The sequence below is a fragment of the Bacillus sp. FSL K6-2861 genome (assembly GCF_038630725.1).
Taxonomy (GTDB): Bacteria; Bacillota; Bacilli; order Bacillales; family Bacillaceae; genus Bacillus; species Bacillus velezensis.
Genome location: NZ_CP152037.1, coordinates 2343342 through 2457131 on the forward strand (window position 1 = coordinate 2343342; position 113790 = coordinate 2457131).

The 113790-nt window shown below is 46.3% G+C and carries 127 protein-coding genes, 1 other RNA gene, 1 pseudogene and 3 riboswitches (2 of these 132 running past the window's edge); of the genes and pseudogenes, 13 read left to right on the top strand and 116 right to left on the bottom strand.

Translation table 11 applies throughout. The features are described 5' to 3' along the window. From xpt to NYE62_RS11535, 4 genes are all read right to left on the bottom strand, one after another. Positions 1 to 490 carry the 5' portion of a xanthine phosphoribosyltransferase gene (gene xpt, locus NYE62_RS11520; protein WP_012117825.1) on the bottom strand. It extends 95 nt beyond the left edge of the window, so the window shows 490 of its 585 coding nt (coding positions 1–490); the start codon lies at positions 488 to 490; the stop codon falls past the left edge of the window. 99 nt (positions 491 to 589) lie between these two features. Further along, a riboswitch (purine riboswitch) is annotated at positions 590 to 689 on the bottom strand. Positions 690 to 822: 133 nt separating this feature from the next. Beyond that, positions 823 to 2325, bottom strand: a complete 1503-nt coding sequence (locus tag NYE62_RS11525; RefSeq protein WP_342496957.1) for a carboxypeptidase M32 — start codon at positions 2323 to 2325, stop codon at positions 823 to 825. 111 nt (positions 2326 to 2436) lie between these two features. Next, a complete protein-coding gene (locus tag NYE62_RS11530) occupies positions 2437 to 4356 on the bottom strand; it encodes an ATP-dependent DNA helicase (protein WP_342496958.1) in 1920 nt (639 codons plus the stop codon). A gap of 103 nt (positions 4357 to 4459) precedes the next feature. Then, positions 4460 to 4651: a hypothetical protein gene (locus NYE62_RS11535; protein WP_003153550.1), complete on the bottom strand. Its 192-nt coding sequence runs from the start codon at positions 4649 to 4651 to the stop codon at positions 4460 to 4462. Between the two features lie 165 nt (positions 4652 to 4816). Here NYE62_RS11535 and NYE62_RS11540 point away from each other — a divergent pair, with 165 nt between their 5' ends. Then, positions 4817 to 4969 carry a YpzG family protein gene (locus tag NYE62_RS11540; protein ID WP_003153548.1) on the top strand — a complete coding sequence of 51 codons (153 nt, stop codon included), beginning with the start codon at positions 4817 to 4819 and terminating at the stop codon, positions 4967 to 4969. Between the two features lie 40 nt (positions 4970 to 5009). On the opposite strand, the gene NYE62_RS11545 is transcribed toward NYE62_RS11540, so the two are convergent. The 9 genes and pseudogenes from NYE62_RS11545 to NYE62_RS11585 form a co-directional block, all read right to left on the bottom strand. Then, positions 5010 to 6176, bottom strand: coding sequence for a class I SAM-dependent RNA methyltransferase (locus NYE62_RS11545; RefSeq protein ID WP_015417697.1), 1167 nt, complete (start codon positions 6174 to 6176; stop codon positions 5010 to 5012). Between the two features lie 96 nt (positions 6177 to 6272). Then, positions 6273 to 6654: RNase P RNA component class B (gene rnpB / locus NYE62_RS11550), an RNA gene on the bottom strand. Between the two features lie 55 nt (positions 6655 to 6709). Then, a complete protein-coding gene (gene gpsB, locus NYE62_RS11555) occupies positions 6710 to 7009 on the bottom strand; it encodes a cell division regulator GpsB (RefSeq protein WP_003153541.1) in 300 nt (99 codons plus the stop codon). Between the two features lie 79 nt (positions 7010 to 7088). Further along, a complete protein-coding gene (locus tag NYE62_RS11560; protein ID WP_007409499.1) occupies positions 7089 to 7637 on the bottom strand; it encodes a DUF1273 domain-containing protein in 549 nt (182 codons plus the stop codon). Between the two features lie 88 nt (positions 7638 to 7725). Continuing rightward, positions 7726 to 7962 (bottom strand): spore coat protein CotD, encoded by a 237-nt coding sequence (gene cotD / locus NYE62_RS11565; protein WP_003153539.1) that lies wholly within the window; start codon positions 7960 to 7962, stop codon positions 7726 to 7728. A gap of 83 nt (positions 7963 to 8045) precedes the next feature. Then, positions 8046 to 8153, bottom strand: a pseudogene (locus NYE62_RS11570) (hypothetical protein); the annotation flags it as partial. A 121-nt stretch (positions 8154 to 8274) separates the two neighbouring features. Beyond that, the gene (locus NYE62_RS11575) at positions 8275 to 9513 is read right to left on the bottom strand and encodes a ribonuclease H-like domain-containing protein (RefSeq protein ID WP_144664615.1); all 1239 of its coding nucleotides are present in this window, start codon (positions 9511 to 9513) and stop codon (positions 8275 to 8277) included. Between the two features lie 19 nt (positions 9514 to 9532). Beyond that, entirely contained in the window at positions 9533 to 11779 is a 2247-nt protein-coding gene (locus tag NYE62_RS11580; protein WP_156734875.1) for a DEAD/DEAH box helicase, read from the bottom strand. A 98-nt stretch (positions 11780 to 11877) separates the two neighbouring features. Continuing rightward, positions 11878 to 12384 (bottom strand): PTS glucose transporter subunit IIA, encoded by a 507-nt coding sequence (locus NYE62_RS11585; protein WP_012117833.1) that lies wholly within the window; start codon positions 12382 to 12384, stop codon positions 11878 to 11880. A 137-nt stretch (positions 12385 to 12521) separates the two neighbouring features. On the opposite strand from NYE62_RS11585, the gene NYE62_RS11590 reads away from it, so the two are divergent. Further along, positions 12522 to 12935, top strand: a complete 414-nt coding sequence (locus NYE62_RS11590; protein ID WP_039254739.1) for a hypothetical protein — start codon at positions 12522 to 12524, stop codon at positions 12933 to 12935. 29 nt (positions 12936 to 12964) lie between these two features. Here the strand turns inward: NYE62_RS11590 and NYE62_RS11595 are convergent, their stop codons facing one another. Beyond that, entirely contained in the window at positions 12965 to 13396 is a 432-nt protein-coding gene (locus tag NYE62_RS11595) for a YppG family protein (RefSeq protein ID WP_342496959.1), read from the bottom strand. A 186-nt stretch (positions 13397 to 13582) separates the two neighbouring features. Between NYE62_RS11595 and NYE62_RS11600 the strand changes: the two genes are divergently transcribed. Then, complete coding sequence (locus NYE62_RS11600) at positions 13583 to 13765, top strand: YppF family protein (protein WP_003153532.1); 183 nt, start codon at positions 13583 to 13585, stop codon at positions 13763 to 13765. 38 nt (positions 13766 to 13803) lie between these two features. On the opposite strand, the gene NYE62_RS11605 is transcribed toward NYE62_RS11600, so the two are convergent. Continuing rightward, on the bottom strand, positions 13804 to 14172 hold the full coding sequence (locus tag NYE62_RS11605; RefSeq protein WP_007409492.1) for a YppE family protein: 369 nt from the start codon (positions 14170 to 14172) through the stop codon (positions 13804 to 13806). A 45-nt stretch (positions 14173 to 14217) separates the two neighbouring features. After that, positions 14218 to 14463 (bottom strand): DUF5446 family protein, encoded by a 246-nt coding sequence (locus NYE62_RS11610; protein WP_007409491.1) that lies wholly within the window; start codon positions 14461 to 14463, stop codon positions 14218 to 14220. Between the two features lie 205 nt (positions 14464 to 14668). On the opposite strand from NYE62_RS11610, the gene sspM reads away from it, so the two are divergent. Continuing rightward, entirely contained in the window at positions 14669 to 14773 is a 105-nt protein-coding gene (gene sspM, locus NYE62_RS11615; RefSeq protein WP_003153525.1) for an acid-soluble spore protein SspM, read from the top strand. A 43-nt stretch (positions 14774 to 14816) separates the two neighbouring features. Here sspM and NYE62_RS11620 read toward each other — a convergent pair whose 3' ends face one another. Next, positions 14817 to 15779, bottom strand: a complete 963-nt coding sequence (locus tag NYE62_RS11620) for a DUF2515 domain-containing protein (RefSeq protein WP_342496960.1) — start codon at positions 15777 to 15779, stop codon at positions 14817 to 14819. A gap of 41 nt (positions 15780 to 15820) precedes the next feature. On the opposite strand from NYE62_RS11620, the gene recU reads away from it, so the two are divergent. Further along, the gene (gene recU, locus NYE62_RS11625) at positions 15821 to 16429 is read left to right on the top strand and encodes a Holliday junction resolvase RecU (RefSeq protein ID WP_094031925.1); all 609 of its coding nucleotides are present in this window, start codon (positions 15821 to 15823) and stop codon (positions 16427 to 16429) included. A gap of 38 nt (positions 16430 to 16467) precedes the next feature. Continuing rightward, positions 16468 to 19251 carry a PBP1A family penicillin-binding protein gene (locus NYE62_RS11630; protein ID WP_251257376.1) on the top strand — a complete coding sequence of 928 codons (2784 nt, stop codon included), beginning with the start codon at positions 16468 to 16470 and terminating at the stop codon, positions 19249 to 19251. Positions 19252 to 19327: 76 nt separating this feature from the next. Here NYE62_RS11630 and NYE62_RS11635 read toward each other — a convergent pair whose 3' ends face one another. The 18 genes from NYE62_RS11635 to NYE62_RS11720 form a co-directional block, all read right to left on the bottom strand. Then, positions 19328 to 19819, bottom strand: coding sequence for a YpoC family protein (locus tag NYE62_RS11635; RefSeq protein WP_144664610.1), 492 nt, complete (start codon positions 19817 to 19819; stop codon positions 19328 to 19330). Next, positions 19816 to 20475 carry an endonuclease III gene (gene nth, locus NYE62_RS11640; protein ID WP_007612187.1) on the bottom strand — a complete coding sequence of 220 codons (660 nt, stop codon included), beginning with the start codon at positions 20473 to 20475 and terminating at the stop codon, positions 19816 to 19818. The genes NYE62_RS11635 and nth overlap by 4 nt, the downstream gene beginning before the upstream one ends. Before the next feature lie 18 nt (positions 20476 to 20493). Next, positions 20494 to 21192 (bottom strand): DNA replication protein DnaD, encoded by a 699-nt coding sequence (gene dnaD / locus NYE62_RS11645; protein ID WP_060674319.1) that lies wholly within the window; start codon positions 21190 to 21192, stop codon positions 20494 to 20496. Between the two features lie 94 nt (positions 21193 to 21286). Continuing rightward, positions 21287 to 22579: an asparagine--tRNA ligase gene (gene asnS, locus NYE62_RS11650; RefSeq protein ID WP_003153515.1), complete on the bottom strand. Its 1293-nt coding sequence runs from the start codon at positions 22577 to 22579 to the stop codon at positions 21287 to 21289. 134 nt (positions 22580 to 22713) lie between these two features. Continuing rightward, positions 22714 to 23895 (bottom strand): pyridoxal phosphate-dependent aminotransferase, encoded by a 1182-nt coding sequence (locus NYE62_RS11655; RefSeq protein WP_020955983.1) that lies wholly within the window; start codon positions 23893 to 23895, stop codon positions 22714 to 22716. Positions 23896 to 23917: 22 nt separating this feature from the next. Beyond that, positions 23918 to 24403 carry a cell wall elongation/penicillin-binding protein regulator TseB gene (gene tseB / locus NYE62_RS11660; RefSeq protein WP_007409483.1) on the bottom strand — a complete coding sequence of 162 codons (486 nt, stop codon included), beginning with the start codon at positions 24401 to 24403 and terminating at the stop codon, positions 23918 to 23920. A 9-nt stretch (positions 24404 to 24412) separates the two neighbouring features. Next, complete coding sequence (locus NYE62_RS11665; protein WP_003153512.1) at positions 24413 to 24583, bottom strand: YpmA family protein; 171 nt, start codon at positions 24581 to 24583, stop codon at positions 24413 to 24415. Positions 24584 to 24730: 147 nt separating this feature from the next. Next, positions 24731 to 27517, bottom strand: coding sequence for an ATP-dependent DNA helicase DinG (gene dinG, locus NYE62_RS11670; RefSeq protein ID WP_342496961.1), 2787 nt, complete (start codon positions 27515 to 27517; stop codon positions 24731 to 24733). A gap of 121 nt (positions 27518 to 27638) precedes the next feature. Next, on the bottom strand, positions 27639 to 28022 hold the full coding sequence (panD, locus tag NYE62_RS11675; protein ID WP_003153510.1) for an aspartate 1-decarboxylase: 384 nt from the start codon (positions 28020 to 28022) through the stop codon (positions 27639 to 27641). A 1-nt stretch (position 28023) separates the two neighbouring features. Beyond that, the gene (panC, locus tag NYE62_RS11680; RefSeq protein ID WP_144664608.1) at positions 28024 to 28884 is read right to left on the bottom strand and encodes a pantoate--beta-alanine ligase; all 861 of its coding nucleotides are present in this window, start codon (positions 28882 to 28884) and stop codon (positions 28024 to 28026) included. A 3-nt stretch (positions 28885 to 28887) separates the two neighbouring features. Beyond that, a complete protein-coding gene (gene panB, locus NYE62_RS11685) occupies positions 28888 to 29721 on the bottom strand; it encodes a 3-methyl-2-oxobutanoate hydroxymethyltransferase (protein ID WP_144464474.1) in 834 nt (277 codons plus the stop codon). A 244-nt stretch (positions 29722 to 29965) separates the two neighbouring features. Continuing rightward, positions 29966 to 30943, bottom strand: a complete 978-nt coding sequence (locus tag NYE62_RS11690) for a biotin--[acetyl-CoA-carboxylase] ligase (protein WP_199022007.1) — start codon at positions 30941 to 30943, stop codon at positions 29966 to 29968. Then, positions 30928 to 32118 carry a CCA tRNA nucleotidyltransferase gene (locus NYE62_RS11695; RefSeq protein WP_241457510.1) on the bottom strand — a complete coding sequence of 397 codons (1191 nt, stop codon included), beginning with the start codon at positions 32116 to 32118 and terminating at the stop codon, positions 30928 to 30930. Before NYE62_RS11695 ends, NYE62_RS11690 begins: the two co-directional genes overlap by 16 nt. Positions 32119 to 32122: 4 nt before the next feature. Then, positions 32123 to 33256, bottom strand: a complete 1134-nt coding sequence (gene bshA, locus NYE62_RS11700; protein WP_335404094.1) for an N-acetyl-alpha-D-glucosaminyl L-malate synthase BshA — start codon at positions 33254 to 33256, stop codon at positions 32123 to 32125. Beyond that, positions 33253 to 33966 carry a bacillithiol biosynthesis deacetylase BshB1 gene (bshB1, locus tag NYE62_RS11705; protein ID WP_335404093.1) on the bottom strand — a complete coding sequence of 238 codons (714 nt, stop codon included), beginning with the start codon at positions 33964 to 33966 and terminating at the stop codon, positions 33253 to 33255. Before bshB1 ends, bshA begins: the two co-directional genes overlap by 4 nt. Next, entirely contained in the window at positions 33959 to 34372 is a 414-nt protein-coding gene (mgsA, locus tag NYE62_RS11710; protein WP_064115553.1) for a methylglyoxal synthase, read from the bottom strand. The genes bshB1 and mgsA overlap by 8 nt, the downstream gene beginning before the upstream one ends. Positions 34373 to 34395: 23 nt before the next feature. Continuing rightward, the gene (dapB, locus tag NYE62_RS11715; RefSeq protein ID WP_003153497.1) at positions 34396 to 35199 is read right to left on the bottom strand and encodes a 4-hydroxy-tetrahydrodipicolinate reductase; all 804 of its coding nucleotides are present in this window, start codon (positions 35197 to 35199) and stop codon (positions 34396 to 34398) included. Between the two features lie 8 nt (positions 35200 to 35207). Continuing rightward, positions 35208 to 35543: a nucleotide pyrophosphohydrolase gene (locus NYE62_RS11720; protein WP_003153495.1), complete on the bottom strand. Its 336-nt coding sequence runs from the start codon at positions 35541 to 35543 to the stop codon at positions 35208 to 35210. A gap of 142 nt (positions 35544 to 35685) precedes the next feature. Here NYE62_RS11720 and NYE62_RS11725 point away from each other — a divergent pair, with 142 nt between their 5' ends. Beyond that, complete coding sequence (locus NYE62_RS11725) at positions 35686 to 36558, top strand: YitT family protein (protein ID WP_003153493.1); 873 nt, start codon at positions 35686 to 35688, stop codon at positions 36556 to 36558. Positions 36559 to 36581: 23 nt separating this feature from the next. Here the strand turns inward: NYE62_RS11725 and NYE62_RS11730 are convergent, their stop codons facing one another. From NYE62_RS11730 to NYE62_RS11900, 35 genes are all read right to left on the bottom strand, one after another. Continuing rightward, entirely contained in the window at positions 36582 to 37757 is a 1176-nt protein-coding gene (locus tag NYE62_RS11730) for an oxalate decarboxylase family bicupin (RefSeq protein ID WP_241457516.1), read from the bottom strand. A gap of 29 nt (positions 37758 to 37786) precedes the next feature. Then, entirely contained in the window at positions 37787 to 38569 is a 783-nt protein-coding gene (gene ypjB / locus NYE62_RS11735; RefSeq protein WP_007612217.1) for a sporulation protein YpjB, read from the bottom strand. A 67-nt stretch (positions 38570 to 38636) separates the two neighbouring features. Next, entirely contained in the window at positions 38637 to 39230 is a 594-nt protein-coding gene (locus NYE62_RS11740) for a DUF1405 domain-containing protein (protein ID WP_186314444.1), read from the bottom strand. Between the two features lie 107 nt (positions 39231 to 39337). After that, complete coding sequence (locus NYE62_RS11745) at positions 39338 to 40105, bottom strand: menaquinol-cytochrome c reductase cytochrome b/c subunit (protein WP_007409471.1); 768 nt, start codon at positions 40103 to 40105, stop codon at positions 39338 to 39340. 31 nt (positions 40106 to 40136) lie between these two features. Continuing rightward, positions 40137 to 40811: a cytochrome b6 gene (locus NYE62_RS11750; protein WP_003153485.1), complete on the bottom strand. Its 675-nt coding sequence runs from the start codon at positions 40809 to 40811 to the stop codon at positions 40137 to 40139. A gap of 1 nt (position 40812) precedes the next feature. Further along, positions 40813 to 41316, bottom strand: a complete 504-nt coding sequence (locus NYE62_RS11755) for a ubiquinol-cytochrome c reductase iron-sulfur subunit (RefSeq protein WP_003153484.1) — start codon at positions 41314 to 41316, stop codon at positions 40813 to 40815. A gap of 137 nt (positions 41317 to 41453) precedes the next feature. Then, positions 41454 to 41900 (bottom strand): YpiF family protein, encoded by a 447-nt coding sequence (locus NYE62_RS11760; protein ID WP_158185899.1) that lies wholly within the window; start codon positions 41898 to 41900, stop codon positions 41454 to 41456. 54 nt (positions 41901 to 41954) lie between these two features. Next, complete coding sequence (locus tag NYE62_RS11765; RefSeq protein ID WP_003153482.1) at positions 41955 to 42494, bottom strand: ReoY family proteolytic degradation factor; 540 nt, start codon at positions 42492 to 42494, stop codon at positions 41955 to 41957. Between the two features lie 73 nt (positions 42495 to 42567). Beyond that, positions 42568 to 43839: a tetratricopeptide repeat protein gene (locus NYE62_RS11770; RefSeq protein WP_265451383.1), complete on the bottom strand. Its 1272-nt coding sequence runs from the start codon at positions 43837 to 43839 to the stop codon at positions 42568 to 42570. Between the two features lie 317 nt (positions 43840 to 44156). Further along, the gene (aroA, locus tag NYE62_RS11775) at positions 44157 to 45443 is read right to left on the bottom strand and encodes a 3-phosphoshikimate 1-carboxyvinyltransferase (RefSeq protein ID WP_342496962.1); all 1287 of its coding nucleotides are present in this window, start codon (positions 45441 to 45443) and stop codon (positions 44157 to 44159) included. 11 nt (positions 45444 to 45454) lie between these two features. After that, positions 45455 to 46570: a prephenate dehydrogenase gene (locus NYE62_RS11780; protein ID WP_144664599.1), complete on the bottom strand. Its 1116-nt coding sequence runs from the start codon at positions 46568 to 46570 to the stop codon at positions 45455 to 45457. Positions 46571 to 46621: 51 nt separating this feature from the next. Continuing rightward, positions 46622 to 47704 carry a histidinol-phosphate transaminase gene (gene hisC / locus NYE62_RS11785; RefSeq protein WP_265451380.1) on the bottom strand — a complete coding sequence of 361 codons (1083 nt, stop codon included), beginning with the start codon at positions 47702 to 47704 and terminating at the stop codon, positions 46622 to 46624. Positions 47705 to 47715: 11 nt separating this feature from the next. Then, on the bottom strand, positions 47716 to 48513 hold the full coding sequence (trpA, locus tag NYE62_RS11790; protein WP_265451378.1) for a tryptophan synthase subunit alpha: 798 nt from the start codon (positions 48511 to 48513) through the stop codon (positions 47716 to 47718). Next, positions 48506 to 49708, bottom strand: a complete 1203-nt coding sequence (gene trpB / locus NYE62_RS11795; RefSeq protein ID WP_144664596.1) for a tryptophan synthase subunit beta — start codon at positions 49706 to 49708, stop codon at positions 48506 to 48508. The genes trpA and trpB overlap by 8 nt, the downstream gene beginning before the upstream one ends. After that, positions 49689 to 50342: a phosphoribosylanthranilate isomerase gene (locus NYE62_RS11800; RefSeq protein WP_015417721.1), complete on the bottom strand. Its 654-nt coding sequence runs from the start codon at positions 50340 to 50342 to the stop codon at positions 49689 to 49691. Before NYE62_RS11800 ends, trpB begins: the two co-directional genes overlap by 20 nt. Before the next feature lie 4 nt (positions 50343 to 50346). Then, positions 50347 to 51099, bottom strand: a complete 753-nt coding sequence (trpC, locus tag NYE62_RS11805; protein WP_007612237.1) for an indole-3-glycerol phosphate synthase TrpC — start codon at positions 51097 to 51099, stop codon at positions 50347 to 50349. Beyond that, entirely contained in the window at positions 51092 to 52108 is a 1017-nt protein-coding gene (gene trpD / locus NYE62_RS11810; RefSeq protein ID WP_144664594.1) for an anthranilate phosphoribosyltransferase, read from the bottom strand. The genes trpC and trpD overlap by 8 nt, the downstream gene beginning before the upstream one ends. After that, positions 52080 to 53627, bottom strand: coding sequence for an anthranilate synthase component I (trpE, locus tag NYE62_RS11815; RefSeq protein ID WP_144664593.1), 1548 nt, complete (start codon positions 53625 to 53627; stop codon positions 52080 to 52082). The genes trpD and trpE overlap by 29 nt, the downstream gene beginning before the upstream one ends. Before the next feature lie 223 nt (positions 53628 to 53850). Further along, a complete protein-coding gene (aroH, locus tag NYE62_RS11820; protein ID WP_003153463.1) occupies positions 53851 to 54234 on the bottom strand; it encodes a chorismate mutase in 384 nt (127 codons plus the stop codon). Continuing rightward, on the bottom strand, positions 54231 to 55319 hold the full coding sequence (gene aroB / locus NYE62_RS11825; protein ID WP_015417725.1) for a 3-dehydroquinate synthase: 1089 nt from the start codon (positions 55317 to 55319) through the stop codon (positions 54231 to 54233). Before aroB ends, aroH begins: the two co-directional genes overlap by 4 nt. Beyond that, a complete protein-coding gene (aroC, locus tag NYE62_RS11830) occupies positions 55319 to 56491 on the bottom strand; it encodes a chorismate synthase (RefSeq protein WP_003153459.1) in 1173 nt (390 codons plus the stop codon). The genes aroB and aroC overlap by 1 nt, the downstream gene beginning before the upstream one ends. Positions 56492 to 56562: 71 nt before the next feature. Further along, positions 56563 to 57333 (bottom strand): protein-glutamate O-methyltransferase, encoded by a 771-nt coding sequence (locus tag NYE62_RS11835; RefSeq protein ID WP_015417726.1) that lies wholly within the window; start codon positions 57331 to 57333, stop codon positions 56563 to 56565. A 189-nt stretch (positions 57334 to 57522) separates the two neighbouring features. Beyond that, positions 57523 to 57969 (bottom strand): nucleoside-diphosphate kinase, encoded by a 447-nt coding sequence (gene ndk / locus NYE62_RS11840; RefSeq protein ID WP_015417727.1) that lies wholly within the window; start codon positions 57967 to 57969, stop codon positions 57523 to 57525. 120 nt (positions 57970 to 58089) lie between these two features. Next, positions 58090 to 59052, bottom strand: a complete 963-nt coding sequence (hepT, locus tag NYE62_RS11845; protein ID WP_186314443.1) for a heptaprenyl diphosphate synthase component II — start codon at positions 59050 to 59052, stop codon at positions 58090 to 58092. A gap of 28 nt (positions 59053 to 59080) precedes the next feature. Next, entirely contained in the window at positions 59081 to 59782 is a 702-nt protein-coding gene (gene menG / locus NYE62_RS11850; protein WP_003153453.1) for a demethylmenaquinone methyltransferase, read from the bottom strand. A 5-nt stretch (positions 59783 to 59787) separates the two neighbouring features. Beyond that, complete coding sequence (hepS, locus tag NYE62_RS11855) at positions 59788 to 60543, bottom strand: heptaprenyl diphosphate synthase component 1 (RefSeq protein ID WP_007409455.1); 756 nt, start codon at positions 60541 to 60543, stop codon at positions 59788 to 59790. Positions 60544 to 60699: 156 nt separating this feature from the next. Further along, a complete protein-coding gene (mtrB, locus tag NYE62_RS11860) occupies positions 60700 to 60927 on the bottom strand; it encodes a trp RNA-binding attenuation protein MtrB (protein ID WP_003153449.1) in 228 nt (75 codons plus the stop codon). Between the two features lie 20 nt (positions 60928 to 60947). Then, a complete protein-coding gene (folE, locus tag NYE62_RS11865) occupies positions 60948 to 61520 on the bottom strand; it encodes a GTP cyclohydrolase I FolE (RefSeq protein WP_003153448.1) in 573 nt (190 codons plus the stop codon). Positions 61521 to 61706: 186 nt separating this feature from the next. After that, positions 61707 to 61985, bottom strand: a complete 279-nt coding sequence (hbs, locus tag NYE62_RS11870; RefSeq protein WP_003153447.1) for a non-specific DNA-binding protein Hbs — start codon at positions 61983 to 61985, stop codon at positions 61707 to 61709. A 374-nt stretch (positions 61986 to 62359) separates the two neighbouring features. Continuing rightward, on the bottom strand, positions 62360 to 63838 hold the full coding sequence (gene spoIVA, locus NYE62_RS11875; protein WP_007409454.1) for a stage IV sporulation protein A: 1479 nt from the start codon (positions 63836 to 63838) through the stop codon (positions 62360 to 62362). Positions 63839 to 64023: 185 nt separating this feature from the next. Continuing rightward, positions 64024 to 64758 (bottom strand): hypothetical protein, encoded by a 735-nt coding sequence (locus NYE62_RS11880; RefSeq protein WP_003153436.1) that lies wholly within the window; start codon positions 64756 to 64758, stop codon positions 64024 to 64026. A gap of 19 nt (positions 64759 to 64777) precedes the next feature. Beyond that, a complete protein-coding gene (locus NYE62_RS11885; protein WP_003153435.1) occupies positions 64778 to 64981 on the bottom strand; it encodes a DUF2768 domain-containing protein in 204 nt (67 codons plus the stop codon). Positions 64982 to 65300: 319 nt separating this feature from the next. Then, the gene (locus NYE62_RS11890; protein WP_003153434.1) at positions 65301 to 66338 is read right to left on the bottom strand and encodes an NAD(P)H-dependent glycerol-3-phosphate dehydrogenase; all 1038 of its coding nucleotides are present in this window, start codon (positions 66336 to 66338) and stop codon (positions 65301 to 65303) included. A 17-nt stretch (positions 66339 to 66355) separates the two neighbouring features. Then, a complete protein-coding gene (engA, locus tag NYE62_RS11895; protein WP_003153433.1) occupies positions 66356 to 67666 on the bottom strand; it encodes a ribosome-associated GTPase EngA in 1311 nt (436 codons plus the stop codon). A gap of 192 nt (positions 67667 to 67858) precedes the next feature. Continuing rightward, the gene (locus NYE62_RS11900; protein WP_053573269.1) at positions 67859 to 68461 is read right to left on the bottom strand and encodes a hypothetical protein; all 603 of its coding nucleotides are present in this window, start codon (positions 68459 to 68461) and stop codon (positions 67859 to 67861) included. A gap of 76 nt (positions 68462 to 68537) precedes the next feature. Here NYE62_RS11900 and NYE62_RS11905 point away from each other — a divergent pair, with 76 nt between their 5' ends. After that, a complete protein-coding gene (locus tag NYE62_RS11905; protein WP_003153429.1) occupies positions 68538 to 68669 on the top strand; it encodes a YpzI family protein in 132 nt (43 codons plus the stop codon). A gap of 34 nt (positions 68670 to 68703) precedes the next feature. On the opposite strand, the gene fni is transcribed toward NYE62_RS11905, so the two are convergent. The 17 genes from fni to NYE62_RS11990 all read right to left on the bottom strand — a co-directional run bounded on the left by fni (position 68704) and on the right by NYE62_RS11990 (position 84543). Then, entirely contained in the window at positions 68704 to 69753 is a 1050-nt protein-coding gene (gene fni / locus NYE62_RS11910; protein ID WP_342496963.1) for a type 2 isopentenyl-diphosphate Delta-isomerase, read from the bottom strand. Between the two features lie 14 nt (positions 69754 to 69767). Beyond that, entirely contained in the window at positions 69768 to 70916 is a 1149-nt protein-coding gene (rpsA, locus tag NYE62_RS11915) for a 30S ribosomal protein S1 (protein WP_003153426.1), read from the bottom strand. 226 nt (positions 70917 to 71142) lie between these two features. Continuing rightward, positions 71143 to 71817 carry a (d)CMP kinase gene (cmk, locus tag NYE62_RS11920; RefSeq protein WP_014305316.1) on the bottom strand — a complete coding sequence of 225 codons (675 nt, stop codon included), beginning with the start codon at positions 71815 to 71817 and terminating at the stop codon, positions 71143 to 71145. A 78-nt stretch (positions 71818 to 71895) separates the two neighbouring features. Next, positions 71896 to 72072 carry a YpfB family protein gene (locus NYE62_RS11925; RefSeq protein WP_186314442.1) on the bottom strand — a complete coding sequence of 59 codons (177 nt, stop codon included), beginning with the start codon at positions 72070 to 72072 and terminating at the stop codon, positions 71896 to 71898. 46 nt (positions 72073 to 72118) lie between these two features. Next, on the bottom strand, positions 72119 to 72775 hold the full coding sequence (locus NYE62_RS11930; protein WP_342496964.1) for a flagellar brake domain-containing protein: 657 nt from the start codon (positions 72773 to 72775) through the stop codon (positions 72119 to 72121). A gap of 87 nt (positions 72776 to 72862) precedes the next feature. Next, a complete protein-coding gene (gene ypeB / locus NYE62_RS11935; RefSeq protein WP_342496965.1) occupies positions 72863 to 74212 on the bottom strand; it encodes a germination protein YpeB in 1350 nt (449 codons plus the stop codon). A 24-nt stretch (positions 74213 to 74236) separates the two neighbouring features. Next, a complete protein-coding gene (sleB, locus tag NYE62_RS11940) occupies positions 74237 to 75106 on the bottom strand; it encodes a spore cortex-lytic enzyme (RefSeq protein ID WP_064115478.1) in 870 nt (289 codons plus the stop codon). Positions 75107 to 75236: 130 nt separating this feature from the next. Next, a complete protein-coding gene (gene prsW / locus NYE62_RS11945; RefSeq protein ID WP_003153415.1) occupies positions 75237 to 75893 on the bottom strand; it encodes a glutamic-type intramembrane protease PrsW in 657 nt (218 codons plus the stop codon). Between the two features lie 96 nt (positions 75894 to 75989). Beyond that, positions 75990 to 76973, bottom strand: a complete 984-nt coding sequence (locus tag NYE62_RS11950; protein ID WP_012117874.1) for a YpdA family putative bacillithiol disulfide reductase — start codon at positions 76971 to 76973, stop codon at positions 75990 to 75992. A gap of 105 nt (positions 76974 to 77078) precedes the next feature. Next, positions 77079 to 78353, bottom strand: coding sequence for an NAD-specific glutamate dehydrogenase (gene gudB / locus NYE62_RS11955; protein WP_003153413.1), 1275 nt, complete (start codon positions 78351 to 78353; stop codon positions 77079 to 77081). A 160-nt stretch (positions 78354 to 78513) separates the two neighbouring features. Next, positions 78514 to 79098 carry a genetic competence negative regulator gene (locus tag NYE62_RS11960; RefSeq protein ID WP_003153412.1) on the bottom strand — a complete coding sequence of 195 codons (585 nt, stop codon included), beginning with the start codon at positions 79096 to 79098 and terminating at the stop codon, positions 78514 to 78516. Positions 79099 to 79249: 151 nt separating this feature from the next. Continuing rightward, positions 79250 to 80038 carry a metallophosphoesterase gene (locus tag NYE62_RS11965; RefSeq protein ID WP_144664588.1) on the bottom strand — a complete coding sequence of 263 codons (789 nt, stop codon included), beginning with the start codon at positions 80036 to 80038 and terminating at the stop codon, positions 79250 to 79252. 86 nt (positions 80039 to 80124) lie between these two features. After that, on the bottom strand, positions 80125 to 80583 hold the full coding sequence (locus NYE62_RS11970) for a YpbF family protein (protein WP_144664587.1): 459 nt from the start codon (positions 80581 to 80583) through the stop codon (positions 80125 to 80127). A 68-nt stretch (positions 80584 to 80651) separates the two neighbouring features. Beyond that, positions 80652 to 81422: a LysM peptidoglycan-binding domain-containing protein gene (locus tag NYE62_RS11975; RefSeq protein WP_082998688.1), complete on the bottom strand. Its 771-nt coding sequence runs from the start codon at positions 81420 to 81422 to the stop codon at positions 80652 to 80654. Continuing rightward, a complete protein-coding gene (locus tag NYE62_RS11980; RefSeq protein ID WP_095352983.1) occupies positions 81400 to 81987 on the bottom strand; it encodes a CPBP family intramembrane glutamic endopeptidase in 588 nt (195 codons plus the stop codon). The genes NYE62_RS11975 and NYE62_RS11980 overlap by 23 nt, the downstream gene beginning before the upstream one ends. A 14-nt stretch (positions 81988 to 82001) precedes the next feature. Next, positions 82002 to 83492 (bottom strand): ATP-dependent DNA helicase RecQ, encoded by a 1491-nt coding sequence (locus tag NYE62_RS11985; RefSeq protein ID WP_095352982.1) that lies wholly within the window; start codon positions 83490 to 83492, stop codon positions 82002 to 82004. Next, positions 83485 to 84543 (bottom strand): helix-turn-helix domain-containing protein, encoded by a 1059-nt coding sequence (locus NYE62_RS11990; RefSeq protein WP_242750400.1) that lies wholly within the window; start codon positions 84541 to 84543, stop codon positions 83485 to 83487. Before NYE62_RS11990 ends, NYE62_RS11985 begins: the two co-directional genes overlap by 8 nt. A gap of 268 nt (positions 84544 to 84811) precedes the next feature. Between NYE62_RS11990 and NYE62_RS11995 the strand changes: the two genes are divergently transcribed. Beyond that, a complete protein-coding gene (locus NYE62_RS11995) occupies positions 84812 to 85060 on the top strand; it encodes a ferredoxin (RefSeq protein WP_003153403.1) in 249 nt (82 codons plus the stop codon). A gap of 141 nt (positions 85061 to 85201) precedes the next feature. On the opposite strand, the gene NYE62_RS12000 is transcribed toward NYE62_RS11995, so the two are convergent. After that, complete coding sequence (locus NYE62_RS12000; RefSeq protein ID WP_015417737.1) at positions 85202 to 85774, bottom strand: ECF transporter S component; 573 nt, start codon at positions 85772 to 85774, stop codon at positions 85202 to 85204. Between the two features lie 147 nt (positions 85775 to 85921). Beyond that, positions 85922 to 86056: riboswitch (FMN riboswitch) on the bottom strand. Between the two features lie 206 nt (positions 86057 to 86262). On the opposite strand from NYE62_RS12000, the gene serA reads away from it, so the two are divergent. After that, on the top strand, positions 86263 to 87840 hold the full coding sequence (serA, locus tag NYE62_RS12005; RefSeq protein ID WP_007409437.1) for a phosphoglycerate dehydrogenase: 1578 nt from the start codon (positions 86263 to 86265) through the stop codon (positions 87838 to 87840). A gap of 45 nt (positions 87841 to 87885) precedes the next feature. On the opposite strand, the gene NYE62_RS12010 is transcribed toward serA, so the two are convergent. The 14 genes from NYE62_RS12010 to NYE62_RS12075 form a co-directional block, all read right to left on the bottom strand. Then, the gene (locus tag NYE62_RS12010) at positions 87886 to 88950 is read right to left on the bottom strand and encodes a sugar dehydratase (protein ID WP_144664664.1); all 1065 of its coding nucleotides are present in this window, start codon (positions 88948 to 88950) and stop codon (positions 87886 to 87888) included. Beyond that, entirely contained in the window at positions 88925 to 89509 is a 585-nt protein-coding gene (gene sigX, locus NYE62_RS12015; protein WP_003153399.1) for an RNA polymerase sigma factor SigX, read from the bottom strand. Before sigX ends, NYE62_RS12010 begins: the two co-directional genes overlap by 26 nt. 190 nt (positions 89510 to 89699) lie before the next feature. Then, positions 89700 to 91481, bottom strand: coding sequence for an ATP-binding protein (locus NYE62_RS12020; protein WP_007409435.1), 1782 nt, complete (start codon positions 91479 to 91481; stop codon positions 89700 to 89702). Continuing rightward, positions 91478 to 92200, bottom strand: a complete 723-nt coding sequence (gene resD, locus NYE62_RS12025; RefSeq protein WP_003153397.1) for a DNA-binding response regulator ResD — start codon at positions 92198 to 92200, stop codon at positions 91478 to 91480. Before resD ends, NYE62_RS12020 begins: the two co-directional genes overlap by 4 nt. 81 nt (positions 92201 to 92281) lie before the next feature. Then, on the bottom strand, positions 92282 to 93457 hold the full coding sequence (gene ccsB, locus NYE62_RS12030; protein ID WP_007409434.1) for a c-type cytochrome biogenesis protein CcsB: 1176 nt from the start codon (positions 93455 to 93457) through the stop codon (positions 92282 to 92284). A gap of 18 nt (positions 93458 to 93475) precedes the next feature. After that, complete coding sequence (locus NYE62_RS12035; RefSeq protein WP_032870107.1) at positions 93476 to 95104, bottom strand: cytochrome c biogenesis protein ResB; 1629 nt, start codon at positions 95102 to 95104, stop codon at positions 93476 to 93478. Then, positions 95101 to 95640, bottom strand: coding sequence for a thiol-disulfide oxidoreductase ResA (locus NYE62_RS12040; protein WP_003153391.1), 540 nt, complete (start codon positions 95638 to 95640; stop codon positions 95101 to 95103). Before NYE62_RS12040 ends, NYE62_RS12035 begins: the two co-directional genes overlap by 4 nt. 84 nt (positions 95641 to 95724) lie before the next feature. Beyond that, entirely contained in the window at positions 95725 to 96459 is a 735-nt protein-coding gene (gene rluB / locus NYE62_RS12045; protein ID WP_007612296.1) for a 23S rRNA pseudouridine(2605) synthase RluB, read from the bottom strand. A 93-nt stretch (positions 96460 to 96552) separates the two neighbouring features. Continuing rightward, positions 96553 to 97089 (bottom strand): spore maturation protein SpmB, encoded by a 537-nt coding sequence (gene spmB / locus NYE62_RS12050; protein WP_003153387.1) that lies wholly within the window; start codon positions 97087 to 97089, stop codon positions 96553 to 96555. A gap of 4 nt (positions 97090 to 97093) precedes the next feature. Next, entirely contained in the window at positions 97094 to 97684 is a 591-nt protein-coding gene (locus NYE62_RS12055) for a nucleoside recognition domain-containing protein (RefSeq protein ID WP_003153385.1), read from the bottom strand. Further along, positions 97672 to 98823: a D-alanyl-D-alanine carboxypeptidase family protein gene (locus NYE62_RS12060; protein WP_335390362.1), complete on the bottom strand. Its 1152-nt coding sequence runs from the start codon at positions 98821 to 98823 to the stop codon at positions 97672 to 97674. Before NYE62_RS12060 ends, NYE62_RS12055 begins: the two co-directional genes overlap by 13 nt. 112 nt (positions 98824 to 98935) lie before the next feature. Next, a complete protein-coding gene (locus tag NYE62_RS12065; protein ID WP_199022015.1) occupies positions 98936 to 99421 on the bottom strand; it encodes a DUF3907 family protein in 486 nt (161 codons plus the stop codon). An 89-nt stretch (positions 99422 to 99510) separates the two neighbouring features. Beyond that, complete coding sequence (gene scpB, locus NYE62_RS12070; protein ID WP_007409428.1) at positions 99511 to 100104, bottom strand: SMC-Scp complex subunit ScpB; 594 nt, start codon at positions 100102 to 100104, stop codon at positions 99511 to 99513. Continuing rightward, on the bottom strand, positions 100094 to 100849 hold the full coding sequence (locus NYE62_RS12075) for a segregation/condensation protein A (protein WP_007409427.1): 756 nt from the start codon (positions 100847 to 100849) through the stop codon (positions 100094 to 100096). Before NYE62_RS12075 ends, scpB begins: the two co-directional genes overlap by 11 nt. 207 nt (positions 100850 to 101056) lie before the next feature. On the opposite strand from NYE62_RS12075, the gene NYE62_RS12080 reads away from it, so the two are divergent. Further along, entirely contained in the window at positions 101057 to 101146 is a 90-nt protein-coding gene (locus NYE62_RS12080; RefSeq protein WP_003153376.1) for a YjcZ family sporulation protein, read from the top strand. Between the two features lie 87 nt (positions 101147 to 101233). Beyond that, positions 101234 to 101755 (top strand): DUF309 domain-containing protein, encoded by a 522-nt coding sequence (locus NYE62_RS12085; RefSeq protein ID WP_199022016.1) that lies wholly within the window; start codon positions 101234 to 101236, stop codon positions 101753 to 101755. A gap of 65 nt (positions 101756 to 101820) precedes the next feature. Here NYE62_RS12085 and ribT read toward each other — a convergent pair whose 3' ends face one another. The 9 genes from ribT to NYE62_RS12130 all read right to left on the bottom strand — a co-directional run bounded on the left by ribT (position 101821) and on the right by NYE62_RS12130 (position 108482). Next, entirely contained in the window at positions 101821 to 102195 is a 375-nt protein-coding gene (ribT, locus tag NYE62_RS12090; RefSeq protein WP_144664580.1) for a GNAT family N-acetyltransferase RibT, read from the bottom strand. Between the two features lie 116 nt (positions 102196 to 102311). Beyond that, complete coding sequence (ribE, locus tag NYE62_RS12095; protein ID WP_003153372.1) at positions 102312 to 102776, bottom strand: 6,7-dimethyl-8-ribityllumazine synthase; 465 nt, start codon at positions 102774 to 102776, stop codon at positions 102312 to 102314. Between the two features lie 32 nt (positions 102777 to 102808). Then, on the bottom strand, positions 102809 to 104005 hold the full coding sequence (locus NYE62_RS12100) for a bifunctional 3,4-dihydroxy-2-butanone-4-phosphate synthase/GTP cyclohydrolase II (protein ID WP_064115485.1): 1197 nt from the start codon (positions 104003 to 104005) through the stop codon (positions 102809 to 102811). A 14-nt stretch (positions 104006 to 104019) separates the two neighbouring features. Then, positions 104020 to 104667, bottom strand: coding sequence for a riboflavin synthase (gene ribE / locus NYE62_RS12105; protein ID WP_015417743.1), 648 nt, complete (start codon positions 104665 to 104667; stop codon positions 104020 to 104022). Continuing rightward, positions 104648 to 105763, bottom strand: a complete 1116-nt coding sequence (gene ribD / locus NYE62_RS12110) for a bifunctional diaminohydroxyphosphoribosylaminopyrimidine deaminase/5-amino-6-(5-phosphoribosylamino)uracil reductase RibD (protein WP_199022017.1) — start codon at positions 105761 to 105763, stop codon at positions 104648 to 104650. Before ribD ends, ribE (NYE62_RS12105) begins: the two co-directional genes overlap by 20 nt. 131 nt (positions 105764 to 105894) lie before the next feature. Further along, positions 105895 to 106041: riboswitch (FMN riboswitch) on the bottom strand. A 119-nt stretch (positions 106042 to 106160) separates the two neighbouring features. Continuing rightward, complete coding sequence (locus tag NYE62_RS12115; RefSeq protein ID WP_007409423.1) at positions 106161 to 106505, bottom strand: hypothetical protein; 345 nt, start codon at positions 106503 to 106505, stop codon at positions 106161 to 106163. A gap of 248 nt (positions 106506 to 106753) precedes the next feature. Continuing rightward, positions 106754 to 107329 carry a signal peptidase I gene (gene lepB, locus NYE62_RS12120; RefSeq protein ID WP_032861567.1) on the bottom strand — a complete coding sequence of 192 codons (576 nt, stop codon included), beginning with the start codon at positions 107327 to 107329 and terminating at the stop codon, positions 106754 to 106756. An 80-nt stretch (positions 107330 to 107409) separates the two neighbouring features. Continuing rightward, complete coding sequence (locus NYE62_RS12125; RefSeq protein WP_007409421.1) at positions 107410 to 107901, bottom strand: CcdC protein domain-containing protein; 492 nt, start codon at positions 107899 to 107901, stop codon at positions 107410 to 107412. 149 nt (positions 107902 to 108050) lie between these two features. Then, complete coding sequence (locus NYE62_RS12130; RefSeq protein WP_003153363.1) at positions 108051 to 108482, bottom strand: peptidylprolyl isomerase; 432 nt, start codon at positions 108480 to 108482, stop codon at positions 108051 to 108053. A gap of 284 nt (positions 108483 to 108766) precedes the next feature. On the opposite strand from NYE62_RS12130, the gene NYE62_RS12135 reads away from it, so the two are divergent. After that, complete coding sequence (locus tag NYE62_RS12135) at positions 108767 to 109666, top strand: DUF1002 domain-containing protein (RefSeq protein WP_014418285.1); 900 nt, start codon at positions 108767 to 108769, stop codon at positions 109664 to 109666. Between the two features lie 44 nt (positions 109667 to 109710). Here NYE62_RS12135 and lysA read toward each other — a convergent pair whose 3' ends face one another. The 5 genes from lysA to spoVAD all read right to left on the bottom strand — a co-directional run. Beyond that, complete coding sequence (gene lysA, locus NYE62_RS12140; protein WP_025649809.1) at positions 109711 to 111030, bottom strand: diaminopimelate decarboxylase; 1320 nt, start codon at positions 111028 to 111030, stop codon at positions 109711 to 109713. Positions 111031 to 111154: 124 nt separating this feature from the next. Beyond that, a complete protein-coding gene (locus NYE62_RS12145; protein ID WP_007612331.1) occupies positions 111155 to 112636 on the bottom strand; it encodes a spore germination protein in 1482 nt (493 codons plus the stop codon). Then, positions 112590 to 113198: a stage V sporulation protein AE gene (locus NYE62_RS12150; RefSeq protein WP_029326123.1), complete on the bottom strand. Its 609-nt coding sequence runs from the start codon at positions 113196 to 113198 to the stop codon at positions 112590 to 112592. The genes NYE62_RS12145 and NYE62_RS12150 overlap by 47 nt, the downstream gene beginning before the upstream one ends. Positions 113199 to 113201: 3 nt before the next feature. Beyond that, positions 113202 to 113552, bottom strand: coding sequence for a stage V sporulation protein AE (gene spoVAE / locus NYE62_RS12155; RefSeq protein WP_007409415.1), 351 nt, complete (start codon positions 113550 to 113552; stop codon positions 113202 to 113204). Further along, positions 113553 to 113790 carry the 3' end of a stage V sporulation protein AD gene (gene spoVAD, locus NYE62_RS12160; protein WP_015240132.1) on the bottom strand. Its footprint extends 779 nt past the window's final position, so 238 of the gene's 1017 nt are visible here — the last part of the coding sequence; the start codon falls outside the window, past its right edge — the gene reads right to left on this strand; the stop codon is at positions 113553 to 113555.

The window sequence follows — 113790 nt, forward strand, 5'->3', positions numbered from 1 at the left end:
CATCTCTTCCCGGCTGAAATGACTTTTCAATGACGATTCCGATCCCGCAAACCGCTGCGCCTGCTTGTTTTACAATGGATAAAAGTCCTTCTGCCGCCTGTCCGTTCGCTAAAAAGTCGTCAATGATTAACACGCGGTCATCTTTCGACAGATGATTTCCGGAGATTGCAATCTGACTTTCTGTTTTTTTCGTGAAAGAATAGACGGATGCCGTCAGCAGATCATCCGTTAATGTGAGAGACTTCCTTTTTCTCGCAAAGATGACGGGAACGCCGAGTTCAAGGCCGGCCATCACCGCAGGGGCAATGCCCGAAGATTCAATTGTGACGATTTTGGTTATCTCGTCTTTTTCAAAACGGCGCGCAAATTCCCGGCCGATCTGCTGCATGAGAACCGGATCAATTTGATGGTTTAAAAAAGAATCCACTTTCAGCACTTGATCAGAAAGAACAATTCCGTCTTCTGCTATTTTTCGTTTTAATGCTTCCACAATGATTACCCCCGCTTATAAAAAAATAAAAAAGCATTGCCCGCTCTCCAAAAAAAGAGCAAGCAATGCCGAATGATCTACACGCAACGGCCGAATAAAGCCGTTCCATTGCTCACTCATAGTCGGACATTTACGGTGACCGGTAGAAACTTGCGTGCCATATCCACGCGATTATATGAGTGTTCGTATGATATTAATCAAATTATAACAAGATACACTTCTTTTGCATAGTGAAATTTGAATATTTCCGAACTTTTACAAAGAATTGGTTTTCGATTATTCGTCTTTTTAGAATTTTTAGAAAAACACCCGGTGTATGCCGGGCGTTTCGTTTATAAATATAAATTTGAATATTTGCCGACGAGATACTCAATGAGATATTGAACGTTCAGCTCTTCTCCCGTTGCATCTTTTATGATGTCAAGCGGCATTTTGCGTCTTCCGTGCTGATGAACCTTTTCTGTCAGCCATTGTTTGATCGGCTCAAAATCGCCCCGTTCTATTAATTGGTCAAATTCGGGCAGATCGTCAAGCATGGTATGCTTCAGCTGTGCCGCATACATATATCCGAGCGCATAGGAAGGGAAATAGCCGAAATCGCCGCCCGCCCAATGTACGTCCTGCAAAATGCCTTTGGCGTCAGATGGCGGCGTAATGCCTAAATAATCATGATATTTTTGATTCCACAATGCAGGCAGTTCTTCCACTGTCACTTTATTGCTGAAAATCGCTTTTTCAATTTCATAACGGATAATAATATGAAGCGGATATGTCAGCTCATCGGCTTCAATTCGGATAAATGTCGGTTTCGCCTCATTTACGGCGCGTACAAAGTCCTCTCTTTTCACATCTTGAAATTGATCAGGCGAAGCCTCAACCATTTTTTCATAATAGGCGGTCCAGAAATGTTGATTTCTGGCGATAAAGTTTTCATAAAATAATGATTGGGATTCATGAATTCCCATGGATGCACCATCAGATAAGTTCGTTCCGCTCAGCGCTTCGTCAATATTCTGCTCGTAGATCGCATGCCCGCATTCATGAATCGTTCCGAAAATTGCCGTGCGGAAATCGTTTTCGTCATATCTGGTCGTCACCCGCACATCGCCCCGGTTGATTGTCGTCGCAAACGGATGCACCGTCTCGTCCAGGCGGCCGCCGTCAAAATCATACCCGAACTCTTTTAAGAAATACAAGGAGAGGGCTCTTTGTTGTTCTTTCGAAAACGTTTTCGTTATAAAGGAAGTGTCCGGTTTATTTCCGGATGCCGTCACTTTTTTGACAAGCGGAATGATCGCTTCCTTCAATTCAGAAAACAACTGATCCAGCACCTTTACCGTAACACCCGGTTCGAAAATATCGAGCAATGCGTTGTATGGATGGTCTTCATAGCCCCAATACGAAATAAACCGCTTATTAAAATCAATCAGCTTCTCAAGGTACGGAGCAAACATAGAGAAATCAGAGGCCGCCCTTGCATCCTCCCAAGCCGTTTCAGCTTTCGATGTCAAAATGACATATTCTTTATACTCATCTTCAGGAATTTTTTTATTGTGATCATAATCTTTTTTCGCAAGTTCCGCCGCTTTCACTGTATCTTCAGAGAGCTCCTCTGCATGCGCGAGAAGGATGTCGATCAGCTCTTTCATCCGGTCGGATGTCTGGATTTGAAAAACGTCAGCCGACAGCTGTCCGATGCTTTCCGCCCGGTCATCAGAGCCTTTTTTTGGGGCTCCCGTTCTTAAGTCCCAATGCATAAGTGCAATGGCTTCGACATAGTGGGATACTCTTTTTAACAGATCAAAAAACTCTTTTTCATAAGTATGTAAATCCATATCCGTTCCCCTCCCTTTTCACTATCAATTACAGGCTAATGGAATGCCGTGATAAAGTCAACTTCCCGGATTTAAAAAAGCCGCAGGATAAGAATCCTGCAGCTTTTGTTTTTATACGATTTTCGGTGTAACAGGCAAGACCTTTTTGACTTCGGCCAGGACCCGTTCACTTTCTCCGCCCGCATAAATGGATATGGTTCCGCTGTCCTGATTAGAACGGATGAGGCGGCCGATTCCCTGCCGGACTCTCAAAAGCATGTACGGCAGATCAACTTCCTCAAACGGATCTTTTTTCGCTCCGTTCCGCTTTGCGGTAAACACGGGATCATGAGGCGGATACGGCAATGCCCAAATGGTCACATTCCGGAGCGAGTCACCGGGAATGTCAAGACCTTCCCATAAGTGGACGGAACAAAGCACGGATTCTTCATCCCGCTGGAATTTTCCGACCAGACTGGAGATCTCTTCGTCACCTTCGTAGTATATCGGATACGGCAGCTCCCACGCGGCAGCCTGTTCTTTAAATTCCTTCATGTCTTCAAAGGAAGGGAAAAGAACGAGGGTGCGTCCTTCATTCTCCTTAATGGTTTCAATCGTTTCGGCAGTTTTCTGCTCAGACGTCATGTCACCGTGAAGCGCAACAGACATTTGCTCCTCGTAATCGTACGGAGATTCAACGGTAAATGATAAAGGATCACGGATTCCGAGACTGTCAGCGATATAATCAAATGAACCGCCCTCAGAAAGAGTGGCCGATGAGAAGATATAAGGAATCTTTTTAGAAAAGACCTTTTCTCCCAAAACTTCGGCTACTGTTCTCGGCATAACGACAAACGTTGAGTCTGTATCCCGCGTTTCAAGCCAGCTGATGGCATCCTTTTGATACAGCGACAGCGAATATGCCATTTGTTCGACGTATTCTTCTACAACTGACAGTTCGTACTTATCGATCGTATACATTTCCGATTCAAATACGAGCGCCTCGCCGATTTTATCGAGCAGACGGCACAGTTCGTCAGCCGCACGCTTAACACGCTGGTCGTTTTGGATGTCCAATCGGTGAGAGCCGGCGATTTCCTTCGATTCCTCTGACAGCACATAGAAAAACTCATCGTTTGCGGCAAGGGCATCTTCAATCAGTTCGGCGAATTCCTCTCTGATGTCATTTTGAAGCAGACGCTCTAAAAACAGCTCAAGCGTCGACTGCTTCACACGATACGTTAACGCTTTTTGCGCGGCGAATTCCAGCAGATGTCCTTCATCAAATACGACGGCGCTGTGATCCGGCAAAAGCGGCAGCTGTCCTTCCCTTTTGCGTGATTCTTCCGTCCATACATGCTCCATGTAGAAATCATGGGAGCAAACAATCAGATCCGTTGATTTTCTGTAATGATCTCTCGAAAGTGTTAAACCGCATCTATGTCTCATATCACAAGTTAAACAATCTTGGAAGGAATCATAGCTGACGCCTGCCCACTCTTCATTCGTCAAATCAGCGTACTGTTTGCGGTCGCCGTACGGATAAAAGCGCTGCATCGCTTGTGATTCGTGTACGAATGAAGGCAGCGACTCATAAAGATCCAGCCACTTTTCATCATCAGAACGCTGCATCGTTTTCTCAAGCTTTTTCAGACACAGATACTGCTCATGGGATTTGGACAGCCGTGTATCAATCTGCAGATCCAAATGTTCTGTCAGCTTGGAAATGTCGCCTTCTTTTTTGACAAGCTGTTCAATTAACGTTTCATCGGCGCATGCGATAATGGCCGGTTTACCCGTATATCTGGCATAGCTGATGGCAAACAGCAGATATACCAGCGTTTTCCCCGTACCGACTCCTGCCTCAGCGAACATGACTTTTTTCTCTTTAAATGCCCGTTCAAGCTGAAACGCCATAAATACCTGCTCATCCCGAAGGTCAAAGCCTTTCTCGGGAAGGATATCGTAAAACACGTCACCAATCCAATTGTTCAATTCTTCGTAAAAATTCTTTTCTTTTGTTAAAGCAAAAGGCAAACGTGATGTTGTCACCCAACTCCAACCCCTAACTATTCGGCATTCAGACCATCTATAATATCATTTAACCCTTTTCAATACAACAAAAAAACTTGGCCTCGCCAAGTTTTTGCCATTATCATTTCCGGTTAATGATATGTGTACATAGGAACGGATGGTCTGTTGAATGTGTATGTTTTACCGCATTTTCAAGTTCTTCCTGTGCGTGTGTCATGGCGGAAGGACCGAACTCCGCTCCGGCTTCTTCCAGCCGGAAAGCAGTTGCGTCTAACGCCTTTTGTATTTTACTGAAGTGCTCGCTGTTCAGCATAAAATAGATCACCTCTCAAATAGAAATAATCATCATTCTATGCCGATGCTTCACTTTCTATACATGCCATTCTGAATGATCCGCACCTGACCTGCACAAACTACAACAGATATTCGATCGAATATCCATCTTCACAAAATTATTCTATCCGGGAGTGATGGTTACATGAGTTATAAAGATCGATTAGATCAGCATTCTGAATTGTTTCATCACAATTGGACGCGGCCGAAACGCTCTAAATCGCAAGTGAACGGCCACACCGAAATGTCCCAGACCAACATTATTTTACGGAGCAACGCAAAAGCGCACCGCTGGTAATGGCAGAATAAAACGTAAAGATGTCGGAGAAGACGCTGTTTCAGGCGTCTTCTCTTTGTTGCGGCTTTTTCCGCTGCGGCCGCACTTTAGCCCAGTACTGATAATAATCCGTTTTGATAAAACCGTTAAAGAGCTTCCGTTTTTTGGTTGCTTTTCTTCCGTAGACCTCTTCAAATTGTTCATTTGACGTTAACATGTAGACAGACCATGTATCAAGAGATTCAAATGCCCGGCCCATTTCTTTATACATCTGCTCGACTTCCCTTTTTTCGCCGAGCCGTTCGCCGTACGGAGGGTTTCCGACGATTACGCCGTATTCGAGCTTCGTCGTAAAATCCTGCACCCGCATTTGCTTGCATTCGATCAGGTCACCAAGTCCCGCTTCTTCTGCGTTTTCTTTGGCGATGTTTACCATCCGGTGATCTACGTCACTGGCAAAGATCTGCAGCGGCTGATCATAGTTCGCCTTTTCTTCCACTTCAAGACGCGCCTTGTCCCACAGTTCTTTTCCGATCCATTCCCAGTCTTCTGAAACAAAATCACGGTTAAAACCGGGAGCAATGTTTTGTCCGATTAAAGCGGCTTCAATGGCGATCGTGCCGGAACCGCAGAACGGATCGACGAACGGACGGTCAGGCGTCCAGTTGGTTAACTGAATTAACGCGGCAGCGAGCGTCTCTTTAATCGGAGCTCCTCCCTGATCAACCCTGTATCCCCGTTTGTGAAGGCCTGTTCCTGATGAATCCAGTGTAAGCACGGCTTTATCTTTTAAAAGGGAAATCTCCACCTTATACTCGGGGCCCGTTTCTTCAATCCACTCATTTTGTTTTCCTGATTGAAGTTTCAGCTTTTCCGCTATCGCCTTTTTGACGATCCGCTGGCAGTCAGGCACACTGGCAAGCACTGATTTCACGGATTTTCCGATAACGGGGAACTTTGCGTTTTCCGGAATGTACGCGCGCCAGTCAATCGCTTTTGTTTTTTCAAACAGCTCATCAAACGTTTTCGCCTGAAACTCGGCGACCTGTACTTTGATGCGGTCAGCCGTCCGCAGCCATAAGTTAGCGCGGCAGATCGCAAGCGCATCTCCTTCAAAAATGACTTTTCCGTTGTCTACTTTGCATTCATAACCTAAATCACGCACTTCTTTGGCGACGATCGCTTCAATTCCCATCGGCGCCGTCGCTATTAGTGTGTACTTCTTCATCGTATCACCCTGTCTCTTTTAAGCTTTCGTCTCATTCAAGATAAAAGCTCCCCTTTAAAGGAGAGCTCTAATTTGTCATATCAATAATGTTTAACGTTCTGTAAGCCATGTTTTGTTCCGTCGTACTGCAATCGGCTCATCACCTCGTACTCAGGCGGCAATCATCTATCTACAGAAAGCATTCTGTCCTTCTATCTGTTCAATTCCTTCAAGAAGGTTCCCCTACCAAAATTTGGGTTTCTCGCTCGAGGGGTTTACCGCGTTCCACTCTCACCATTTCTGATGAGACTTCGTCACTGTGGCACTTTCAAGGATACTCAGCCATATCCGGAGACGTAGGCTTTTTTCCTGCCGTCAGCCTATCAAGGCTGCCCTAGCTTATTTCTTCGCTAGGCACGAACACTACGGGCATCTCAGCACCGTGCGAGCATGGACTTTCCTCTACAGATTCAAAGATCTGCAGCGATTACCCGAACGTTAAGAACACTTGTTCATTATAAAGCAACTTGTCTCATTTGACAAGTGCATCTGCCCTATTCGTCATAAAGTTTGCTGCCGAATACATGTTTCTCAAGGTTGGACAGCCTTTTCAGAATGTCAAAGTTGGTCGTATTGGACTGCACCGGCTGTTTTTTGCTTGCTTCTTCAAGCTGTTTTTTCAGCTGCAGATTTTCTTGCTGCAGTTCTTCAATTTCTTGATGAAAGGTTTCATAATCCTTAATAATCATATCTAAAAATTTGTCAACGTCTTCTTGTCTGTAACCTCTAACGCCTGTTTTAAATTCTTTTTCCAAAATGTCTTTCGCAGAAAGCTTTACTTTATCAGCAAGCATCTTTTTCACCTCATATCGTGAATCATCATGTTATATTTTATTCAGAAACACGTCCCGTTGTCAAATATTCTCTGACGTGTTATGTAAAGAAATCTTCTTCTTCAACGGCGGCACGGAGATCATCCATCGTAATCGAATAAATCGGATATCCGTCTGTTTCACGGCGTTTTTCTGCCTGCTGCAGCATATATTTCGGCGATCCTTCCATTTCAGGATCATATAAAAGCAAAAGCGCATCTGACTTTTCAATAAAGAACGCGTTTTTCTGCCGGAATTGGAGCGGACTTTCGTACGGCCGATGCGTCAGGCTCTCCTCATAATCTGCCTGAGCAAGCACCGCTTCATACATTTCTTTATTCGGTTCCTTCCACTTTTCTTCTTGGCCGTAGAAAGGCGTGATAACGGCAACCTTTAATTCCGGATACTCTTCTCTGAGATCGTACGCCGTTTCAGCCGCCCAAAGCTCAGTCCCCAGCTGTCCGGATATGAGAATCCATTCCAAGCCTTCGTCAATAAAGCTTCTGAGTCTGGTTTCTATCGCCTTTTTTATATAAACAAGCGCCCGGTCATCCTGTTTAAAAATTCCGAGTTCAAACGGCTTGTATCCTGTTACGGCTAATACTTTCAATTGATCACCTGCTTAAAAAATGGGGCTCCCCATCGGGCCCCATTTTGATTTGCTGATATCCTAACCGATCTTGCTTAAGCGTTCAATACTAATGATCGCAGCAAGGGCTTCCGCACTGAAAATGCTGGTGAGTTGTCGGGTCAACATTTGAAAAAGTGTGCGGATAGTAATGAACGTGCTCAAAGTTGTGGTGATTTACGTTAGTTGTATGTTGCGGATGAATATGCGGCACAACTGTGTTAGAAAAACAATGGTGTTCACAGCAATGAGTCGGATGGACAATCGGCGGCATCACGTTTGGTCTGCAACAATGATGATGAAACATGCTAAATCCCCTCTCCATTAACTTATATTACACTGTTAGGTTATGAAGAAAAGAGGGTGCATGTTCTAATTCAATCACCCAATTTAAAAGTGTGTCAGCAAGCTGTCTTTAAAATTCGAAAATACAAACGCAATCAAAAAAACCACGACAAAGAACAAGTAAAAAACACCTTTATACATACCAACTCTCCCCTATAAATAACTAACGCTATTTTACAAGATGCGGCACCATTCTACAACAAAATCGATGCGGATTCAGAAAAAAATATTTTTGGCGAAACAGCTCGGCTTTTGCGCTTTCCCGGGCAATATTTCAAGAAGAATATTTCCTCTTAAGCCGGGCAATTCTCACATGGAGCTTCTCGGCTTCTTTTTCCGATATTTCCCCGTCTTCTGCCGCCTGCTGTGCGGCCTGCAGAGCTTTTTTATAATCTTTTGCGTGATGCTCAAAATAGATCGCCAGCTCTACCGCTGATTGGTGTCTGCATATGTGAAGATCAGAGCCCGTCAGTTTCTCCCAAAGGGGCACGGCGTCTTGCCTGCGGTTTTGTTTTTTATAAAGCATTGCTAAGTCAAAAAGGGCCCGATCCGAATCTTCAAAGTCTTTGCCTTGCAGCGCTTCCAGCTGTGAAACAGCCCGATCGGTTTCTTTATGAGCGATAAACCATTTCGCCATGGCGTATGCTTCCTGACGTTCTGACGTCTGATCAGAAGATGCAAAAATCTTTTTTGACATATGGATGTAAAGAGCGATGAGGGAAAGCACATCTTGTTCATTATGCGAGAGCACTCCCTTTAAAAGAGCCGGATCCTCCGCCTTTAAAAATTGAAAATACAGCATCGGCGCCAAATAACCAGGTGTGTCTTCGTCCCTTTTAAAAGCAAGCTCTTCATTTTCAACCGCTGAAAGCGATACACGCTCTAATTTATGTTTCCAAAGCCGCCTCGCTCCGTGCAGAAGATCAAAGTGACCGAAGTCAGGAAGTTTCGGAAGTCTGTCCCGAAGCAATGTATGCCTTGTTTTTACTTGCGGCCAGTCAAAGGCTTTTCCGTTATACGTAACAAGAGACGTAATGTCAACCTCACTTAAAAAGCTTTTGTAAAGAGCCGTCTCGTTTCCCGGTTTAGGAAGCAGATGCTGTTTAACCGCGACACGGTCTTCATACACTTTTGCATGACCGAGCAAAAAGATCATATTGCCGGCCCCGCCGCCGAGGCCGGTCGTTTCAGTATCAAAGAAGAACAGCTGGCTTTTTTCGTATCCTTCTGCTGATAGAGTATGCGTCAAACCGCCTTTATTCCATAATGCCATGACGTCATCAAGTTCACTGAAGCTGTACCGTCCGTGGCGGTGCGAAAGCGGATAGACGGTTTCGCGGATAAGACAGTATTCATCCTCAAAAAAGAAAGGCTTCACTCCGAATGCCTCCCATTCTTCTCTAAATGGGACTTGAATATCCGGGACCGAAAGTTGTGAAGCTGCCGGCTTTTTTTCAGCTTCCGGCACATTCAGGTGGTTTTTCATCCGCTTTAATTTATTTTTCAAGGACATCTTTCGTCCCCCTTTTCTTTTACACGTAATTCAAGAGCCGGAGTATCGCTTTCTTTGCATCTATTCCTTCTATTTCGGAGCCGATGCAGGAAGGACATCCGTCTTGACATGGACATTGTCTGATCAGGCGCTCAGCCCCTTCATTGATTTCATCAAATCGCTTATATACTTCATCGGCAAGTCCGATTCCGCCCGGATAATGATCATACAGAAAGATTGTCGGAAGTCCGGTATGTGCGGCTTTGATTTGCGGCACGACATGCACGTCATTTCGGTCGCACATGACGTATACAGGCACGATATGCTGCAGGACGTGGGCAATGCCTAAAAGCAGCTGTTCAAGCGTTTTTTCGCCGATCTCCGAATCCGTCTCTTTCAATTCAAGCCAGGCAGCACTGGTATGCAGTTCTTCTTCTGGAAGATGAATCGGCCCTGATCCTATATTTTCAAATGTCGTCATTTTAATTTTTTTAAATATTGTCGGAAGTGCGTTCACGGTTACATCGCCGAAATGTAAGGCCGTTTTCTTTCTGCTGTCCGTTCTGTCAATGTCCAGCACTTTCAGCTGCACCGCTAAATTGGCATCTGTATAATATTCGACATCGACCTTTCGCACGTACGCTTTTTTATGATCCCAATCAAGCTTTTCAACCTGATACTGCACCCCTTCATGAAGATAAATCGCTTCATCATGAAGAAGCGTCATCGCGCTGAAGCGGTCCATTTCTCCGATGATTTTTACATCAGCCGTCTCTGACCGGTCAACGATGACCACGTTTTCCTGTGACGCCGAACGGAGACTGATGTTGGAGGCGGGAAAAGATTCGCTCGCCCAGTGATAGCGTTCGCGGTTTTCGTGAAGCACCCCTTCTTCTTCTAAATACTCGAGAATGTCTCTTGCATCATTTTCTCCGAATGTTTCATCGGCTCTGAAAGGCAGCTCATACGCGGCGCATTTCAGGTGATCGACCAATATAATGAGATTATCGGGATTGATCCTTGCAGATTCAGGCGAGCGTTTAAAGAAATAATCAGGATGGCGCACAATATATTGGTCAATCGGATCAGAGTTCGCCACCATCACGATAAGCGCCTCTCCCTGCCGCCGCCCGGCCCGGCCCGCCTGCTGCCATGCGCTCGCGACACTGCCCGGGTACCCCGTCATCACGCAGACCTGAAGCTGGCCGATATCAACGCCGAGCTCCAGCGCGTTTGTGCTGACAACGCCGAGAATGCTGCCGTCTCTTAACCCCCGCTCTATTTCTCTTCTTTCTTTCGGAAGATATCCGCCGCGATAACCTCTGACAGACTTCGCGCCGATTTCTTTTTTTACGATCTCCTGAATGTGGCTTAAAATAATTTCAACCCGGACACGGCTTCTGGCAAAAACAATCGTCTGGATCTTATTTTTTAAAAAAGTTTTGGCAAGTTCGTTCACTTCCACGGTGGCGCTTTTTCGAATATGCAGCGGTTTATTTACAATCGGAGGATTGTAAAAAGCAAAGTGCTTTCTTCCGGCCGGGGCGCCGTTATCGTCAATCAGGCGCACTGATTTTCCCGTCAGCTGCTCCGCCAATTCCCTCGGATTGGCGATTGTGGCGGATGTACAGATAAATGACGGCGTGCTTCCGTAAAAAGCGCAGATTCTCATTAAACGGCGGATGACGTTCGCCACATGGCTGCCGAATACGCCCCGGTACGTATGTAATTCATCAATGACGATATATTTCAGGTTTTCAAACAGACTCACCCATTTTGTATGGTGAGGAAGAATGGCTGAATGAAGCATATCAGGGTTTGTGATCACAATATGCCCGGCTTTTCTGACTTTCTGCCTGATGGCCGGTGATGTATCTCCGTCATAGGTAAAGCTTTTAATGTCCATGCCCGTCTCGTCTATGATTTCGTTCAGCTCGCTTTTTTGATCCTGCGCGAGCGCCTTTGTCGGAAATAAATAAAGCGCGCGGCTTGAGGCATCTTCCGCGATAGACTGAAGAACCGGAAGATTATAGCACAGTGTTTTTCCGGAGGCCGTCGGTGTGACAGCCACAATGCTTTCTCCGTTTTGAACCGTCTGAAAAGCGGAGTATTGATGTGTAAAGAGCCGCTCGATCCCCCTCTTTTCGAGGGCCGCCCGAATGTTCGGATCTACTTGTTCCGGCATCGGCATGGTTTTCGCCTCCCGCGGTTCCTCTTCATGCCAATGCACAATATTTTCATGATTTTTTAATTCCTGAATCAGTTCGCTCAGTGATTTTTTCTTCATCGTTCACACCTCTTTATGAGGTACAGTTTACCGAATATTTGTTTGCCTGGCTAGATGAAAATCCTGCACAAGAAAAAAAGCAGGGAATCAGCCCCTGCCTACTTCATTTTTATCGTAAAAAGCTCTGTTTGTCCTTTTTTCGCTTCATTTGCGCCTGCAAATTGCAAAGGTTCTGCGGCATCGCCATTCATAATCACCATAGGGATGACGGTGCTGCTTGCTTTTTCTTTTATTAAATCCAGCCGGCACGTTAAAAGCAGATCGCCTGTTTTCACTTTGTCTCCTTCTTTTACATGCGCTTCAAAGCCTTCGCCGTTCATATTGACGGTATCCAAACCGACATGTATCAAAAGTTCCGCTCCGGAAAGGGTGCGGATGCCGACAGCATGTTTTGTATGGAACAGCTGAATCACTTCTCCCTCAACCGGTGAAACAATGTCTCCGTTTGCAGGCTCGACGGCGATCCCGTCCCCCATCATTTTTTGTGAAAATACGGGATCCGGCACTGAAGCCAAATCCATCACCGCTCCGTCAGCCGGAGAAAAAATCACTTCCTCGGCCGGCTTTTTCCGGCTGTCTCCCAATCCGAATAATTTTTTCAGCAATGTGTGTGCTCCCCTTCCTAAATGTGAATCCGTTACCAGTTTATTCTCCACTATTTAACCATACTTTCTTTTTTCCTTCAATTCTTAACCATACGGCATAACATCGCATAGTCTGTTTGTAAAAAGGCGGTGGTCATATGGATCAATCACAAAACGATAAACTTGATCCGCAAAGTAATGAGGACATCATCAGCCATGCGATGGACCAATTTTTTCACTCAGGTCCCTTCGCAGAATTGATGCAGGGTTTTCAGCACCTTGTCAATTCGGCTTTTACTGAAGCGCAAGTGACGATTGACGTCAGAGAAGAGCCGAAGGGCCTCGCGGTTGATATCGGCGTTCCCGAGACGTTCCGTGACGGGGATATGCTGGTGGAAACGAAGGGGTGCTACCTTCACGTTACAATCCGCTACGATCATAAACAGGCTCATTCATCCCATGTGTCTTCAAGCATGACAAGAACCGTTGTCCTCCCGTATAAGGTGAGTGAAGAAGATATGGAAACATCCTGGAATGAACAGACGCTTACCCTCTTTTTCCCTAAAAAATAAGCATGAATGATGGATATCATTCATGCTTTTTATTTGAAGATACTGGTGAAGCCTTTCACCAGCGATCCGACCTGATTTACGGCGCTTACCATCTGCCCCGTTGTATCTATCATTTTATTAAAGTCAAACTGTCCGTTCGTTTTTTTAAACTGGGAGAGTATGCCTGAGAATTGGGAAGACTGCTGCTGATTCGGTCTGGGAACGGGGTAAGGATTCACAAACCCCGGCTGCCCCCCGGGCATGGCTGCCTGAGGAGGAGAGGGAGCAAACGGCTGCTGCATATGACCGTATTCCTGATTCGGATAAAATTGCTGCGGGTACTGCCCTTGCTGATGATATGGCGGCTGTAGCGGCTGTATCTGCTGCGGATACGGCTGCTGTAATGGCTGTATCTGCTGCGGGTAGAAATATCCCGCCGGCTGCTGGTACATATTTTGATATGGCTCTGCTCTCCATTGCATACGACATTCCCCCTTGTCTCTCACTAAGTTTCTGCTATATATGTATGAATTCCGCCGTGGTTATGTGCTTTCGGTGATTCTGATTTTTGTCAAATGCTGTCGAAAGTCTTAATTTTTTAAAAACAGAAAAAAGTCGAATCGTTATGTTACCATAATCTCAACATACATGAGAGGGGATGCACCATTATGAACGTATCATACTTAAGAAAGCGTTTTGCTGAAGTGAAAAAATATGAAACAGATTGTGCAGATAAACTGATGGACTTTGCAAAATTCCTCTATATTCAAGGCCATCTCACCGCAACCGAATTTCGAAACAGTATGAAGGTTCTCGAAGCAAGTGGAGCAGAAAACCCGGCGTATGAATAACATACCCGACCCCTTTATATAAAAGAAGGCAGCCGTTTTCAGCTGCCTTCTTTTTCAATTTCATCCCTTAATATACGAAGCGTATATAAAACAGATTCAGTTAAATCCCTGTATCTTTTTTTATGAATATGATGAACATATGATTGGAGCATCAGCTCTCCGAAATTTTCTGTAACGGCCTGAATTTGTGCGTGATGAACGTATTTCGGACGGTTTTCCTGAATAAACGCAAGCGCTGCTTCTGTCCAAAGCGCGCAAAGCCGGTCTCTTTTTTCAACATCGGGTTTAATAATCTCAAAAAAATCATATGAACGGCCTGACTCTTTTCCATCCTGATACCTTTTTTCGGCTTCCAGAACCGCCTCTATCATTTGTTCTGTCAGCTCCAATAACGACTGTGTCTGCAAACGGACTCACCTCAGTACATATGGTACCAAAGTTTTTGCATAAAATCAGCTGATCCGGCAGGCTCTCGGCAAATCCTTTTTACGCCGGTCAGCCAAAAACAGGTCATCAATACAAACATGAAGCTCCCGCGCCTCTTCCTCAAGGCGGGAAAGTTTCTCCTGTCTGATTTCTTCAGCTTCCGCCTGACAGGATCTGACTGCTTGGGTAAGCGTCTTTTCAGCAGCAGAAATCCGGAATTCGATATCAGAAAGCAGACGGAGAATATCAGCCTTGCTCGTGTAAACAGACATTCATGTTCCTCCCTTTTATCACTTGCGTTTCTTTAGAATATAATTCTCGTTTTCATACCGCTCTCCTTTGCACATGACAAAACTAGAAGCAGTTCGGCAAACAAACAGAGATTATCCTAAAAGGCGTGCCTTTCGACAAAAAAGTGCCGCAAACTTTGTATGAACCGGCACGTTAATGCAAACGATACAGTTGAGGAGGTGCCGTATGAAAACGAGACCGAAAAATGCAGGTAAACAGCAAAAAACCGAAGCAAAAACGACTGATACGCTTGATAAAAAATTAGGCGGCCCAAACCGCCCTTCCACGTAACACATCAGCAGCCCGAAACCCCAGCGAACGGTTTCGGGCTTTTTCATTTCTTCAGCCACTCTTTAACCGCGAAGAGCGCATGGAGCTCCCGTCTTTTCTGGAAGTACCAGTCCGTCAGTTCAAGCTGTTTCGGCATTTTCTCCTGTAAGAAAGCCCCTTTTCTTAACCTTTTTTGAAACCAATCCGCCCTTTCGCCGTCTAATGGGTGGGCAACAATGGGATAGGTTGTCCTCAGCATCGGTGATGTTCTTTTTTTGATGCCGATCATTTTCTCCATATCAAAGCGTGAACCGGTATGAGGAACGGTATCAAGAAAACGGTAAAAAGAAGCGTGAAGATCAGGGCTGAACAGTAGGCGGGCCAGCTGTTTTCCGAGCGTAATTCTCTCTTCGGTTTTTGAAAACCGTTTGACGGAAATTCCGTATAATTGTCCGTCAAATGAAGGGAATATCACCGTATTAAAGTGAAACCAATCACTTAAATAAAAAGGAATCGTGCCAAAAACATTCTTTTTAAACGAAGGATTTTGTATAATAGGTGCTTGGATAGTGTTTTGTTCATTTATAATAAGAGCATACATGAGCCGTTCCGTATCTCCGTCACGCCAAAAGCGGAACCATTCTTCCTGCATAAAAGCCGAGACGCGGAAATAAGGAAGATGACGGAAAAGAGGTTCGCCGATTTGTTTTGACCACTGGTAGACCAGAAGCTGAGGATAAGCATCAGAAAAAATCAGCCAATTCGCCCTTTCATACGAAAGGAAAAACCAGTTTTTCTGCCTGCTGTCAAGGCCCTCCTGATAAAGGACGCCTCTTAAATCAGTCATCGACCAGCCCGCATTGCGGGACACAAAGGATGCCAAAAGCGGCCACTTGATCTCAGGATGGCGGTCATAATATGCTTTATAGGCATTCGTCCGGGAAATATTATCGGCATTTTTTATTTTCGTCTCTTTTTCGATCAGGCGAAGAATGGCGGTTACGGTCTGTCGTTTATGCACGTTCATTCACTTCCGTCACTATTAGTTTGATAAGGAGGATGGAAAAAGTGATTCGGTACCCGAATGGAAAAACTTTTCAGCCGAACAAAACGGTTTCATCCCAAAACAGCCAGAAACGGTCTCATTCATACAGTAATCGCGGCATGACCCTCGAAGACGACCTGAATGAAACGAATAAGTATTATCTGGCTAACCAAATTGCTGTCATTCACAAAAAGCCGACACCCGTCCAGATTGTAAACGTCCACTATCCGAAAAGAAGCGCCGCAGTCATTAAGGAAGCTTATTTTAAACAGTCTTCCACAACCGACTACAACGGCATTTATAAAGGACGCTACATTGATTTTGAGGCAAAAGAAACAAAAAACAAAACGGCATTTCCCCTGCAGAATTTTCATGATCATCAGATTGAGCATATGAAGCAGGTGGTCAGGCAAGACGGCATTTGTTTTGTTATTATATCCGCTTTCGGAAAGGTTTATTTCCTCGAAGCCGACAAGCTGTTTGTCTTTTGGGAGAGAAAGGAGAACAATGGCAGAAAATCGATTCGCAGAGACGAATTAGAAGATGCTTCCTTTCCGATTTCCCTTGGATACTCACCGAGAATTGATTATATTAGTATTATTGAACAGCTTTATTTTTCGCAGGAACAGTAGACTGAGCGAAAGGTTGATAAACGAAAGGTTGAGATGTTATGTCAGATCAATTTACGAGCCGTGAAGAACGCCGTAAGGCAAGGCAGACGAAAAGCACTAAGCCTTCTTCACCGAAAAAAGGCAAGAAACAGCGTAAAGGCGGTTTATTCAAAAAGATTGTACTGTCCTTGGTTATTCTGTTTGTCCTTGGCATAGTCGGCGGAGCGGCGGCATTTGCCGTTTTGGTTTCCGGCGCGCCGTCTTTGGACGAAGCCAAGCTGAAAACGCCTTACTCTTCAACGATTTACGATAAAAACGGCAAAGAAATCGCGGAAGTGGGCGGGGAAAAACGAACCTACGTCCCGATTAAGGATATACCCGATGTTGTGAAAGAAGCATTTATCGCAACTGAAGACGCCCGTTTTTATAAGCACCACGGTATAGACCCGATCCGGATCGGAGGCGCCTTGGTCGCCAACTTTACGGATGGATTCGGTTCAGAGGGAGGAAGCACAATCACCCAGCAGGTTGTGAAAAACTCGCTTTTGACCCATCAGAAAACGATTAAACGGAAAGCACAGGAAGTGTGGCTTTCACTGCAGCTGGAGCGCCATTATTCTAAAGATGAAATCTTAGAGATGTATTTAAACAGAATTTATTTCTCACCGCGTGCCTACGGCGTCGGTAAAGCGGCTGAAGAATTCTTCGGCGTAAAAGACTTGAGCAAGCTTACGGTTGAACAGGCAGCGACGCTTGCCGGAATGCCGCAAAGCCCGACCGGATATAACCCGGTTAAAAACCCGAAGGCTTCTGAAAAGCGCCGAAACATCGTTCTCAGCTTAATGGAAAAACAAGGATTCATCTCAAATGCTGAATACCAAAAAGCAAAGAAAGTGTCCATGAAAGATGAAGGCGTCGTCAGCCAAAAGGAATACGATAAAAAGGACACAAATAAATACAGCGCTTTTGTCGAAGAAGTCATGAAAGAAATTGAGACAAAAGAAAAGAAAGACGTCAATATTTCAACTGACGGACTGAAAATTTATACAACCCTTGATACGAAAGCACAAGATTATCTTGATCAATTGATGAACGGAGACACGGCCGGCTTTTCGGAAGGCATGCAGGGCGGCGTCACCCTCCTTGATACGACAAACGGAGAAATCCGCGCCATCGGACCAGGACGGAATAGAACTACCGGGGGATTCAATTATGCAACACAAGGTAAAACCCAGCCCGGTTCAACGATAAAACCGATTCTTGATTACGGACCGGTCATTGAAAATAAAAAATGGTCGACTTACGAGCAGATTGATGACTCGGCTTATACGTATTCTAACGGCACACCGATTCATGATTATGATAATAGATACAGAGGCCTAATATCTATGCGAGAGGCTCTCGCAGACTCACGTAATATTCCGGCACTGAAAGCATACCAAGCCGCCGGTAAAGATAATGCCGTCGACTTCGCAAATGACTTAGGACTAGGATTAAACAAAGAGAGTGTAACCGAATCTTATTCGATCGGAGGATTTGGTGAGGATAACCGCGGTGTATCTACTATGACCATGGCGGGCGCGTACAGCGCTTTCGGAAATAACGGAACGTACAATGAACCGCACGCGGTTACATCTATCGAATTTAATGACGGCACAAAGCTTGATTTAACACCGAAACCGAAAAGTGTTATGAGCGACTACACGGCGTTTATGATTACAGATATGCTCAAAACAGTGGTGCAATCAGGAACAGGCAGACTGGCTCAAGTGCCGAATGTGGAAGTCGCCGGTAAAACAGGTTCAACTAACTTTACTAAAGGCGATATTCAAAAATACAACATTGCTCCAGGCGGAGTCCCAGACTCCTGGTTTGTCGGATACACCCCTCAATATACAGCGGCGGTTTGGACTGGTGTAGAATCTGGTAACAAAGCAGGAAAGAAATCACTGTCTTCTGCAGACCAGCAAGTCGCAAAACGGATTTTTCAAAAGCTGATCTCATACGTTGATGACGGTAAAGGAAGCTTCAAGCAGCCTGACAGCGTCGTAAAAGAAACAGTTGAGAAAGGCTCGAATCCTGCCGCTTTAGCCGGACCGAATACGCCGGATGATAAAAAAGTGACGGAGTACTTCGTGAAAGGAACGCAGCCAACTGCCGTTTCTAAAACGTACACGAAAGAAAAAGCCGATAAACCGACAGGATTGCAAGTGAAATACGACAAAGATAAAAAATCATTAACCTTAAGCTGGAATTATGACGGTGATGCAACATTCAATGTCAAACAATCCGTTGACGGCGGAAGCTACAGTGACATTCAAAACAGTTCGGCAAAAGAAGCCGTCATCTCAGATGTCACGCCAGGCTCCACATACAGCTTCCAGGTGACAGCGGAAAACGATGACGGAAAAAGCGATACGGCATCAGCATCTTTCAAAGTCCCGAAAGATGAAGAAGACGATGCGGATAAAGATAAAGCGACTGACGATGAACAGAAGTCTGATGAAGATAAAGATAAGGACAAGACACAAACCGATGATTCAAACACAGATGACAATCAAACAGATACGTCTGACGGATCGGATCAAACACCAACTGAGGACCCGGATAAAAACCAGGATCAATCCGATAAGGATCAAACAGATAACAACAATCAGAATCAGCCCGGTAACGGGACCGATAACAACGGACAGCAAGATAACGGCTCTGATAATGATTCCGATTCCGGTTCAGACGGCTCAAATAAACCTGACAGCGGTCAAACGGACAAAAACCAAGACTCATCTTCAAATATCAACGGGCAGTCCAATTCGTCAACCATCCAGTCAAATCCCGCTCATTAGCGGACGAAATCCTTCACCTCAACCAGGTGAAGGATTTTTTTCACACAAAAAACCTCCTTATGAGAAAAGAAGGTTTTTAACCTTTGTTCATGGCTTCATATTTATGATATTGTTTCTTCATCTCCGTCATCAATTCATCAAGCTGAATAAACGAGTGATATTGAGTCGGTTTTGTTAAAATAAACGCCATTCGCTCCGCCCAATTGATCGGTTCGGCGGGAAAATGCTTTGTTTCAAGCACAGTCCAGTCGAGTGATGTAACCCGCTCCCCTGCCGTCCAGTGAAAAGCGGCAATCAGACAGGCAATTCCCTTCAGCATGTCATTTTGATCACATCTCGATTTTCTTGTTTGAAAAACGGGAAGCAGCGTTTCTTTCGTCTCGTTCCAAATCTGAAACAGAAACGGGACATATTCGCCCCTTTCCCTCCATGGCTGCACGGTTGGCTGACCGCTGAAATCCATATACAGCGGATGGCGGCGCAACGCCGTTTTGACCTCGAGGCTTTCCAAGTCCGTAAGGCTGCGCAGGTATGTTTCATAGCCTGCCAGAATGTCAATCGCCGTCACCGTTTCACCAGCCCTTTTTTGTCACGCTTCTGCCCTTCTCTGCATAGCGGAAGCAAAGGACATTCCGCACAGCGGGGAGATTGCGCTTTACAATGATACCTGCCGAAAAATATTAATCTGTGATGCGTAACAGACCAATCCTCTTTCGGCACTTTTTTCATTAATGTTTTCTCTACTTCCAAAACAGAGTCCTTCCAGCGGCAGATACCGAGCCGTTTAGAGACCCGCTCCACATGAGTGTCTACTGCGATCGCAGGTACGCCGAAAGCAACAGACACGACCACATTTGCCGTTTTCCGTCCGACACCCGGCAGATTCACAAGCTCATCCCGGTCTTTCGGCACTTCTCCGCCGTACTCTTCGATGATCATTTTGCTCAGCTTTTGAATATTTTTGGCTTTATTGCGGTACAGGCCGATTGATTTAATATCCTGCTGGAGTTCTTCCAGCGATACGGCAAGATAATCTTCGGGCCGTTTATATTTTTGAAATAGCGTTTTTGTCACTCTGTTGACGAGAGCATCCGTACATTGCGCGGATAATGCGACTGCCACAACCAATTCGAAAGGATTTGAATGGACAAGTTCACATTCTGCGTGCGGAAACATATCGCCGATTTTTTCAAGACAATATTCAATCTGCTTTAAATTTAACACGTTTCTCCCCTTCTCATGTTATTGTTCCAGCCAATTGTAAAAAGGCACCTGCCTCGTATACTCTTTTTGCGGATCATTTTGTTTCGTTTGAACACGCCGGAATTTTTGGCTGTGCGCCTTCGCCTGCTCAACCGTTTTGAAGCCGTTCTTTTTCCATTCAAATAAAATCCGGTCAATATAGCGAAAACTGAGTTTCCCCGATAAAACGGCTTCTTTTAAGGCGTGTTTAATCAGAATCGCATCATGCTGATCCTGGTCCTGCCATATGGCCAGCGTCTCGCATTCAAGCGGCGACAGCGGTCTTCCGAACTCTTCTTCAAAGATGGTATACAGGCTTTTTTGTTCTTTTTCTGACGTTCTTTCCTGCGTTTCATTTTGAGAATGCTGCATGTAATCATACAGCTTCGCCCATAACGGCTGCAGAGAATATTTTTCAAACTTTATGCCGTTATGGTCTTCACATTCTTCAATAAACAGAAAACCTTTTTGAATAAACATTCTCAGGCAGCTTGTACATTCTTCAGCAGAGATGGACATGCCTGACTGAAGTTCAAACGGCGTCGGAAAATAAGAGCCCTTTTCCAAATGCATTTTAATCTTCAAAAGCAGGATCAATTCGGTTTCATTCAGCCCGAGCTGCCGGTAATGTGTCAACAGCAGGTTGGGAATGCTTGAAATGCCAAGTTCCTGCATATCTATAAATTGCTGTTTTTTCATCCTTACACCTCTTACTGTAAAAGGTTATCTCCGGGAGTTTTCCCCTTTACTTAGAAAAAGTCTCCCTTGCAGGAGACTTCGTTTTTCATAACTATTACGGATACAGACGGTTCAGAAGTCTCGGGAACGGAATCGTTTCACGCACGTGAGGCGCTCCGCTGATCCAAGCCACTGTCCGCTCAAGTCCGAGGCCGAAGCCGGAGTGCGGAACAGAACCGTATTGTCTGAGTTCAGCATACCATTTGTAAGCATCTGAATCCAGACCGTGTTCTTTTAATCTTTCTTCCAATAAATCCATATCATGAACGCGTTCTGAACCGCCGATGATTTCCCCGTAGCCTTCCGGAGCGATTAAGTCGGCACATAACACGACATCGTCACGATCTTTGGCAGGCTGCATATAAAACGGTTTTAATGACGTCGGGTAATGAGTGATAAACACCGGTTTGTCATAGCTTTCTGCGATCGCTGTTTCATGCGGCGCACCGAAGTCATCTCCCCACTCAATATCGTCAAAGCCTTTTTCTTTCAGGAATTCGATCGCTTTATCGTACGTAATGCGCGGGAATGGCGCTTTGATTTGTTCAAGCTTCGATGTGTCTCTACCTAATGTGTTCAGCTCGATCTTACAATGTTCCAGCACACTTTGTACGATGTATGCAACATAATTCTCCTGAACTTCAAGGTTTTCTTCAAATTCAACAAATGCCATTTCAGGCTCAATCATCCAGAATTCGATGAGATGGCGTTTCGTTTTCGATTTTTCCGCTCTGAACGTCGGTCCGAAAGAGAATACTTTTCCGAGCGCCATTGCAGCTGCTTCCATATACAGCTGGCCGCTTTGAGACAGGAAGGCGTCTTCATCAAAATATTTTGTCGCGAAGAGCTCAGTCGTGCCTTCCGGAGCGCTTCCCGTCAAAATCGGCGGATCAACTTTCACGAAGCCTTCTTTATTGAAAAATTCATAAGTCGCACGGATGATTTCGTTGCGGATTTTCATAATTGCGTGCTGGCGTTTCGAACGGAGCCATAAATGTCTGTGATCCATTAAGAATTCCGTACCGTGCTCTTTAGGCGTAATCGGATAATCAGTCGCTTCGTGAATGACTTCAATGGATGTAACAGCAAGCTCATAGCCAAGCGGTGAACGCTCGTCCTCTTTCACAATTCCTTTTACATAAAGTGACGTTTCCTGTGTCACTGATTTCGCGATTTGGAAGATGTCTTCTTCTACTTCAGCTTTAACGACAACTCCCTGAATGAAGCCTGTACCGTCTCTCAGCTGTAAAAATGCGATTTTACCGCTTGAGCGTTTATTAGCGACCCAAGCTCCAATCGTTACTTCCTCGCCTGTGTGTTTATACACTTGGTTGATTGTTGTTTTCAAACTCTTTCCCTCCAGAACAAGAAAGACATTCAGGAATCTGCCTGAATCTCTTTTTTCATCACTTTATTATACCCGTTCTACTCTAACGGGGTCAATGCAAGTGAAAAGCGGCTTTAAAAGCCGCTTTTTCAGAATCAGCTGTGTTTTTCCGTGAAGCGGCGGATTCTTTCGACCGCTTCTTCTAAAAGATCGAGTGACGTTGCGTAAGATAAACGGACGTTGTCCGGTGAGCCGAAGCCCGAGCCCGGCACGACGGCGACTTTTTCTTCTTCCAGAAGCGCCTTGACGTATTCATCGACATCTTTGAATCCGCAGTTTTCTGCGGCCGCTTTGGCGTTAGGGAACAAGTAAAACGCCCCTTCAGGTTTGACACAGGTGAATCCGGGAATCTCACTGAGCTGAGCGTAAATGGTGTTCAGTCTGTGCTCAAATGCCTGTCTCATCTCTTCCAGCGGCTCAGCCGGACCGTTATAGGCCGCAATAGCGCCGTATTGAGCGATAGACGTCGGATTTGATGTGCTGTGGCTCGCAAGGCTCGTCATCGCTTTAATAATCGTCTCCGAACCCGCCGCATAGCCGATCCTCCAGCCCGTCATGCTGTGAGATTTCGACACGCCGTTAATGATGATCGTCTGCTCTTTCAATTCATCTGAAAGCTGTGCTATTGAGACGTGTTTTTTTCCTCCGTATGTAAGCTTCTCATAAATCTCGTCGGAAACGATCAGAATGCCATGCTCCAGACACACTTTTCCGAGTTCCGCAAGCTCTTCTTTCGTATACATAACACCTGTCGGGTTGCTCGGTGAATTGATAATGAGCGCTTTTGTTTTCTCGGTGATAGCCTGCTTCAGCTGCTCCGGTGAAATTTTAAACTGATTGGATTCCAGCCCTTCTGCATAGACGGGACGCCCCCCTGCCAGTTTCACCTGCTCAGGGTAGCTGACCCAGTAAGGAGTCGGTATAATCACTTCGTCCCCTTCATCGAGAATAACCTGAAATAATGTATACAGAGCGTGTTTCGCTCCGGTGCAGACAATGATTTCTGACGGCTTATATTCAATCCCCTGGTCGTTTTTGAATTTTTTTGCGATACTGTCTTTCAGCGCCGGCAGACCGCCTGAAGGCGTATATTTCGTATGGCCTTCATTCATGGAACGCACCGCGGCATCTATAATGTGCTGAGGCGTATTAAAATCCGGTTCTCCTGCTCCGAGGCCGATGACATCATGGCCTTCTGCTTTCAGCTCTTTCGCTTTTGCAGTAATTGCAAGTGTTGCAGACGGTGTTAATGCGGATACTCTTTTTGCCAATTTCAACTTGAACTCCCCCTAATACGTCTCACGGTGTGATGTTTTTGAGAATCTTGCCGCTTGTAAAGTCCACATAACTAAAGCTATACTGCCCGCTTTTGTTGATATAGGTCACTTCCCATAACGGAACATTGTTTTCTCTCGCCGGGTGAACACCATTCAGCTTGGAAACAAGCCCTTCGTCCCGAACGATCTTGGCAGCCTTGCCGCTTGAAATGCCGTCACTGGCTTTTTTTGAGAGAATTTTTGCTTTTTTGTCGGCCGGAACCCATACATACATATCTTTTCCATGTTTATCCGTTCCGGTAACAACATAATATTTCTGTTTGCCGACAAAGGTCTCCACTTTCTCAGCATCTGTCAGATCCGTTTTTTCTTTAGCGGCTGCGGCAGCTGTTTCGTGGCCTTCTTCTTTTTGGGCCATTGCAGATTTAAAAATGCTGGCCGAAAATAAAAGAACTGCTAAAAAAATAATACCAAATACGGCTGTAAATATTAATGCTTTTTTTCTCATCTTTTTCACCTATGTGCGATAAATGGTGAAGACCGCTTCATTTTGATTTTCTTCGTCGAGCGCAAGCCCGAACATCAGATTGTCCCGTTTCAAAGTCCGATTTAATGTATCGACGATTTTATATAAATCATCTGAATGCTCCACATTAATCGTTGACAGAATTTCAATTTTGCTTTCCATTTTTATACCCTCCATCGGTCGAACAAATTTTGTTAGTCATAACGGGATGCGCCCGCGGCATAATAAAATCACAAGGCGGCATGAACCCGCTTTTACTATAAAAACAATTCCTCATCCCACACCACGAAAGCCGCGTTTATGCGGCTTTTATTCCGTTTGGCTGACATAATCCCCGAGTTCGGCATCCGTCAGCTCCAAAAGAGATGAAGTCGGGAGCGCTTCAAGAAACAGCCGTCCGTATCCCGCCGTCTTTACACGCTGATCTAAAAGAACGATTGTTCCCTTGTCTCCCGCCGTACGGAGCAGGCGCCCGATCCCCTGTCTGAACGTTAACACAGCCTCAGGCAGGGAAATCGTCTGAAACGGATTTTTCCCCTGCTTCTTGGCAAATTCGCATTTTGCGGCATGAAGCGGATTGTCAGGCGCCCTGAAAGGAAGTCTTGCGATCATGACGGTTGACAATTCATCCCCCGGAAAATCAACGCCTTCCCAGAAATGATTCGTCCCGAGCAAAATCGCCCGGCTTGCCGTTTTAAAGGTTTTCATTAATTTACCGGGACTCCCGCCCGAAATACCTTGGGCGAGAAGCTGAATGCCTGATATCTCCATACTGAGTTTCAGTTCCTGATACACTTTTTTCAGCATATCATGAGACGTAAACAGGACAAGGATCTTCGGCTGTTTTCCCTTTGACATGATTTCTGCATACTTGGCAATATGCTCAATGACTTCCCGCTCTCCGTCATATTTAACGGATTTCATCTCTTTCGGAATGATGACGTTCATCTGATCATCGTAAGAAAAAGGAGACGGGATGCTTTTGGTGCGCGGATAAAAATCCGCAAGTCCGAGCCTTTCAATCATAAATTGAAAAGAATGCTCCACCATTAAGGTCGCTGATGTGAGCACAACGCTTTTTTTGCGGGCGAAAAACTGGTCTGCCAGCATTTCACCGGGCTCCAAAGGCTGCGCATAGATGCTGACGGCATTTTTTGCGCCCTTCGCGTCAATTTCAACCCAAACGGCTTCTTTCTCATCATTTTCAAACAGCAGCCTGCTGAACGTATCGCGATATTCTTTCAGCCCCCTGATACACTTTACATATTCGGCCGCTAAAAAAGCCGCTCCGCTTTTCATCTGATCAAGCTTTTGATGTAACAGTTTCTCCTGTACTGAAAACATGTCAAGCAGCTGATCCAGCATCGCACAAAGCCGCTCCGCTCCGTCCGTTATCATGTGAAACCCTTTATCCTGGCTTTTATGATTGAGACTATAAACGAGACGGTTCAGATCGTCTTTAGGTTTTCTTCGTTTGACAAAAGAATGCACTGAACTGAAAAATGCGTCGCTTTCCGATTGAATATGCTTCATCCACTCATCGGCGTCAAAAAAACTTTCCGCCGGCAGTTCATACGTATAAAACAGTTTTCTCATCCGCTTTAACAGTCCGTGTTCCTTTAAGGTTCCGATTCGGCTGAGCTTTGTGTGCAGTCCGATGTATGAAGCTCTCTTCCCCAGGTGCTCGCTGGCAGCGCGTTCGAAATGATGCGCTTCATCAATGATGATCGTTCCGCTTGCAGGCAGTTTTTTCGTTTCACTGCTTTGATCTGAAAACAGCAAAGCATGGTTTGTGATAATCAGATCTGCGGCCTGCGCCTTTTCTTTAGCCCGTTCATAAAACCCGGCAGCCGAGTCCTTCCCTTTTTTCAAAAAAGAATTCTCATCGTAAGCCATGCGCTCCCACAGCAATCTGCCGCCTGATGGAAGATTCAGCTCAGCGGCGTCGCCCGTTTCAGTCTCCGTCAGCCAGACGAGAAGCTGCGCTTTCGTCAAAACCGCATCATAGTTGTCATCTTCCTCATGCAGAATATGTTCAAACTTAGGCAGGCACAGATAATGTGATTTCCCTTTTAAAATAGCGGCTTTAACCGGCCAAGGAAACATACGCTCCAAAAGCGGAAGATCTTTAGACATGATCTGCTGCTGCAAAAGAGTAGAGTACGTGCTGATAATCACGGGAGTTTGCTCCGCTTTGGCAAATAAAACAGCCGGAACGAGATAACCGATCGTTTTTCCGATGCCGGGTGCCGCTTCAATCAGCGCATGCTCCCGATTGCGGAAGGCGCCAAGCACTTCATCCATCATCGAAAGCTGCCCTGTCCGTTTTTCATAGCGGGGGATGATACCGGATAAGATCCGTTCTTTTTCTTCGTTCCACTTTTCAAGGTCAATGGCCGCATTCACCGGACGGGAAACCGGAATGTGATCGGGCTCTTTAATTGAAAAAGAGGCGTATGGAATGCAGCGCTTTTCTTCCGCCGGCCTGCTTTCATGTATAAAAGAATCCAAAAGCAGCGTCAAATCGCTGATAAAATGCTGTGAAAGCCTTCTAAGCTGCTTTAATGTCGGTAAAGGCAAATGTTTCAGTTTATGTAAAATGTCTAAAAAGACCAGTCCCGTAACCTCCGCATCGCTGTCTGCGCGGTGAGGGCGGTCATGAACAATATTCAGCTCCGCGCACAACTCACCGAGCTTATATCCTTCAAACCCCGGGAAAACAATACGCGAAAGCTCAACCGTATCAAGCACTTCACAATCCGGCAGCTCATAGCCCGCTTCGCTCAGTTCATACCGGACAAATCCGAGGTCGAAATGAATATTGTGGGCAACAAAATACGCGCCGTCAAGCAGATGAAAAATCTCCTCTGCGACCGCTTCAAACGGCAGTTCATTTTCAACCATTCCGGACGAAATTCCGGTCAGCTGTTCAATAAACGGCGGGATGGCCTGATTCGGATTGATATATTTTGAAAACCGCTCAGTTATTTGTCCATTTTCAATGACAACCGCTGCGATTTGAATGATTTTATCGCCCTTTTTCGGCGAATTTCCTGTTGTTTCGACATCTATGACAACGAACCGTTGTTTGTTCATTAAAATGGACACCTCAATTCTTGCATACGAGAAAAGTGTAACACGTTTTGTTGAGAAATGGAGCGGAAAAACAGCTTTTGCCCCTAAATCTTAAAAGAAAACCCCCATGAAGGGGGCTCTTTTACAAAATCGTGTGTGCCGGCTCCTGGCCCAGCATCTGCTCGATTTTATTCTGATCATCCAGAACGGCCACCTTCGGCTGATGGCTTTTTGCTTCCTGATCAGACATCATTTGATAAGAAATAATAATGACTTTATCTCCTTCTTGGACGAGACGGGCGGCAGCTCCGTTTAAACAGATGACGCCGCTCCCCCGCTTACCGGGAATAATATACGTTTCAAGTCTCGCTCCGTTATTATTATTCACAATCTGAACTTTTTCATTAGCGAGCATTCCGACGGCATCTAAAAGATCTTCATCAATCGTAATGCTGCCGACATAGTTTAAATTGGCTTCCGTCACGGTAGCACGGTGCAGTTTTCCGGCCATCATAGTGCGGTACATATTATGATCTCTCCCATTCATCAATATCAATAATGATATTATCAATCAGTCTGGCTTTAGAAAATTGGACGGCGCAGGCCAGAATGACCTTGCCGTTTAATGTTTTAAGCGGAGTCAGCTCCGGATAAGCGTACAGTTCGGCATAATCAATGACGCCGCTTGTGTTTTCGATGATATCGGTGACGGTTTTTATAACGGTTTCCGGATTTCTTTCACCGTCTCTGATCAGTTCGGCGCCTTGCTGTAATGATTTATAGATCATCGGCGCTTCTTTGCGTTCCTGCTCAGTCAGATAGACGTTGCGAGAGCTTTTGGCAAGTCCGTCTTCTTCTCTGACCGTGTCCACTGCAACCAATTCGATATCCATAAAGAAATCCTCAATCAATCCGTCCACAACCGCTGCCTGCTGGGCATCTTTCAGGCCGAAGTAAGCGCGGGTCGGTTTAACGAGATTGAAAAACTTCGTCAGCACAGTGGCCACTCCGTCAAAATGGCCGACGCGGGAGGCGCCGCACAACACGTCAGTTCTCCTTTTCACTTGCACGGCAACATTTTGCTCGCCTTTGTACATATCACTTGAAGACGGCGTAAACAAAACATCTGCCCCCGCCTGTTCTGCAAGCCGGGCATCGCGCTTTAAATCTCGCGGATATGCTTCGTAATCCTCGCCCGGTCCGAATTGAGTCGGATTGACAAAGATGCTCATCACAACAATATCGTTTTCTTTGCTTGCTTTTTCAACCAGCGTCAGATGTCCTTCATGAAGAAAACCCATTGTCGGGACGAATCCGATCGTCCGGCCTTCTGAGCGGTATTGTGCAATCAATTCTTTCAGCTGTTGAGTTTCTGTCAGTTGTTTCATCGCTTACTTTCCTCCGTACAAGCCTTGCAGCACAGTTTGGTTTATCTGAAAGGAATGCTTTTCTTCCGGGAAAACCCGGTCTTTCACATCACGGACGTAATCGCTGAGGGCCGACTCAATCGTGCCGTCGATTTTGGCGTATTGCTTCACGAACTTCGGTGTTCTGTCCACGCCGTGGCCGACAACGTCATGATAGACAAGGACTTGGCCGTCCGCTTTTGAACCGGCTCCGATTCCGATGACGGGAATGGATACTTCTTCTTTTATTTTAGCAGTCAGTTCAGCAGGCACGCATTCAAGCACGAGCATCATCGCTCCCGCCTGCTCGCATTTGATGCTGTCTTCAATGAGCTTTTTCGCGCTTTGCTCATCTTTTCCCTGCACTTTATATCCGCCTAATACGCCGACAGACTGCGGTGTGAGGCCTAAATGGCTGACGACAGGAATTCCGCCGAGAGTCAGCGCGCGGATGGATTCGAAAACGCCGTCTCCGCCTTCAAGCTTTAACGCGTCCGCGCCGCTTTCCTGAATAATGGCCGCGGCGTTTTTCAATGTATCCTCTTTTGAAAGATGGTAAGACATAAACGGCATGTCAGTTACGATAAACGTATTTTTCGCACCGCGTTTTACCGCTTTTGTATGGTGAATCATGTCACTGACCGTTACGCCGACTGTTGAATCGAGTCCGAGCACGACCATTCCGAGCGAATCCCCGACTAAAATCATGTCGACTCCCGCCTGTTCCGCAAGCTTTGCCTGCGGATAATCGTAAGCGGTCAGCATCACGATCGGCTCTCCATTTTCCTTCATTTTCATGAAATCCAGTTTTGTTTTCATTCTGTTTCTCCTCCTCTAAACGGTGAGGAGATGAGCCGCCAATTCTTCGCAAGCAAAAAAGCCTTCTGTAAAATAAGAAGGATTCCCACTTGTTTAACGTTCGGCGAATGTCATCCCTCTGTCCCAGTCCTTTTTTGGATCAAGGCAGACTTTTCGTAATCTCTGTTCTGCTGATCAGGTGCAGTTCATTATGATACTGCCCATAGGAAGTATACCAAATTCACGAGGCTTGTACCAACTAAGATTAATTGAGCTCAATATCGGCAGAATATATCTTCTTTATACCGTCTCTCGTTTCCAAGAGAAGAACTCCCTCATCATCAATGCCGAGCGATTTCCCGTAAAACGTCCCTTGCAGCGTTCTCGCTCTGAGCTCGTTCCCCAGTCCGACCGCATAGCTTTCCCATAACAGCTTGATCGGTGTAAAGCCGTGCTTCAAATAATCCTGATAGCGTTTTTCAAAAGTCAGCAGAATCTCTTGTATCAGACCCGCTCTGTCAATTTTTTCGCCGGCTTCCATGCTCAGACTCGTCGCAATGTCCTGAAGCTCGCCGGGAAAATCGGTTTCCTGCTGGTTCACGTTGATGCCGATGCCGAGAATGACCGAACGGACACGGTCTTCTTCTGCCTGCAGCTCAGTTAAAATCCCGACGGCTTTTTTGCCGTGAATCATTAAATCATTCGGCCATTTAATGGCGGGCTGTACACCTGTAAAGGCCTCGATGGCCTGTACGACCGCAACGGCGGATAACAGAGTGAGCTGCGGCGTTTTTTGCAAAGGAACGTCGGGTCTCAGAATGAGGCTCATCCAAATCCCGTTTCCCTCCTGTGAATGCCATACTCTGGCCATTCTTCCTCTGCCTGCCGTTTGTTTATCGGCGACTACGAGCGTCCCTTCCGGCGCGCCGTCATTGGCAAGTTCATGAGCGGTTTTTTGGGTGGACGGCAGGACGTCCCGGTAATGAAGCTGTTTGCCCAAAACCTCTGTTTTCAGCCCGAAACGGATTTCGGATTCACTGAGTTTCCCCGGTTTTTTAATGAGCCTGTACCCTTTTCGTCTGACCGCCTCAACCTCATAGCCCTCTTTGCGGAGCTCCTCTATATGTTTCCAAACGGCGGTTCTCGAGCAGCCGAGCGCGTCACTTATTTTCTGCCCGGAGATAAAGCCGTCACCCGCCTCAGAAAATAAATCAATTAATTGGGTTCTTAATGTTGATCCCATGATGCGAGCCACTCCTTTATGTCATGTTTTCGGTTAGGGAGCTTCCCTGCCAATACCGCTTCTTCAATCCGGCGAAGTTCTTCGGCCACCCATTTACCCGCGCGGCGGTTTCTGAGCTCCATCAGATCAGCGCCTGAAATGTCGAGGTCTCGAAGGCTTTTGATCGGCAGCTTCTCATACAGGCTCTGAACCTCTTTCAGCTTTTGTTCATCAATCGTCTTATGCTTTTTCAGCATCCCGATTTTAACGGCTGATAACAGCGCCTCTCCCGCCCGGTACATCGCTTCCGCTTCCAGCTGCGCCGGATAAACGCTTATGATCTGCACCGCTTTTTTTATGACTTTTCCCGGCAGTTTCCATTGTTTTAAAAACGCCTCGGCGCTTTTCGGACAAAGACCGAGAAACAATAACAGCGCTGCCCAGCGTTCTTCGCGTGCATCTAAAGAAGAAAACGGAAAGCCGCTCGCTTCCAGCATTTGCTGCTCATAACCGGAAAGGCCGGGCAGCTCTTGTATCAGACCTGTCTGCACCATCGTTTGAATTGCATCCTGTGAGAAAGCGCCCTGCAGCAGCTTTTCAAACTCGACGGTCTTTCGTTCTACTGATACATGTGCCAAAAGCTCCCTGTCTTTTATGACGGCCTCTCTTGTTTCTTTTTCTAACAGAAAGCCGAGCTGACTCATAAAGCGGACGGCTCTCATCATCCGCAGAGCGTCTTCCCGAAAACGGTCTTCAGGATTACCCACCGTACGGATCAGCTTTTGTCCGATATCATGTGCGCCTCCGAAATAATCAAGCAGCTCTCCTTCGGCAGACATCGCCATCGCATTAATCGTTAAGTCTCTCCGCTTTAAGTCTTCTGATAAAGAAGTAATGAACCGCACAGCTTCAGGGCGCCGGTAGTCCTTATATTCTGATTCGGCACGAAAAGTGGTGACTTCATAGGTTTCATCTTCCCACAGGACGATGACGGTGCCGTGCTCTTTTCCTACATCGACAGTCCGCTTAAAGAGACGTTCCACCTCATTCGGCGAAGCGCTGGTTGCGATGTCCACATCACCAATTTTTCGTTTCATATAGCTGTCTCTGACGGCTCCCCCGACAAAGTACGCCTGATGGCCCGCCTTCATCAGGCGATGAAGGATGGGGAGGGCTTTGACAAATTCCTGTTCCATAAGATCACTCCGGTCCTGCCAATTCGTCATAAATCCGTTCATACTGACTGACGATTCTTTGCGAAGAAAAGGCGGTCTCCACCATTTTCAGCGCATGATCAGTCAATCGTTTGCTGAGCTGTTTATCTTCTAAAACGGCAAGCGCTTTTTCAGATGCCGCCTGAATATCGCCGACTTCCACCAGAAAACCGCTTACTTGATCTTTAATCACTTCCGGGATTCCGCCGATATTTGTTCCGATGCACGGCACGCCGCAGGCCATCGCCTCAAGGAGGACGAGTCCGAAACTTTCTTTTTCAGACAGAAGAAGCTTAAGATCGCTGATAGAATACAGCTCTTCCACCCTGTCCTGATTTCCGAGGAGCAGCACTTGATCCTGCAGTCCGTATTTTTCGACAAGCTGCCAAGCGACGCACTTTTCCGGCCCGTCGCCGACAAGCAGGAGCTTCGCCTTTGTTTTGGCTGCGATATTACGGAAAACGCGGATGACATCTGTAACACGTTTTACCTTTCTGAAGTTCGAGACATGGATGACGACTTTTTCATCCGGCAAAATGCCATGTTTCTCTTTTATACTCTCTGTATTTTTCTTAAGATAAACACGTTCATCAATAAAGTTGTAGATAGTTTCAATTTTTTTATCCGGCTTGATTAAGTCATATGTTTCTCCGGCAAGCGCGGTTGATACCGCCGTCACTCTGTCGGACGCTTCGATGGCAAAACGGATTAAATCTTTTAATGACGGATCATATCCTAAAACGGTGATGTCCGTACCGTGAAGCGTCGTCACGATGCCGATGTCGCGCTTGAGCATCTGTTTGGCGAGATAAGCGCATACCGCATGCGGCAGCGCGTAGTGCGCGTGAATGATATCAAGATTTTCCCTCGCGGCAACCTCGGCGATTTTGCTCGCCAGCGTAAGGTCATAAGGCGGATATTTAAATACCGCGTATTGGTTGACTTCCACCTCATGAAAATGAATATTCGGATGATATGTATTTAATCTGAACGGGATGCTTGATGTGATGAAATGAACCTGGTGCCCTTTTTCTGCAAGCAGCTTGCCGAGTTCCGTCGCAATAATACCCGAGCCTCCGACACTCGGGTAGCATGTAATCCCTATTTTTAATGGTCTCATTGTCCGCCCCCAAAAACATCATCATTCAAAACGGGAAGCTGTTTTGAAAAGAAACCTTCGGCATACCCCGTCCCGGCTTCTTTGCCATACAGTCTTTCCCGCGCTTCCACCATTTCGATATAACCGTTGGTCAGCGGTGTGTTCACTGACTGCGCCGTAGGAATAAACTGGCTTTCATAGGCGTGCAGGCTTTCTTTTTTCAGATCGATGGTTTCCGTTATGTCGATTACAAAGTCCGGACGGTGAAACCCGTTGATCATATAATAGTATACGCGCTGGGCCTTATGAGCCGGCAGTTCCTGGTGATCTCTGTATTTATGAATTCCAGCCGAGAACACCGCTTCTTCGACCAAAGCCGCCGCATTGCCGTGGTCAGGATGGCGGTCTTTCGGATAAGGCATGAAAACGGTTTTCGGTCGGCAGGCTCTGATGACACTGACAATCCGGCGGATGCCGTCCTCACTTTTCAAAAGCCCGCGGTCGGGAAGCGTAAGCTGGATTCTCTCTTTTACGCCGAGAATTCGTGCCGCCTCTGCCGCTTCTTCTTTTCTTATCCCTACCGTTCCGTTGGATGATAGTTCGGCCTCGGTCAAATCGCATATCACCGCGGTTTTTCCTTGAGCCGTAAATTTTGCGATCGTGCCGCCCATACCGATCTCGACATCATCACTATGGGCGCCGAACGCCAGAATATCAACGTGTTCAGACATTCGGCTCTCCTCCGCGCACAAGATTGCGGAAATCAAATGCCCCGCCGTCCAGCGTCCGGACGAGGATTTCCGCTGTTCCCATATTTGTGGCGAGCGGGATCGCGTATACGTCACACAGCCGGATCAGCGCCGAGACATCCGGTTCGTGAGGCTGCGCAGTTAACGGATCGCGCAAAAAAATGACGAGATCCAAGGCATTTGCCGCAATCAATGCGCCGATTTGCTGATCTCCGCCGAGCGGGCCGGATTGGAAACGTTCAACGGACAATCCGGTCGATTCCTGGATTTTTAAGCCTGTCGTACCTGTCGCGTATAACTCATGATGGCTCAGTATATCTTTATATGCGGTCGTAAACTGAACCATATCCTGCTTTTTTTTATCGTGAGCAATCAAAGCAATTTTCATTTGATGTTCTCCCCCTTGCCGATTCAGTCGATAATATTTTCGAGTCCGTATACAAGCTGGTCGATTTTCATCACTTGCTCCACTGACAGCTTCACTCCTGACATAAAGGAAGCCCGGTTATAGGAGTCATGGCGCAGTTTCAGCGTCTGGCCGTCCATGCCGAACATGACTTCCTGGTGGGCGATAAGGCCCGGCAGACGCACGCTGTGAAGGCGGATGCCGTTTAATTCAGCACCGCGGGCGCCCGGCAGAATTTCTTTTTCATCAGGATGGCCCTGCTGCTTTTCTGTACGAACGCTTGAGATCATTTCCGCTGTTTTCAGCGCCGTTCCGCTCGGGGCATCCAGCTTTTGATCATGATGAAGCTCAATGATTTCTACATCTTCAAAATAGTTGGCGGCCATTTGTGAGAACTTCATCATCAGTACCGCGCCCAATGCAAAGTTCGGAGCGATGATGGCGCCGATTCCTTTTTCTTCAGTCAAGGCTTGAAGCTCCTCTAAATCCGCTTCAGAAAATCCGGTCGTTCCCACAACGGGGCGGACGCCGTGTTCAAGAGCGGCTTTCGTATGTTTTTTGCCGATTTCAGGCGTTGTCAAATCGATCAGCACATCCGGTTTTGTTTCTTGGAAACATGCGCGGATATCCGTATAAATAAGAGCGTCTGAATCAGCTGACATCACTTCCCGCAATGTTTGCTGATCGTATGTATGGTCAATGGCGCCGACAAGCTCAAAATGAGGCGTGCGGACGGCAAGTTTTACGGCCTCCTGGCCCATTCTGCCTCTCGGTCCGGCAATGACGACTTTAATGGTTTCATTTGACATGGTTTCTCCTACTTTCCTTCTTCTTTTCTAGTCCAGCGGTCTTTATCACGTGTATTAAATTTATGCATGACGCGGTTATGAGCTTCCTCCAATGAAATATCAAGGGAGTTGGCGAGGCAGATCAGGACGAACAGCACATCGCCCATTTCCTCTTCCATGCTTTTCTCATTTTCCGTCGTTTTCTTCGGCTTTTCCCCATAATAATGGTTGACTTCTCTTGCAAGTTCGCCCAGTTCTTCCGTGAGACGGGCCATCATGGCAAGCGGGCTGAAATAGCCTTCTTTGAATTGGCCGATATATTCATCGACCTCAGCTTGTAAGTCTTTCATCGTTTTGTCACTCACTGTGCGAATACCTCCTGTCATCTCTTCCATGTTAGCTAATTCAAGTACATTTGACAAATGTTAAAAACGGCAGTTTGCTGTTTTCTTTTGTATCCACTATAATATTTACGCAATCTTATGGAAGGAAAAGGGGTTTGATGCAATGCTTGGAGAAATCAGAATTAAAAACATTTGCTTTATTTTAATCGGCGCCGCTGTTTTTTCATTCGGACTGGTTCACTTTAATATGCAGAACAATTTGGCGGAAGGCGGATTTACCGGCATTACGCTGCTTTTATATGCGTTATTCCACATCAGCCCTTCTATTTCCAACCTGGTATTGAACATTCCTATCTTTTTCATCGGCTGGCGTATGCTCGGCCGGACGATGTTTGTCTATACCCTGATCGGCACCGTCTCTCTTTCTGTTTTTCTGAGTGTTTTTCAGCGCTACGAAATTCATATGCCGCTGTCCCATGATTTAGCGCTGGCCGCCTTGTTCGCCGGAGTATTTATCGGCGCGGGTCTCGGTATTATTTTTAAATACGGCGGCACGACGGGCGGGGTCGATATCATCGCCAGGCTGATCAACAAATTTTTCGGAATCCCGATGGGCCGGACGATGTTTGCCTTTGACGCCTGTGTCATTCTGCTTTCTTTGTTTACGTATCTTTCTTACAAGGAAGCGATGTACACGCTTGTAGCCGTTTTTGTCGCTGCGAGATTGATTGATTTTATTCAGGAAGGCGGCTATGCCGCAAAAGGGGCAACGATTATTTCTTCGAAAAACGATTTGATCCAGCAAAAAATCATTGAAGAGATGGAGCGCGGCGTCACCGTTTTAAAAGGACAGGGATCATATACAAAAGAAGACAGGGACGTTCTTTACTGCGTCGTTCCGAAAAACGAAATTGTGCTTTTGAAAAGCGTCATCACTTCCGTTGACCCGCACGCCTTTGTTGCAGTAAGCGACGTCCATGATGTGCTCGGCGAAGGATTTACGCTTGATGAAAATAAAAATCCGATCAGACGATAATAAAAAGGCGGCTTTTGCCGCCTTTACTGTTCGTGTTTCCATTTGACAACCGGTGATTTTTTCTTTTTCAATCGGCGGGCGAATGCCGGACTGACATTGAGCGTCTGCTCGACGAAGCGCTGCGGCGTCAGTGCCAGCCATTGGTTTAAGGAGACGTCTTCGAAACGGTCGCTTTTGAAGATTTCCAGAAAGCGAAGCACGGTCTCACCGGTATTCTGAACATAATGTCCCATTGTAAAAGGAACATATCCTACGTCACCCGCTTGATAGTTAAATGTCCGCGCTCTTCCCTCCGCCGCAAACACCGTCATTTTCGCTTCTCCTGAAAGATAATACTGCCACTCGTCCGTATTCGGATGCCAATGCAATTCTCTCATGCCTCCGGGTTCGACCTCCACAAGAGCTGCGGCAATCGTTTTTGACACCTTAAACGTTTTTGAATCGACAATCTTTACTCTTCCCCCGCTGGTAACAAGAGGCTCCTGCCGGGAAAGCTTGTAGCTGAACGGCTCCAAAACGGTGCCTTCCGGGGAAGAAACTGCTGCCTGCTCAATAGGGGGAGGCGGTTCCAACTGGAACATGTAACGCTCTTTCTTATGGATGTAAGCCAAATCATATCCGGAAACACCAAAGTTCGCCTCCAGCACGCTGCGCGGGGTATGGGCAAACCAGTCCGTTACTGAAAAGGTGCTGTTTTCTGAAAAAGAGCCGTCATCAAAGACGAGCAAAAACTCACTGCCCTGCTCTAATCCTTGAATGGAATGAGGAATGCCGGAAGGAAAATACCACAGATCCCCTTCACTTACGTTGTCAATAAAATTCCTTCCATTTTGATCGACCGCAGTTAAACGGACTCCTCCGTTAATCACATATCCCCATTCGGCTTCTTTATGCCAATGAAGCTCCCGCACAGCTCCCGGCTTCAGTCTCATGTTCACCGCCGCGATGTTTTTGGATACCGGCAGTTCCCTGACCGTCACCTCTCTGGACCATCCGCCGTCTTCAAGCCTCATATGCGTATCAGAAAATGAGAATTTCAAGTTTTGAACCGTTCCTGCATCCGTTGAAGGCGGAACGAGCATGTCAGGATTCTGGAAGTCACGCGCGAGGTTTCGCGGTCCTTCGTCAGTCGCCCCTTTTCTGCCTCTGATCGGCTGCGGGAGGTGTTTTGAAGCCAATTGCTGGATGAGTTTTTTCACTGCCTTAGCTCCTTTACAGCAATTTGTGTTTATTTAGACTTAGGATACTCACGCTTTTTCTCTTTCTTTTTTTCCGCTCTGTATTTTCGGTAGCCGACATATGTCAGCGCAGTAATAATGATACCGCCTGTTGTCAGAATGACCCAGAGCAGCGAAGGGTCAGCGTCATCCCGCTCCACCTTGTCAAAAACCCGCTTTAAATCCTGCTGCAGGAGCGTCAGACGCTCAAGCTTTGTTCCTTTTGTCATCTGCTGAAACCCGTCCTGCTCAATCACCTCGATATGTTTCGCCACCGTATCAAGCTGGCCGGCCGACACATCCATTGTCAGGCTGGGATAAATTAAATCATATAATGATATAAATTCATTCCACTTTTCATTGAAATTTTCACTTCCGTTTCCGCTGACATCTTCTTTTAAGGCGCTGAATGTCGCCATAATCGGTCTTTCAAGCGAACCCCACAGCGGATCGGAGTGGTCTTCCATCGCATCCATTACCAACCTGAACTGGGCGGCTGCCCGGATTTTTTCGGTATCTGAGGCGTCTGCCTGTTTTAGAACGCGCACTAAATCATTGAAACCCAGAGTCACCTGCCTGACTTCGGCGCCGCTCAGTGAGTTTACGTGTGTCATTTTTTTCTTAAAGTAGCCAAGCACTTGCAGAGCCTCATCATACTGCGAATGCCGCGTCATTTGGAAAACGGTATCCGAAAGGTCGTTCAGTTCCTTGAGACCGCCCTCATCTTCAGCTTTGGCAGTTGTGATGAAACACATAAGAGCAAGTAAAAGACAGATCGTCAGCTTTCGTTTCATAGAGGTCCCTCCCACTCCTTCTCTTTACAGAATATGAGGAGCGGGACAAGGTTAGACCAAGATTCTATCAGTGTAAGTCAAGCTTTATCCGTCTTTTGGAAATCACCAAGTAGTATGCAAGGCCGAGTGAAAATATGCTCAGCCAGAATGTAGCATAGCCGATCTCTTGCATATAGTCATTGAGCATTGAGTAGCGGGGCATCATGCCGAAAAGATAATCAATGACATCATTATGAAGCGTCCAAACAGCGGCAGCGGCAAGATGCCATAACCGGAACCGAAAATACGGGCTGTATAAAACGCCTTGAACGGCCATGGCAAAATGTGAAGCAATCAGCATGTACCCTTCCCAAGGCATCTGCCCCATTTTGACCAGCACAAAGACATTCATTCCTACCGCCCACAGCCCGTATTTTACAAGGGTTACAAGAGCCAGCGCTTCAAACAGCGGCGCGTTTCTTCCCATGAGAAATGCCAGAAGCACGAACAGGAAAAAAAACGTCGCCGTCGGGCTGTCAGGCACAAATATCAGAAATCGGAACGGCGTGTCCGCAAGCTGCGGCAAATACCAATAATAGCCGTACACCGTACCGATAAAATTAACGGCAAGAACAAGCAGAAGCATGCCGCGCAACCCTAAAAGATAAGAAATCCACCTCATACCATCAACTCTCAGTCCGTAAAAAGTATGTATCATGCAAAAAAAGCTGACATCCGGTCAGCTCTTTTCATAAAAGTATATCCTGCTATTGTCTACTTCACAATACGTTATTTCGCTGTCGTTTCAGAAATGAACTTCGCCAGCTGATCAAGCTGTTTGTCATTCCCTTTAAAAATACCGGCTGGCATCTGCCCTTTCCCTTTGACGGCGATTTTTTTAATTTCTTCCGGGCTCAGCCCGTTATCGACCAGAGACGGACCGGCGCTTCCGCCTTGAAGATTATCCCCGTGACAGGAAATACAGCCTTGTTCTTTAAATACCTTATAACCGTCTGATTCAGTATCAATGGCGGCTTCTTTTTTGATTTTCCCTTGCTCCTCCGCCTTCGCCCAGTCATGCGTCGCGACTGACTGCCACGTTAAAAAGACCGTAGCGCAAAGCGCCAAAAGCATCATGCCGACCGCAACCGGACGCTTCCACGGCCTTCTTTCAGACCCCCTGTCGAGAAACGGAGCCAAAAGCAGCGACCCGAAGGCAAGACCCGGTATAATCATCGCGCCGATAACGGTGTAGCTCCCTGCGGCATATTCATATTTTAATAGCTGGTATAAAAATAGAAAATACCAATCCGGCAGCGGAATATACCCTGTATCCGTCGGGTCCGCCACCCGTTCCAAAGGCGGCTCGTGCACAATCGTTAAAACGAGAAATCCGACGAGGAAAACGGCCCCGACCATCCATTCTTTCAGCAGGAAGTTCGGCCAAAACGCCTCTGTCTTTCCAGGATACTCTGAATAGTCTTTCGGTATATTCGGTTTTTTTTCAGCCGGTATCCTTGAATCTCCTACAAACTTCATTCCTTTCCCCCGGTGCATGTCATCCCCTCCCTTTTATATCAGATTTGTATTAAAGCGGTCCTGAAATTCCCTGCTTGCGGATCATGACAAAGTGGGCGCCCATGAGCGCAAACAAAGCGGCAGGGAGAAAAAATACGTGAATCGCAAAAAATCTCGTCAGCGTTTGGGCGCCGACAATATCGTGGTGGCCGGCAAGAAGAGTTTTCACCTGCGCTCCGATCAATGGCGTCGCCTCCGCAATCTGAAGACCTACCTTTGTCGCAAACAGCGCCTTCATATCCCATGGAAGCAGATACCCTGTAAAACCGAGACCGAGCATCACAAAAAAGATCAGAACACCGACGATCCAGTTCAATTCCCGAGGCTTTTTATAAGCTCCCTGAAAGAAAACCCGCAGCGTATGTAAAAACATCATCACGATGACTAAACTTGCGCCCCAATGGTGCATACCCCTTACAATCTGCCCGAAAGCGACTTCATTCTGCAAATAATACACAGATTCCCACGCGTTTTTTATATCCGGCACATAATACATCGTTAAAAACATCCCGGACAGCACTTGGATAACGGTTACAAAAAACGTCAAACCGCCGAAACAATAGACAAAAGCCGAGAAATGGTGAGCGGGATTTACATGTTCCGGCACTTCATGGTCGGCGATATCCCGCCACATCGGCGTAATATCGAGACGTTCATCCACCCAGTCATAAATTTTGTTCAGCATGTCACCCTTCCCCCCTAGGCTTTGCTTTTCCAAGATACAAAAAGCCGTCCTTTACTTTTTGCTCATAACGGTCAAGAGGCGCGAGCGGCGGCGTGCCCGGAACGTTCGTGCCGTCTTTTTCATACAGCCCGTAATGGCAGGGACAAAAGAACTTGTTCGGATTTTTAGGATCATTGTTCCAGTTTACGGTGCAGCCCAAATGCTTACAGATCGGAGAAAGCGCTATAATTTCATCCCCATGCTTGTAAACCCAGGCTGACCTGGATTCTTCCGATTCGTACCAGGCGTCGACTTGATGAATTTTAAAGTCAAACCGCTTCGGCTCCTTCGTCAGCTCATCCACACTGACAACCTGCACCATTTTTTGATCTCCCGTCGGTTTTAATACCGGGTCCAGCGCAAAACGGACCATGGGCATAAGCGCACTGGCGGCCATAAATCCCCCCACGCCGGTGAGCGCATAGTTTAAAAATTGTCTTCTTGATATATCTTGTTTTCCGCCCATCTCTTCCCCCCCTAAAGATTGACCAAAAATTAACTAAAATAGAAAATAATTCTGAGATTTGACACCCTCATAATATATGAATCTTTCAGCAAGGTCAACAGAGGCAAAACGGGTGTTTTGCGGGATGCCTGGTGTTTTTAAGAATTGTTCCACTTCTGTAACAAAACGTTCAAAATTTCTCCGCACTTGTCATCCGCAATTTTTCTCTTTAAAGAGTCTTTCATATGTTCAAACGGAACGGCAGGTATGTATATGACATCAGACCCTATTTCAGAATCCTTCCATTTTTCGTCTGCCGTCAGAAACAAGGCGTGCCGGAAGTTGGTCATCACCTCTTCTTTGAGTTTTTGAAGCAGGGCGATTTGTGATTGGTCTATATCAACATATGTATAAGAGGGGAATAAATATACCCGTCCCTTCAATTGGCGCTCAAGCTCTTCAGAAAGCAATTGAGTGCTTTCCCCCTGTTCAACGGCCTCTTTTAAGCCTCCTGAAGACGTTATGGAAATTAACGGAATGACAGCGGTATCAATGTAATCCGCAGATTGTATATAGGCATCGGCATCAGCGGCCCTCCATCTCATGTCTCGTTCCTCCTCTTTACGCAACAAGCCTTGCATATTCTGCAAGGCTGTCATTTATGTGAGCTGATTCAATTGGCGGGAAAGCTTTTCAAATGTTTCTTTGTCGTGGCGGTCCAGCGCCTCGTCGATATCTTTAAGCAGCTTTTCCCGCTGGAAAGTGGAAATGGCATGTTCTAATATTTTTTCGGCCATCCCCTGATCCTGTTTATTTTCAAACAGGTCTTTCGGCAGATGCGGATTTGATTCAAGAACAGCGGCATATTCCGGTGAGCTGTAGGCCGAACGGAAATTCAGCTGGATAAATAAATCCTGCTGTTTATTTAACCGGATGTCGTGAAAAGATTTTTCCGCGTCCGTAGTCATGACATTTTCTTTATAAAACCTAAACGGCACCTCATCAACGCAATGAGTAGACATGATAATGCCTCTCGGGCAAAATTCGGCTTGTTCTACAAAATGGACTTTTTCCATTAATGAATCATGACTCATTAAATAATTTAAAATCCAGACGCACTCCCGGCGTTTAAGCTGATAATGATTTAAAAACCAACGGATAAAATCCTTTTTTTCATTGACAGAAACAGGGGTCTGCATGTAATTCCCTCCTCTATCGATCGTATAATCTGACATCACTTATACATTCAGCAAGCATGGTCCAAAATCCTGCTTATCTTAAAAATTCATCCTCTATCCGTAAGATTGTTTCTTCAAGCTCTTCGTTTGTTCCATCCATTGAAAGCACTTGTTTTAAAAGCGGCAGCGCTTCTTTCTGGAGACCCTCTTCCAATAAGAAGTGAGCGTATTCATATAAGAAATCCCGATCATCCTGATAATGGAGATACGCAGCTTCGAAGCTTTTTTTCGCTTCAGCGTATTGCTCAAGGCCTGTATAGGCACCCGCCAAATACCAATTGTATTTCGGATCTTCTTCTCCGTAGCCGCGGACTTCCTTAATCAGATCAATAATCTCTTCAAAGCTTTCTTCTTTATGATAGACGGCTAAAAGCGTATGGAGCGCTTCCACGTAACCCGGATCGAGCGCCAGCGCTTCCTGAAGAAGCTTTTTGCCTTCCTCTTCGTTGCCGAGCTTTAACGCCATTTTCGCCGCATAGAGAAAAAGCTCTTTATTGTATTCATCGTAAGTAATACCTTCTTTAGCGGTTTTTAATGCATCTTCATACATGCCTTCTGCCTCATAGCTTTTTGCAAGCGGCATATAAAGCGATGAATAGGAAGGATCAAGCCCTTTTAAATCAGACAGCTGCTTGATGGCTGTTTTGACCATTCCCGCCTGATAGGCTGTGAACCCGTACCCGAAAATCGTATTCGGTTCTGTATGTTCTGCCGCCGCTTTTTCATACCATGAAATCGCTTCCTCAAATTCACCCGCCGCGCTCAATGACTCAGCCAGCCTCTGATGAACATTTACGCCGCCGATTTCGTGCCGTTCTTTTGCCGTCTCTTCATAGTAAGGAACGGCTTTTGCGTATGACCCCTGAGTGAAGTATAATTCCCCCAGAGCGAAATCAATAACAGGTTCATCTTGTAACATCGTTTTCGCCTGTAACAGCTTTTGCTCACTTACTTCAAATAAGCCCTGCATCTGATACAGATCAGCCATTAAAAGAAGGCTTTCCGCGTAAGACGGGTCTTCCGGAGAAATTGTCTCCAGCACCTCAAGAGCTTTTTCTTCTTCATCAATATCTATTAACAATTCGGCGTAAAAATTCGTCAGCTCAGACTCATCCGGATAAAGGTCATGCAGATCACTGATCAGCGCTAATGCTTTTTCGGCGTTTCCCCATTCATAGTAGAGCTGGGCTGCAATGGCTTTGTCTTCGTCATGAAGCTGCGTTTCAGCTTTTGAAAGCGCTTTGAGTCCCTTTTCGGTTTCACCTGCTTCAACTAATTTTATGGCTTCTTGAATCAATGTATTCAAATCAGACCGGTCCTTTCTTTTCCTATACCTCATCAACCAATGAAAAGGGTTTTTATTCGGGTTATTCTTATCATAATTCAGACAGGGCCTGCCCGCAAATAAGATGCTTCACCCGGCATTATAGTTTATCAGAAAATGGTTAAGAGGAAAACGGCAAAAAGGGGGACGGCATCTTTATACGCAAACAGCGCAATTTGTTCCGGCTGTTTCTGTAACGAAAACGCATTCCCCCTTTCTTTTATTTTTCTGTTTAAGACAAGCTATGTCAAAGCCCAAAGTTTTATGACACATGAAGAAAAAAGCCCGAAGAATCGTCTTCAGGCTTTTTTGGCTAATTGATCTAAATGCTCAAAAAATGTCGGATATGAGACATGGATCGCCTCAGTATCACGGATGTCAATCGGCTCTTTTGTAAGGCACGAAGCGATACCGAGCATCATGCCGATGCGGTGGTCGCCGTGGCTTGACACATCGGCTCCGCCCGCAAGCATTTTTTTGCCGTGTATTTTCATGCCGTCTTCAGTCGGTTCAATGTCTGCGCCGATTTTCCGGAGCTCTGATACGACGGTGTCGATCCGGTTCGTTTCCTTCACCTTCAGCTCCGCAGCGTCTTTAATGACAGTTGTGCCTTCAGCCTGCGTTGCCAAAAGGGCGATAATCGGGATCTCGTCAATTAAACGGGGAATGATTTCTCCGCCGATTTCTGCCGCTTTCAGATCTGAAGTTTCAATAACCAGGTCTCCATAAGGCTCAGCGCTGTCCGCTTCTGAAGGAATCACTTCAAGTGAAGCCCCCATTTGCTTTAAGACATCAAGTATTCCCGTGCGTGTCGGGTTCAGGCCGACGTTTTTCAGCACAATCCGGCTTCCGGGAACGACAGCACCTGCCGCGAGGAAAAAGGCCGCTGAAGAAATATCGCCGGGCACGAAAATATCAGCTCCCCGAAGCTTCTGACCGCCCGTTACGGAAGCGTTCGTCTCCGTTTCCGCAAGCTCGGCGCCAAAAGCGTTCAGCATCCGTTCCGTATGGTCTCTCGATTTATGAGGCTCAGTGACGGTCGTCGTCCCTTCTGCCTGCAATCCGGCAAGCAGCACGGCGGATTTGATCTGCGCGCTTGCAACAGGGGAGACGTAATCAATGCCTTTCAATTGTCCGCCTCTTACGGATAAAGGCGTAAATCCTCCGTCCGCTCTTCCGTCAATCGCGGCTCCCATCTGTTTTAAAGGCTCCGTCACCCTCTTCATCGGGCGCTTTGCAATACTTTCGTCGCCCGCTACCGTACTGTGAAATGGGCGTCCGGCTAAAATGCCGAGCATCAGGCGGATGGTCGTGCCGGAATTTCCGACATCAAGAAGGCTGTCAGGCTCAGAAAGTGCGTCAATGCCCTTTCCGTATATCTTTACATCACTTCCGTTTTGTTCAATGGAGACACCCATTTTTCTGAAGCAGGCAATGGTGCTCAGACAATCGGCTCCGGGCAAAAAGTTTTTTACCGTTGTCGTTCCTTCCGCAAGCGCTCCGAACATAACAGAACGGTGGGAGATGGATTTATCCCCTGGAATATGAATTTCACCGTTTAAAGACGTCACTTTTTCTCTTTTCAATGTTTTCCACCTCAGTCAGCGTAAAATGTGTCATATTTGGCGCGGGATTGAATGCAGGTTTCCGCGCGCTTCCGGTCATCATCAGTCTGGAAACTGATTCTGAGAATTCCGTTAATATCTTCTCTTGTTTCGATAATGCGGATGTTGGTGATACTGATTTGTTCTTCTGCCAATATCGCCGTAATTTCCGAAATGACCCCCGGATGATCGGGAACATCGACATAAAGGTCATAAAAGGATGGGATCGCTCCTTTTTGACGGAGCGGCAGACCGTCGCGATAATCTTTCGCTTTTTTAAAATATCCGAACAGGCTGTCCGCATCTTCATTTTCTACATAAGATTCGATCGTGTCAATCTCCCGTTTCCATTCTTTGAAGCGGTCAAGCAGTTTATCTTTGTTATGAAGAAGTATGTCCCTCCACATCGCCGGACTGCTTGAGGCGATCCTGGTGATGTCCCGAAAACCGCCGGCTGCGAAACGTTTCAAAAACGGATAATCTTCTTCAGCATGATGAGCCTGATGTACGAGGCTTGCAGCAACGATATGAGGGAAATGGCTGATGACGCTCGTTACGCCGTCATGCTCCTCGGGAGTCATCTCCACAAAGTGGGCGTTTGCCGCTTTCAAGAGTTCCTTCAGATGCGTTACTGACTCTTTAGAAGTTGATTTTCCGGGTGTTAAAATGTAAAACGCATTTTCGAATAAAAATTCTTTCGCGGCAGCGGCCCCGGATTTATGAGATCCCGCCATCGGATGGCCGCCGACAAATTGATAGTGAGCCGGAAGCACTTTGTCAGCGTAGCTGACGACTTTCTGTTTCGTGCTGCCCACATCCGTAATCAGGAGTTCATGGGTGATGTCTGATGCGGCCAGCACATCGAGCATTTTCAGCGTTTGGGCGACAGGCGTGGCGATAATGACAACAGACGCTTGCTGCGCCCCTTCCGTAAATGAGCCGGCCCGCTCGTCAATAATTCCGAGCTTCAGCGCGGCAGTGAGCTGTTCTTCCGAAATATCCACACCGATAATCCGTTTATGCGGATGCTCCTTTTTGATGGCCAATGCGATCGATCCGCCGATCAGCCCGATCCCCGCAAGCAATATAGTATCCTTCATTTCACTCATTTCCTTTTTCAACTATTTTAATAGAGCAAAGAGGTGATGCCTGATCACCTCTTATAATATTTCAGCTAAAATTGTGAGAATTTCCTCATTCTGCTCTTGCGTACCGACCGTAATCCTTAACGCTGTCGGAAATCCGAGCGCCTGTCCTGAGCGGACGATATATCCTTTTTCCAACAGGGCTTGGAACAGTTCATCCGCCGGGCGGTTAAAATCAATGAGCACAAAGTTGGTTTGTGAAGGATAACAAGTTAATCCGAGAGTTTCTGCAAAATCATAATACTGCTTAAGGCCTGCTTTATTTTTCTCGACGCATTCCTGAATAAATGTCTGGTCATCAAGCGCTGCCAGTGCCGAAGCCTGACCGATTCTGCTCGTATTGAACGGCTCTCTCGCCGGTTCAATCTGGCGGATCAGCGCTTCGTCCGCAATGCCGTATCCGACGCGCAGCGCGGCAAGTCCGTACGCTTTAGAGAAGGTGCGGAGGATCATAACATTCGGATATTGCTTTACAAGCGGAATGCTTTCTGGGTAATCTTCCGCCGTAACATACTCGTAGTACGCTTCATCAAGTACAACGAGTATATGCTCGGGAACTCTGTTTAAAAAGGCAATTAGCTCTTGTTCAGAAGTATATGTCCCCGTCGGATTATTGGGGTTGCATACCCATATGACTTTCGTCTCGCCGTCAATTGCTTCCAGCATCCGGTCCAAATCATGAGCGCCGTCACTGCGGAGCGGCACCTCGCGCACCTCAGCGCCTTCAATCACCGCATTGTGTCTGTATTGCGGGAAAGTCGGGGCGGCGGTAATCGTGTTTGCCTGATCATTTAATAAAGAACGGCAGATAATCTGCACTAGCTCATCAGAGCCGTTGCCGAAAATGATCGAAGATTCACTGACCTGCAGATGCTCACTGAGCCGCGTTCTCAAGGCGGCACTGTAACCATCGGGATACAGCGCAAGCTGCTCAATCTCCTGATGAAGCGCATCTTTAGCGGCCTGTGAACAGCCGAACGGATTTTCGTTAGAAGCGAGTTTTACTACTTTCTCAAGCCCGTATTCCATTTTCACTTCTTCTATTGGTTTGCCCGGCTGATACGGTTTCAGCTGCCGCAGCTGTTCTTTTATCTGCAAATCCAGTCACCTCATTTTACACTGTACAGTCGTCCGAACGTCTTTGCGTATTCTTCAAATTCAAGAAGCGCATCAGCTCTTGTTCCGGGATTCACAAGCTTTATTTTAAGCTCTTCAACTTTTTTGACAAGCGCGCTGCCGACAACAACACCGTCAGATATTTCATTCATCCTGTCAACCTGTTTGCGGTTCGAGATGCCAAAACCGACCGCCACCGGAACAGAGCTGAATTCTTTCACCTTACGGATGAAAGAGTATACAGACGGATCGAATTCGCTGCGTACGCCCGTCACTCCTAAAGAGGATACACAATACACAAAGCCGCAGGCCTGTTCAGTAATTATTTTCAAACGGTCTTCACTTGTCGGCGCAACCAGTGAGATATAAGCGATATTCTCCTTTTTGCATGTCATTTGCAAAAGGGAGCTTTCCTCTAATGGAAGGTCGGGTACAAGCAGACCGTCTATGTCGTTTTCCCGCAGTAAAGCGAAAAAGCATTCTTTTTCTAATTGTAACACAGGATTGTAATACGTAAAGAGGATAATTGGAATATGAACGCCGTTTTTTTTCATTTTGCCGCCAAGTTCAATTGCTTTTACGATATTCATTCCGTTTTCCAGAGCCCGTTTTGAAGCCCGTTGTATGACGGGTCCGTCCGCAAGCGGATCTGTGTAAGGAACGCCGATTTCAAGGGCAGAAGCGCCTGCGTTCTGCAATGATATTGCCAGTTCAACAGAAATGTCAGGAAGCGGATCGCCCGCTGTGATAAAAGGGATAAATAATTTTTCAGACTCTCGCAGATTAAACATGTGTCTCCACCCCGTTTTCCAAAACATTCATCAGCGTATGAACGTCTTTATCTCCTCTTCCCGATAAACTGACGAGAATGATTTTATCTTTATCCATGTCTTTTGCCATTTCAAACGCTTTTGCCAGGGCGTGGGCAGATTCAATAGCCGGAAGAATACCTTCTGTTTCAGAAAGCAGACGTAACGCGGCAATCGCTTCTTCGTCTGTCACGCTTTCGTACGTTACACGGCCGCTTTTATGCAGATAGGCGTGCTCAGGGCCGATCCCCGGGTAATCAAGGCCTGCTGAAATGGAATACGGTTCGATAATCTGCCCGTATTTATCTTGTATTAAATAGGTCATTGATCCGTGAATCACCCCGAGCGTCCCTTTTGCGATCGTTGCCGCATGCAGCGGCGTATCAATTCCTTTTCCGGCCGCCTCGGCGCCGATCAGCTCAGTATCTTCGTCTAAAAAGGCCTGAAAAATGCCCATCGCATTGCTTCCGCCGCCGACACATGCAACAATCTTATCCGGGAGCGTTCCTTCAACCCGGCGGAGCTGTTCTTTCGCTTCCTCTCCGATGATTTTCTGAAATTCGCGAACGATATACGGATACGGATGCGGCCCCACTACAGAACCGATAAGGTAGAAATGATCTTCACAATGCTGGACCCAATACCTGATCGCCTCATTCGTCGCATCTTTCAGCGTGCCGTTGCCGCTTGTGACCGGCACCACTTCCGCGCCGAGCAGTTTCATCCGGAATACGTTCAGCGACTGGCGCGCAACGTCTTCTTCACCCATAAAAACCGTACATTTAAAACCGAATTTTGCGGCGGCTGTCGCGGCAGCCACACCGTGCTGTCCCGCGCCGGTTTCGGCGATGATTTTCGTTTTGCCCATCTTTTTAGCAAGCAGAATCTGGCCTAACGCGTTGTTAATTTTATGAGAGCCGGTATGGTTTAAATCTTCTCTTTTCAGATAGATTTTCGCCCCTCCCAAATACTCTGACACCCTGTCTGCGAACGTTAATGCAGTCGGTCTTCCGGAGTAATCAAACAATAGCTTTTTATATTCGGCATGAAAAACGGGATCATTCTTTAATTCTTTGAAAGCCGTTTCGATTTCCTCAAGGGGCCGCATCAATGTTTCAGGGACAAATTTGCCGCCGAATTCGCCGTATCTTCCGATTTCATTTGGATATGGATACATAGTGGTTCATCCTTTCTTCTAGTAGCCGGATCAGTGTTTGATCCTTTTGTCCGTTTTTTTCAATTCCGCTGGCAAGATCTATACCGCACGGACGCGATCTCAGTAAGCCGGTAATCGTTTCAGGATTAACGCCGCCCGCGATAAAACAGCGCTTGTTTGCATTTTGAGCCTGCTTTCGGTACAAGGGGACACGGGCCCATGAAAACGCGATTCCCGTGCCGCCTCTCATTCCTTTTACTGAAGAATCAATGACATAGCCGTCGACAGCAGGTGCAAATTGAGCCATCTGACGAAGCGTCCCTTCCCCGTGATGGAGCGCTTTCCATATCTCCGAGCGCACAAGCGGACGGAGACGGAGGGCATCCTCAGGCGATTCATCACCGTGAAGCTGGATGGCGTCAAGTGCCAGATCAGAGGCGATTTGCGCGATGTTTTCTATCGTTTCATTTACAAATACTCCGACATGTTTCTTGTCTGTCCGGACCTGCTCTTTCCATTTCCGGACCTCATCCGGCGTTACTCTCCGTTTGCTTGCGGCAAAAATAAATCCCAGATAATCCGCTCCTGAAGCTGCCGCAAGTTCGTAATCACGCTTCGATCGTATCCCGCAGTACTTTACCTCAGGCTTTTTCATATCATCACTCCCCGAACAGTCCGCGGATCGCCTTTTGCTGCGAATCCTCTCTCATTAAGGATTCTCCGACCAATACAGCCTGCGCCCCGTGCTTGTTGACGAATTGCAGGTCAGCCAAAGAACCGATGCCGCTTTCGCTGACCAGCAGGCAGCCGTCCGGTACAAGCTGCGCTATTTTTTCCGTTTGCGAAACAGAAGTACGGAACGTTTTTAAGTCCCGGTTGTTTATGCCGAGAATGTCCGGCTGAAACACTTGTAAAATCCGTTCAAGCACAGTTTCATCATGGACTTCAACGAGAACGTCCATGCCCTTCTCGCGGGCTTCCAGATAAAGCTCATGAAGCTCTGAAGGTTCCAGCGCTTCCCCGATCAGCAAAATGGCATCGGCGCCGATCCTGAACGATTCCTCCACCTGAAGGGAATCAATAATAAAATCTTTTCTCAGCACGGGAAGAGACACGGTTTGTTTAACATCTGTCAGAAATTGATTTCTCCCCTGAAAAAAACGGGTATCCGTGAGAACCGAAAGGGCGTCGGCTTTAGCCGCTTCATAATCCGCCGCAATCGTTTCCGGAACAAAATGCTCTTTAATCAATCCTTTAGACGGCGAAGCTTTTTTCACTTCGGCGATCAGCCCGATAAAACGGTTCGGGTTCAGGAGCGCTTTTTTAAAGGATCTCCGTTCAATTTGACAGGTTTCCGGCAGCACGATGGATTTGATTTCTTCTTTTTTCTGCTGAATGATTTGATCAAGCATACATTTCTTCCTCTTTCTGTTTCAGACGTTCGAGCTGCCTTTTGGCATCTCCGTTTTGAATCGATTCTAAAGCGGTTTTCGTTCCTTCTTTCAGATCGTTTGCAAGACCTGCCGTATAAATGGCCGCGCCCGCATTTAAGGCGGTAATATGCAGAGCGGATGACGGAGCTTCATTTGCAAAAATATTCTGAATGAGGAGCGCGCTTTCTTCCGATGAACTCACTTGAATATCCTTTAGTGAACCTTCTGCAAAACCGAATTGTTCAGGTGAAACGGAATATTCCAGACGTTCACCGTTTTTCAGTTCAATAATATCGGTCGGTGCTGTGATGGACAGTTCATCTAATCCGTCACGGGCCGACACAAGCATGACGTGTCTGACATCAAATTGTTCCAACGCGCTTGCCATCAGGCGCGCTTTATCTAATGAATAGACGCCGATCACCTGCCGCTTCACCTGCAGCGGGTTGCTGAGCGGGCCCAGCAGATTAAATACGGTTCGGAAGCCAAGCTCTTTTCTTGCGGCGGCGACGTGCTTCATTGACGAATGAAACAACGGCGCAAACAAAAACCCCATTTGTTTCATTTCAATGCTGCGTTTGACGCTGTCTGGTGTGGCTTGAATGGAAACCCCCAGCTTTTCCAGCACATCCGCGCTGCCGCTTTTAGACGAAACGGAGCGATTTCCGTGCTTGGCAACTTTAGCTCCGGCGGCAGAAGCTGTAATCGCCGCTGCCGTGGATATGTTAAACGTAGAAATCCCGTCTCCGCCTGTTCCGCACGTATCAACGACATCCGCCAAGCCACCCGCCGTCTGTGCCCGTGCCCGCATCACTTTTACAAATCCGGCAAGCTCCTCCGCCGTTTCACCTCGATGGGCTAACACCGATAAAATCCCGCCGATCTCAGACTGCGACATGTCCCCGTTCATCATCATCTCCATCAGCTTTTCGGCTTCTCCGGTTTTCAGCGTACGGCCATTAACGCACGATTGCAGAAATTTGTTCATCCGTCTTCTCCTCCCCGCCAGAAAAGATGTCTTCTGCGATTTGAATCGTTTTTAAAAGCGCCCCCGCTTTGTTACAGCTTTCTTCATATTCGGCTTCCGGGACGGAATCGGCGACTATTCCCGCGCCCGCCTGCACCGATGCCGTACCGTTTTTGACACTCATAGTGCGGATGGTAATACACGAATCAATTGACCCGTCAAATCCGATATAAGCGATACATCCGCCGTAGGTTTCTCTGGAAGTCGGTTCTAATTCATTTAAAAGCTGCATCGCGTGGATTTTCGGAGCGCCCGTGAGTGTTCCTGCCGGGAATGCCGACATCAGCGCGTCAACGGGATGGACGCCCTGCTTTAAACGGCCGGTTACAACAGAGATGATGTGCATCACATGTGAAAAAGAAACGACCTTTGTGAATTCCGGAACGGCTACGGAACCGTACTCCGCAACTCTGCCGATGTCATTGCGCGCAAGATCGACGAGCATGTAATGTTCAGCTTTTTCTTTTTCGTCATTCATCAGCTCTTTTTTCAGGCGTTCATCCTCTTCTTTTCCGGCGCCCCTTCTTCTCGTTCCGGCAATCGGATGAATTTCCAGGTGCCTGTCATGCACGCGGATCAGACGTTCAGGCGAACTCCCGACAATGTCTCTGTCAGGCAGTTTGATATAGTACATATAGGGTGAAGGATTGATGATGCGGAGCACCCTGTACAGCTCAAATGAATGTCTGGATACCGGAATGTCAAACTTTTGCGAAAGCACCCCTTGAAAAATGTCTCCCGCTTTTATATATTCTTTCAGTTTATTAACGCCGGCCATAAACTCCTCTTTCGTATAATTGGATGTCACATCGGCAAAACTTGGCGTGTCAAACGTTTCTTTAGAAAAAAACGGCTCTTTCATATCTTTCGATTCTGTCAAAATACCGATAAGCTTACGAAGCTCCGCGCAATTTTCTTTAAAAACGGCCCGCTTTTCTTCCTCCGTCTCCCGGCCGTTAAGCTCCGCATATTGAATGAAATGCACTTGTTTCGTTTCGTGGTCGTACGCGATGATTTTCCGGCAGACAAACAGCATACATTTTTCGAAATCTGTTACTTTCGCGTGGCTTGGCACGGAAGGCTCAATCAAAGGAATCATGTCATAGCTCAGATAACCGACCGCCCCTCCCGAAAATGGGATATCAAGCTCGGGTGTTTTAATGCGGAAGCTCTCATTCATCCAGTCAAGCACGGCTTTTAATTCTCCGGCTTCAAACAGCGTATGCCCGTTTGGATCAGTGGCAGTGAATGTGTTATGACTCTCTTTAATGGTGATAAAAGGATCAAGGCCGATAAAAGAGTATCTCGACCAGCTTGACGACTCATCCTTGCTTTCTAAAAGATACGTAATGTTTCTGTCCAGTTTTTCAACCATCTGAATGGGTGTGATCGTGTCGACCGTAAAAGTCTCTGCGATTGGAATGGTGCGGTGTGTCAGACTGTCCTTTAAAAATAAAGAAACATCCGATTGTAAATTCATGATTCTCCTCCTTACGGTAAGGAGAATGAGATGAAGAGTGAGAGGAGTCTTGCGTATAAGAAATAAACCCAAAAGAAAGGCTTCTTTTGGGCAGAATAAAAACGTGTTTATCTCAGCTCAGCTAAACTCATTCTCTGCTACCCTATTCTAAACTCAACTGTTCAATGTCTTACTTACCAGCTCTATACACACTCTTGTGTATTTCTAAGCTTTGTTTATCGTATTACATGTCAGTATTTTTTGTCAATGATAAATCCGGCCTTAACACAACGGCTTTTTCTAAATAGACATGCTTGATTTCATCCTGAGGCGTATCCGTCTGAACCGTCATCAGGACACGGATACACTTTTGCAGAGCGCCGGTGACATCCATTTCCTGCATGCACGTCACCGGGACGTACTGCCACCCGGAAAGGCGGCGGACCGCTTTTGCCGGAAATACGGAATGGATATCAGGCGTGGCGGATAACAGGATCTGTACAACGTCTTCCGGCTTGCATCCATTTTGTTCAATGATTTTTTCAAGCAGCTGCTGTGTTTTTTCTAAAATTTCTTGTTCGGTGTCTTGTTCCACCGTTGTTGCTCCGCGAATGCCGCGTATCATCATGCTGTTTCCTCCATTCGCCATTTATTCAGCAAATTTTCGAGCTCATCTTTTGAAAGCATGCAGTCCCGCGCTTCGCCTAATTCTTTTAACACGATGAACTGTGTCATGCCTCCGCGCGTTTTTTTATCATTCATCATCCGGGCGGAGAGAACCGGCGTTTCAATATCTTGTCTGATGCTTCCCGGGTAGCCGAGCCCAATCAGCCATTGTGTGAGTTCTTTCCTGTTCATCTTGCAACCCGCAACCTGTTCACTCACGTAAAGGGCAAACTGCATGCCGAGGGCGACCGCATCTCCATGTGTAATCCGTCCGTAGCCGTATTCCGCCTCAACGGCATGGCCGAGCGTATGGCCGAAATTCAGAAAAGCTCTTATCCCCTCTTCCTTTTCGTCCTCACGCACGACGGCCGATTTGATTGAAATTCCTTTATAAATCATTTCATTCAGCTCAGCGCTTGTCAGTCCTTGCAACGTGTCAAACGTGAGAAGTTTTTCTAAAAAAGCATGATCGGCGATAAACGCGTGTTTGATCACTTCAGCCATGCCCGATCTCAGCTCTTGTTCCGGCAGGGTTTTCAGAAGCTCCGTATCGTAAATCACCGCTTTCGGCTGATAAAACGCGCCGATTAAGTTCTTTCCGAGTTTATGGTTGACGGCCACCTTGCCGCCGACCGCGCTGTCATGGGCAAGCAGTGTTGTCGGCATTTGAATGAAATCAATTCCGCGCATAAAAGTTGCTGCGCAAAAGCCGGCCAAATCACCCGTCACGCCGCCTCCGAATGCAATCATACATGAGGAGCGGTCCATATGGAAAGCGATCGCTTCCGTTTGAATCCGTTCATACTCTTTTAGAGATTTCGCTTCTTCTCCGCTTGGAACGATCACCTTTTTCACGGGCCATGTTTCGTTTAAAAGCCGGAACATCTCATCACCGTAAAGCCGGTCAACTTCAGCATCGATGATGAGAAGGATCTTTGTCAGCGGCCTGTTCAGTGAAGACAAAAGGGCAGCGGCCTGTTTCCTTATGCCTTCACCGATATACACGGGATATGCGGAGGAAGCTGTCCGAACCTCAAGCTCTTTCATCAGAATTCCCTCGATAGTTTTTTCATGTTTTCAACATTTTCTTTAATGCGGTCGATCTGGTCAAGCCCGAATTGTTCGACGACTGCATTTGCGATTTCCCAGGCCACTGCTGCTTCAGCCACTACGCTTGCTGCCGGAACCGCGCAGCTGTCTGAACGTTCAATGCTCGCTGTAAACGGTTCTTTCGTTTCAATGTCGACGCTTTTCAGCGGCTTGTACAAAGTAGGGATCGGTTTCATAACGCCGCGGACGACAATCGGCATTCCCGTCGTCATACCGCCTTCTAATCCTCCGAGCCTGTTTGTGGCGCGTGTATAGCCTTTCTCTTCATCCCATACGATTTCATCATGAACTTCACTGCCGTTTTTGCCGGCCGCTTCAAAACCGATGCCGAACTCTACGCCTTTAAACGCGTTAATCGACAGAACGGCAGCAGCGAGCTTGCTGTCCAGCTTACGGTCATAGTGGACATAGCTTCCGACACCGACCGGCATACCTTCGACGATCACTTCAACGATTCCGCCGATCGAGTCGCCGTTTGCCTTCGCTTCATCAATGGCTGCCATCATTTGACGGCCTGCTTCTTCATCGTAGCATCTGACCGGTGATTCTTCCGTTACCCGTTTGAGATCCTCAATGGATGTGTAATCGGTTTTCTCTGCTTTTACGCTGCCGATTTGCAGGACATGCCCGGCGACTTTAATGCCAAGCTCCGCTAAAATCTTTTTAGCGACGGCTCCGGCAGCCACGCGAACCGTTGTCTCACGCGCGGAAGATCGTTCTAACACATTTCTCATATCACGGTGATTATATTTAATAGCACCGTTCAAATCTGCGTGTCCCGGTCTCGGTCTTGAAATCTGGCGTTTCATTTCACTTTCTTCTTCTTCTGTAATCGGTGCTGCGCCCATAATTTTTGTCCAGTGGGTCCAGTCTTTATTTTCTACAACGAGCGCGATGGGTGAACCGAGTGTCCGGGCATGCCGCACGCCGCTTGTGATCTTCGCTCTGTCCGTTTCAATCTGCATGCGGCGTCCGCGGCCGTGCCCTTTTTGACGTCTGGCAAGCTCAAAATTAATGTCTTCTTCAGTTATATAAAGCCCCGCAGGCACACCTTCTATAATTGTCGTCAGCTGCGGACCGTGTGATTCTCCGGCTGTTAAGTATCTCATTTTTTTCTTCTCCCTTCATCGCATTAACGCTTTTAAGTAAAACTATACCACAAGTTTTCATTAAATGTCTTCTATCTTTTTTGATAAAAAAATGTATCAGTGCTCTCAAGGCCGAATTTTTCCGGGCTGAAAATTTGTTCTGTACTGCCTACAAACAGAATTCCGTTCTTTTTCAGACTGCCCGCCATTTTCACATACAGCTCTTCTTTTGCTTTTTCAGTAAAATAAATAAAGACGTTGCGGCAGACGATCAGATCAAAATCCTGTTCATAGCTGTCGGCAAGCAGGTTGTGCCGCTTAAACCGGATGTTTTTCTGAATCTCTTGTTTTACTTGATAACTGTTGTCAGCCTGCTTAGTGAAATAACGGCTTTTCACGGAAGCCGGCACCTCTTGCAGCGAGCGTTCCTGATAGATGCCCCGCTTAGCTTTGCTTAGCGCCTTTTCATCAATATCTGTCGCCAATATATCAAATCCGGCCAGTCCCGTCTGCTGATTGAGAATCATAGCCAAAGTATAGGGCTCCTCTCCCGTTGAACAGGCCGCACTCCATATTTTTAACGGTTTTTTATGCTTTATTAACGGAAGAATTGAGGTTTCAAGAACTTCCCACCGTTTATAATTTCGGTAAAATTCAGAAACATTGATCGTCATTCTGTCCAATGTTTCGTTTAATAAAAGCTTGTCCTTTTCCAAAGCGGCGGCAAATTCCTGAAAATCTCTGAACCCCTTCTTTTCATAAAGGGACGTCAGCCGCCTTTTCATCTGTGCTTCTTTGTATAAAGATAAATCAACGCCGGTTATTTGTTTCCACTTGGTGATAAAAATGTCGTAAGGCTCCATTGCTTCTCTCCCAATCTCGCTGTCTTTTGTCCTAGTATAGCCTGTTTTCTTTCTAATTTGTACGATTTCAATAAAAAAATCAGCCCGCAGGCTGATTTGTGAGAAATGAAAAGACAGGGCAGCACAGCCTCTGTCTTTCTTAAAATATGTAAACCTTTTCATAACAAGAGAAAAAGAAAGGCTGACGGCTTAGTACACCCAGTCGGCCATTAATTTTTGATACGGTACAAGCTCTTCCTGTTTGAAGAAAATGTCAATTTCCCGCTCAGCGCTTTCTAAGGAGTCTGAACCGTGAATGATATTTTTGCCGACAAACATGCCGTAGTCACCGCGGATCGTGCCCGGCAGTGCATCTTTCGGGTTCGTTTTTCCGATCAGCTGTCTTGTGATCTCTACTACATTTTCCCCTTCCCATACCATTGCAAATACGGGTCCTGATGTAATGAATTCCACAAGCTCGCTGAAAAACGGCTTCCCTTTATGTTCAGCATAATGGTTTTCAGCCATCTGTTCTGAAACTTGCATTAGCTTGGCTCCTGCCAATTGTAAGCCCTTACGCTCAAATCTGGATAAAATCTCTCCGATTAGCTGGCGCTGTACGCCGTCCGGTTTTACCATGATAAAAGTTTTTTCCATAAGATTCTCCACCCCATCATTATGTATAGGCTTTCAAGTTGCACACCGAAATCGTAACATCTTTCTGACAATTAATCAATCCAGGGCGGAGAATGTTCACATCTTGTTCGTAAAAGGAATTTAAAATTTCCGTTTGCCGATATATTTGGCGATGGCGGCCAATGATGAGCGCGCACGTCCTCTCGGCAGTGTATTCAGTTTTTCAAACGCTTTTTTTAAGTACCTGTCACTGACGGCTATTGATTTTTCAATCGCGTCTGTGCGTTTAATATTTTCAATAATGGGGGCGAGTTGCTCCTGTGTTGTTTCACTGTTAATTAATTTCAGCTGATTTTTCAATTCAGGCTGACGGAGCGCGTACAAAACGGGCAGAGTGACATTTCCTTGCAGCAGATCCCCTCCGACCGGTTTTCCCAGTTCCTCTTCCGTTGAAGTGAAATCAAGAATGTCGTCAATAATCTGATAGGACATGCCCACGTAATAACCGAACCAATATAATGCTTTGTGAATCTTCTCATCAGCTCCCGAAGCGATGGCGCCGAGCTGGCAGCTGACGGCAATGAGAAGAGCCGTTTTCCGTTTGATGCGGCGCAAATAGGTTCTGAGGTTTTGTTCCATATTGTATTTATCTCTGATCTGTTCAATTTCTCCGAGGCATACTTCTACGATGGTTTTGGACAGGATTCGGTGGGCTTTCGGCTCATCCAATCTCGTCATCATCTCAAGTGAGCCCGCTAGCATATAATCACCGGTATACATGGCGATGCGGTTGTCCCACTTGGCTTTGATGGTCGGTTTTCCCCTCCGCAGCTCGGCGTCATCAATGACGTCGTCATGCACGAGGGACGCCATATGAATCATTTCCAGCGTCACCGCAACATATTTTATTTTATTAATGTCATAGTCGCCAAACATGCCGGAAAGCAATACGAAAACAGGGCGGATCCGCTTGCCGCCCGCCTGGAGCAGGTGGAGCCCGGCTTCACTCAGCAAAGGATAGTCTGACCGCACCGTTTGCTCAAGCTCCCTTTCGATCACATCAATATCGTCATTTAAAAAAGAATAGGCCATTTTAAATTTCATATCATTCACCCAAACATCTGTATATTCATCATTTCCAACCGATATGCGTAGCGGCCACTCCGCCGGTAAACGAATGGTATTTGACATTCGTCAGGCCCGCTTCTTCAAACAGACGCGCAAGTTCTTTCATACCGGGAAATTCTCTTGCCGATTCTTGAAGCCAAGAATATTCTTTATAGCTCTTCGCAAACATTTTTCCGAAGAAAGGCATGATGTATTTAAAATAAAGAAAATACGCCTGTCTGAATCCGAACATTTCCGGCTGGGATGTTTCCAGACATACAACCTGCCCGCCCGGTTTGACGACCCGCCGCATTTCTTTCAGCACGGTCAGATAGTCGGGAACGTTCCGCAGCCCGAAGCCGATGGTGACAAAATCAAAAGAATCATCAGCGAAAGGAAGCTCCATCGCATTTCCGTGCAAAAGCTCAATTTGGCTGTAACCGCCCTCTTTCACTTTTTTCTCACCGATGCTCAGCATATTTTTGCTGAAATCCAGTCCTTTGATTTCGCCGCTTTTTCCGGCCGCTTCTGCGAGGGCAATCGTCCAGTCAGCCGTTCCGCAACAGACATCAAGCGCTTTTGCGCCTTCTTTTACATTCATGATCTGCATCGTTTTATCGCGCCATTTTTTATGCTGCTGAAAACTGATGACAGAGTTCATTTGGTCATAATTTTTATAGATTTTTTCAAACACGCCGTGTACGCGCTGTTCTTTTGACTCCTGCATGTTGATTACCCTTCTTCCACTTTCTGATGATATGTTTTGTCCTGGCTGATCGCTTTAAGCCGGTTCAGCATGAGGTTTTGGATTGGTGAATTGAGCGGCAGCAGCGTTTCAATGCTTTGCTTTGCCTTTCGGAAGCTATCTTCCATTATGTCAGCCTTTGATTTCCCTGACTTTACAATATTGCCGATGACATCGAGAAATATAGCATTGCCGTTCATCAGCCGCTTATATACAAAAAAATCACTCGCCAGCTCTTTCCAGCGCGGAAGATTAAAGTGGTCTGACACTCTGTGAAACAGGGCCGCTTCCACAATCGCCATGCTTTCGATCAATTGATTCAAGTCATTGACAGACCGATCGTACAGACGGATTTTATGCTCATTGATTTCTTTAATTGCCGTAGCGAGCGTCCGAATCATATAGATATCCTTCATTTCAGATAAAAGCGAATAATACAGTCCGCTGAAATAGTCGCCGGCAAGCACGGTGAGCTGCCGGTTTTTATTTTCGTCTCGCTTTAACGCTCTGGCTGTTGTCACTTCATCGTGGGTATCAAGGGCGCTTTGGACAAGCATCGCAGTTACTATGTAATTTTCTCTGTCGTTGTTCTTAATGTCCGCCTCTTCAAACAAAGCGTGAAAAAGAAGAAGCTTATCCTCATCGATTTTAGGCGCAGAAATATGTTTCGCTAAATAAGGATGAGACAGCTTTTGTTTTAATTTCGTATTTAGATTCGCTAAAGTTCCGTAGATGTCTTGCAAAAATATCACCCTTGTCCCCAAATTCACATTTATTCTAATATGTATGAGATTTACTCGTCATTATTATACGCAGGTATCATTATAGCATAAAAAAAAGAAATTGGCTGTATTCTCCCGCCGTTTGCGGGCATTTGGCAAAAGCGGGAAACAGCCGGCTTATTTTTTTTCGCTGTTCATTTCTCCGTAAGCGGTCTGGATGAGGGCGTTGCCTCTCACTTTGATGGCAGAGGTATGCTCAGTAAACTGAGCGATAATCACTTCGCCTTTGTCCAGTTTTTCGGAATGGTGAAATTTCGTATCCGTTCCTCTCGTTAAACCGATGACGTTCACGCCGTCCTCGACCGCTTTAATGACGACAAAATCACTTGAATGCTTTGAATTCATATCTGCACCCTCTATCATTATTAATCCGCACGTTTAATATGTTCTAACACTTCGGAACGCGCCGCTGCGTCATCTTTAAAAATACCTCTTACAGCGGAAGTCACTGTTTTTGCACCTGGCTTTCTTACGCCCCTCATTGTCATGCACATATGCTCAGCCTCGACGACAACCATGACGCCGTGGGGATCTAAGGTCTCTACGATGCTTTCTGCAATCGTTGAAGTGATGCGCTCCTGCAGCTGCGGGCGTTTTGAGACGGCTTCCACCGCCCGCGCCAATTTACTCAGGCCCGTCACTTTGCCGCCGCGCGGAATGTAGGCAATATGCGCTTTTCCGTAAAAAGGAACAAGGTGATGTTCACACATGGAATGAAACGCGATATCTTTTACAAGAACAAGCTCCTCATGGTCTTCTCCGAAAACGGTTTTAAAGTGTTCTTTCGGGTCTTCATTTAATCCCGAGAATACTTCCGCGTACATTTTCGCCACGCGTTTCGGCGTATCTAAAAGCCCTTCCCGGTCCGGGTCTTCTCCAATCGCCTCTAAAATCTGGCGAACCGCCTGTTCAATCTGTTCTTTATTAACTTCTTTCATTGTCTGTGTCCTCCACCATTGAATACATTTAATTTCGATTCTAGCACATTTGCCGCGCCAAAAGCAAAACGAAAGTCCTGCCCGGTGACCGAGGCTGCTTAAATATGAAAAGCCCCTTTATCAAGGGGCTTTTCTGTGAAGAAACAAAGTGTATGTATCAGATGCATACACGATCTATATTCACAATTATTTTCCTGCAACAGCGTCTTTAAGAGCTTTACCTGGTTTGAAAGCAGGTACCTTGCTTGCAGGGATTTCGATTTCTTCACCAGTTTGCGGGTTACGTCCTTTACGTGCAGAGCGCTCGCGCACCTCAAAGTTACCGAAACCGATCAGTTGGATTTTATCACCGTTTTTAAGTGCATCTAAAATCGTATCAAAAACAGAATCAACTGCTTTTGTAGCGTCTTTTTTAGACAATTCGCTTGCTTCAGCAACCGCATTGATTAGTTCTGTCTTGTTCATGCCTTTCACCTCCTCCCAAAAGGGTATCAAATCAGCAGTTTATTATCATTTCTTCACAGTTCAGCCTGATTCTAAACCTGTCTGATAAAAAATCAAAGCAGGGAAGAACAGACAAGTAAACGGCTTTTCAAAAGAAAACAGACACTTTGAGGAATGTTTGTCCAACAAAGTGAAGATTTTCTGTCTGTAGAGTAACACATATAAAAAGCCATATCAAGCATTTTAAAGCCTCAATCCCTTGCTCGTCAAGGTTTTCACGTGTTTTATCGAACAAATATTCCTTTTTTTGCTTTTTTCCTCCTAATCCTTGATTGATTTCCAGTATCTAAAAAGAATAAAAAAAGACCCCCCGTTTCAGGAAGAGGTCCTTCAGCTTACAAAATAATGGCGATCAGGCCGCCTGAGCCTTCGTTAATAATTCTCTCCAGCGTTTCTTTCAATTTATATCTCGCATTTTCCGGCATGAGTGACAGTTTTGCGGAGATTCCTTCTCTTACGATAGAGCTCAATGATCTGCCGAAAATATCGGAGTTCCAGATAGAAAGCGGATCATCTTCAAAGTCCTGCATTAAGTAACGGACAAGTTCTTCACTTTGTTTTTCCGTCCCGATGATCGGCGCGAATTCACTTTCCACATCCACTTTGATCATATGAATGGACGGAGCGACCGCTTTGAGCCTTACTCCGAATCTTGATCCCTGTCTGATGATTTCCGGTTCATCAAGGCTCATATCGGCTAAGGCCGGGGCGGCAATGCCGTAGCCGGTCTGTTTCACCATTTTCAGCGCATCTGATACCTGATCATATTCTTTTTTCGCGTGGGCGAAGTCCTGCATTAATTCAAGCAGGTGGTCTTTCCCGCGGATTTCAACGCCGACCACTTCTTTTAAAATCTGGTCATATAAATGATCCGGCGCATACAAATCAATTTCTGCGACACCCTGGCCAAGTTCGATTCCGGCCAATCCGGCGCTTTCAATAAACTCAAATTCACTGAAGTGTCCGACAACCCGGTCGACATCGCGCAGGCGTTTAATATCTTTTACGGTTTCTTTCACTGATTCCTGGTAGCTCTCTCTGAGCCAGTGATTTTCTTTCAGCACCATGACCCAGCTCGGAAGGTTGACATTGACTTCCAGCACAGGGAACTCGTAAAGCGCTTCTCTGAGGACGCTTAACACATCTGTTTCCCGCATGCTTTCAACACTCATGGCGAGGACGGGAATATCATATTTCGCGCTTAATTCAGCTCTGAGCGCTTCTGTTTCCGGGTGGTACGGTTTTACCGAGTTGATAACCATAATAAACGGTTTGCCGACTTCCTTCAGCTCGTCGATGACTCTTTCTTCCGCTTCCACGTAATCGCCCCGCGCAATATCGCCGATTGAGCCGTCTGTCGTAATGACGACCCCGATTGTGGAGTGTTCCTGGATGACTTTTCTCGTACCGATTTCCGCTGCCTCATGAAAGGGAATCGGTTCTTCGTACCAAGGTGTATTGATCATTCTCGGGCCGTTTTCATCCTCATATCCCTTCGCCCCGGGAACCGTATATCCCACACAATCCACAAGACGGATGTTGACATCAAGTCCTTCCGCGACATGAACGGACATGGCTTGATTCGGGACAAATTTTGGTTCTGTGGTCATTATCGTTTTTCCTGCTGCGCTTTGCGGAAGCTCATCCTGCGCCCGCGCTCGGTCGGCCTCATTGCTGATATTCGGGAGCACCACGAGCTCCATAAATTTTTTAATGAATGTAGATTTCCCTGTACGGACAGCGCCAACGACTCCTAAGTATATATCGCCCCCTGTTCGTTCAGCGATATCCTTGAAAATATCGACCTTTTCCAAGTGATCCCCTCCCGGACTTCCTATCCTTATCATTTTTCATTCACCATTCTCCAATCAAATACAGGACACTATATGTGTATGACGTTGTCCTATTTCAATATGACATCTTTAAAAAATTTTCAGGCAGTCTTTTCTATCAAAATCAAAAAAACCTTTCTCCCTATTTGTATGCGCGGGAAAAAGGTTCATTCCTGTTTCGTTTGACTTTCTAAAAAAACGGGTTCCTGTTTTTCATTTACGGTGTATGTGACTGAAAAGGCCGGGACGAAAGGAGTCTCTTTCCATAAAATATCTTGAATTTCCGCGCCCGGTTTGATTTTCTTTTTGTTTTCCTTCAGGCAGCGGGCGAGATCGACGCGATAGTCGGCATAGATTTCTCCGTCAGCGCCGATTAAAAGCGGCAGAGACGTGCCTGAAACCGGACTTTTGACTGAAGGAGAGTCTTTCATGCCGAGCTTTTTTTTATTTAAAGTGAACAGCCCTTTTGAAACGGCGTCCTCATAGGGAGGATATGTATGCTTTTCCTGATACATTTTGACACGCAGCTTCATGTCGCGGATTGCTTCCGCCATTTGGAGATCGACCAGCTTGACGGTCGGCTTATTTTCCACATCGACAAGCACGTATTGGTACATTCCTCCGCTTTCATAAGCTGAGGCCGGCGGCTCCTCTATGTATCTGGGCGCGAGCCGCTTAAAATCTATCGGATATTTTTGATAGAGCGGTGTTTTCATATCTTTTGTCTGAATCGGCAGAAGTCCGCCGTTCGCCTTTTTAAATTCATCCACTGCCGCTTGCACCTGCTGAAGCTGATGTTTGTAAGATACTTTATTTTCAGTTTTTTTTGCTTCAGGGTACAGACAGCCGGACAGCAGAAGCACCGCCATTGCCGTTATGACGGCCATTTTTAACTTATGCATTCCGCGCCCCCTTTTTGCTTTATTCATTGACAGGCCCGCTGAAAACGACCATTAACACGATCAATCCCGAGATGACCATGCAGGCATAAGCGAGTGAAGAAACTGCTGCTTTTATCAGTTTGTTTTTCACTTTGTATCTGCTGACATAAATAGAGGCCACCGCAACAAACATTAATCCCATAGCACCAAGCGCAAACCACATTTTCATCAATGCCACACTCACGTTCGTGCCCCCCGTCCCATCATTGTAAGCGTTATATTTCATTTTAATATACAAATGTTGAAAAGATCAACAGGTTTTCCATCTATTGAAAAAACAAAAAAAACTGAAGCAAAGAGGGGGACTTTGCTTCAGTCAAGTTGACTATATTCACCTGTACGTCTGAGATACACTCTCTTGGACTTCGATGCTATAGTATGCGCAGATGCATACGTCTGCATCCTCTTCTGCCTAAATCAGCAAATGTTTTAAGCGATTTCAGCCGGAGAGTTCTGCGTTTTGGACTTTCGTCACTTCAGAATATGCTGACGGCATGTTATTGTCACTTCACCCGGTTTTCGAATGTGTTGACCAAGTCTTCCATCTCATGGGTTTTCACTCTGGCCATTAAGGATTCTACGGCCGTTTCTACCTTCTGCCCGTTAAATAATACTTGGTGAAGCGCCTCTGTGATCGGCATTTTCACTTGGTATTTTTGAGACAGCTGATACGCAGCTTTCGTCGTCCGCACGCCTTCAACAACCATCCCCATCTTATCCAGGACAGCTTCCAGCTTGTATCCTTTGCCGAGCAGGTTGCCGGCGCGCCAGTTTCGAGAATGAACGCTTGTACACGTCACGATTAAATCGCCTACGCCGGTCAGGCCGGAAAAGGTGAGCGGATTTCCGCCCATCTTTGTGCCGAGTCTGGCGATTTCAGCAAGACCTCGGGTGATTAAGGCCGCTTTTGCATTATCTCCGTATCCCAATCCGTCTGTAATCCCCGCTGCAAGAGCGATGATATTCTTTAACGCTCCCCCTATTTCAACACCGATCATATCCGGATTGGTATAGACGCGGAAATGCTGGTTCATGAATAAATCCTGAACCGCTTCTGCAGCCTTGATATTTTTTGAAGATGATGTAACAGTCGTCGGGTGTCTTAATCCGACTTCCTCAGCGTGGCTCGGCCCTGAAAGCACGACGATGTCTTTTCTGTACTCCTCAGGCAGCTCCTCTTCCATTAATTCTGAAATGCGGAGAAGCGAATCCGGCTCAATTCCCTTGCTGACATGAACAAAAATCGATTGTTTCGGGATGTACGGCAGAGCCTTTTTCAGCACTTCCCGAATGGCTTTTGTCGGAACTGCCACAATGATGAAGTCAGCTCCTTTTAAAGCCTCGCTTAAATCAGCTGTACCGATGATAGAACTTGATAGCTCCACCCCCGGCAGGTAATCTTTGTTTTCATGCAGTTCGTTGATTTGATCGATCAATTCGGCACGGTGTCCCCACATCATGACTTGATGTCCGTTATCAGCCAGCACTAAAGAAAGTGCAGTGCCCCAGCTTCCCGCTCCAAGCATTGCCACTTTTTTCATCTCTGTATCACACCTTTTTATTTTCTTGCTCTTGCAAATATTTTAATTGGCGTACCTTCAAATCCGAAAGCATCCCGGATTCGGTTTTCTAAAAAGCGTTCATAAGAAAAATGCATCAGTTCCGGATCGTTGACAAAAACAACGAAGCTCGGCGGCTTAACAGCGACTTGAGTCGCATAATAAATTTTCAGACGGGAGCCGTTGTGCGTCGGAGTCGGATTCATGGCGACCGCATCCATAATGACATCATTTAAGACATTTGTCTGTACGCGGAGAGAGTGGTTTTCACTCGCTTTAATAATCGCAGGCATGAGTGTATGAATCCGCTTTGTCGTCAGTGCCGACATAAACAGCACCGGCGCGTAATCGAGAAATTGGAAATGTTCCCGAATATTCTGTTCAAATTCTTTCATCGTGCGTTCGTCTTTATCAACGGCATCCCATTTGTTTACGATAATGACGACGGCTTTCCCGGCTTCATGGGCGTATCCGGCGATCCGCTTGTCCTGCTCAAGGATGCCTTCTTCTGCATTCAGCACAACGCCGACGACGTCTGAGCGGTCAATGGCTTTTAACGCCCGAAGCACACTGTATTTTTCTGTTGTTTCATATACTTTACCCTTTTTTCTCATTCCCGCCGTGTCAACGATTACAAATTCCTGCTGATTGTAGGTGAACGCCGTATCCACAGCGTCTCTAGTCGTTCCGGCTACGTTGCTCACGATAACCCGCTCTTCGCCGAGCATCGCATTGACAAGGGATGATTTTCCGACATTCGGGCGGCCGATCAGGCAGAATTGAACGACATCATCACTATACTTCGTCTCCGGAATGTTTTTAAAATGCTCGGCACAAGCATCGAGCAAATCTCCCAATCCTAAACCGTGTGTGCCCGAAATCGGATACGGTTCTCCAAAGCCGAGCGCATAAAAGTCATAGATGTTCGCTCTCATTTCGGTATTATCTAATTTATTTACGGCTAATACGACCGGTTTTTTCGTCCGGTACAGTATTTTTGCCACTTCTTCATCCGCAGACGTCACACCTTCGCGGCCGTTCACCATAAAGATGATCACATCAGCCTCGTCCATGGCGATTTCAGCCTGCTGGCGGATCTGTGTCAGAAACGGTTCGTCTCCGATATCAATTCCGCCCGTATCAATCAGGTTAAAATCATAATTCAGCCATTCCGCCGAACTGTATATCCGGTCCCGCGTCACTCCGGGGGTATCTTCTACTATTGAAATTCTTTCACCCGCAATCCGGTTAAAGATTGTAGATTTTCCCACATTCGGTCTTCCGACAATGGCTACGACAGGTTTACCCATAGTACCCTTCCTTTCAATCCAGCCGCTTACATTTTCACAAAAAATTGTTCAACCGGTTATTAAAAATCATCTTCGCTATGAAAAGAACCCTTCAAACAGAAGGGCTTAACTCATTTATTATATCAGTTTTCACTGAGATCACAATGTATTCTTCAAAATGTTTCGCATTCATGTAACAGTCTCCGTCTGTTTTCAAGACATTTTTGTCGCTCCTTTGCCCTGCTTTTTGCTTTTTTGGCTGATGCGCGCCGCAAGCTGTTCATATGTAGTCAGCCCGACGAGGAGAATCACTCCCGCCGAACAGCCTGAAAGCCATTGATAATCCCCGACGGCTGCCGCACCCGCAATGTTGCGGATGACCGCAGCATACAATAGCTCCCCCTGGCACATGCCGAGAACAAAAAGACAAAGCCTCTCAGGGAACCGCCCCTCAACGGAAAGCGTAATAACGGTAAGCAGTATAACCGCCGCCCATTCAGGTTTTATGATAAACCAAACAGGATCATATAATGCAAAAAGAAAAATAAAGCCGTACGCCGCAGACGCCGTCAGATGAATCACAATATTACGGAGCCGTTTATGCATGCCGAGGCTTCCCGCATAAACAAATGCCGCAGCAAAAAACATGACATATGCCGCATTCAGCGTAAAATAAGCCGTAATCTGATGTATGCTTGCCATCATATTAGTCAAAATAAAGACTGATACGTAAAAACGGCTTTTCGTTTTGGCAAAAATAAAAGTCGCAAGTATCCATAAAAACCACATTGACCAGTAATAATAAAACGGTTCCATAATCGCTCCTCCTCTGATCAGTATGGAGCGGGAACGCATTTTTTAAACCAATTATGCCTGAAAGGAGCGGATAAGGATGGGAAAAGACAGACAGGAGAAAAAACTGAAAGCCTCCCGCCGGGTGGAATCTGATCGCGATGATTCGATTCACCATAAAGGAGCGACAAGCCTTGAGCAGAACGGGGAATTCCGAAAAAGAAAATCGTAAAAAACAGAAAAAGGCATGCGGGTTCGCATGCCTTTTAACGTCTGCTGAAACGGGATGTGTCAATTCCCCGTTCAGAAAGCCAGTGATGTGTGTCACCTTTTATGACCAAAGGCGCCTTTTGCAATTGGGCAACCGATTGGCATCCGAGGGCGGTCATAATCATTTTCAGCTCTTGTAAAAGCGCCGTCATCTCGTCAAACAGGCCCTCTTCTCCTTTAGAGGTGAGAGCTTTCAGGAAAGTGCCCGCCATTCCCGCACTGGAAGCGCCGAGGGCAATTGATTTGGCGACATCCAGGGCACTTTGCAGCCCACCGGATGCGATAATTGATCGATCAGCGGAGAGCGAGTAGATTTCCGCTAAGCTTGCGGCAGTGGAAATTCCCCACGTATTAAAAAAATGAAGCGCCTTCTCTCTGCGCATATTTTCAATCTTAGAGAAATTCGTACCGCCGTATCCGCCGGCATCAACTGCTGCTGCGCCAGCATCAAATAACTGCCGTGCCGATTCCCTGCTCATTCCGAAGCCGACTTCTTTGACAAAAACGGGCACTCCCGCTTCCGCCGCAATCCGCTCAATGCGGCCGAGAGCGCCGGTAAAGCTTCTGTCACCCTCTGGCATGACGATCTCCTGAATCACATTTAAATGAATCTGGAGGGCATCTGCTTGAATCATATCAACTGCCCTTTTCGCCTGCTCGGCATCCGCCTCGCTGCCTAAATTGGCAAATATCAGCCCGTCCGGATTCTCTTTTCTGACGATCTCGTAAGAACACCGTTCGGAGGGATCTTTTAAAGCTGACATTTGCGAACCGACAGCCAGCGGCATGCCGGCTTTGCGCGCGGCTCTTGCCAGCGATCTGTTAATTTCGTATGTAAGTTGTCCGCCGCCGCCTGTCATCGCATTGATAAAAATCGGCGAACTGCTTGTGAGTCCGCCGATTTTCGTTGAGATATCCACTTTTTCCAATGCTAGGTTCGGTAGGCTGACATGAACAAACGTAATATCATCAAGCCCCGTTTCCCGGTTTTGGCCGGTAGACAGCGCATGATTTATATGTTCTCTTTTTCGTTCTGCTCGTGTCACGTTTTATCACCAATTTATTTTAATTTATTAAGCTTGTCTCCGATTAAATCGCCAAGCTGGAAGCCGGTGCTCGGCTCTTCTTTCGCCTGGTATTGGCGGAAGTCCTCCTGATCGGCTTTCGGCGCTTCTTCAAGCTCACGCATGCTTAAGGAAATGCGCTCTTCGCTTTCGTTCACGTCAAGCACTTTCACTTTAACAGTCTGTCCTTCTTCAAGCACTTCATGCGGCGTTCCGATATGTTTATTGGAAATTTGCGAAATGTGCACAAGTCCTTCCACGCCCGGAAGAATTTCAACGAAGGCGCCGAAGCTTACAAGGCGCTGCACTTTTCCTTCAAGCACATCTCCCTGTTTTACCTTTTCGCCGATCTGGCTCCAAGGTCCCGGCAGCGTTTCTTTAATAGATAAAGAAATACGTTCGTTATCGCGGTCTACGGACAGTACTTTCACTTTTACGTCCTGACCTTCTTCCACCACGTCAGACGGTTTTTCGACGTGTGAATGAGACAGCTGCGAAATATGAACAAGCCCGTCAATTCCGCCGATGTCGACAAATGCGCCGAAATCAGTCAGACGCTGCACTTTTCCTTCAAGCACGCTTCCAACCTCAAGTGTTTGGAGAAAATCATGCTTTTTGGCTGTCTGTTCTTTTTCCACTACAGCCCGGTGTGACAGAATCACCCGGTTTTTATCACGGTCGAGTTCAACGACGATAAGAGAGAGGGTTTTCCCTTTATAGTCAGTGAAATCCTCGACGAAATGAGCTTCGACAAGTGATGCGGGAATGAAGCCGCGAACGCCGATATCAACGACGAGACCGCCTTTCACCACATCTTTCACTTCAGCTTCAAACACTTCTTTTGTGTCGAATTTTTTTTCAAGGTCTTCCCAAGCGCGGTCAGCATCAACGGCACGTTTAGATAAAATCAAAGCATCGTCTTCCACTTTTGTTACTTTCAGGTCAAGCTCGTCGTCAACTTTTACGACATCCGATGCTTTCTCTACATGAAGACTTGATAATTCACTGATTGGAATGATTCCGGACTGTTTGACATTGACAATTTCGACATCTACATGCTTGTCCTCTACCTTTGTCACAATCCCTTTTACTACATCTCCAACCTCTGGCACTTGAACATCAATTTGATTCATTTCCTCTGTCATTTGAATAACCTCCTTGGTCCAAACCTACACAGCTTAATTAATACGGTTTGAAAGCTGAACATGTGAATGTCCGCTTTTCAGCCGAATATGTATTAAAGAATCATCCAAAAAGATTTTGAATGATCAATAAAAAGTTTTATTAGTATTAACTTCTAATAAATGGACTGGTTTGTCAAGCAATAACATCTTGTCTTTCGAAAAAAATTATAAAGCGCTCCGCCCGAAGTTAACGTGATTTCTGTTCGACGATCTCCAGAATTTTTCCTGCGACTTCGGCAATGCTGAGTGACGTCGTATCGATTTCAATCGCGTCTTCCGCTTTGCGCAGCGGGGAAACTTCCCTCTCTGAATCGAGTTTGTCGCGTCTGGCAATTTCTTCAATGAGCGTCTCGTAATTCACGTCATAGCCTTTTTTCTTATTCTCTTCATATCGGCGCTTCGCTCTTTCCTCTACGGACGCGAGCAGAAAAATTTTCACTTCGGCATCAGGCAGCACATGAGTACCGATATCACGGCCGTCCATGACGACACCGCCTTTTTGTCCGAGCTGCTGCTGTCTTTTGACCATTTCTTCTCTGACGCCTTTATGCTTGGCGGCGATTGATACTTGGTTGCTGACTTCGTCTTTACGGATTTCTTCTGTCACATCTTCTCCGTTTACCAGAACGATTTGTCCTTCCGGAGCGGATACAAGCTCAATTTCCGTACGCTTCAGCAGCTCTGTAAGCGCGGCTTCATCAGTTAAATCGGCATTCTGCTTGAGCGCCGTATATGTAATGGCACGATACATCGCTCCTGTATCAATGTACACATATGATTTTTTCTCAGCCACTATTTTAGCAACGGTGCTTTTTCCGGCAGCGGCCGGCCCGTCGATCGCAATTGATAATTTCTTGTCCATAATCTCTCTCCTTGCTCTTTACTCCTCTATGGATTGTATCATGAACTGCCGGAAAAGGGGCGAAAAAATTGAGCTGATTTACCGCTTTACCGTTTCAATCCATTCTTTTTTCTCCATTTTATCAACTCCCTCATATTTCACAGCTTTCGAAATATAAGGTTCAATAGGCTGATAATGAAGCAAGAACTGCACCGTGCCCAAAATGATAAGCTGAATGCAGACCAATTTGACCAGCAGACGTTCAAACGTTTTCATACACGCGCACCTCCATTATGATTAGTATGGAAAAGTGTGCTGCTGTTTATTCCGACAGACTGTTTCTTCTCTGCTGCAGCTGCGCGCGCATACAATATTGGAGTAAAAGCTGCTGTGAAGCGGGATCGATTTCTGCAAATTCAAGCGTCATTTTTTGTTTATCCGCCTTTTCATCATAAAAAATCCGCTGGGTAACAGCCTCGGCCGTAATATCGGCTGTATTTTCCTTGCCGGGAAGAGAAAATGAGACATACAGCTTTTCACCTGGTTCCGCGGAAATATGCTCAGGCATCACAACAGCGATTCCGCCGGCGCTGATATTAGAGGAAACCGTTTGGAAAGCGGTTTTTTCCGCTTCCATTTTGACGGATACATCCAATACTGCGTCTGCACGGACGTATCGGCGTCTTTGAATCCGCTTCATTTCCTCCTGAGGGGGGATGTCCAATCCGATCATCGGGATGGGGTCTTTTTTCTTTCCTTTGATTATGCTTTTAAATTGATACGGCACGCGGCCATTCCCCATAAATTCCGCTGTTATTTCCAATCCTTTATGCAAAAAGACCGTCCGTCCCGAATCCAGATCGACGGGATATGAGATGTGCAGTTCGCCGTTTTCAACGCTTACTGCTTTGCTCCTCGCTTTTTTGGGCTCATTGTTCTCTATGTATTCAATCCAAATATAATCTCCGACAGCTATCATGGGCCTTCACTCTTTCATTATTTATGCTTTTATTAAAGCATGTAACGAAAAAAAGGAAAAGACTTTTAGTCCTTTCCTCCTTTATTTTTATAGGTCTTTATATATAGGTTCTGCACTTTTTAACTTTTCTATTTTTTCCTCTTTTCCGTCGTCCGCATTAATGAACATTTGATACGTGTCTTTCCCGATCGTCCCGAGCATTTCGTAGCAAAGCACTTCCTGACCGAGCTCATTCGTGATCAGCGCCTGCCGGGTCTCCCGCACTTCAACATTTTTATTCAGCTTCGCTTTCGCTTCATCAGCTGACAAAGAGGGAGCCGGAATCGTTCTCGTGCGGTGCGCCGACAGGTAATCACGCGCGGAAAAACCGACGACTTCACCATCATCCAGCGCCACTTTCATTCGGATGGCTTCCGGATAAATGCGGACGTTTTTCTCCACGGGAATAAAAGAAAAGACGCCGATGTTATTATATTGCGCGCTTTCATCAATTTCGAGACCTTTTGTTTCATATCCGTTTTTCTTTAAAAACGCGACAGCCCGGTTAGATGCTTCATTGAGGCTGATCTTTTGTTTCTTCACGGCCCGTTTTTGAATCAAATAGACAGGATGTCCCCCTTTTTGGGTAATATCCATATAGATAAAAGATTTGTTGTCGGCGTCTTTCATGCGGATGCTGTATACGTCCCGATTCGTTTTCCTGCCGCTTTTGACCACTTTAATTGAATAATTATGATCAGGCGCAAACCGTTGCGCGATTTTGACCGCTTCTTTTTCCGTAATTTGTTTTCCTTTCAGATGCGTAAAACCTTTTTGTTCTGTATTTGCTCCTGTAAATGTGGGGCTGATGCTGTCTTCAGAAAAAGCGCCTACATTTTTTTCGACTGTTTTAAAGCTGTCGACGATCGTATTATCGCTTTGTTTTTTGTCAGAGGCGAGCGCCATCTCAACATCCATCCACCGTAAATTTTTGCTCATGACGAGATGCTGAACGCTGCGGAGCTGGTTTTGAATGTTCTCCGCCTGTTTGTACAGGCTGTTCAGTGTTGTATATTCTTTCTTATCAAGCGGTTTTTGGTCTAAATCCCGGACGGATGTTTTATAGCTGAAATCTCCTATGTTGGATAAAAACTCCTCCGTCTTATTAAAAGGCATGAGAGTCAGGGGCAGCTGGCTCACATTGTTATGAGCTTCAGATGTTATTCTCCATACATCAATGAGCGCCGGAGACAGAGATTTTTTACTGTTCATCGCAAGCGTCGTCCCGATTTTGTCGTGAAGCTGATCTACATGGTACGTTAATTCATGAAAAGCCCTCTGATAATTATTTTCCGCATGCAGAAGGACCGCATCTTTTTCCTGATGCTCTTTATATCCCCAATATCCGGTTGCGGCGATCGCGACACCGAGAACAGCGATAATGATTCCTCTAATCATGTTAACACCTCATTTTGCGTACTTTTACTCACAGAAAATGTGTTTTCCGATTCTTTTTATCTGCGGACGTCCCCAAATCCATTTGCTTGTCGCCGTATCAGGATTAAAATAATAAATTGCGTTTTCAGAAGGATCCCAGCCGTTGATCGCATCAAGAACCGCTTCTTTTGCTCTTTCATTCGGCTGCATATATATTTGGCCGTCGGCAACGGCGGTAAACGCGAGCGGTTCGAAAATGACGCCGGCCACCGTATTCGGAAATAACGGGCTTTTAATACGGTTTAAAATAACCGCGGCGATGGCAACCTGCCCTTCAAACGGCTCACCGCGCGCTTCCCCGTACACAGCCTGTGCCAGAAGATTGATGTCGTTGTTTGAGAAACCGCCAGGCATATTGGCCGCTGTCGTATTTTGCTTTTGATTTGACTGACCGCCTTTATTGTTTTGCGGCTTTTGAGCAGGCTTATTCGTTCCCGCCGGCTTCTGCGTTCCGGCCCTCGGTTTTGTTTGGTTTTCCAATGGGACGTTGCCATAATGAGTGAACGTATTCCCTTTTTGGATCTGCTCCATTACATATTCACGGTAATATTTTGATTTTGAAATCAGCACCTGTTTGGTTTTCGCGCCGACGAGGCCGTCAACCGGTTTCATGCCGAATTTCTCCTGAAAATTTCTCACGGCCCAGTATGTGGTCCAGCCGTAAACACCATCGATTTTCCCGTTATAAAATCCGTTATATTGAAGACGGGCCTGCAATTCTATAACATCATCACCCGTCGCGCCTCTTTGAATCACTTGATTTGAAAACGCATGAACCGTTTCATGATGATCGAAGAAAGCAGCGGCGAAAGAAAATAGAATGAGACATGCCATAAAGGCTCCTTTGCACTTCATCTCTTCAAGCCTCCTACTGCAAAATTTAAAGTGTACCCGTATTGTCTGTCACGAGGTTATTTTTATGCACGTTTCCTTCTTATCCCCTGTCAAGGCATAAAAAAGAAACCGCACGCGACGCGCGGTTTCTTCACACTTGGATCATATTGACGGAGCGTGCTTTTTTTGCCTTTCGCAGCCCGAACCACCATAAAAACAGCATAAACGGCAGCATATAATATACCCAATGATTGAGGGCGGTAAGAATAAAATCGTAAGAACCGTGCAGACATGAAGGCACGGCCAGCGAAATCACAAGCCATTTGACACGGGCTTTTTTCTGCGAAAAGCGGGCTTTTCCGAGATAAAATCCCATAATCACTCCGATCAGCGCATGGCAGGAGACCGGCAGAAGCGCCCTGATGAAAGCATGCTCAACGCCGTGGCCGAATAGATACAGAATATTTTCAAGCGTGGCAAATCCTAAAGACACACTGGCCCCGTAAACGATTCCGTCATAATGCTCATCAAAATGAGCATGCGGATACACACTGATCATCAGAACGAACCATTTCACCGATTCTTCCAGAAATCCCGAAGACAAAAACGAAACGAAAAAGCTTCCTCCCCCCACATGCTCTTTTTCAAGAACATATTGGATAAACATGGTCGGAAACACAAGGACAACCCCGAGAAAAAAAGACCTCAGCACCATATGTACGGGTTCATTGTCATACTGATCTTTTAAATAAAAATAGCTTAACAGCGCAATGCCGGGAGCAATTCCTGCAGAGATGATTGCAAACATCAGGCAACCTCTTTCCTTTATATTCCTATATCTATCGTACCATGTTGTTCATACTTTTACATCTTTCAATTTTTTTAAAAAAGAGCATATGAATGATCATATGCTCTCTGCACCCAGCCGTTTTGATATTTCGTTTGCGATCAAGCCGCCGTGAAAACGGCCGTTCTCGATAAAAATTTCGTTGGCGTTATTTCCAGCCGCAATGACTCCGGCGATAAAAACACCGTCAACATTTGTTTCCATCGTTTCTTCCCGGAAAAACGGCCGGCCTGATTCCGCATCAATCCGCACACCGATTTTTTCGAGGAAACCGTGATCGGGATGGTATCCCGTCATGGCAAATACGAAATCGTTTTTCAGCCGGACCGTCTCATTTCGGCCGGAGCGGAAAATGATTTCATCTTCCGTCACTTCTTCAAGACAAGCGCCGAATTCCATCCGGATTGTGCCGTTTCTGACGAGGGCCTCAAACTCAGGCAGAATCCACGGCTTGATGCTCGGGGAGTACTCATGTCCTCTGTAGAGCACCGTGACGCGCGCACCGGACTTCACGAGTTCCAAAGCCGCGTCCACACTTGAGTTTTTCCCGCCGATCACAGCAACATCTTTATCAAAATAAGGATGGCCTTCTTTAAAGTAATGAAATACCTTAGGAAGCCCTTCACCCGGTATGTTCATATAATTCGGATGATCATAATATCCTGTCGCAATGATACAAAACGGAGTGAGGTAGCGGTCTTTTGATGTTTCTACAAGAAAACGGCCGTCTTCCTGTTTCGTTACGCGCTCCACCGTTTCAAAGGCGTTTACGCGCAGCTCTTTTCTTCTGACAACCTCTCTGTAGTAAGAGAGAGCCTGTATTCGGACCGGTTTTCTGTTTTCCGTAATAAAGGCGACATCGCCGATCTCCAATTTTTCACTTGAACTGAAAAAAGTTTGGTGGGTCGGATAGTTATAAATGCTGTTTACGACATTCCCTTTTTCGATCACAAGCGCGTTCACGCCAATTTGCTTCAGATGTATAGCCGCCGATAATCCGCAAGGACCTCCGCCTATTATAATTGCTTTTTCTTCTGTCATGTCCTTCAACTCCTGCGATTGGCATTTCCATCATAAGTTTCCACTCATATAAAAAATCTCCTATATTATCATAGGAGATTTTTTTTGTTTATGCAAACGATTGGTTTATATCCAGCCTCTGAAACGCGAAGCCTCCGCCATTTTCCGCACGCCGACCATGTAAGCCGCAAGCCTCATGTCAATCCGGCGGTTTTGGGACATTTCATAAATATTATTAAACGATTTTATCATCATATTTTCCAGTTTTTCCTCGACTTCTTCTTCACTCCAGTAGAAGCCTTGGTTGTTTTGAACCCATTCGAAATAAGAAACCGTTACACCGCCGGCGCTCGCCAGAACATCGGGAACCAGCAGCGTTCCTTTGTCTGTCAGGATTTTCGTTCCTTCCAGTGTCGTCGGTCCGTTTGCCGCTTCTACAACGATTTTCGCTTTGATGCGGTCAGCGTTCTCTTCTGTAATTTGGTTTTCGATCGCCGCCGGGACAAGTATATCACAGTCCAGCTCAAGCAGCTCCTGATTCGTAATGGTGTCATTGAAAAGCTTCGTCACCGTTCCGAAGCTGTCTCTGCGGTCAAGCAGATAATCAATATCAAGACCGTCCGGATCGTAAAGGCCTCCGTACGCGTCAGAAATTCCGACAACTTTCGCGCCGGCGTCATGCATAAACTTGGCCAGATAGCTGCCCGCGTTTCCGAAACCTTGTACGACGACGCGCGCGTTCTGAATATCGAGACCTTTTTTCTTGGCCGCTTCTTTTATGCAGATGGTGACGCCTTTTGCCGTCGCTGATTCCCTGCCGTGGGATCCGCCGAGTACAAGCGGTTTTCCCGTAATAAAGCCGGGTGAGTTAAATTCATCAATTCTTGAATATTCATCCATCATCCAAGCCATAATCTGTGAGTTTGTAAATACGTCAGGTGCCGGGACGTCTTTAGTCGGTCCGACAATCTGACTGATTGCTCTGACATATCCCCTGCTCAGCCTTTCAAGCTCTCTGAATGACATATTTCTCGGATCACAAACAATTCCGCCTTTACCACCGCCATAAGGAAGATCAATAATTCCGCATTTTAAACTCATCCAGATGGAAAGTGCTTTCACCTCTTTTTCAGTTACATTCGGGTGAAAACGAATGCCGCCTTTTGTCGGACCTACGGAATCATTGTGCTGCGCACGATAGCCTGTAAATATTTTCACAGACCCGTCATCCATCCGAACAGGAATTTTAACCGTTAATAATCTGAGCGGCTCTTTCAGCAGTTCATACACTTCTTCTGGATACCCCAATTTTTCCAGAGCTTTATGTATTACGGTTTGGGTTGATTTTAATACATCATGTTTGTCTTCTTCATTATGACCGGTGAATCGATCGGCTGCCATTTGAGTTAACCTCCTAAAATCTTCTGTTTCTCTCATGCTCCCTTTCAGTGACTAGTATACACCTTCAATATCTCCGTGCATAGAAGAAAGACAATGATTTTTCCATTATTTCGCTTAAAAAAAGACGGCCGCTGAAAACAGCTGCCGTTTCAAATCTTTTTTATGAAAAATGTTTCTGGATGGTCTCCACAGCATTGCCGTCCATGATGAGTTTTCCGTACTCATGGAGCCTGTAAATCGTAATCGTCGCCGGGTGTCCGTATTCAGCCAGCACCGCGATGACGCCTTCGGCGGAACGGGAGCCGAGGTCTTCAAGGCTTACATAGTATTGGTTCTCATAGTGGTAGACGGTGCCGCCGGTAATCCCGATTCGGTGAAGGCTTCCGGCAAGCTGAATGATATCTTCAAACGAATGGAACTGATAAATAATATCCGGACTTTCGTCAAGTTTGACCTGCATCTCGATATAATCATCGTCATATTCGTCATCTTCTGCGTCCGCGTCATGATTTTTCGTTACAATCACAACCATGCCTTGTGCCTGAAGAGAATATACTTCCACCGCGATCGGACCATTCGCTTCAAAGCCGAGCTCTGTATTTGCTTCATTCATCATATCTTTAAATAACTGGTGGACTTTAAACGAGTCCTTCCAGAGGTCTTCTTTTGTCAGTCCCCGATCAGTCAGATCGTCGAGGGTTAAAAAGATTTTAATCTTATTATAGTTCAGACGCTCAAGCCGCATAATGTTCCCTCCTGCCTCTTCTTGCACACAAATCATATAACACAGTATATGAATAAATGAGTCATAGGTTCTTAATTTGTTATCAGTTTACACCGTGTACAGCGGGAAGACAAGCAGAATGCCGTTTTTTATCACCGCGGCCGGGTTTGTTTCAGGAAGACGGCTCATCCGGTCCGCACAGTGTAATCATATGCGTCTCCGGTTTCGCCCCGAGCCTCAGCGGAACTTTTGTCGTCCCGTAGCCGTTGCTGATCAGGTAATGCGCTTTTTTTACCGTTCCCGTCCCGCCCAATTCGTACGGCCCGAACCGGCCGAAACGGATTTGGCCGCCATGCGTATGGCCGCTGAACACAGCGTCAATCCCGTCTGACTCCCTCATCTGCTCATGAATGTCCGGGTTATGGCAAAGCAGGAGGTTTACTTTGTCAGCATCCGTATATCTGATTGCAGCATCGTAATCATCCATCATCATCCTGATATCATCCACGCCGCAGATCGTAACGGTTTCTCCTTTATAAGCAAACTGAAACGATTCATTTCTCAGCGGGATCACTTTATATGCCCGTAAAAGAGAGAGCAGTTTTTGCTGGCTGACCTCGTAATCGTTATTCCCCCACACATACATGACAGGCGCAAGAGCCGTCAGACGTTTGATGTTTTCTTCAATTCTGGCGTAAGGAACTCCGCCCTCCGCCAAATCACCGCCGAGCAAAACGGCATCCGGCTTATAACCTGCCGCTTCGCGGAGAAGCTTTTCATCAATTAAACGGCGGTGCACGTCAGATATAAAGAAGATGGTGAGCGGCTTCATCCCCTTCATTTTATCAAGCGTAAATGTATGTGTTTTCAGATGGCTGCCGTTTGCCGTTTTGTACATAACGGCCGCCATAACCGCAGCCGCTCCCGCCAATGAGCCGAGAATTCCCGCTGTAAGCTTCATAAACGCACTCTCCATTCTGTCATTGTCTTATATTAGACGGACAAACAAAAAAAGACGTTTCTATCCTTTCCGGAAAACGCCTCATTTTATTTGCTTTCAAAATAAAGATTGATATCATACCGATGTTTCATCAAGTGAAAAACAGATTCTCTCGCCCTCCATTTTTCAGGCTGGGGCCATAAATCCGTGCTTTTTTGGATAATTTCACATCTCAGTTTATGAAATTCACCCTCAGCTTTTTCTTCCTTTTTTTTAAAATAATAAGAAGTGCAATACGCAAAAGCGGAAGCCATAATCCAGCACAAGTAAACCGTATGGCCTAATATTTCCTGCAGAATCAGCTGCGGAGAGGCTTGGGGGGCACTAAAGCTTTTAAACATCAGCAGTATGCACATCAGGGAAAAACAAACGAGGGACGCCCACTGCCATCTTCGGCATTGTGCGGCATAATTTTCGTATTTTAATTTCCGTTTCACCAGCGCCTGAAGCATTTGTTTCGTCGGTCCGTCAGCAAATCGGTCTAATTGCTTCCATAAAGAATCCATGCGCTTCACACCTTGTCCGTTTTCATTGGTACACTATATGAAAAACGCGGTGAAAACATGCATTTATTTTAATCAGACAGCGGAATGTTCAGAACCTGGCCGGTGTACACGTCGTTTCCGTTTAATCCGTTGTAGCTGCGGATTTTTTCTTCGCCCGCCCGGCTTTTATAATATTTCATTGAAATGCGGTAAAGTGTTTCTTTCGGCTGTACAGTATGCTGTACGGTCCGCACATTTTTCGGGACAGTCCCGGCTTGATCACTCGCGGCAGCCGGAGCTGCTTTTTCACGGACAGCCGGCGGAGACTGCTGTTTTGTCTCCGCGTATTCGGTGTCTGTCGGCTTTACTTGTTTTTCTGAGGGCGTTTCCGTTTTTTTAGGTGTTTTTTCACTTGGTTTTTCTTTCGTTTTTTCAGGTGCAGCCGCTTCTTTCTTATCTTTGTCGTCAGACTTTTTTTTCGGTTGTTCTAAAAGAGCAGTTTCTGACGTTTCTTTCTGAGCGCCTTTCGGAATAACGGCAGGCGCGCTTTCACTGTGGTCTATGAAGACATCTTCATAGTCCTTCGGGTCAAATCTGCTGCTGTTCGTCATATAAAGAAGACCGAAAAAGACACCGATTGTTACGATAATGAACAGGACGGTCAGAAAAGTGAACAGCGGCGTTTTTGTTTTGGTTTTTTCCTTCACCTGCTCTTCCTTTTTTTTACGCTCCTCTTTTACAGATTGTCTTGTCGGGAGGCTGTCTTCAAGATATTCAATTTGTTCATCCGCGGCCGCGGCAACCTGCTGCTCGGCACGCAGCTGAGCTTTTCTTCTTTCAACTCTTGACATTTCCGTCATGCAAACCCCTCCTAACATATTGAAAACGGATCTGACAGGCAAATACCGCATCAATAATAAAATGCGCTGTAACCGGAACGAATAAATTGCCGGTCCATTCATAGATAAGCCCCAGCAAAAGACTGATACCCGCAACCATCATAAACAGAAGCCACTTCGCCAAGTATCTGAAATGAAGCACGGTAAAAATGAAGCTGGCGGCCCATAAGCCGATATGTGTCTGCAGAACGCCTCTGAACAAAATCTCTTCGCTGAACGAAATGAGGAGCGTCAAAAACAAAATATGCAGCACCGGCCTGTTCTTAAAAAGGAATACATTAATGCCGCCGTCATCATATAAATGCGAAGGACACCATTTCATCACCGCCAGATCGGCAAAAATGACAAGGACGGCAAGAGTTACACCGTACCATATGATATTATCGTCACGTATATGCCACAGCTTTAAAAAATCGTGAATGTCGGTAAAAAAGAAAAAGCCGATAACAGCTGAAACCGCCAATATGAGCAATTGGGTGGCGTACAGCTGCATCACAATCTCCCGGTCTGAGAGCTGCCGGATCAATTCGCTTTGCCGTCTCAGCTGAACTCACCCGCAGACTCTGATCCGAAAATCCGGCCTAATTCCAGCTTCCAATCTTCAAACCGTTCCATATTTTTACGTTCTCCTTTTTGCTCGTACGGAGCCAGATCAAGTCCGCAGCTGCTGCAGCATTGTCCGGTTTGACCATCAGGCTCATACGGTTCATCAAAATAAGACAGCAGCGCTTCTCTTATACATTCTTTCCGCTCTAATAACGCCGAAAAACGATTCATTTTACGCAGCTTCTTTTCCACGCGGTATGTCAGTTCTTCCTGCAGCTGGTCTTTTGTGGTTTTTCCTTGCAGATACAGATGGACGGCCGTTCGCGCCTGTGTTTCCTGGACGCCCTTATTGATCAGAACGTCCCGAAGCTTTCGCTCATCACTCGTACCGGCATCCCGTATGACGGCCAGAATGCCTTCCAGGTCATAATCAGACAGGCTTTCTGTCTGAATAATCTGCTGCTGAAGCTCGGTATCGCCGGGCGCCCTCAGCAAAATACTGACACTCGGGCTGCCGTCGCGTCCCGCTCTGCCGATTTCCTGCATAAAGGCCTCGGCCGTTTGGGGAGGATAAAAGTGAATGACAAAGCGGATATCTGACTTATCCACACCCATGCCGAACGCATTGGTGCAGCAGATGCAATCAAGCTGGTTATGGATAAATTGCTGCTGGATTAAAATCCTGTCGCCTGTATCCATTCCGCCGTGATAATAATCCGTCCGCTTTCCCGTTTTTTCGTTCAGCTCAGCCGCAAGCTCTTCCGCCCATTTTCTGGTCGGACAATATATGATACCCGGGCCTTCAAGCTTTTCGGCAAGCTCCGTGAGCCTGCTTATTTTTTCGGCATTATCAGCCAAATGTTCTGCCGCCAGGAGAATATTCGGCCGGTTGACTGAATAAAGATGACGCACCGCATGCTCAAGTCCGAGCACATCCGTCACGTCTCTGAGCGTTTCTTTTGTCGCTGTTGCGGTCAGCGCCAATACAGGCGGCTTTCCGAGTGCCTGCCTGAAAGGTCCGAGCTTCGAGTAATCAGGCCTGAAATCATGTCCCCATTCTGATATGCAATGAGCCTCATCAATAACAAATAAACTGACCGGGACGTTTTTCAAGCGGTTCAGTACATAAGGTGAAGAAAGGGCTTCAGGAGACATATAGAGAAATTTATACCGGCTGATGTTGCTGAGGATAAAATGCCGCTCTGCGGAATTCAGCATGCTGTTTAATGCCGCAACCCGCTTTTCCCCTTTCGCTTTCAGCTGCTGCACCTGATCTTCCATTAATGAAAGGAGCGGCGAAATAATCAGCACCAGCCCGTCCATCATGTAACCCGGGAGCTGATAGCATAATGATTTTCCCCCGCCGGTCGGAAGCATGGCGATCGTATCTTTTTTTTGGAGCACGCTAGTCATAATCTCTTCCTGCCCTTTTTTAAAGGAATGCAAACCAAAATACCTGGATAAAGCTTTATGCAGCTCAGTCATGCTGATTCACCGTCTTTGCCAGCGCCAGCCTGATCTGAAAATAGCTGAAGCGCATCTGCATTCCTTCGCGAATCCGTTTAATTTTATTCGTTTGATGCTGTTTTGCAAATGCCGTTATCATACGCTGTTCCTCTTCAGAAAGATACTGTTCTGTAAAAAATGCAGGCTGATGCAATGATATTTCTACGATATGATCTTCGATTGTGGCGGTTTTTAAATTTCTGACCGCGGCGATCCGTTCAATCGGAAACCCTTTTTCCAACAGCTCAAAGGTTTTTCTGGCAGACTGTGTCAGCGCGCTTTCCGCCTGCAGATCGGACAACAGCTCGCGCAGAGCGGGATATGCACATTGCGGAAGCGATTGAATAACATAATGTACCGCTCCCCAAAACTGGACGGACACATACCATTCATCTTTGTTCAGCTGGAGAGCAAGCTGCTTATTCGTTTTACCGATTCTGTTGAATGAAGTTAAAGAATAGACAAAAATAAGCGCCTGCCGTTCACTTACGCCTTGCAGAAGGTGAAACAGCGTCTCATGCATTTGGACGGAGAGCTCTTTAGCGTCTATGTTTTTCTGCATGAACCGTTTGACCCATCTCAGCGTCTGCACATCGTTTGTAACCGGGATATATTGATTACATTGATGCTCTTTGTTTGACAGGACTTGAATGAGCAGGGAAAGCCGCCTCCACAGGGTAACAGCAGGCGTTTGATAATTCGCGCCGTGGCAGTGCTTCGGCCAAGGCCGCTCGGCAAACGCCCGTTCAAGCTTTTGAACGCCGCGCGCAGTCACTTTCCACGTTCCCTCTTCTTTTCCGGCTGTAATGTATGAGTTCTCGGTGAGTTTATGCAAAGAAGCCGCAATATCGCCGCGTTCACAATGTGAAGCCATGCCGAAATATTTAGCGATCTGAAATAAGCCGGCATCCTGAATGGTTTGAGACGACTTTTTTCCTTTTAATAAATGAAACACAGCACTCGGAGTCCGTTCGCCGTCTATTTTGTCCAGACAGTCGAGAACCACGGTATCAAAGTAGTTTATCGCCAATCTAAACACACCTACATTTCTTCTGTGACAAGTTTCGTTTTTTGGTTCTTTTTATTTTAACAGATTTTCATATAAATTTGACGTTTAAAGTCATCTTTTAGGGGGAAGTGCTAAAGAGAATCCCTTATGTGATAAGCATTCTCAATCATTTTTCTGTTGAAATTTGACACTAACATCATTACAATAAGTAAGAGGAATAGGTGTTATATTTAAAAATATATAAGGTAAACCATTTGTTCCAACACGAACAATCTGGGAGGTTTTATTCATGGCAAAGTACACAATTGTAGATAAAGATACGTGTATTGCATGCGGCGCCTGCGGAGCTGCGGCACCAGACATTTATGATTATGATGATGAAGGCATTGCGTTCGTTACGCTTGACGAAAATAAAGGCGTCGTCGAAGTTCCGGAAGTTCTGGAAGAAGATATGATTGACGCATTTGAAGGATGCCCTACTGATTCAATCAAAGTTGCGGATGAACCGTTCGAAGGCGACCCGCTGAAATACGAATAAAAAAGCCCTCCCCGTGAGAGGAGCTTTTTCGTCCTGAATAAGACTCCGGCTGTTATCGGCCGGAGTCTTATTTTTTTTGCGTGATCAAACAATCAAAAAAGCGCCCGGTCTGTGTTTTACAGAGCGGGCGCTTTGGAGTGGTTATTGTGTCTGGATGCTGCGTTTTTGTTCAATCCAAGGTTTCAGCTTCGTAAAGATGAACGTAAAGACAATGGTGATGATAACACCTTTTACAATGTTAAACGGCAGAATTCCTGCCACAACCGCCGTTTTTAACTGGCTGTTTGACAATGCCGGTGAATGTAAAAACCAAGTATACGCGGGCAGGATAAGAATATAGTTCAAAATACTCATCAATACGGTCATCGCCGCGGTTCCAGCCAGCAGACTCACTGCAAGCCCTTTTGTCGAATTGAGCTTTTTAAACATAAACGCCGTCGGCAGAATAAACAGCGTTCCCGCGATAAAATTGGCTGCCTGCCCGACAGGCACGCCGGCCATGCTTCCTTGAATGATATACTGCAGAATATTTTTAATCGCTTCAACCGCAATTCCCGCCGCAGGCCCGTAAACCAAAATGGCGATAATTGCAGGAACGTCACTGAAATCAATTTTCAAATAATCCGGCAGACCCGGAAACGGGAAATTTAACAGCATAAGCACAAAAGCAATACTGCTAAGCATACTGATGACAACTAATTTTTTTACTTTCACAATGCTCTCTCCTTTTCGATCAAATCTCTCGAAAAGAGGAAAGGTTCTTTTGCGCCCCAATAAAAAAACCGCTTTTGTTAAAAAGCGGGAGCTTACTAAGGCTTGGCAAAGAAACGTTTGATATAAGCATCAAAACGTCTGCTGAACCTCCATCTTCTCCCATCCAGACTATACTGTCGGCTCCGGAATCTCACCGGATCCTGCCGCCGAAGCAGCTCGCGGGCTTAGAGCATGATGCTCATCACCGCCGGTAGGGAATTTCACCCTGCCCCGAAGATTGATCTTATGAATTTATTCACATTATATATGATCAAGTTGCAATTGTATAGAGAACTGCTCAAATTTAAATAAAATATTGGGGAAGCCCAATTTAAGCTGATTCAGCGGTTTCCTTTTCTCCTTTACTGCGTCAATACACATTGACACTCTATTGAGAATATGATAAATTATCAGATATTTAGTCAGCTAAACTAGGAGGAAATCTAACAATGTTTCGAGTTTTGGTCTCAGATAAGATGAGCAATGACGGCTTAAAGCCGCTGATGGAATCAGACTTTATAGAAATTGTTCAAAAAAACGTCGCGGATGCAGAAGATGAATTACATACCTTTGATGCCCTGTTAGTCCGCAGTGCCACGAAAGTAACCGAAGAATTGTTTAAAAAAATGACCTCTTTAAAAATCGTCGGCAGAGCCGGTGTCGGCGTAGACAACATCGACATTGATGAGGCTACAAAACATGGGGTTATCGTGATAAACGCGCCGAATGGAAACACCATTTCAACGGCAGAGCATACATTCGCGATGATTTCTTCATTAATGAGACACATTCCGCAAGCCAATATCTCAGTAAAATCAAGAGAATGGAACCGGACGGCTTTTGTCGGGGCGGAGCTCTACGGAAAGACTTTAGGCATTGTCGGTCTGGGCCGGATCGGAAGCGAGATTGCCCAGCGCGCCAGAGCGTTCGGTATGACGGTTCATGTATTCGATCCTTTCTTAACCGAAGAGAGAGCCGGCAAAATCGGCGTAAACAGCCGGACATTCGAAGAAGTGCTTGAAAGCGCGGATATCATTACCGTCCACACGCCTTTAACAAAGGAAACAAAAGGACTGCTTAACAGAGAAACCATTGCCAAAACGAAAAAAGGCGTCCGTCTTATCAACTGCGCAAGAGGCGGCATTATTGATGAAGCGGCGCTTTTGGAAGCGCTGGAAAGCGGCCATGTCGCAGGCGCTGCCCTTGACGTGTTTGAAGTGGAACCGCCAGTTGAATCAAAGCTTCCCGACCATCCGCTGGTGATCGCCACACCTCACTTAGGCGCTTCAACGAAAGAAGCACAGCTGAATGTCGCTGCACAGGTTTCTGAAGAAGTGCTGCAGTTTGCAAAAGGTCTGCCTGTCATGTCAGCGATCAACCTGCCTGCGATGACGAAAGATGAATTCAAAAAAATCCAGCCTTATCACCAAATTGCTGATAAAATCGGAAGTCTCGTGTCACAATGTATGAAGGAACCCGTCAAAGATGTTGCGATTCAATATGAAGGCACCATCGCCAAACTCGAAACATCATTTATTACAAAAAGCCTGCTATCCGGTTTCTTAAAACCGCGTGTAGACTCAACGGTCAATGAAGTGAACGCCGGCGGTGTAGCAAAAGAACGCGGAATCAGCTTCAGCGAGAAGATTTCCTCCAATGAATCAGGATATGATAACTGCATCAGCGTAAAAGTAACCGGAGACCGGAGCACATTTACGTTAACGGCTACGTATATCCCTCACTTCGGTGAACGAATCGTTGAACTGAACGGCTTTAATATTGACTTAAATCCTGCCGGCCACCTCGTTTATATCCAGCACCAGGATACGACCGGTGTAATCGGACGCGTAGGACGCATCCTCGGCGATAACGATATCAATATCGCTACCATGCAGGTAGGCCGTAAAGAAAAAGGCGGAGAAGCCATTATGATGCTTTCTTTTGATAAACATTTAGATGATAAAGTCGTCAATGAGCTGACTTCAATTCAGGATATTGTTTCCGTTAAACTGATTGACCTTCCGTAACCAACAAAAAACCCAAAACATTCATATGTTTTGGGTTTTTTTACGTTAATGGCTTGGAAGCGGATTAGGCGCGGCAGGCACAGCGATAGGTTTTGTCACATCATAATTACCGATTTTCTTTGTATGCGCATGTGTGAACAGCACCTCAGAATAACCGAATTCCTTCGCAGTTAACAGAAGCCCTTCGATCATTAAAATCCCTTCCAGCGAATCTTCAACCTTATGTTTTTCGGACAATTGAATCCGCAGCTGCTCGCCGTCTTCCCTTTCCGATACCGATGCAATCGCATCGGCTTCTATAATGCTCGCAGTCTGTGAGCCTCCGTCTGTTGTCTTCATCCCGTCAATAGCCTGATATACTGAATAATAGGTTTGTTCAGACGGGATGAGATACTCTTGTCCCAGACTGTCGCTGTAAGAAAAATACGCCCGGTTTGTCTGTTTATGTACGGACATTTCAGCGGATATGCCGTAAGATTTATAAAAATCCTGTCCGGCTCCGTTTTGAACCTTTTTCAATTTAATCCGCTCGTAAGGACTCCATGTCAAAGTCTCTTTCAGCATCTTTTTCAATAAGTCAGCATCGGCAACTGATTCGATAGAAAGCCGTCCGTTTACCTGCACAAGCAAATCCTTCTTATCCGCCGTTACCTGCACACCTTCCAAAAGGTTCGGCACAGACAGGAAGGATTCGGGCACTTCTAGGTTTTCCGCTTCGGATAAAGCCTCTGATACCGATTCATCCGGCTTCTTTTTTTCAAAACTGACCGGTATGACGGCGGATGTTTCTGAATCGGCAAATGCCAAAGTAATGTAATTGTTTTTGTTTTGGTTTGAGACGACGAACGTCTTCTGATCCGGCGGCTTGACAGAAGCTGACTGACTGGCTTTTTCAGTCTGGCGGCTGTCAGCGGTAAGATCACCGGAAGATTTGTTTGTCATCAGGTGAGGAGATATAATCAGAGCGATGCACAATGCGCAGACGCCGGCTGCGGCGGGGCCGATCCAGCTTCGGGCCGGTTTTTTTCTGTACGGTTTACCCGTTTCAATATTCCGGTAAATGGCCTCGGGTGAACGATGATCTCTAACCGCCGGAAGTTGTCTTAACAACTCCTCTACTCTTTCTTCGTTCCAATATGACTTCATCATCCATTAGCTCCTCCCTCAAAAGCTCCATCTGTTTCCGAAGTATTTTGAGCCCTCTGTGTTGGGTCGTTTTGACTTTGCTTTCCGAGAAGCGGAGAGCGGCGGCTGTTTCCTGAATGGAATATCCCTGAATAAATCTCAAGATAATAACAGCTCTTTGATCAATAGTGCAATGATCAAGCGCGGTATAAATTTCCCGGACGTTTTCATGCTGTACGGCGAGTTCGTCCGGAAGCAAATGCTGATCTCTGACATCTTGTGTATCCCAATCAAACGTACCCATAATACGCTGTCTGATCGTCTGCTGCTTGCGGAACCAGTCAATCGCCACATGGCGTGCGATGGACAACAGCCATGTTTTTTCACTGCTTCTTCCTTCAAATGTATGATAGGAATTCAAGACGCGGATATACACTTCCTGCGTCAAATCTTCAGCCTGCGACTTATCTTTTACCATATAAAATAAAAATTGATATAAATCTTGATGGTATGCATCATATAATATCTGAAAGGTTTCTTCCATGGGAAACCCCTCCGTTCACTTTTTTGTCGTAAAAATGCGTTGAAAAGTTACATTACAACTATATTACGAGAAACTGGAATTTGGAAGGGAATTTATATTAACATATTCTTAAATTTTTAAAGGAGAAACAAATAAAAAACACCCGCAGAACATGCGGGTGTTTCGTATGGAACAAGATTGTTCGTCAATTTCAGACGTCATCCTGCACTTTTGTCGGAATATAAAATGTAAACGTCGTCCCTTTGTCGATGCTGCTGTGAACCGCAATTGAGCCGCCGTGGGCTTCCACGATATTTTTTACGATGGCGAGCCCGAGTCCGGTTCCCGCCCTGCCTCTTGTTCTTGCTTTGTCCGCTTTATAAAAACGTTCAAAAATAAAAGGCAGGTCCTCTTCCGGTATACCAGAGCCGGAATCTTTGATATCGATCTTCAGTCCGTCTTTTACGGTCTGAGCCGCGATATGAACGCTTCCGCCTGACTCCGTATGGCGCAGCGCATTATCTATAAGGTTGGTAAACACCTGTTCCATTTTGTCTTCATCAAAGACACACTCCGGCTGAGACACTGAGATGTCCTCTGTGAGCGAAACGCCTTTTTCCTTCGCTACCCCGGAAAATTTGCGGGAGATCTTCTCCAGAAATTCATGCAGGTTTACCGTTTCATAGTGCAGGCCCGTATGTCCGGATTCCATTCTGGCCAAATCCAGCAAATCATTGACGAGCCGGCCCATGCGAAGAGATTCATCATAAATGATCTGTGCGATTTCTTTTTTCTCCTCTTCGGTGCTTGCAATGTCGTCCACTATTGCTTCGCTGTATCCCTGCAGCATAGAAATCGGGGTTCTGAGCTCATGACTGACATTGGCAATGAAGTCTTCACGCAATTTATCCAGCCTGCGCTCTTCGGTCATATCACGGAGCACGGCCACGGCGCCGCGGACGTGTGATTCCGCATAAAGAGGCGACATCAATAAAACCCATGACCTTCCTTGAAGCGTCATTTCAATCATTTGCTCTTTTTCCGTGTTCACTGCATTTTGAAATAGCTCTTTTGCTTCAGGGGGAAGGTTGTCTCCTTCTTTAATGTTCATGTTCTGCTCATAATACCATGCCTGCAGAAAACGTTCGGCCGGCGGGTTGGTCACCAAAATGGTGCCGTCGATATTAATGGTGATGACCCCGTCTGCCATACTGCTTAAAATATTGGACAGCTGTTCTTTTTCCTGATTCAGCGCGTTAATATGGAAATTGAGCTGCCGTCCCATCTGATTAAAGGCAATGGCCAGTTCCCCGATTTCATCTTGGGTCAGAATCGGAATTTTTGTATCAAACTTTCCTTTCGCCAAGTCTTGGGCGCCTTCCCGCATTTTCCGAAGGGGATATGTCACCCTGCTGGATAAAAAGAACGCGAAAAACGTTGTCAAGACGATGGCAATGCCCGCCGCAAGAAAGATATAGCGTGTCGTATGTTTCGTCGTATCTTTGACGGCAAGCAGCGATTGGGATAAAAAGACCATGCCTTTTTTGCCGTCTTTTTCATACGGCACTCCGACGATCAGCCGTTCGTTATCCGAACCGGCATTGTTGGGGACCGCGCGTTTGCTTACTTTTTTGCGGTCTGTCAGCGCCTTGTGCAGATCCCGGTCATGTTTGATCTGCTCTAATGTAATAGAGGATAAATGATTATCGTCATTGGGCGAATACCAGACATGCTTATCATCCTGAATGATCGCGATGCTCGTTAAATTGTCCGCCAGTTCCCACGTGATGGATCTGGCAAGCGGCTGGTCTTCATGATTTTCTATTATGACCGCAATTTTGTCGGCAAGCTGCGTTAAATCTTTTTCCGCTTCTTCAACGTGGTAATTTTCTATAAATTCCAGAAGCAGCACCGTTAAAATAAATAAAACAATTAACACGAGTGAAAGAATGGTAAACCAGAGCTTACCTACTACGCTTTTCCAAAACTTCATTCAGCGCCTACCTCAAATTTGTATCCGACTCCCCATACGGTGACGATTTTTTTCGCCGCCCCCGGGGACACTTTATTTAATTTTTCACGGAGCCGTTTGACATGGGTGTCCACCGTTCTGAGGTCTCCGAAAAATTCATACTGCCACACTTCTTTTAAAAGCTTTTCCCTGTCGTACACTTTGTCCGGTGTTTTCGCCAGAAAGTACAGCAGTTCATATTCCTTCGGCGTCAGGCTCACCTCCGTGCCGTCCGCAGTCACCCTGTGAGCATCGTGATCAATGGATAGATGCGAAAAGACGAGCACATTTTTTGTCGGGGTATTTGCTGTCAGATAAGATGTTTGGGAAGCCCTTCTTAAAAGCGCCTTTACCCGAAGCACCACTTCTCTCGGGCTGAAAGGCTTGACGATATAATCGTCCGTACCCGCTTCAAACCCCTGGACGCGGTTGGCTTCTTCCCCTTTTGCCGTCAGCATGATAATCGGCGTCGCTTTTTTTTCTCTGAGCTGCCGGCATACTTCGATTCCGTCCGTTCCCGGCATCATTAAATCCAAGAGCACCAGATCATAATCTGATGCCAGCCCCATTTTAATGGCCTCGTCGCCGTTTTCCGCTTCTTCAATCACATAGTTTTCCCGTTCAAGGTACATTCTTAAAAGGCGTCGAATTCTGGCTTCATCATCTACTACTAATATTTTAGTTTCATTTGTTTGATCCATCGTTTTCCCCCTGCTTTCCTTCTGTTACTTTCATTTTAACAAACTGTGCAGCAGCTTGAGAACTGTATCGGCTTTTTGCATCTATGCGTACGAATGAAGTCCGGCAAGCACGAGATTCACAAAAATTAAGTTAAACATAATAATGGCGAAGCCGATGACGGCAAGCCACGCGGACTTTTCGCCATGCCAGCCTCTTGACAGCCGCAAGTGCAAATACGCTGCGTAAAATAAAAAGGTGATCAGCGCCCATACTTCCTTCGGGTCCCAGCCCCAAAAACGCGTCCATGCAAGCTGCGCCCAAATCATCGCAAACACAAGCGCGCCGAGTGTGAATACCGGAAAACCGATGGAAACAGCGCGGTAGCCGACTTCATCGACCAAGTCCAGATTCACATTTTTGACGAGCGGGCTGATAAGAGCGCTGATTCTCTTTCTGAATATCAGCCTGAGCGCACCGTATAAAACGAGGCCTGCGCCAAACGACCAGATCACCGTATTGACCTTTCTGCCTGAAAAAATGGCCGGAAGCTCAATAAGCGGCTTCATTGCGCCTTCCGTAAGCAGTTCTCCCTCATGCGGGCCGACAAGCGCAGGCATATCATATATCATGACGCTTTTGGCTTCTTTTTTATCCACCCAATTAAATTCAGCTTTGTAGTCCGCCAGCCGGAATGCCGACGTGACGGCGATAAATGCCACGGTCGTTACGAGTATAAACATGATGACTTCAAGCCAGAACGTTTTTTTGCCCGGTCTGGATTGATCGACATGCTTTAACAGGAAAATGACGCCGGCTACAAAACTGATCGCAAGAATCGCCTGCCCGAGCGCCGCCGTCGTGACGTGAATGTACAGCCAATTGCTCTGCAGTGACGGAATAAGCGGCGTAATGTCTGTCGGAAACATGCTTGCATATGCGATAAGCAAAAGCGCGATAGACAATGTGAACATGCCTAATGAAGGCAGTCTGTAAATAAAGTAAATAATAATAAAAGCGAGAACAAGCATCATGCCGAATGACGTCGTAAATTCAAACATATTGCTGACAGGCGCATGTCCGCTTGCCGACCATCTCGCAATGAAGTAGCCGAGATGACAAAGAAATCCGAAAATGGTTAACGTGATTCCGATAGCCGACCAGCGGCCCTTACCGTCCTTAGCACCTTTTGTTCCCCGGATGGCGCCGCCGAAAACCGGGACGGCAATTAAATAAATCAAAAAGGCAGCATAAAGAAAATTTGCGCTCAGCTCCGCCATGACACCACTCCTTTTTCACTAGGCCTGATTTTTGGCCAATTCTTTTTGATCGGCCGGCTCTTGAATCCCGGTCCCGCTAAGAACAAATTCGATATCTTTTTTCAGACCGAACCAGTTTTTGTTCGTATGTCCCGCCACAAGCACTTCATGATCACCTGTTTTGATCCAGATCCTTCTGTGCTGCCAGTACATTCCTTGAATGACGCCGATCATAAAGATCGCGCCGCCGACGGCAAGCACCCATAAGGTTAAATCTTTTCTGACGGTGAGTCCTGTAATGTTTTTCGTTTCCACATGGTCGAATTTTAATTTGTACTTGTTACTTTCGGAACCTTCAACAGTCTGCTGAATCGCAACAAAACTTTTCTCCCCTTTCGGCTTGTCAGGAGCCGTGATTTTAAAGACAAAAGCCGGATTGTTAGGAACCTTCGTTTTCGTGCTCGGTTCTCCGTCCTTGTTAAAATAAAAATCAGGAAGATAACTGGCGATCTGCACTTTGTAACCGTTACCAAGATCATAGTCCGTGTCGGGATCGAGAAGATTGATCTTCAGTTTGCCGAATGACTGTTTTGTTTTTTGGTCGATCAGCTGAAATACCATCTGATCGAGCTGGTTTTCTTTATAGTCCACCTGATACACAGAATAGGAGTCAAAGCGCAGCGGTTCATTGACGCGGATATTGTTTTCTTTGACTCTTTTAAGCTTCGGCTTTTCACCGAATACAATGTCGCCTTCCCTCTTGTACAAAACCGCGTCCGTTGTGAAGGATTTGGCGACTTTGCCGTTTCCGGCTCTGTCAATGGCGTCGGCGAATACTTTTTTCTCAGTGTCTTTGTTATATGTCTGCATCGTGAACCGGTTGTTTTTTAAGTAATATTTGCCGTCGGTACCGGGGATCTGAGCGGTTTCGCCTTCACGGACCCAGAGCGTTTCATCGACATACATACCGGGTACAAATCTCAGCATGGCTCCGATCAGAAAAATGATCAGGCCGATATGATTGACGTAGGGCCCCCACCTTGAAAAACGGCCTTTTTCCGCCAGAATGCTTCCCTCTTGTTCTCGCACTCTATAATGCTTTTTTTTCAATCGTGTTCTGAGGCTATCAGCCGCATCCCCGCTCAGCTCGGTTTCTGTCCGGCTGTATAGACGCTGCCTCTTCAAAAAGACCGGATTCCGCCGAACTCCTTGATTTTTCAGCGCCCTGTACAAAGGAATCACCCGATCCAGGCTGCAGATGACCAGTGATATGCCAATGGATGCGATCAGGAGCATATACCACCATGAGCCGTACAGGTGATGAAATCCCAACAGATAATACATTTGGCCGATTATGCCGTACTGCTGTTCATAATATGTATCCGGCTGGGCGCCCGGCGGCAGATAAGCTTCCTGCGGAAAAACCGTGCCGAAAGCAGACGCCGCCAGAGTAATGACGATCAGCCATATTCCGACTTTTACGGAAGAAAAGAAGTTCCATACCTTATCTACGATTGTTTTGTTATATGTTTGCGAACGCCTTGCGCTGCCGTCGTACCGCATATCGGCAAGCGGCGATTTTTGATCATCAAGCGGCTTCCCGCACGACTCGCACAAAACCGTCCCGGCTGGATTCACGTGCCCGCATTCACATTTGACCTTTTTCATGAAGACGCCTCCGGCTTAATTAAATTCATATAGTCATGAACCATGCGTTCTGTCATCGTGCCGGTCACCACTTTCACGACTTTTCCGTCGGGATTGATCAAAAATGTCGTCGGAATAGGTGATACGCCGTACGCGTCCAGCACTTGCCGGTCAGTATCGAGCGCAACCGGGAAATTGACGCCGTATGTTTTCATAAAATTATGTACTGCAATTTTTGATTCGCCGACATTTACCGCAACCACCTCGACACCGAGGTCTTTAAAATGCTTGTATTGATTCTCCATGTAGGGAAATTCCTGCTTGCACGGCTCACACCACGTTCCCCAGAAATTCAGAAAAACACCTTTTCCTTTTAACTGACTCAGTTCTATGAGTCTGCCCTCTGTATCTTTCAGCGCGAAATTCGGGGCTTTGGACCCCTCAGATATACGCTCACCGTTTGTGTATACGGCATTATAGATAGTATATCCGAGCGCGCAGAGTAAGATGAGAAGGATGCCGGTCCGAATGAATAAACGCCGCCGTTTTTTGTTCATTGTACACTGCTCCCCTCCCCTGCCTGCAAATCCATTCAATTATATCATCAACACGTTTTGTAATTTTTGAAGGTTATGTGAAAATTAGAAAGCGTTTTTACCGTGTTCAGCTAAAGCCCGCAGCCTTTTCACCTCATGCGGCGACAATTCTCTTGCGTCTCCTGTGCGCAGGCCTCTTAAATCTAAAAATGCGTATTCTTCACGTTTTAGTTTCAGCACGTCATGACCGATCGCCTCGAACATGCGGCGGACCTGTCTGTTCCGGCCTTCATGAATCGTCAGCTGAATGATGCTCGTCTGCTTTCTTTTGTCCAGGGAAAGCATTTTCGCTCTGGCCGGCGCCGTCTTGCCTTCTTCAAGCTGAATGCCGCGCTCAAGCTTTCTCAGAAGTTCCTTGGAAGGAATCCCCTTCACTTTGGCGACGTACGTCTTATCAATTTCGTATTTCGGATGCATGAGTTTGTTGGCAAACTCGCCGTCATTTGTCAGCAATAAAAGTCCGCTCGTATCATAATCAAGCCTGCCGATCGGATAAATGCGCTGCGGCACTTCTTTGAAAAAGTCGGTCACCACTTTCCGCCCTTTGTCGTCATCAGCTGCTGAGATCACTCCTCTCGGTTTATAAAGCAGAAAGTACACGGGTTCTTCCCGCTCCACCTTTAATCCGTTTACTTCAATCTGATCAGAACCGGTCACTTTTACGCCGAGCTCTGTTATTACTTTTCCATTCACCTTTACTTTTCCTTCTTTTATCAGCTCTTCCGCCTTTCTGCGTGATGCCACGCCGGCATGAGCAATAACTTTTTGCAGTCTTTCCATGTCGTTCACCTCAAGTATAATCTTACTTTTTTCCCCTTGAACAAACAAGCTTTTTCAAGGAGAGTTATTCTGATATATAAAAAGCGCCTGATTTCAGGCGCTTCCAAATAATAACGTAACTATGATGATTGATGCAACCACCCCGATCAAATCAGCAAGAAGACCAACCTTTAAAGCATCCCCCATTTTTTTGATGCCGACCGCCCCGAAATACACCGTCAGGACATACAGCGTCGTGTCAGTCGATCCCTGCATGACCGAGGCCAGTCTGCCGATAAATGAATCAGGCCCGTACACGGCGATCAGATCAGTCGTCATGCCGAGCGCCGCCGTCCCCGAAATCGGGCGGATCAGAGCAAGCGGCACAACTTCTGCGGGAATGCCGAGCGCTGTAAAGAAAGGCTTGCACAGCCCCATGACAAAATCCAGCGCGCCTGAGGCCCGGAATACGGTAATCGCCACCAGCATCCCGACCAAATACGGAATGATGGAAAACGCAATTTCAATTCCTTCTTTTCCGCCTTCAACGAATGATTCATACGTCGGCACTTTTTTGATCGTGCCGTATATCAATATACCGGCGATAATAATCGGAATCATGGCTAAAGACAGCCAATTCACCATTTCCATTCGCTTACCTCCCTTTTCTTTTGCGGCGGTACCAGAAGTAGCGGTCAATGAAAATCGCGCCGATTCCCGAAATTAAAGTCGCTAAGATGGTCGGCCCGACGATATCGGTCGGTGATTTCGCCGAGTAAGCCATGCGCACGGCAATGACGGTTGTCGGTATCAATGTAATACTCGAAGTATTTACCGCCAAAAAGGTAATCATGGAACGGCTGGCCTCAGACTTACCTCCATTCAGCTTTTTCATCTGCTCCATGGCTTTAATGCCGAGCGGTGTCGCCGCATTTCCCAGTCCGAAAAAGTTTGCCATGAGATTTGATAAGATGTATCCCATCGCCGGATGATCAGGGGGAATATCGGGAAACAGCTTAGAAATAAACGGGCGGCACATTCTGCTGAATATATCCAAAAGGCCGGACTGCTCGGCTATTTTCATCAGGCCGAGCCAGAACACGAGAACGCTCATTAATCCGAACGAGATCGTAACCGCTTCTTTCGCTCCTTTAAAAACGGCTTCATTCACATCCTGCAAGGTACCGTTAAACATCGCAAAGACAAGCCCGATTACCGTCAGACATACCCAGATTAAATTGACCATGACGAACCGCCCGCCGCGCTCATAAACAGGCTCGTAAACGTCTCAATGAAATGCTTTTTCGGTTTTTTATGGCGCTCGTTTTCATAATAGACGGGGATCTTGGCGATCACTTTCCCATCATGCATAACAGTCATCCGGCCGACGACATCAGGAATGAGAGAGGCGTCCTTTTTCCAGGCTTTTTTCGGTTTTATTAAGGTTGTGCTGATTTTTACATCGTCGATTTCATCTTTTTTTAACAAATATTTGACATCCCGGGCAATAAAAGCGCGCTTTCCGTAAAACGTCTTTTTCAGCTTCGGAATGCCGCCTTTTTTGGCGATGACATAGGTTTTATAGTAATCAAAGACATAATTAAACATATTCATATGATCATCCCAATCATCCGGATCATTTATGGTGACCGCGATGAGATCCGTACCGTCTTTTGAGGCCGTCGAGACGAGCGTCCGTTTCGCGATTTTTGTGTAACCCGTTTTTCCGCCTGTGCTGTAACGGTAGAGCCCGGTCAGAAGCTTGTTTTTATTTTTCCATACCCGGTCCATCGTTTCCGCCTTATACACTTTTGTGCCTGAAACGGTCCGGTATTCCTTGATTTTCATCGCGTATTTAGTCAAAAGCGCCATGTCATACGCCGTTGAATATAAATTTTCATGGTCGTCCAGCCCGTGCGGATTTTGAAATTTTGTATTTTCCATCCCGATTTGCTCGGCTTTTTTGTTCATCATAAATACAAAACCGTCAAGGCTTCCGCCGACATATTCCGCTATTGCCGCAGCGGCGTCATTTCCTGATCTCAGCATAAGCCCGTATACGAGATCTTTCAGCTTTACTTTTTGTCCCGGCTGAAGATAAATGGCTGAGCCTTCCGTTTTTACGGCATTCGGGGAAACCGTCACGGTCTCTTCCATCTTCCCTGATTCAATCGCCAGCACCGCCGTCATGATTTTCGTAATGCTTGCAATCCGCCGCTTATGATGTTCATCCTTGGCGAATAACACCCTGCCAGATGCTCCGTCGATTATAATCGCGCTTTTTGCGCTGACATGTATTTGGGCATGTGCCGTATTGCCGTCTGTAATGGAAAAAAGAATAACAAAAGTCAAAAGAAATACGGCAGCTTTTTTGAGAAAGCGCATGAATGCTCACGTCCTTGTTGTGGGTTTGTACAAGTTTATGCGCATGTCCATGACTTATGAATACCAATTGCATCACTTTCACATAAAAAAACTCTCCCAAAAGGAAGAGTTTTTATCTGATTGATGCCATATTTGAGCCTGATGCTTCATATTGCGCCAATTCTTCCCGCATCCGCAGAAATTCACTGCTGAGCGAAAGCAGAAGGCTCCGCAGCGAGTCCGGCACTTGCTGGTAGAATTCAATCGCGCTTTGGCCTGTATAAGCGGCGCGGCTGTTTTCGTACCATGTATCCTTTTTCGGCATGAAAAACTCTTCCACGCACTGATGATATACTTTATACAGTGTTTTTTCCGCTCTCGCCTCATGAAACGGCTCCTGCATTAAAAGCCGCCTGCAGGCTTCCTGGGCGCCTTCGCAAAAGACGGTCATCCTCCTCAGCACACTGAGCACGTCGCGGCAGTATGCCTCATCCGCCTCTCCTTGAGCCCGCATCTCCGGCAAAGTTGTATGATTTAAATAGCTGCTGACCATCGTGACAACCTCGGCTAAAAATTCACCAGTTTCTTCAGTATGGGCCCTCACAATCGAATTTCCCATTTCCGTCCGTTTCCTTCCTCTCTTGTACGTCGTCATTTGCGTCATTCATCAATGGCCTTTCCCTACTATCGTATGATGAAAAACGATTATTATTTAATATCCTCAAAAGTTTGGTTGAAGTTTTCAAAGAATAAATCGGCTTCCTCCTGGAGAACGTCTTCCTCCGCATTTTCAGGAAGCGGCGGGAGCTCCTCCAATGTTTTTAAGCCGAATTGTTCAAGAAATACCGGTGTCGTGCCGTATAAAATCGCCCGGCCGGGACCGTCGGCGCGGCCCACCTCACACAGCAGCGCTTTTGACACGAGGCTGTGCAGAATCCGCTCAGACTTCACGCCCCGGATATCTTCAATTTCCGCCCGTGTGATCGGCTGCTTGTACGAAACGATCGCCAGTACTTCCAAAGAAGCCTGTGACAGCCCTTTTGACGGCACTTCGATTAGTTTTTTCAAATAAGGCACGAATTCTTTTTTCGTTCCAAGCATATACGTATCCGCATATTCGGTAAGCTCGATGCCTCTGTCGTCTTCCTTGTACTGAGCGGCCACTTCTTCCATGATTCCGGCCAGTTCCGCTTCTTCTATTTCAAGCACCGTCACCAATTGCTTTTTGGTCAGCCCTTCATCACCCGCCGCATATAGCAGGGCTTCCACAATCGCTTTCCAATTCACGATATCAAGCGCCATGAATGGATTCACTCCCCGTAATGTATATATCTGAAAAGTTTTCTTCCTGTTCAATGATAATCTGCTGATTTTTCATCAGTTCCAGGACTGCTAAAAACGTCACGACGAGATGGTCCTTTTGCCGAGAAGGAAAAAGCTCCGTGAAGTTTATTCTTCTCCCCGCCGTTTTTAAGCTTTTTACGATTTCGTTCATTCTGTCTTCAATCGGTATTTCCTGCCTTGTAATGGTCGTTTCTTTCGGCCGCGTGATTTTTTTACGCTGAAGCACCTTTTGAAACGCGCCGATCATGTCATAAACGGTCACCGACAGTTTCTGCTCCGTCTGTTTGATTTCTTTTGCATACTCACTTAAATCACTCGGCGGCTTTGTAAATGACTTTTGTCTTTCTTCTTCCCGCTCTTTTAAATCCTTCGCAGCGGTTTTATACTTTCTATACTCAATCAGCTTTTCAATCAGCTCGTCCCGAGGGTCTTCTTCTTCAAGCATTTCGTCTTCAAACAGCTCTTCCTCTTGTTTCGGAAGCAGCATTCTGCTTTTAATGCTGAGAAGCGTCGCCGCCATGACCAGATATTCACTGGCGACATCAAGTTCAAGCTCTTGCATTGTATGTACATATAATAAATATTGTTCAGTAATGGTTGCCACGGGTATGTCGTATATGTCGATTTCAAGACGGTTAATCAGATGAAGCAGCAGGTCCAATGGGCCTTCAAACGTATCAATTTTCACTTGATATTCTACCATTATCTCACCATTTTCAATATCACTCTCATTGCCGGAAAAACTGGCTACCCTTTAGTATAATCCACCGAAATGCTCTCGTCCAATACTTTTATACACGTCATCCGTTATTTAGAAAATACTGAAAAAGAAGATATACGCCTATACCTTTAAAGGCGGATGCACATATGATAGCCGTGTAAACTTGAAACAAAGGGAGGCTGATTTCACATGAGCGGAGCTTGTTTCGGCGGAGGTTTTGCATTAATTGTCGTTCTGTTTATTTTGCTCGTTGTCGTAGGAGCATCTTACATCTGCTAGTTCCTCAGGCTTCAGACACCAAGCCGCTCTTTTTTCCTTTTCATAGCGCTGTGGTACACTGGTTTTAGCATAAAAGGAGGAAGCGGCTTGTATCCTAAAGCTTATATCGGCTTTTTGGCCGAATTTCACGCATCAAGAGATTATTTTGAGTGTCATGAACTGTTAGAGGAATATTGGAAAGAAAGCCCGGCTGAAAAGCGGAGCGTTCATTGGGTCGGCCTGATTCAGCTTGCCGTCGCTCTGTATCACCAGCGCAGGGGAAATGAAGCCGGGGCGAAACGGCTGATTGCCAACAGCTTACGTATTCTCCGGTCTGAAAAGCAGGCGGTCTGTTCTCTCGGTCTCAGCCATCCGAAGCTGATTGAGCTGATAGAAACGCTGTCAGACGATATAGAAGCGGGCCTGCCTTACAGAAGTGTTATGCTGCCGATTACAGATGAAGCCCTGAAAGAAGCATGTCTTGCCGAATGCCGCCGAAAGGGCTATACATGGGGGCAAGACGGCGTATCAGATACCTTTCTTATTCATAAACACCGCCTGCGGGACAGGACGGATGTCATTAACGAACGCGAACGGGAAATTGAGAGAAGAAAAAAAAGCAGAGGCTGACGGTCAGCCCTGCTTTTTCTATATCAAAACAGCTCCCGAAACCGTGAAGATTCCGGGAGCATTTGTCAGTTATTATATGAGATATCCTGATCTTTTTGATGTTGACAGCGTTCAAAAAAGCTTTGCGTTAATTCATTCGGAACGAGTGCCTCCGTTTTGAACAGACGTTTTAAGGCGTCCATCATTTGCTTTCCGATTCCTTGATGGCGGTGAGAAGGATTCACGCTGATATGCCGGATTTCAACTTCTGAGTCCTTTTTTTCGACTCCGATCGCTCCGACGATATCTTCATCCTCTTTCCAAAGAAAGAGCTGGCGGCCATTATCCGTTTCATAGTCCTTTATTGTCTGCTGAAGCTGCTTGAGATCTTTTTCATTCGGCATAAATGACAGAAGACCCATCGCAATCTTTTCAAACGATTTTTTATAACGAATTAACATAAAAACCCCTCTATATCCAAAATGTCCATTCATGTCCTATCAAACGGATACATAAAGGCGATCCGTTTCCTCACATTATATCATTTTCGCCGCTGTTTTAAACGCTTTTCAACAAATTATTCAAATGAACGGTTTAAATTTGCCATTTCAATGGCAGATACTGCGCAATCCGCTCCCTTATTTCCGGCTTTTGTTCCGGCTCGTTCGATGGCCTGCTCAATGGTTTCAGTCGTCACGATGCCGAAGATAACCGGGACGCCCGTCGCCGTTCCCGCCTGGGCAATGCCTTTTGCCGCTTCATTGCAGACATAGTCATAATGCGTTGTCGCTCCTCTGATAACCGTGCCGAGCGTAATGACGGCATCGTATTTTTTCGTTTCCGCCATTTTCTTTGCCGCAAACGGGATTTCAAACGCTCCCGGCACCCAAGCGACGTCAATGTCGTTTGATTCTACACCGTGGCGAAGCAACGTGTCTTCCGCTCCGCTTAACAGCTTGCTCGTTATAAATTCATTAAATCTGCCGACGACGATTCCGATTTTAAGTCCTGTTCCTACTAGGTTTCCTTGTATGATATTCATATGTTATCCATCCTTTTTTGTGAGATTTGTTTTTAGAAATGAAGCAGATGTCCAAGTTTTTTCATTTTGGTCTGTAAATATTGCTTGTTATGCTCACTCGCGTCCATTTGAAGCGGCACCCGTTCTGAAATGCTGAGACCGTATCCTTCGAGGCCGGCGATTTTCCGGGGGTTATTGGTTAAAAGTTTCATATGCTGAACCCCTAAGTCGCGGAGAATCTGGGCGCCGATGCCGTAGTTGCGCAGATCAGGCAGAAAGCCGAGCGCTTCGTTCGCTTCAACCGTGTCATACCCTTGTTCCTGCAATCGGTACGCCTTCAGCTTATTGATTAAACCGATTCCTCTGCCTTCCTGGCGCAAATACAATAGAACGCCGCGGCCTTCTTCAGCAATTTGCGCAAGCGCGGCATGAAGCTGAGGTCCGCAATCACAGCGATGGGATGCAAACACATCGCCCGTCAGGCATTCTGAGTGCACTCTGACAAGAACGGGTTCGCTGTTAAACGGGACATCCCCCATGACAAAGGCGAGATGTTCTTTTCCGTCAACCTCGTTTGTATATCCGTAAACTCTAAACGTGCCGAAGTCAGTCGGCAGCGTAATATCAACTTCTCTGTTCACAAGTGTCGTAATGTTGTAACGGTACTCTATTAAGTCTTTTATCGTAATCATTTTCAGCTGGTGGCGTTCGGCGATTTCGGCTAACTCCGGCACTCTGGCCATTGTGCCGTCTTCATTCATAATTTCACAAATGACGCCCGCTCCCTGAGATCCGCAGGCTTTTGCAAGGTCAACGGCTGCTTCCGTATGGCCGGCCCGCTTCAGGACGCCTCCTTTTTTTGCAATTAAGGGGAAAATGTGGCCCGGACGCTGAAAATCGTCAGACACAGATTCTTCGTTCAACAGCGCCTGAATGGTAAAGGATCGTTCCTGCGCGCTGATGCCCGTTTTTGTCAGCCTGTGGTCAATACTGACCGTAAACGCGGTCTCATGTGAGTCCGTATTATGATCGACCATCGGGTGAAGATCCAGCCGGCCTGCGATGTCCTCAGACAGCGGCGTGCAGATCAGGCCTCTCCCATGGGTCGCCATAAAATTAACCACTTCCGGCGTGGCATGCTCAGCCAGCGCTACGAAATCTCCTTCGTTTTCTCTGTCTTCATCATCGACAACAATGATGACTTCACCTTTTTTCAGCGCCTCTAACGCCTCTTCTATCGGATGAAACATATCGATCTTCCTTTCTAAAAGCCGTTCTCGCTTAAAAAGGCTTCCGTGATAGTTTGATTGCTTTTCGTTTGTTCTGTTTTGTGCAAAAAGCGGTATAAGTATTTGCCGATCATGTCACACTCAATATTTACGATCGATCCGACTGTTTTCGTCTGAAAAATCGTTTCTGAGATGGTATGCGGAATGATGGATACCGTCACGCTTTCGTCTGATAAACCGAAAATCGTCAGGCTCACGCCGTCTACCGTAATTGAACCTTTCAATACGAGCGTTTTTGTCAATTCCGGCGAAAGTTTTAAATCGTAATAGACCGCGTTGCTTTTTTTCTCGATCCGCGTAATTTCCGCCGTTCCGTCCACGTGCCCTGATACAAAGTGGCCGCCGAACCGTCCGTTGGCGGACATCGCTCTTTCCAAGTTTACTTTACTGCCTTTTGACAAGCCGTTCAGCGAAGTGGCTTTCACTGTTTCCGGCATGACATCAACCGTAAATTGATTGTCAGAAAATCCGGTTACGGTCAGGCAGATGCCGTTTACCGCAATGCTGTCGCCAAGCTTCACGTCACTTGTCACTTTTGAAGCGGCGATGGTTAATGCCATGGAAAGGCCTGTCTTTTTGATTGCTTGGATCGTGCCTGTTTCTTCAACGATTCCTGTAAACATCGTCACCATCCTTTCCATCTTTAGGTATGGCCGTCAGTTTTATATCCGGCCCGATTTGGGTGATTTGTGTGAATTGTAAATGGGGGACATCTTTCATTGATTGAAAACCTTCACCGGAGATCAAGCTGGGAGCAAGCGTTCCTCCGATTAATTTAGGGGCGAAATAGAAATGAAGCTCTTGGAAACAGCCTTCCTTGACAAAACTTCCGTGTACGGATGCTCCGCCTTCCACATAAACGGACATTATGCCGTTTTCAGCGAGAATACTGAGCACCTCAGGGACGTGAATGCGGTCTGTTTCCAGCGGAATAACTTTTATTCCGAGTGCGGTCAGCCGGTCTTTCTTTTGCACGTCTGCACCTTTGGCCGTAAATATCCATGTCGGCGCAGCGCCGTCAGTGAGCACATTTGCCGTTTCAGAAATGGTCAGCTTTGTATCGAGAATTACTCTGACCGGCTGCTTCACCGCATCAGGAAGCCTGCAGGTCAGGCTCGGATTATCGGCTTTGACTGTGCCTGCTCCGACAAGAATGCTTTGATGCGATTTCCTGTATTGCTGGGCATCAAGCCTTGCCGCCTCTGATGTAATCCATTTGCTGTCACCGGTTTCAGTCGCTGTTTTCCCGTCAAGGCTCGCGGCCGCTTTCAAGGTGACATACGGAAGTCCGGTCCGCATGAAGTGAAGAAACATTTTATTCAGCTCTTCTGCCTGCTGCCTGAGAAGTCCGGTTTTCACTTCGATGCCCGCTGCTTCCAGCATTCCGATGCCTTTTCCGGCTACAAGCGGATTCGGATCTTTCACAGCGATAAACACCCTTTTTATCCCCGACTTTATTATCAGTTCGGCGCATGGCGGTGTTTTTCCGTAATGGCTGCAAGGCTCCAGCGTCACATACAAATCGGCGCCTTTTGCGTGTCTGCCGGCCATATGAATCGCGTGAACCTCGGCATGGGCTTCTCCGTATTGCAAATGGGCGCCCATTCCGACGATCTGTCCGTTTTTGACGACGACAGCGCCGACAAGAGGATTGGACTGTGTCTGTCCTTCACCGCGTCTGGCAAGTTCTATTGCCGTATTCATATAATATTCTTCCATCGTTATCCCTCCCTTCTTCCACGCAATTTGGCGTCAAAAAAGCCCCGAATGTTTACACAGTTCGGGGCTTTGCCAGTTTTAATCCATAGGAAATAAGACTATACAGTAAGTTTATTTTTTGCATAGCTTCTCTCATCCTTCTCCCATCCAGACTTTCACTGTCGGCTTCAGCTTTTCACTGAATCCACCGTATACAGATGCATACGGGTCACGGGCTGTAAAGCGCAAAACGCCTTATTACCGCCGGTCGGGATTTTCACCCAGCCCCGAAGGATACAATCAATATTTTTTTGTCCTTATCCGCTATTATAACATCCTTTGCGGCAGGCGCAATGAATTTGCACCTAATTATTCAGAAAAATAAAAAGCGCCCTTTTCCCATAAAAGGCGCCTTTATTTATTCGTTCACTTTGACGACCTTCAATAAGCCGTCAATCCGGTTTGATTTGCTGAAATACGCTTTAATCTTATCTCCCTTTTTCACATCGGAGAGATCCTGCTTCAGCTTGTCGCCGTTAAAAATAATTTTTGTGCCGTTTTCTGCCGTACCGTGGTACTCAGTTCCTTCGATTTTCGTAATTTTATATGTTTTGACTGTATATTCTTCTTTTTCCTGGGACAGGGTTTGTCCGATTGCAGTCGGCACGTCTTTCAGTTCAATATCGTTTATGACCATATAACCGCCCGCTAATAACAGCAGCAGTACAAGTAAAATGGCTGCTTTTGTTTTAATTCTTCCCATTTTTCTACCTCCAGCCCGTATCAATCTATTCATTACTATGTCATATTCCTTTTTTTCATGAATAGAAAACCGTTCTTCCCTGCGTGAGTTATTCATATAACGTTTCATAAAGGGAAGATGTTTCATGTATCTGTAAAACTTTCTATCTATTAAATAGATATACGAATTTATGTTCTGTTTTTGAGGGTGGAAAGATAAATTTATATAAAAAAAGCAGTTTTCCTCATGAAGAAAACTGCCTGTACGGTTTATTTCGTCTTGCGAATTTCGTTAAACGGGAAGAAGACGAATTTTGATGTGCCCGCTATTTGTTTTTTCGTAAAAAGACCGAGGCCGTTGCGGCTGTCCATAGATTCTCTGCGGTTATCACCCATGACGAAATATTTGTCGTCCGGCACCTTCACCGGGCCGAAGTCTTCTGTCAGCCGGTCATAGCCGTCTTGCTTCGCCTTGTGCTTGTTTGCCGCTAAATACGGTTCGGACACTTTTTTGCCGTTGATGTACAGCTGATCGTTTTTCATTTGTACCGTGTCGCCGGGAAGTCCGATAATCCGTTTGACATAGTGCTCATTTTCTCCGTTCAGCACGACGATCTGGCCGCGTTTGAAGTCGCTTATGTATTTGACCGTCATATTGACAAAGATTCTCTCGCGGTCATGCAGCGTCGGATCCATTGATCTTCCATCAACGAGATAAGGGGCAAATAAAAAGTTTCGGATGAGCAGTGCCAGAACGACAGCGATGATAATGGCTTTCGCCCAATCAAGTACGGCGCTTTTTTTAGAAGTTTTTTCTTTTTCTGATTTCAAGTGATTTCCTCCCATTAGCCATGGTCGTTTTTATTTTACCATGAATCCCTGCACAGAGGGCAAATAAGCCCCGCACCTCATCCATTTTTTTCATTTTATAAGCCGGATCTGCTGATTTTACGGTATTTCACGAAGCTTCCGATCCGCCAAATGCACAAATACACAAAAGCAAGTTCCATCGTTAAAACGGCGAATTCCGCCGCGTCAATGTTTTTGAAATATTGGCTGAGCACGATACGGATCGCAATAATCGCGATAATGACATATTTAAAGTTTTTATTCCGCTTGGAGTAGACAAAACCGTCTTCCCGGATTTCATAGGCGGTTTGCGACAGCATGATGACGCCGAATACCGCGCCTAACAGTCCGGCGATGGCGAGCTCCCAAAGAGCGGGAAAATGAAACGGCTTTCCCGGGATATTCATGAGCTGGCTGATGCTGAATGTAAAAATGACGGCGATAATCAAAAGCGGGAGAATGATGCCGAAGCCGCCGCCTTTAATCGGCCTGTTTCCCTTTTTCACCCTGAACCAAATCATAAGTGCGAGAATGATAATGACAAATAAAACGGTTGCCAATTGAACCAACGTTTCTACCTCTTTTCATTGTTGTAATCGGTCTTTTTCACTATACCAGAATGATCGCTGATGTTCATATATGTATTTTTTCATGATTTACACATGAGAATTTTCATATACATAAAAAAACCCGCCTGAAAAAGGCGGGTTTTTTGTCATTATCCTTCTACACGGATTTCTTTCATTTTGTCTCCGTTAGACATGTTTTTCGCATGCTCTAAACCGCTTGTCACTTTTCCGAATACAGTATGAACGCCGTTTAAATGCGGCTGCGGCTCATGTACGATGAAGAATTGGCTTGAACCCGTGTCTTTACCGGCATGCGCCATTGATAAAGAACCGGCTTCGTGCTTATGCGGATTGCCTTCTGTTTCACATTTGATCGTTTTTCCGCTTCCGCCCATGCCTGTCCCAGTCGGATCTCCGCCTTGGCTGACAAAGCCCGGAATCACGCGGTGGAAAATAACGCCGTCATAAAAGCCCGTATTCGCCAGGTTTTCAAAGTTAGCGACTGTATTAGGTGCTTCATTCGGATAAAGTTCAAATTCAATTCTGCTGCCGTTTTCCATTTCGATGTAACCAGTTTTCATTCTCATTCCTACTTCCGTATTGTTTTTTGTCAAAGCCTTCTTCAATATGAATTTCAATTGTAAGCCGGCTTTCTTTTTGATATTCTTTTGAAGGAAGAGGCCTCTGCTCTTCTTTTCGCGGCTATTATACCACACCTTCAGCCGGAAAACGAATCTCCACGCTTCCGCAGAAAGAAAATGAAACCAGAACAGCTTCACAGCCGTCTATGTATCGGAACTGCTTCACGCAGGTCCTCACAAACCGCTTCAAAACGGCATTTGTGAAAAGAAGGAGGTTAACCGCTTTGAAAAAAATGTGGATTGGATTGCTGGCGGCGGCCGTTGTATTGTGCACAATACCGAAAATCAGCCTGGCCGATGCCGCAGTCGGAGATGTCATCGTCACACTGGGGGCGGATCTGTCAAACGAAAACCGTCAGAAAGTGCTTGACGAATTAAATGTCCCTGATAACGCGACAAAAGTGACGGTTACGAATAAAGAAGAACATGAATATCTGGGAAAATATATATCGAATGCCCAAATCGGCACAAGAGCCATCTCTTCATCATCCATCACGGTGGCAAAGAAAGGGTCCGGGCTTGACGTTAAGACCCATAATATCGATTCCATCACGGATGAAATGTACTTAAACGCCCTGATGACAGCAGGAGTGAAAGATGCGAAAGTATACGTGACGGCGCCGTTTGAGGTATCAGGCACCGCAGCATTAACGGGAATCATCAAGGCATATGAAGTCTCATCAGACAAAGCGATTTCAGAAGATGTAAAACAGGTCGCCAACCAAGAGCTTGTCACCACTTCAAATCTCGGGGATAAAATCGGGGATAAAAACGCCTCCGCGCTCATCGCAAACATTAAAGATGATTTCGCGAAAAACGGTGTGCCCGATACAAAAGAAGGAATCGAGAAAAAGGTCGATGATGCGGCTTCAAACCTTAACATTACACTGACTGACGCTCAAAAAGACCAGCTCGTTTCATTGTTTAATAAAATGAAAAATGCCAAGATTGATTGGGGCCAAGTCGGCAGCCAGCTCGATAAGGCAAAAGACAAAATCACGAAGTTCATTCAATCCGATGAAGGCAAAAGCTTTGTTCAAAAAGTCATTGATTTCTTCGCTTCGATTTGGAATGCGATCGTGTCTGTATTTACAGGAGACAGCGGATCAAGTTCTAACAGCTGAATGCAAAAAGAGACCGGACGCCATTGTTCCGGTCTCTTTTTTATTTATTGTTTGACCCCCGTCTTAAACGGCAGATCCAGTTTTACAATGTCTTCATAAGTTTCCCTTCTAATGACAAGATGCGCTTCGCCGTCTTCCACAAAAACGACGGCGGGACGCGGAATGCGGTTGTAGTTGTTAGCCATGCTGTATCCGTATGCTCCCGTGCAGAAAACGGCGAGAAGATCGCCTTCTTTCACTTCCGGAAGATCTATATCCCAAATGAGCATATCACCGCTTTCACAGCACTTACCCGCGATGGATACCGTTTTATCGTGGTGTTCTCCGATTCTGTTTGCCGATACGGCCTCATATTTCGCCTGATACAGCGCAGGACGGATATTATCGCTCATGCCCCCGTCAACCGCTGCATATTTACGGGTGCCGGGCACTTCTTTTTGCGAACCGATGGTATAAAGCGTCGTTCCGGCGTCTCCGACGAGCGAGCGTCCCGGTTCAATCCAGATCTCCGGAATGTCAAAAGCGTGCAGCGCTGCGTTTTCTTTTACCGCTTCGATAATTTTTTCCACATAGACGGCGGGATGAAGGGGTTCATCCTCCTCCGTGTAGCGGATGCCAAAGCCGCCCCCTAAATTCAGCACTTCAGAGACAAAGCCGAATGATTCTCTCCATTCATTCAGTTTTGTGAAGATTTTTTCTGCGGCCAGCACAAAGCCCGCCGTATCAAAAATTTGCGATCCGATGTGGCAGTGAACGCCGAGAAGGCGGATATGGTCTGACTGTAATACTTGTTCAATCGCCTTTTCTATTTGCCCGTTATGCAGATCAAAACCGAATTTGGAATCTTCCTGTCCCGTCGTAATATAATCATGCGTATGCGCCTCTACCCCCGGAGTGATCCGCAGAAGCACATCCATTGTGCGCCCTGATTTGCGGCACAGTTCCGCGAGTAAGGATATTTCATAAAAATTATCAACGACAATGCAGCCGATTTGATGATCGAGCGCCATTTTCAACTCTTCTTCGCTTTTGTTATTGCCGTGAAAATGAATCCTGTCAGCCGGAAAACCAGCCGCAACCGCCGTAAACAGCTCTCCGCCGGATACAACGTCCAATGAGAGCCCCTCCTGCTCAGCGAGCTGTATCATCGCAACGGAAGAAAACGCCTTGCTCGCGTACGCGACCTGCGCCTTTAAATCCGCGTCAATGAATGCCTGTTTAAAGCTTTTAGCGCGCTCACGTATTAAAGCCACATCGTAAACATAAAGAGGCGTGCCGTAATGCTCCGCTAAATACAGCGCGTCCACACCTCCGATTTCCAAATGACCTAGTTTGTTTTGTCTGCTTGTGCCATGTAAGAACAATGCTCATTCCCTCTTTCTGATCCGCATATGGGTGAAAAGGACAGCTTCTTTTGAGCTGTCCTTATACAAGTCCCGTATAAGTTAAGACATACAATATCATAATCTTCTGTCGGTTTCAATGCGATTATGAACCGCTTGGCTGTCTTTGACGGTCTTTCGGGTGAACAATGCTCGGTCTGACTTTCGCTCCCGGCACTGTCGTCCGGACGAGCACCTGCCACAGCGCCTTGCCGTTAAACGGTAAAAACGGCCATAAATACGGCGTGTGAAACGAGCGGATATTCGCCATTATGATCAGCAGCAATGTAAAGCCTATCACAAAGCCTTTTACTTGGAAAATGGCCACGAGCACCATTAAGATGAGGCGTATCATTTTATTGGCGAGGCTGAGCTCATAGCTCGGCGTGGTAAATGATCCGATGGCGGCGATCGATACGTACAGAATCACTTCTGCTGAAAACAGCCCCACCGCTATGGCGATTTGACCGATCAGCACCGCCGCAATCAGACCCATGGCGGTGGATAAAGCGGTCGGCGTATGGATCGCGGCCATCCTGAGAAACTCAATCCCCAAATCGGCCAAAAAGATTTGCAGAATGATCGGGATGTGCGTATTTTTATTTAAACCGATAAAATCCAATCTTTCAGGCAGAAGAGACGGTTCGAGAACAAAGAGGAACCAAATCGGAAGCAGAACGGTTGAAGCGATAATACCGAAAAACCTGATCCATCTTAAAAATGTGCCCACTGAAGGCGCCTGCCTGTATTCTTCCGCATGCTGAACATGGTGAAATATTGTTGTCGGCGTTATGATCACGCTCGGTGACGTATCGACGACGATGATGACGTGCCCTTCCAAAATGTGATTGGCGGCCACATCCGGCCGCTCCGTGTATCTGACCATCGGAAACGGATTGTAGCCTTGTTTGACGATGAATTCCTCCACCGTTTTATCAGCCATCGTCAGTCCGTCAATGTCAATCGCATTCACTTCGTTTTCGACGATGCTGACAAGGTCCGGGTCCGCGATGTCCTCTATATACACAATCGCAAGATCGGTCTTAGAGCGCTCGCCGACTTTCGTAATTTTGACGCGGAGCCTTTCGTCCCTGATTCGTCTTCTGATCAATGCTGTATTAATGACGATATTTTCGATAAAACCGTCTCTTGCTCCGCGGACGACCTTTTCCGTATCCGGTTCTTCAGGTGTGCGTCCGGGGTAACTTCTGACGTCAACGATAAAGGCGAAGCCCGCGTCTTCAACGATAACGGCGACAAGTCCGGAAAGCACCTGATCCGTTACTTCGTCGAGCGTTTTGACTTTTTGGACCTGCTGATTGACAAGCCTGTTTTCAACAACGTCAATCGCTTCATCCGCATTCTCGTCATAATTATTGATGTCGACGAGCTGTTCCATTAAATGAACGATAAACAAAGTATCGGTTAATCCGTTGACAAAGTAAATCTGGACTTCCCGGTCTAATACTCGAACTTTGCGGACGCCGACATCATAGCTCGTTCCCATACCGACGCGGTCTTTAAAAAATTGTTCATTTTTTCTAGGATCCCGGTACACCTTGATCATGTTTTCCGGTTTTTCCGGCATGGCTTTCGCTCCTTTCTAAAATGAATTCGACCGCCTTCATCGTGATCGGCGAGCCTTTGGATATGTCATCTTTTCTCCCCATCTTTCCTATGTCGCCGATGCCCACAATGAGGGGAACGTCCAATTTATCCAGACAATACACCGTATCTCCGTTCATTCTGTGCTCGTCCATTTCTCTCATTCCGGTTTTATCGACGCCAAACTCCGTCACTTCTCCATCACGGTCAATGGAGACATCGACTTTCGTCCATTCAGCCTGATGGGTCTTAGAAGCGACCGCAATCACCCCCAGCACTTCAACGTCCTGATGTGAGGCGACATATTTCAGCGCCGTTTCGCCCGGCCCTTCCCCTTGCAGGCCTGAATCGTCAAACATGACAAACACCGGGTCATTCGGCGCGGCTTTAATCAGCTGAACAAGTTCGGGGCCGCTTCTCGTTGACGGATTGCCCTTTGATTGGGAAATACACCGTCCGCCTGCTTTTTCTGCGGCATATTCAATTGTTTTGGCGGCGTATACGTCCCCGTCTGTCACAAGAATGACCTTCCGTTTCGTCATCAGGCATTATCCTTTCGGTTTAAAAATAACGGCTACAAGAAATGCGAATAAAATCGCTGAAGATATACCGGCGGAAGTAAGTTCAAAAATCCCCATGGCGATCCCGATAAATCCATGCTCGTGAGCTTGATGCATGGCGCCGTGCAATAAGCTGTGACCGAAGCTGACGATGGGAACCGTCGCGCCCGCGCCTGCGAATTCGATAAATTTGTCATAAATTCCGAACCCATCTAACAAGGCGCCGATGACGACAAAAGTTGTCATCACATGGGCGGGTGTCAGTTTAAAAATGTCAAGCAGCAGCTGACCGATAATGCAAATGATTCCCCCGCAAACAAAAGCCAACAGATATTCCATTTATGATGCACCTCCCGCCCGCTCAAATACCACACCGTGCGCGATGGTCGGAATGGTTTCCTTCTGCTGGATCATTGTCGGACTCAAAAGCGCTCCTGTCGCGACAACGAGTACCCTGTTTAGAGTCCCTGCTTTTAATTGATTAAAAATATGTGTGTACGTAACAAGCGCAGAGCAGGCGCAGCCGCTTCCGCCCGCAAACACCTGCTGGTCCGGCGTATAGATGAGAAGACCGCAG

Excerpts from the sequence above, each read along its gene's own strand:
- NYE62_RS12130 (WP_003153363.1), bottom strand. The coding sequence starts at position 108,482 with ATGAAAACTGGTTACATCGAAATGGAAAACGGCAGCAGAATTGAATTT.
- NYE62_RS12060 (WP_335390362.1), bottom strand. The coding sequence starts at position 98,823 with ATGCGCTTTCTCAAAAAAGCTGCCGTATTTCTTTTGACTTTTGTTATT.
- NYE62_RS11950 (WP_012117874.1), bottom strand. The coding sequence starts at position 76,973 with ATGACAGAAGAAAAAGCAATTATAATAGGCGGAGGTCCTTGCGGATTA.
- NYE62_RS11835 (WP_015417726.1), bottom strand. The coding sequence starts at position 57,333 with ATGGAGCCTTACGACATTTTTATCACCAAGTGGAAACAAATAACCGGC.
- NYE62_RS11985 (WP_095352982.1), bottom strand. The coding sequence starts at position 83,492 with ATGACTGAGCTGCATAAAGCTTTATCCAGGTATTTTGGTTTGCATTCC.
- panC (WP_144664608.1), bottom strand. The coding sequence starts at position 28,884 with ATGAAACAACTGACAGAAACTCAACAGCTGAAAGAATTGATTGCACAA.
- sigX (WP_003153399.1), bottom strand. The coding sequence starts at position 89,509 with ATGGAAGAAACCTTTCAGATATTATATGATGCATACCATCAAGATTTA.
- NYE62_RS11800 (WP_015417721.1), bottom strand. The coding sequence starts at position 50,342 with ATGAAAAAGCCTGAGGTAAAGTACTGCGGGATACGATCGAAGCGTGAT.
- dnaD (WP_060674319.1), bottom strand. The coding sequence starts at position 21,192 with ATGAAAAAACAGCAATTTATAGATATGCAGGAACTTGGCATTTCAAGC.
- aroB (WP_015417725.1), bottom strand. The coding sequence starts at position 55,319 with ATGAAAGAGCTTGAGGTTCGGACAGCTTCCTCCGCATATCCCGTGTAT.
- ypjB (WP_007612217.1), bottom strand. The coding sequence starts at position 38,569 with ATGAAACGAAAGCTGACGATCTGTCTTTTACTTGCTCTTATGTGTTTC.
- NYE62_RS11890 (WP_003153434.1), bottom strand. The coding sequence starts at position 66,338 with ATGAAAAAAGTGGCAATGCTTGGAGCGGGAAGCTGGGGCACTGCACTT.
- NYE62_RS11665 (WP_003153512.1), bottom strand. The coding sequence starts at position 24,583 with ATGGAAAGCAAAATTGAAATTCTGTCAACGATTAATGTGGAGCATTCA.
- NYE62_RS11695 (WP_241457510.1), bottom strand. The coding sequence starts at position 32,118 with ATGGAACAGGAATTTGTCAAAGCCCTCCCCATCCTTCATCGCCTGATG.
- ribD (WP_199022017.1), bottom strand. The coding sequence starts at position 105,763 with ATGGAAGAATATTATATGAATACGGCAATAGAACTTGCCAGACGCGGT.
- NYE62_RS11975 (WP_082998688.1), bottom strand. The coding sequence starts at position 81,422 with ATGACGGAAATGTCAAGAGTTGAAAGAAGAAAAGCTCAGCTGCGTGCC.
- trpA (WP_265451378.1), bottom strand. The coding sequence starts at position 48,513 with ATGTTTAATCTGCGAGAGTCTGAAAAATTATTTATCCCTTTTATCACA.
- trpE (WP_144664593.1), bottom strand. The coding sequence starts at position 53,627 with ATGAATTTACAATCGGATGTTTCTTTATTTTTAAAGGACAGTCTGACA.
- spmB (WP_003153387.1), bottom strand. The coding sequence starts at position 97,089 with ATGGAAATGGTGAATTGGCTGTCTTTAGCCATGATTCCGATTATTATC.
- NYE62_RS11970 (WP_144664587.1), bottom strand. The coding sequence starts at position 80,583 with ATGGATTCTTTATGGAAGCAATTAGACCGATTTGCTGACGGACCGACG.
- NYE62_RS11580 (WP_156734875.1), bottom strand. The coding sequence starts at position 11,779 with ATGAAGAAAAAATCACTGAGCGAACTGATTCAGGAATTAAAAAATCAT.
- dinG (WP_342496961.1), bottom strand. The coding sequence starts at position 27,517 with ATGAACAAACAACGGTTCGTTGTCATAGATGTCGAAACAACAGGAAAT.
- hepT (WP_186314443.1), bottom strand. The coding sequence starts at position 59,052 with ATGAAATTTAAAATGGCCTATTCTTTTTTAAATGACGATATTGATGTG.
- NYE62_RS11740 (WP_186314444.1), bottom strand. The coding sequence starts at position 39,230 with ATGAGGTGGATTTCTTATCTTTTAGGGTTGCGCGGCATGCTTCTGCTT.
- NYE62_RS11575 (WP_144664615.1), bottom strand. The coding sequence starts at position 9,513 with ATGTCCTTGAAAAATAAATTAAAGCGGATGAAAAACCACCTGAATGTG.
- trpC (WP_007612237.1), bottom strand. The coding sequence starts at position 51,099 with ATGCTTGATCAAATCATTCAGCAGAAAAAAGAAGAAATCAAATCCATC.
- NYE62_RS11780 (WP_144664599.1), bottom strand. The coding sequence starts at position 46,570 with ATGAGTGAAATGAAGGATACTATATTGCTTGCGGGGATCGGGCTGATC.
- ndk (WP_015417727.1), bottom strand. The coding sequence starts at position 57,969 with ATGGAAAAAACTTTTATCATGGTAAAACCGGACGGCGTACAGCGCCAG.
- NYE62_RS11965 (WP_144664588.1), bottom strand. The coding sequence starts at position 80,038 with ATGAAGCTTACAGCGGGAATTCTCGGCTCATTGGCGGGAGCGGCTGCG.
- aroC (WP_003153459.1), bottom strand. The coding sequence starts at position 56,491 with ATGAGATACTTAACAGCCGGAGAATCACACGGTCCGCAGCTGACGACA.
- cotD (WP_003153539.1), bottom strand. The coding sequence starts at position 7,962 with ATGTTTCATCATCATTGTTGCAGACCAAACGTGATGCCGCCGATTGTC.
- serA (WP_007409437.1), top strand. The coding sequence starts at position 86,263 with ATGTTTCGAGTTTTGGTCTCAGATAAGATGAGCAATGACGGCTTAAAG.
- NYE62_RS12040 (WP_003153391.1), bottom strand. The coding sequence starts at position 95,640 with ATGAACAAAAAACGGCGGCGTTTATTCATTCGGACCGGCATCCTTCTC.
- NYE62_RS11930 (WP_342496964.1), bottom strand. The coding sequence starts at position 72,775 with ATGATAGCTGTCGGAGATTATATTTGGATTGAATACATAGAGAACAAT.
- NYE62_RS11540 (WP_003153548.1), top strand. The coding sequence starts at position 4,817 with ATGAGTTATAAAGATCGATTAGATCAGCATTCTGAATTGTTTCATCAC.
- NYE62_RS11600 (WP_003153532.1), top strand. The coding sequence starts at position 13,583 with ATGAACGTATCATACTTAAGAAAGCGTTTTGCTGAAGTGAAAAAATAT.
- panD (WP_003153510.1), bottom strand. The coding sequence starts at position 28,022 with ATGTACCGCACTATGATGGCCGGAAAACTGCACCGTGCTACCGTGACG.
- ribT (WP_144664580.1), bottom strand. The coding sequence starts at position 102,195 with ATGTTAATTCGTTATAAAAAATCGTTTGAAAAGATTGCGATGGGTCTT.
- ribE (WP_003153372.1), bottom strand. The coding sequence starts at position 102,776 with ATGAATATCATACAAGGAAACCTAGTAGGAACAGGACTTAAAATCGGA.
- NYE62_RS12065 (WP_199022015.1), bottom strand. The coding sequence starts at position 99,421 with ATGGGAAATTCGATTGTGAGGGCCCATACTGAAGAAACTGGTGAATTT.
- rpsA (WP_003153426.1), bottom strand. The coding sequence starts at position 70,916 with ATGACAGAGGAAATGAATCAAATTGATGTTCAAGTGCCAGAGGTTGGA.
- trpD (WP_144664594.1), bottom strand. The coding sequence starts at position 52,108 with ATGAACAAATTTCTGCAATCGTGCGTTAATGGCCGTACGCTGAAAACC.
- menG (WP_003153453.1), bottom strand. The coding sequence starts at position 59,782 with ATGCAGGAGTCAAAAGAACAGCGCGTACACGGCGTGTTTGAAAAAATC.
- ypeB (WP_342496965.1), bottom strand. The coding sequence starts at position 74,212 with ATGATTAGAGGAATCATTATCGCTGTTCTCGGTGTCGCGATCGCCGCA.
- NYE62_RS11760 (WP_158185899.1), bottom strand. The coding sequence starts at position 41,900 with ATGAGATGGAGGGCCGCTGATGCCGATGCCTATATACAATCTGCGGAT.
- cmk (WP_014305316.1), bottom strand. The coding sequence starts at position 71,817 with ATGGACAAGAAATTATCAATTGCGATCGACGGGCCGGCCGCTGCCGGA.
- bshB1 (WP_335404093.1), bottom strand. The coding sequence starts at position 33,966 with ATGTCTGAACACGTTGATATTCTGGCGTTCGGCGCCCATAGTGATGAT.
- engA (WP_003153433.1), bottom strand. The coding sequence starts at position 67,666 with ATGGGTAAACCTGTCGTAGCCATTGTCGGAAGACCGAATGTGGGAAAA.
- trpB (WP_144664596.1), bottom strand. The coding sequence starts at position 49,708 with ATGTATCCATATCCAAATGAAATCGGAAGATACGGCGAATTCGGCGGC.
- spoVAE (WP_007409415.1), bottom strand. The coding sequence starts at position 113,552 with ATGGAATATCTGTTGGCTTTTGTTTGCGGGGGAATCATTTGCATTATC.
- resD (WP_003153397.1), bottom strand. The coding sequence starts at position 92,200 with ATGGATCAAACAAATGAAACTAAAATATTAGTAGTAGATGATGAAGCC.
- NYE62_RS11620 (WP_342496960.1), bottom strand. The coding sequence starts at position 15,779 with ATGAACGTGCATAAACGACAGACCGTAACCGCCATTCTTCGCCTGATC.
- NYE62_RS11995 (WP_003153403.1), top strand. The coding sequence starts at position 84,812 with ATGGCAAAGTACACAATTGTAGATAAAGATACGTGTATTGCATGCGGC.
- NYE62_RS11725 (WP_003153493.1), top strand. The coding sequence starts at position 35,686 with ATGCTTGGAGAAATCAGAATTAAAAACATTTGCTTTATTTTAATCGGC.
- NYE62_RS11755 (WP_003153484.1), bottom strand. The coding sequence starts at position 41,316 with ATGGGCGGAAAACAAGATATATCAAGAAGACAATTTTTAAACTATGCG.
- NYE62_RS11880 (WP_003153436.1), bottom strand. The coding sequence starts at position 64,758 with ATGCATAAGTTAAAAATGGCCGTCATAACGGCAATGGCGGTGCTTCTG.
- NYE62_RS11610 (WP_007409491.1), bottom strand. The coding sequence starts at position 14,463 with ATGTCTGTTTACACGAGCAAGGCTGATATTCTCCGTCTGCTTTCTGAT.
- ribE (WP_015417743.1), bottom strand. The coding sequence starts at position 104,667 with ATGTTTACAGGAATCGTTGAAGAAACAGGCACGATCCAAGCAATCAAA.
- folE (WP_003153448.1), bottom strand. The coding sequence starts at position 61,520 with ATGAAAGAAGTTAATAAAGAACAGATTGAACAGGCGGTTCGCCAGATT.
- NYE62_RS12115 (WP_007409423.1), bottom strand. The coding sequence starts at position 106,505 with ATGGGAAGAATTAAAACAAAAGCAGCCATTTTACTTGTACTGCTGCTG.
- panB (WP_144464474.1), bottom strand. The coding sequence starts at position 29,721 with ATGAAAACAAAACTGGATTTCATGAAAATGAAGGAAAATGGAGAGCCG.
- mtrB (WP_003153449.1), bottom strand. The coding sequence starts at position 60,927 with ATGAATTCAAAGCATTCAAGTGATTTTGTCGTCATTAAAGCGGTCGAG.
- rluB (WP_007612296.1), bottom strand. The coding sequence starts at position 96,459 with ATGGAAAGACTGCAAAAAGTTATTGCTCATGCCGGCGTGGCATCACGC.
- NYE62_RS12145 (WP_007612331.1), bottom strand. The coding sequence starts at position 112,636 with ATGCCGGAAAAACCGGAAAACATGATCAAGGTGTACCGGGATCCTAGA.
- NYE62_RS11900 (WP_053573269.1), bottom strand. The coding sequence starts at position 68,461 with ATGGAACCGTTTTATTATTACTGGTCAATGTGGTTTTTATGGATACTT.
- NYE62_RS11595 (WP_342496959.1), bottom strand. The coding sequence starts at position 13,396 with ATGCAATGGAGAGCAGAGCCATATCAAAATATGTACCAGCAGCCGGCG.
- NYE62_RS11745 (WP_007409471.1), bottom strand. The coding sequence starts at position 40,105 with ATGCACCGGGGGAAAGGAATGAAGTTTGTAGGAGATTCAAGGATACCG.
- NYE62_RS11590 (WP_039254739.1), top strand. The coding sequence starts at position 12,522 with ATGGATCAATCACAAAACGATAAACTTGATCCGCAAAGTAATGAGGAC.
- NYE62_RS12075 (WP_007409427.1), bottom strand. The coding sequence starts at position 100,849 with ATGGTAGAATATCAAGTGAAAATTGATACGTTTGAAGGCCCATTGGAC.
- NYE62_RS12100 (WP_064115485.1), bottom strand. The coding sequence starts at position 104,005 with ATGTTTCATCCGATAGAAGAGGCGTTAGAGGCGCTGAAAAAAGGTGAA.
- mgsA (WP_064115553.1), bottom strand. The coding sequence starts at position 34,372 with ATGAAAATTGCTTTGATTGCTCACGATAAAAAAAAGCAGGATATGGTT.
- NYE62_RS12035 (WP_032870107.1), bottom strand. The coding sequence starts at position 95,104 with ATGAAAAAGGTCAAATGTGAATGCGGGCACGTGAATCCAGCCGGGACG.
- bshA (WP_335404094.1), bottom strand. The coding sequence starts at position 33,256 with ATGAGACCATTAAAAATAGGGATTACATGCTACCCGAGTGTCGGAGGC.
- scpB (WP_007409428.1), bottom strand. The coding sequence starts at position 100,104 with ATGGCGCTTGATATCGTGAATTGGAAAGCGATTGTGGAAGCCCTGCTA.
- gudB (WP_003153413.1), bottom strand. The coding sequence starts at position 78,353 with ATGGCAGCCGATCGATTCACCGGTCATAATGAAGAAGACAAACATGAT.
- NYE62_RS11765 (WP_003153482.1), bottom strand. The coding sequence starts at position 42,494 with ATGCAGACCCCTGTTTCTGTCAATGAAAAAAAGGATTTTATCCGTTGG.
- sleB (WP_064115478.1), bottom strand. The coding sequence starts at position 75,106 with ATGAAGTGCAAAGGAGCCTTTATGGCATGTCTCATTCTATTTTCTTTC.
- gpsB (WP_003153541.1), bottom strand. The coding sequence starts at position 7,009 with ATGCTTGCTGATAAAGTAAAGCTTTCTGCGAAAGACATTTTGGAAAAA.
- NYE62_RS11750 (WP_003153485.1), bottom strand. The coding sequence starts at position 40,811 with ATGCTGAACAAAATTTATGACTGGGTGGATGAACGTCTCGATATTACG.
- NYE62_RS12020 (WP_007409435.1), bottom strand. The coding sequence starts at position 91,481 with ATGAAGTTTTGGAAAAGCGTAGTAGGTAAGCTCTGGTTTACCATTCTT.
- NYE62_RS11960 (WP_003153412.1), bottom strand. The coding sequence starts at position 79,098 with ATGCGGCTTGAGCGTCTGAACTATAATAAGATTAAAATCTTTTTAACC.
- lepB (WP_032861567.1), bottom strand. The coding sequence starts at position 107,329 with ATGGGAGGAAATCACTTGAAATCAGAAAAAGAAAAAACTTCTAAAAAA.
- NYE62_RS11630 (WP_251257376.1), top strand. The coding sequence starts at position 16,468 with ATGTCAGATCAATTTACGAGCCGTGAAGAACGCCGTAAGGCAAGGCAG.
- prsW (WP_003153415.1), bottom strand. The coding sequence starts at position 75,893 with ATGTTTGCAATCATCTCTGCAGGAATTGCTCCCGGCATTGCGCTGTTA.
- NYE62_RS11905 (WP_003153429.1), top strand. The coding sequence starts at position 68,538 with ATGGGAAAAGACAGACAGGAGAAAAAACTGAAAGCCTCCCGCCGGGTG.
- NYE62_RS12055 (WP_003153385.1), bottom strand. The coding sequence starts at position 97,684 with ATGGTCAATTTAATCTGGGTATGTCTGACGGTAATCGGGCTTGTCTTT.
- aroH (WP_003153463.1), bottom strand. The coding sequence starts at position 54,234 with ATGATGATACGCGGCATTCGCGGAGCAACAACGGTGGAACAAGACACC.
- NYE62_RS11535 (WP_003153550.1), bottom strand. The coding sequence starts at position 4,651 with ATGCTGAACAGCGAGCACTTCAGTAAAATACAAAAGGCGTTAGACGCA.
- NYE62_RS11525 (WP_342496957.1), bottom strand. The coding sequence starts at position 2,325 with ATGGATTTACATACTTATGAAAAAGAGTTTTTTGATCTGTTAAAAAGA.
- hbs (WP_003153447.1), bottom strand. The coding sequence starts at position 61,985 with ATGAACAAGACAGAACTAATCAATGCGGTTGCTGAAGCAAGCGAATTG.
- NYE62_RS11690 (WP_199022007.1), bottom strand. The coding sequence starts at position 30,943 with ATGGGATCAACATTAAGAACCCAATTAATTGATTTATTTTCTGAGGCG.
- sspM (WP_003153525.1), top strand. The coding sequence starts at position 14,669 with ATGAAAACGAGACCGAAAAATGCAGGTAAACAGCAAAAAACCGAAGCA.
- ccsB (WP_007409434.1), bottom strand. The coding sequence starts at position 93,457 with ATGGCGGAGCTGAGCGCAAATTTTCTTTATGCTGCCTTTTTGATTTAT.
- tseB (WP_007409483.1), bottom strand. The coding sequence starts at position 24,403 with ATGAGAAAAAAAGCATTAATATTTACAGCCGTATTTGGTATTATTTTT.
- NYE62_RS11925 (WP_186314442.1), bottom strand. The coding sequence starts at position 72,072 with ATGAAAACGTTTGAACGTCTGCTGGTCAAATTGGTCTGCATTCAGCTT.
- NYE62_RS11545 (WP_015417697.1), bottom strand. The coding sequence starts at position 6,176 with ATGAAGAAGTACACACTAATAGCGACGGCGCCGATGGGAATTGAAGCG.
- dapB (WP_003153497.1), bottom strand. The coding sequence starts at position 35,199 with ATGTCAAATGAAACCATTAAAGTCGTCATTGCCGGACCGAGAGGCAGA.
- NYE62_RS12080 (WP_003153376.1), top strand. The coding sequence starts at position 101,057 with ATGAGCGGAGCTTGTTTCGGCGGAGGTTTTGCATTAATTGTCGTTCTG.